Annotated in this window: 90 protein-coding genes, 4 pseudogenes and 1 riboswitch (2 of these 95 running past the window's edge); of the genes and pseudogenes, 53 read left to right on the top strand and 41 right to left on the bottom strand. The window is 37.2% G+C overall.

The features are described from left to right. The 3 genes from E4N80_RS12235 to E4N80_RS12245 all read left to right on the top strand — a co-directional run. On the top strand, nucleotides 1-544 hold the 3' portion of the coding sequence (locus E4N80_RS12235; RefSeq protein WP_253699446.1) for an ATP-binding protein. It extends 752 nt beyond the left edge of the window; only the last 544 of its 1,296 coding nucleotides appear in the window; its start codon lies beyond the left edge, outside the window; it ends in the stop codon at nucleotides 542-544. 473 nt (nucleotides 545-1,017) lie between these two features. Continuing rightward, entirely contained in the window at nucleotides 1,018-1,329 is a 312-nt protein-coding gene (locus tag E4N80_RS12240) for a Bor/Iss family lipoprotein (protein WP_253699447.1), read from the top strand. Nucleotides 1,330-1,509: 180 nt separating this feature from the next. Then, nucleotides 1,510-3,066 carry a hypothetical protein gene (locus E4N80_RS12245; RefSeq protein WP_253699448.1) on the top strand — a complete coding sequence of 519 codons (1,557 nt, stop codon included), beginning with the start codon at nucleotides 1,510-1,512 and terminating at the stop codon, nucleotides 3,064-3,066. 184 nt (nucleotides 3,067-3,250) lie between these two features. Here the strand turns inward: E4N80_RS12245 and ychF are convergent, their stop codons facing one another. Next, a complete protein-coding gene (ychF, locus tag E4N80_RS12250; RefSeq protein ID WP_253699449.1) occupies nucleotides 3,251-4,357 on the bottom strand; it encodes a redox-regulated ATPase YchF in 1,107 nt (368 codons plus the stop codon). A gap of 24 nt (nucleotides 4,358-4,381) precedes the next feature. Beyond that, on the bottom strand, nucleotides 4,382-6,211 hold the full coding sequence (sppA, locus tag E4N80_RS12255) for a signal peptide peptidase SppA (RefSeq protein ID WP_253699450.1): 1,830 nt from the start codon (nucleotides 6,209-6,211) through the stop codon (nucleotides 4,382-4,384). 163 nt (nucleotides 6,212-6,374) lie between these two features. On the opposite strand from sppA, the gene murD reads away from it, so the two are divergent. The 3 genes from murD to E4N80_RS12270 all read left to right on the top strand — a co-directional run bounded on the left by murD (nucleotide 6,375) and on the right by E4N80_RS12270 (nucleotide 11,855). Further along, entirely contained in the window at nucleotides 6,375-7,823 is a 1,449-nt protein-coding gene (gene murD / locus E4N80_RS12260) for a UDP-N-acetylmuramoyl-L-alanine--D-glutamate ligase (protein ID WP_253699451.1), read from the top strand. 56 nt (nucleotides 7,824-7,879) lie between these two features. Then, nucleotides 7,880-8,929 (top strand): alpha/beta hydrolase family protein, encoded by a 1,050-nt coding sequence (locus E4N80_RS12265; protein ID WP_253699452.1) that lies wholly within the window; start codon nucleotides 7,880-7,882, stop codon nucleotides 8,927-8,929. A 76-nt stretch (nucleotides 8,930-9,005) separates the two neighbouring features. Then, nucleotides 9,006-11,855, top strand: coding sequence for a hypothetical protein (locus E4N80_RS12270; RefSeq protein ID WP_253699453.1), 2,850 nt, complete (start codon nucleotides 9,006-9,008; stop codon nucleotides 11,853-11,855). Between the two features lie 53 nt (nucleotides 11,856-11,908). On the opposite strand, the gene E4N80_RS12275 is transcribed toward E4N80_RS12270, so the two are convergent. From E4N80_RS12275 to E4N80_RS12285, 3 genes are read right to left on the bottom strand one after another with little or no spacing between them, the layout of a single operon-like run. Next, entirely contained in the window at nucleotides 11,909-13,186 is a 1,278-nt protein-coding gene (locus E4N80_RS12275) for a glycosyltransferase family 4 protein (protein WP_253699454.1), read from the bottom strand. Beyond that, nucleotides 13,183-14,133 carry an ABC transporter ATP-binding protein gene (locus E4N80_RS12280; RefSeq protein ID WP_253699455.1) on the bottom strand — a complete coding sequence of 317 codons (951 nt, stop codon included), beginning with the start codon at nucleotides 14,131-14,133 and terminating at the stop codon, nucleotides 13,183-13,185. The genes E4N80_RS12275 and E4N80_RS12280 overlap by 4 nt, the downstream gene beginning before the upstream one ends. A 22-nt stretch (nucleotides 14,134-14,155) precedes the next feature. Continuing rightward, nucleotides 14,156-15,775, bottom strand: coding sequence for an ABC transporter permease (locus E4N80_RS12285; protein WP_253699456.1), 1,620 nt, complete (start codon nucleotides 15,773-15,775; stop codon nucleotides 14,156-14,158). 79 nt (nucleotides 15,776-15,854) lie between these two features. Between E4N80_RS12285 and E4N80_RS13005 the strand changes: the two are divergent. The 7 genes and pseudogenes from E4N80_RS13005 to E4N80_RS12310 form a co-directional block, all read left to right on the top strand. Further along, nucleotides 15,855-16,103, top strand: a pseudogene (locus tag E4N80_RS13005) (hypothetical protein); the annotation flags it as partial. A 115-nt stretch (nucleotides 16,104-16,218) separates the two neighbouring features. Beyond that, nucleotides 16,219-16,404: pseudogene (locus E4N80_RS13010) on the top strand (hypothetical protein); the annotation flags it as partial. 234 nt (nucleotides 16,405-16,638) lie between these two features. Continuing rightward, a riboswitch (adenosylcobalamin (AdoCbl) riboswitch) is annotated at nucleotides 16,639-16,779 on the top strand. Between the two features lie 100 nt (nucleotides 16,780-16,879). Then, nucleotides 16,880-18,442: an ABC transporter substrate-binding protein gene (locus E4N80_RS12290; RefSeq protein WP_253699457.1), complete on the top strand. Its 1,563-nt coding sequence runs from the start codon at nucleotides 16,880-16,882 to the stop codon at nucleotides 18,440-18,442. Next, nucleotides 18,439-19,377 (top strand): ABC transporter permease, encoded by a 939-nt coding sequence (locus tag E4N80_RS12295; RefSeq protein WP_253699458.1) that lies wholly within the window; start codon nucleotides 18,439-18,441, stop codon nucleotides 19,375-19,377. The genes E4N80_RS12290 and E4N80_RS12295 overlap by 4 nt, the downstream gene beginning before the upstream one ends. Further along, a complete protein-coding gene (locus E4N80_RS12300; protein WP_253699459.1) occupies nucleotides 19,374-20,204 on the top strand; it encodes an ABC transporter permease in 831 nt (276 codons plus the stop codon). The genes E4N80_RS12295 and E4N80_RS12300 overlap by 4 nt, the downstream gene beginning before the upstream one ends. Next, nucleotides 20,204-21,028, top strand: coding sequence for an ATP-binding cassette domain-containing protein (locus E4N80_RS12305; protein WP_253701068.1), 825 nt, complete (start codon nucleotides 20,204-20,206; stop codon nucleotides 21,026-21,028). The genes E4N80_RS12300 and E4N80_RS12305 overlap by 1 nt, the downstream gene beginning before the upstream one ends. Continuing rightward, entirely contained in the window at nucleotides 21,012-21,794 is a 783-nt protein-coding gene (locus E4N80_RS12310) for an ABC transporter ATP-binding protein (protein ID WP_253699460.1), read from the top strand. Before E4N80_RS12305 ends, E4N80_RS12310 begins: the two co-directional genes overlap by 17 nt. A 55-nt stretch (nucleotides 21,795-21,849) precedes the next feature. Here the strand turns inward: E4N80_RS12310 and E4N80_RS12315 are convergent, their stop codons facing one another. Together E4N80_RS12315 and E4N80_RS12320 are read right to left on the bottom strand one after the other, a co-directional pair. Continuing rightward, nucleotides 21,850-22,866: an ABC transporter substrate-binding protein gene (locus tag E4N80_RS12315; RefSeq protein WP_253699461.1), complete on the bottom strand. Its 1,017-nt coding sequence runs from the start codon at nucleotides 22,864-22,866 to the stop codon at nucleotides 21,850-21,852. A 413-nt stretch (nucleotides 22,867-23,279) separates the two neighbouring features. Then, nucleotides 23,280-23,927, bottom strand: a complete 648-nt coding sequence (locus E4N80_RS12320) for a TetR/AcrR family transcriptional regulator (RefSeq protein ID WP_253699462.1) — start codon at nucleotides 23,925-23,927, stop codon at nucleotides 23,280-23,282. A 196-nt stretch (nucleotides 23,928-24,123) separates the two neighbouring features. On the opposite strand from E4N80_RS12320, the gene E4N80_RS12325 reads away from it, so the two are divergent. From E4N80_RS12325 to E4N80_RS12355, 7 genes are all read left to right on the top strand, one after another. Continuing rightward, nucleotides 24,124-24,645 (top strand): ABC transporter permease, encoded by a 522-nt coding sequence (locus E4N80_RS12325; RefSeq protein WP_253699463.1) that lies wholly within the window; start codon nucleotides 24,124-24,126, stop codon nucleotides 24,643-24,645. Between the two features lie 70 nt (nucleotides 24,646-24,715). Next, nucleotides 24,716-25,087, top strand: a complete 372-nt coding sequence (locus E4N80_RS12330; RefSeq protein ID WP_253701069.1) for an ABC transporter permease — start codon at nucleotides 24,716-24,718, stop codon at nucleotides 25,085-25,087. A 12-nt stretch (nucleotides 25,088-25,099) separates the two neighbouring features. Next, nucleotides 25,100-25,954 carry an ABC transporter permease gene (locus E4N80_RS12335; protein WP_253692447.1) on the top strand — a complete coding sequence of 285 codons (855 nt, stop codon included), beginning with the start codon at nucleotides 25,100-25,102 and terminating at the stop codon, nucleotides 25,952-25,954. A 2-nt stretch (nucleotides 25,955-25,956) separates the two neighbouring features. After that, nucleotides 25,957-26,925 carry an ABC transporter ATP-binding protein gene (locus E4N80_RS12340; RefSeq protein ID WP_253699464.1) on the top strand — a complete coding sequence of 323 codons (969 nt, stop codon included), beginning with the start codon at nucleotides 25,957-25,959 and terminating at the stop codon, nucleotides 26,923-26,925. Next, on the top strand, nucleotides 26,922-27,899 hold the full coding sequence (locus E4N80_RS12345; protein WP_253692445.1) for an oligopeptide/dipeptide ABC transporter ATP-binding protein: 978 nt from the start codon (nucleotides 26,922-26,924) through the stop codon (nucleotides 27,897-27,899). The genes E4N80_RS12340 and E4N80_RS12345 overlap by 4 nt, the downstream gene beginning before the upstream one ends. An 18-nt stretch (nucleotides 27,900-27,917) precedes the next feature. Further along, complete coding sequence (locus tag E4N80_RS12350; RefSeq protein ID WP_253699465.1) at nucleotides 27,918-29,501, top strand: ABC transporter substrate-binding protein; 1,584 nt, start codon at nucleotides 27,918-27,920, stop codon at nucleotides 29,499-29,501. A 17-nt stretch (nucleotides 29,502-29,518) separates the two neighbouring features. Continuing rightward, nucleotides 29,519-30,910, top strand: a complete 1,392-nt coding sequence (locus E4N80_RS12355; RefSeq protein WP_253699466.1) for a M14 family zinc carboxypeptidase — start codon at nucleotides 29,519-29,521, stop codon at nucleotides 30,908-30,910. Between the two features lie 92 nt (nucleotides 30,911-31,002). Here E4N80_RS12355 and E4N80_RS12360 read toward each other — a convergent pair whose 3' ends face one another. Together E4N80_RS12360 and E4N80_RS12365 are read right to left on the bottom strand one after the other, a co-directional pair. Further along, nucleotides 31,003-31,896: a selenium metabolism-associated LysR family transcriptional regulator gene (locus tag E4N80_RS12360; RefSeq protein ID WP_253699467.1), complete on the bottom strand. Its 894-nt coding sequence runs from the start codon at nucleotides 31,894-31,896 to the stop codon at nucleotides 31,003-31,005. A gap of 33 nt (nucleotides 31,897-31,929) precedes the next feature. Next, nucleotides 31,930-34,320: an adenylate/guanylate cyclase domain-containing protein gene (locus E4N80_RS12365; RefSeq protein WP_253699468.1), complete on the bottom strand. Its 2,391-nt coding sequence runs from the start codon at nucleotides 34,318-34,320 to the stop codon at nucleotides 31,930-31,932. A 333-nt stretch (nucleotides 34,321-34,653) separates the two neighbouring features. Between E4N80_RS12365 and E4N80_RS12370 the strand changes: the two genes are divergently transcribed. The 6 genes from E4N80_RS12370 to E4N80_RS12395 all read left to right on the top strand — a co-directional run bounded on the left by E4N80_RS12370 (nucleotide 34,654) and on the right by E4N80_RS12395 (nucleotide 42,081). Then, the gene (locus E4N80_RS12370; RefSeq protein ID WP_253699469.1) at nucleotides 34,654-35,508 is read left to right on the top strand and encodes an Rpn family recombination-promoting nuclease/putative transposase; all 855 of its coding nucleotides are present in this window, start codon (nucleotides 34,654-34,656) and stop codon (nucleotides 35,506-35,508) included. A gap of 181 nt (nucleotides 35,509-35,689) precedes the next feature. Next, a complete protein-coding gene (msp, locus tag E4N80_RS12375; protein WP_253699470.1) occupies nucleotides 35,690-37,423 on the top strand; it encodes a major outer sheath protein Msp in 1,734 nt (577 codons plus the stop codon). 123 nt (nucleotides 37,424-37,546) lie between these two features. Then, nucleotides 37,547-39,172, top strand: a complete 1,626-nt coding sequence (locus E4N80_RS12380) for an ATP-binding protein (protein ID WP_253699471.1) — start codon at nucleotides 37,547-37,549, stop codon at nucleotides 39,170-39,172. Continuing rightward, nucleotides 39,169-39,891, top strand: coding sequence for a 5'-methylthioadenosine/adenosylhomocysteine nucleosidase (locus E4N80_RS12385; RefSeq protein ID WP_253699472.1), 723 nt, complete (start codon nucleotides 39,169-39,171; stop codon nucleotides 39,889-39,891). The genes E4N80_RS12380 and E4N80_RS12385 overlap by 4 nt, the downstream gene beginning before the upstream one ends. 19 nt (nucleotides 39,892-39,910) lie before the next feature. After that, nucleotides 39,911-40,942, top strand: coding sequence for a 3-dehydroquinate synthase (locus E4N80_RS12390; RefSeq protein WP_253699473.1), 1,032 nt, complete (start codon nucleotides 39,911-39,913; stop codon nucleotides 40,940-40,942). Beyond that, the gene (locus E4N80_RS12395) at nucleotides 40,939-42,081 is read left to right on the top strand and encodes a cysteine desulfurase family protein (protein WP_253699474.1); all 1,143 of its coding nucleotides are present in this window, start codon (nucleotides 40,939-40,941) and stop codon (nucleotides 42,079-42,081) included. Before E4N80_RS12390 ends, E4N80_RS12395 begins: the two co-directional genes overlap by 4 nt. 26 nt (nucleotides 42,082-42,107) lie before the next feature. Here E4N80_RS12395 and E4N80_RS12400 read toward each other — a convergent pair whose 3' ends face one another. After that, entirely contained in the window at nucleotides 42,108-43,406 is a 1,299-nt protein-coding gene (locus tag E4N80_RS12400) for a cyclic nucleotide-binding domain-containing protein (protein WP_253699475.1), read from the bottom strand. 63 nt (nucleotides 43,407-43,469) lie between these two features. Here E4N80_RS12400 and glgX point away from each other — a divergent pair, with 63 nt between their 5' ends. Then, nucleotides 43,470-45,614, top strand: coding sequence for a glycogen debranching protein GlgX (glgX, locus tag E4N80_RS12405; protein WP_253699476.1), 2,145 nt, complete (start codon nucleotides 43,470-43,472; stop codon nucleotides 45,612-45,614). A 71-nt stretch (nucleotides 45,615-45,685) separates the two neighbouring features. After that, a complete protein-coding gene (locus E4N80_RS12410; RefSeq protein WP_253699477.1) occupies nucleotides 45,686-47,656 on the top strand; it encodes an alpha/beta hydrolase family protein in 1,971 nt (656 codons plus the stop codon). Here the strand turns inward: E4N80_RS12410 and E4N80_RS12415 are convergent. Then, nucleotides 47,646-48,932: a site-specific DNA-methyltransferase gene (locus tag E4N80_RS12415; protein WP_253699478.1), complete on the bottom strand. Its 1,287-nt coding sequence runs from the start codon at nucleotides 48,930-48,932 to the stop codon at nucleotides 47,646-47,648. The genes E4N80_RS12410 and E4N80_RS12415 overlap by 11 nt on opposite strands. Before the next feature lie 133 nt (nucleotides 48,933-49,065). On the opposite strand from E4N80_RS12415, the gene E4N80_RS12420 reads away from it, so the two are divergent. Beyond that, a complete protein-coding gene (locus E4N80_RS12420) occupies nucleotides 49,066-49,785 on the top strand; it encodes a DUF3298 and DUF4163 domain-containing protein (RefSeq protein ID WP_253699479.1) in 720 nt (239 codons plus the stop codon). Nucleotides 49,786-49,841: 56 nt separating this feature from the next. Here E4N80_RS12420 and E4N80_RS12425 read toward each other — a convergent pair whose 3' ends face one another. Both E4N80_RS12425 and nox read right to left on the bottom strand, forming a co-directional pair. After that, on the bottom strand, nucleotides 49,842-50,744 hold the full coding sequence (locus E4N80_RS12425; RefSeq protein WP_253699480.1) for a Fic family protein: 903 nt from the start codon (nucleotides 50,742-50,744) through the stop codon (nucleotides 49,842-49,844). An 80-nt stretch (nucleotides 50,745-50,824) separates the two neighbouring features. Continuing rightward, complete coding sequence (gene nox / locus E4N80_RS12430) at nucleotides 50,825-52,159, bottom strand: H2O-forming NADH oxidase (RefSeq protein ID WP_253699481.1); 1,335 nt, start codon at nucleotides 52,157-52,159, stop codon at nucleotides 50,825-50,827. A gap of 115 nt (nucleotides 52,160-52,274) precedes the next feature. Here nox and E4N80_RS12945 point away from each other — a divergent pair, with 115 nt between their 5' ends. Further along, the gene (locus E4N80_RS12945) at nucleotides 52,275-52,400 is read left to right on the top strand and encodes a hypothetical protein (RefSeq protein WP_301338666.1); all 126 of its coding nucleotides are present in this window, start codon (nucleotides 52,275-52,277) and stop codon (nucleotides 52,398-52,400) included. On the opposite strand, the gene E4N80_RS12435 is transcribed toward E4N80_RS12945, so the two are convergent. Both E4N80_RS12435 and murB read right to left on the bottom strand, forming a co-directional pair. Then, nucleotides 52,397-52,540 carry a hypothetical protein gene (locus E4N80_RS12435; protein WP_253699482.1) on the bottom strand — a complete coding sequence of 48 codons (144 nt, stop codon included), beginning with the start codon at nucleotides 52,538-52,540 and terminating at the stop codon, nucleotides 52,397-52,399. The genes E4N80_RS12945 and E4N80_RS12435 overlap by 4 nt on opposite strands. A gap of 170 nt (nucleotides 52,541-52,710) precedes the next feature. Further along, complete coding sequence (murB, locus tag E4N80_RS12440) at nucleotides 52,711-53,682, bottom strand: UDP-N-acetylmuramate dehydrogenase (RefSeq protein WP_253699483.1); 972 nt, start codon at nucleotides 53,680-53,682, stop codon at nucleotides 52,711-52,713. Nucleotides 53,683-53,742: 60 nt separating this feature from the next. Here murB and E4N80_RS12445 point away from each other — a divergent pair, with 60 nt between their 5' ends. Genes E4N80_RS12445 through E4N80_RS12460 form a run of 4 tightly spaced genes read left to right on the top strand, consistent with a single transcriptional unit; the run spans nucleotide 53,743 to nucleotide 58,122 of the window. Next, nucleotides 53,743-55,221: a cysteine--tRNA ligase gene (locus E4N80_RS12445; protein ID WP_253699484.1), complete on the top strand. Its 1,479-nt coding sequence runs from the start codon at nucleotides 53,743-53,745 to the stop codon at nucleotides 55,219-55,221. A 43-nt stretch (nucleotides 55,222-55,264) separates the two neighbouring features. After that, the gene (locus E4N80_RS12450; RefSeq protein WP_253699485.1) at nucleotides 55,265-55,807 is read left to right on the top strand and encodes an RNA polymerase sigma factor; all 543 of its coding nucleotides are present in this window, start codon (nucleotides 55,265-55,267) and stop codon (nucleotides 55,805-55,807) included. After that, on the top strand, nucleotides 55,791-56,453 hold the full coding sequence (locus E4N80_RS12455; RefSeq protein ID WP_253699486.1) for an anti-sigma factor family protein: 663 nt from the start codon (nucleotides 55,791-55,793) through the stop codon (nucleotides 56,451-56,453). Before E4N80_RS12450 ends, E4N80_RS12455 begins: the two co-directional genes overlap by 17 nt. Continuing rightward, nucleotides 56,443-58,122: a transglutaminase domain-containing protein gene (locus E4N80_RS12460; RefSeq protein WP_253699487.1), complete on the top strand. Its 1,680-nt coding sequence runs from the start codon at nucleotides 56,443-56,445 to the stop codon at nucleotides 58,120-58,122. The genes E4N80_RS12455 and E4N80_RS12460 overlap by 11 nt, the downstream gene beginning before the upstream one ends. Nucleotides 58,123-58,154: 32 nt before the next feature. On the opposite strand, the gene E4N80_RS12465 is transcribed toward E4N80_RS12460, so the two are convergent. Then, entirely contained in the window at nucleotides 58,155-59,597 is a 1,443-nt protein-coding gene (locus E4N80_RS12465; RefSeq protein WP_253699488.1) for a TrkH family potassium uptake protein, read from the bottom strand. A gap of 7 nt (nucleotides 59,598-59,604) precedes the next feature. After that, nucleotides 59,605-61,005, bottom strand: a complete 1,401-nt coding sequence (gene trkA, locus E4N80_RS12470) for a Trk system potassium transporter TrkA (RefSeq protein WP_253699489.1) — start codon at nucleotides 61,003-61,005, stop codon at nucleotides 59,605-59,607. 112 nt (nucleotides 61,006-61,117) lie between these two features. On the opposite strand from trkA, the gene E4N80_RS12475 reads away from it, so the two are divergent. Beyond that, complete coding sequence (locus E4N80_RS12475) at nucleotides 61,118-63,955, top strand: PD-(D/E)XK nuclease family protein (RefSeq protein ID WP_253699490.1); 2,838 nt, start codon at nucleotides 61,118-61,120, stop codon at nucleotides 63,953-63,955. 22 nt (nucleotides 63,956-63,977) lie between these two features. Beyond that, nucleotides 63,978-67,364 (top strand): UvrD-helicase domain-containing protein, encoded by a 3,387-nt coding sequence (locus tag E4N80_RS12480; protein ID WP_253699491.1) that lies wholly within the window; start codon nucleotides 63,978-63,980, stop codon nucleotides 67,362-67,364. A gap of 16 nt (nucleotides 67,365-67,380) precedes the next feature. Here E4N80_RS12480 and E4N80_RS12485 read toward each other — a convergent pair. The 4 genes and pseudogenes from E4N80_RS12485 to E4N80_RS12500 form a co-directional block, all read right to left on the bottom strand. Then, nucleotides 67,381-67,506: pseudogene (locus E4N80_RS12485) on the bottom strand (UvrD-helicase domain-containing protein); the annotation flags it as partial. Nucleotides 67,507-67,509: 3 nt separating this feature from the next. Next, nucleotides 67,510-67,902, bottom strand: coding sequence for a type II toxin-antitoxin system HicB family antitoxin (locus E4N80_RS12490; protein ID WP_253699493.1), 393 nt, complete (start codon nucleotides 67,900-67,902; stop codon nucleotides 67,510-67,512). A 798-nt stretch (nucleotides 67,903-68,700) separates the two neighbouring features. After that, nucleotides 68,701-69,555 carry an IS3 family transposase gene (locus E4N80_RS12495; RefSeq protein WP_253698524.1) on the bottom strand — a complete coding sequence of 285 codons (855 nt, stop codon included), beginning with the start codon at nucleotides 69,553-69,555 and terminating at the stop codon, nucleotides 68,701-68,703. A gap of 47 nt (nucleotides 69,556-69,602) precedes the next feature. Next, nucleotides 69,603-69,881, bottom strand: a complete 279-nt coding sequence (locus tag E4N80_RS12500) for a transposase (protein ID WP_253698525.1) — start codon at nucleotides 69,879-69,881, stop codon at nucleotides 69,603-69,605. A gap of 69 nt (nucleotides 69,882-69,950) precedes the next feature. Between E4N80_RS12500 and E4N80_RS12505 the strand changes: the two genes are divergently transcribed. After that, nucleotides 69,951-71,843 carry an InlB B-repeat-containing protein gene (locus tag E4N80_RS12505; RefSeq protein ID WP_436411322.1) on the top strand — a complete coding sequence of 631 codons (1,893 nt, stop codon included), beginning with the start codon at nucleotides 69,951-69,953 and terminating at the stop codon, nucleotides 71,841-71,843. 673 nt (nucleotides 71,844-72,516) lie between these two features. On the opposite strand, the gene E4N80_RS12510 is transcribed toward E4N80_RS12505, so the two are convergent. Beyond that, nucleotides 72,517-75,516, bottom strand: a complete 3,000-nt coding sequence (locus E4N80_RS12510; protein WP_253699494.1) for a TOTE conflict system archaeo-eukaryotic primase domain-containing protein — start codon at nucleotides 75,514-75,516, stop codon at nucleotides 72,517-72,519. 134 nt (nucleotides 75,517-75,650) lie between these two features. On the opposite strand from E4N80_RS12510, the gene ptsP reads away from it, so the two are divergent. From ptsP to E4N80_RS12530, 4 genes are read left to right on the top strand one after another with little or no spacing between them, the layout of a single operon-like run. Continuing rightward, nucleotides 75,651-77,435 carry a phosphoenolpyruvate--protein phosphotransferase gene (gene ptsP, locus E4N80_RS12515; RefSeq protein ID WP_253699495.1) on the top strand — a complete coding sequence of 595 codons (1,785 nt, stop codon included), beginning with the start codon at nucleotides 75,651-75,653 and terminating at the stop codon, nucleotides 77,433-77,435. After that, nucleotides 77,422-78,852: a ribosome biogenesis GTPase Der gene (der, locus tag E4N80_RS12520; protein ID WP_253699496.1), complete on the top strand. Its 1,431-nt coding sequence runs from the start codon at nucleotides 77,422-77,424 to the stop codon at nucleotides 78,850-78,852. The genes ptsP and der overlap by 14 nt, the downstream gene beginning before the upstream one ends. A 2-nt stretch (nucleotides 78,853-78,854) precedes the next feature. Then, nucleotides 78,855-79,172, top strand: a complete 318-nt coding sequence (locus tag E4N80_RS12525; RefSeq protein ID WP_253683202.1) for a MerR family transcriptional regulator — start codon at nucleotides 78,855-78,857, stop codon at nucleotides 79,170-79,172. Next, on the top strand, nucleotides 79,165-80,586 hold the full coding sequence (locus E4N80_RS12530; protein ID WP_253699497.1) for a small ribosomal subunit Rsm22 family protein: 1,422 nt from the start codon (nucleotides 79,165-79,167) through the stop codon (nucleotides 80,584-80,586). The genes E4N80_RS12525 and E4N80_RS12530 overlap by 8 nt, the downstream gene beginning before the upstream one ends. A 24-nt stretch (nucleotides 80,587-80,610) precedes the next feature. On the opposite strand, the pseudogene E4N80_RS12535 reads toward E4N80_RS12530, so the two are convergent. The 5 genes and pseudogenes from E4N80_RS12535 to E4N80_RS12555 form a co-directional block, all read right to left on the bottom strand. After that, nucleotides 80,611-82,748: pseudogene (locus tag E4N80_RS12535) on the bottom strand (methyl-accepting chemotaxis protein). A gap of 82 nt (nucleotides 82,749-82,830) precedes the next feature. Further along, complete coding sequence (locus E4N80_RS12540) at nucleotides 82,831-85,077, bottom strand: peptidase U32 family protein (protein WP_253699498.1); 2,247 nt, start codon at nucleotides 85,075-85,077, stop codon at nucleotides 82,831-82,833. 62 nt (nucleotides 85,078-85,139) lie between these two features. Further along, entirely contained in the window at nucleotides 85,140-85,967 is an 828-nt protein-coding gene (locus tag E4N80_RS12545) for a sigma-70 family RNA polymerase sigma factor (protein ID WP_253699499.1), read from the bottom strand. 197 nt (nucleotides 85,968-86,164) lie between these two features. Further along, nucleotides 86,165-87,181: a KamA family radical SAM protein gene (locus E4N80_RS12550; RefSeq protein WP_253699500.1), complete on the bottom strand. Its 1,017-nt coding sequence runs from the start codon at nucleotides 87,179-87,181 to the stop codon at nucleotides 86,165-86,167. Between the two features lie 18 nt (nucleotides 87,182-87,199). Beyond that, entirely contained in the window at nucleotides 87,200-88,435 is a 1,236-nt protein-coding gene (locus tag E4N80_RS12555) for a M20 family metallo-hydrolase (protein WP_253699501.1), read from the bottom strand. A 156-nt stretch (nucleotides 88,436-88,591) separates the two neighbouring features. On the opposite strand from E4N80_RS12555, the gene E4N80_RS12560 reads away from it, so the two are divergent. The 4 genes from E4N80_RS12560 (at nucleotide 88,592) to E4N80_RS12575 (ending at nucleotide 92,511) form a co-directional block, all read left to right on the top strand. Continuing rightward, nucleotides 88,592-89,839, top strand: a complete 1,248-nt coding sequence (locus E4N80_RS12560; RefSeq protein ID WP_010694323.1) for a Crp/Fnr family transcriptional regulator — start codon at nucleotides 88,592-88,594, stop codon at nucleotides 89,837-89,839. A gap of 14 nt (nucleotides 89,840-89,853) precedes the next feature. Beyond that, nucleotides 89,854-90,444 (top strand): hypothetical protein, encoded by a 591-nt coding sequence (locus E4N80_RS12565; protein WP_253699502.1) that lies wholly within the window; start codon nucleotides 89,854-89,856, stop codon nucleotides 90,442-90,444. Next, nucleotides 90,434-90,958: a DUF192 domain-containing protein gene (locus E4N80_RS12570; RefSeq protein ID WP_253699503.1), complete on the top strand. Its 525-nt coding sequence runs from the start codon at nucleotides 90,434-90,436 to the stop codon at nucleotides 90,956-90,958. Before E4N80_RS12565 ends, E4N80_RS12570 begins: the two co-directional genes overlap by 11 nt. A 236-nt stretch (nucleotides 90,959-91,194) precedes the next feature. Next, nucleotides 91,195-92,511, top strand: coding sequence for an ATP-dependent 6-phosphofructokinase (locus E4N80_RS12575; RefSeq protein WP_253699504.1), 1,317 nt, complete (start codon nucleotides 91,195-91,197; stop codon nucleotides 92,509-92,511). 24 nt (nucleotides 92,512-92,535) lie between these two features. On the opposite strand, the gene E4N80_RS12580 is transcribed toward E4N80_RS12575, so the two are convergent. The 4 genes from E4N80_RS12580 to E4N80_RS12595 form a co-directional block, all read right to left on the bottom strand. Further along, nucleotides 92,536-93,072, bottom strand: coding sequence for a hypothetical protein (locus tag E4N80_RS12580; RefSeq protein WP_253699505.1), 537 nt, complete (start codon nucleotides 93,070-93,072; stop codon nucleotides 92,536-92,538). A 60-nt stretch (nucleotides 93,073-93,132) separates the two neighbouring features. Further along, nucleotides 93,133-93,711 carry a hypothetical protein gene (locus E4N80_RS12585; protein WP_253699506.1) on the bottom strand — a complete coding sequence of 193 codons (579 nt, stop codon included), beginning with the start codon at nucleotides 93,709-93,711 and terminating at the stop codon, nucleotides 93,133-93,135. Nucleotides 93,712-93,872: 161 nt separating this feature from the next. Beyond that, the gene (locus E4N80_RS12590; protein WP_253699507.1) at nucleotides 93,873-95,408 is read right to left on the bottom strand and encodes a DUF5312 family protein; all 1,536 of its coding nucleotides are present in this window, start codon (nucleotides 95,406-95,408) and stop codon (nucleotides 93,873-93,875) included. 132 nt (nucleotides 95,409-95,540) lie between these two features. Beyond that, nucleotides 95,541-96,032, bottom strand: coding sequence for a PTS sugar transporter subunit IIA (locus E4N80_RS12595; RefSeq protein WP_253699508.1), 492 nt, complete (start codon nucleotides 96,030-96,032; stop codon nucleotides 95,541-95,543). Nucleotides 96,033-96,284: 252 nt separating this feature from the next. On the opposite strand from E4N80_RS12595, the gene E4N80_RS12600 reads away from it, so the two are divergent. Both E4N80_RS12600 and E4N80_RS12605 read left to right on the top strand, forming a co-directional pair. Beyond that, complete coding sequence (locus E4N80_RS12600) at nucleotides 96,285-97,331, top strand: Fic family protein (RefSeq protein WP_253699509.1); 1,047 nt, start codon at nucleotides 96,285-96,287, stop codon at nucleotides 97,329-97,331. Nucleotides 97,332-97,477: 146 nt separating this feature from the next. Continuing rightward, on the top strand, nucleotides 97,478-97,702 hold the full coding sequence (locus E4N80_RS12605) for a hypothetical protein (RefSeq protein WP_253699510.1): 225 nt from the start codon (nucleotides 97,478-97,480) through the stop codon (nucleotides 97,700-97,702). Between the two features lie 70 nt (nucleotides 97,703-97,772). Here the strand turns inward: E4N80_RS12605 and miaA are convergent, their stop codons facing one another. The 9 genes from miaA to fliQ form a co-directional block, all read right to left on the bottom strand. Further along, nucleotides 97,773-98,759 (bottom strand): tRNA (adenosine(37)-N6)-dimethylallyltransferase MiaA, encoded by a 987-nt coding sequence (miaA, locus tag E4N80_RS12610; protein ID WP_253699511.1) that lies wholly within the window; start codon nucleotides 98,757-98,759, stop codon nucleotides 97,773-97,775. Between the two features lie 22 nt (nucleotides 98,760-98,781). Then, nucleotides 98,782-98,988, bottom strand: coding sequence for a DNA-directed RNA polymerase subunit omega (locus tag E4N80_RS12615; RefSeq protein WP_010694339.1), 207 nt, complete (start codon nucleotides 98,986-98,988; stop codon nucleotides 98,782-98,784). Between the two features lie 44 nt (nucleotides 98,989-99,032). Beyond that, nucleotides 99,033-99,173: a hypothetical protein gene (locus tag E4N80_RS12620; protein ID WP_253699512.1), complete on the bottom strand. Its 141-nt coding sequence runs from the start codon at nucleotides 99,171-99,173 to the stop codon at nucleotides 99,033-99,035. Between the two features lie 78 nt (nucleotides 99,174-99,251). After that, on the bottom strand, nucleotides 99,252-101,126 hold the full coding sequence (locus E4N80_RS12625; protein ID WP_253699513.1) for an ABC transporter ATP-binding protein: 1,875 nt from the start codon (nucleotides 101,124-101,126) through the stop codon (nucleotides 99,252-99,254). Nucleotides 101,127-101,136: 10 nt separating this feature from the next. After that, the gene (locus E4N80_RS12630; RefSeq protein WP_253699514.1) at nucleotides 101,137-102,909 is read right to left on the bottom strand and encodes an ABC transporter ATP-binding protein; all 1,773 of its coding nucleotides are present in this window, start codon (nucleotides 102,907-102,909) and stop codon (nucleotides 101,137-101,139) included. A 511-nt stretch (nucleotides 102,910-103,420) separates the two neighbouring features. Beyond that, a complete protein-coding gene (flhA, locus tag E4N80_RS12635) occupies nucleotides 103,421-105,517 on the bottom strand; it encodes a flagellar biosynthesis protein FlhA (protein WP_253699515.1) in 2,097 nt (698 codons plus the stop codon). A gap of 8 nt (nucleotides 105,518-105,525) precedes the next feature. Further along, the gene (flhB, locus tag E4N80_RS12640) at nucleotides 105,526-106,698 is read right to left on the bottom strand and encodes a flagellar biosynthesis protein FlhB (protein ID WP_253699516.1); all 1,173 of its coding nucleotides are present in this window, start codon (nucleotides 106,696-106,698) and stop codon (nucleotides 105,526-105,528) included. After that, on the bottom strand, nucleotides 106,695-107,489 hold the full coding sequence (gene fliR, locus E4N80_RS12645; RefSeq protein WP_253699517.1) for a flagellar biosynthetic protein FliR: 795 nt from the start codon (nucleotides 107,487-107,489) through the stop codon (nucleotides 106,695-106,697). The genes flhB and fliR overlap by 4 nt, the downstream gene beginning before the upstream one ends. 18 nt (nucleotides 107,490-107,507) lie before the next feature. Further along, the gene (fliQ, locus tag E4N80_RS12650) at nucleotides 107,508-107,777 is read right to left on the bottom strand and encodes a flagellar biosynthesis protein FliQ (RefSeq protein WP_002666830.1); all 270 of its coding nucleotides are present in this window, start codon (nucleotides 107,775-107,777) and stop codon (nucleotides 107,508-107,510) included. A 130-nt stretch (nucleotides 107,778-107,907) separates the two neighbouring features. On the opposite strand from fliQ, the gene E4N80_RS12655 reads away from it, so the two are divergent. From E4N80_RS12655 to E4N80_RS12680, 6 genes are all read left to right on the top strand, one after another. After that, nucleotides 107,908-109,059, top strand: coding sequence for an iron-containing alcohol dehydrogenase (locus tag E4N80_RS12655; RefSeq protein ID WP_253699518.1), 1,152 nt, complete (start codon nucleotides 107,908-107,910; stop codon nucleotides 109,057-109,059). Between the two features lies 1 nt (nucleotide 109,060). Next, a complete protein-coding gene (locus E4N80_RS12660) occupies nucleotides 109,061-109,849 on the top strand; it encodes a TrmH family RNA methyltransferase (protein ID WP_253699519.1) in 789 nt (262 codons plus the stop codon). A 483-nt stretch (nucleotides 109,850-110,332) separates the two neighbouring features. Continuing rightward, nucleotides 110,333-110,968 (top strand): hypothetical protein, encoded by a 636-nt coding sequence (locus E4N80_RS12665; RefSeq protein ID WP_253699520.1) that lies wholly within the window; start codon nucleotides 110,333-110,335, stop codon nucleotides 110,966-110,968. A 25-nt stretch (nucleotides 110,969-110,993) separates the two neighbouring features. Beyond that, nucleotides 110,994-112,235: an imidazolonepropionase gene (gene hutI, locus E4N80_RS12670; RefSeq protein WP_253699521.1), complete on the top strand. Its 1,242-nt coding sequence runs from the start codon at nucleotides 110,994-110,996 to the stop codon at nucleotides 112,233-112,235. Nucleotides 112,236-112,303: 68 nt separating this feature from the next. Next, nucleotides 112,304-112,945 (top strand): cyclodeaminase/cyclohydrolase family protein, encoded by a 642-nt coding sequence (locus E4N80_RS12675; RefSeq protein WP_253699522.1) that lies wholly within the window; start codon nucleotides 112,304-112,306, stop codon nucleotides 112,943-112,945. 92 nt (nucleotides 112,946-113,037) lie between these two features. Beyond that, nucleotides 113,038-114,882: an ABC transporter ATP-binding protein gene (locus E4N80_RS12680; RefSeq protein WP_253699523.1), complete on the top strand. Its 1,845-nt coding sequence runs from the start codon at nucleotides 113,038-113,040 to the stop codon at nucleotides 114,880-114,882. 64 nt (nucleotides 114,883-114,946) lie between these two features. On the opposite strand, the gene E4N80_RS12685 is transcribed toward E4N80_RS12680, so the two are convergent. Continuing rightward, nucleotides 114,947-115,343: the 3' end of a tetratricopeptide repeat protein gene (locus tag E4N80_RS12685; RefSeq protein ID WP_253699524.1), read on the bottom strand. Its footprint extends 1,487 nt past the window's final position; 397 of the gene's 1,884 nt are visible here — the last part of the coding sequence; its start codon lies beyond the right edge, outside the window — the gene reads right to left on this strand; the stop codon is at nucleotides 114,947-114,949.

Consider the following 115,343-nt stretch of genomic DNA (forward strand, 5'->3'; position numbering starts at 1 on the left):
AAAAAAAAATACACGCTTTCAATATAAAATGATTAAAAGAGGAGGAAGGGCAGCAGAATTTGAAAATGCAATCGAATGGCTGTCTCTTTCAGGTATTGTATCTCTTGTTTATAAGGTAACCCGGATTAAAAAGCCGCTTGAAAACTATCGCGATATAGATTCGTTTAAAGTTTATGTATCTGATTTGGGTCTACTGCTTGCAAAAAAAGATTTGTCGGCAAATGATGTGCTTTATATGAATGATGACTTAAATGATTTTAAAGGCGGTATGACGGAAAACTATGTACAGGTTCAGCTTGCTATAAACGGTTATCGAACTTATTATTGGGAATCCGAGCGGGAAGCGGAAATAGACTTTATCATAAAACGAAAAGATAAGATTATTCCTATTGAGGTAAAATCGGCAGATAATACCAGAGCAAAGAGCCTAAAGGTTTATATGGAAACATATGAACCGGAATATGCCGTAAAACTTTCTTCAAAAAATTTCGGCTTTGAAAATAAAAAAAAGATTGTTCCTCTCTATGCCGCTTTTTGTATTTGATTTTTTCGATAAAAGTGGTATAATAAGAAGAGATTTTGAGGCAGTTATGGATTCCGATTTTATATGTTCCGAAAGTGATAATTCAGTTTTGTGCATATTGACAAACATCCTTTTTTATTCTAGTATAATCCCATGTGTAACTTCTTACAGACTTGTTCTAAGTTCAATTTTTCTCAACATGGAATTTTAATACAGAAATTTATCTGTAAACAAATAAATCAAGTTACCCCCCCCCCCCCCCGAAAAATTTAATAAATTAAAAAATATTTTAATAAATATATTTTTTCTTTATTGTTTTAATTTTACTTTAAATTCATTAACCCCACAAAATAGGTTTTATAATCGAAAGCATTTTAAGCTGACAAGCGGTCTTCTTAAAGAAAGCTTTATGCGGAATCAGACTGAGAAGCTCATTCGATTTAAAAATAAAAATACTTGCAACAAAAAAAGATTGCAAAAAGGAAGGTTTAAAAATGAAAAAGAATTCTTTTTTAAGAATTACGGCACTGCTGTTGGTTTTGGTAATGGTTAGTATGTCATTGTCCAGCTGTATGACTAATCGTCATACTATTGGAAAGGGTTCACAGACAGGAGTAGTTGAAAAAAGCAGACAATGGTATGCCTTATGGGGCTTGGTAAAGCTAGGAGATAGCGACACCAATAAAATGGTTGGAGACACTACTGACTATAAAATTGAAACATATTATGGCGGCGTCGATTGGCTTATAAACTTTTTCTTGGGAGTTTTTAGTATCCAAAGCCGCACTATAAAAGTTACTAAATAAAAAACGGTCTTGTATATTTAAGCAGTTCCGCACTTAATATACAAGACCATTTTACAAATATAAAAAATCGTACTACCCCAATCCAGCAAAATCTTTTTATCTTTATTTATATAATTCAATGTTAAAATATGTACTCCGCATCTCTTTGAAAATTTATCTTAAATAGTATATAATGCAGTTATGAATCAAGATAGGGTTAAAGAAATTTTGCTCGAGACGGCGGATACGGAGCTTGAGTTTTCTGTTGTTTTTACGGGAAAAAGCAGCAAAAAGGTAAACGGGCTTTATAAGCCGGACACGCACGAAATTATTCTTCATAATAAGAATTTTGCGAATGATAATGAACTTATTTACACGGCTGTGCATGAATATACCCATCACAAACAGTGTGAAAAAGAGGGCGGTTTTTATTCGACACGGGTACATAGCCCCAAGTTTTGGACTCTCTTTCACAGCCTTTTGGCTGAGGCCGAAAAAAAAGGCTTTTATAAAATCACTCTTGAGGAGTCGCCCGAGCTTTTGGAATTAACCGATGAAATCAGACAAGTTATAATGGTAGAAGACGGTAAACTTATGAAAGAACTCGGCCGCCTGCTTGGAAAGGCTCGGCCTCTTTGCAAAAAAGCCGGTGTAAGATATGAGGATTATGTCGATAGGGTGCTCTGCCTCCCGAGGGCATCCGCAACTGCTATCGAAAAAATCAGTGCCTACAATGTAAACCCCGCCATCGGTTATGAGGCGATGAAGTTTGTGGCCAATATAGGCAATGCGGAAAAAAGGGCTGAGGCAGAAGAAATGTTTTTAAATAAGACAAGCCCTGCAACAGTCCGGGGTACAATTTCTAAAAAGAAAGAAGAAGACCCGCGGCGAACCTTAGAAAAAGAAAAACGGCGCTTGGAAAAAACCATTTTAAGCCTTCAGGCTCGGCTTGAAACCGTTGAAAGCAGGCTTGCCAATATGCCGATAAGTCCCTTTATAATAGCAGTGATTTTTTCTATCTTTATGTCCTTACCTATGATCGGACAAAACTCTAATCCGATTCCGATTCCGTCCGTGCCTCCTATCCCCGGTATGCCGGAAATTCCTAAACCGAATACAATAAACCCTGTAATACCTCAAGCTCCGGCTGCCCCGGAATTTTTAAAAACAACCAATCAGCCTAAGACTGAAAAAACCGTCGCAAGAAAAAAAATAAGCCCTGCCGAAATGATAGAACGCTTAAACTCAAGCCAAGACGGTGCTTTTGCAAAACGGCTTATGGGTACCCTCATCGAAAATGACGATCAGGGCTTTGATGTTCTAAACAAAATTATTGAGGAACTTTCAAAGGATAATTTACAAGGATTCCCCATTCAAACCGTAGAATCCAAAAATAAAAAAAACGTTTTAATAAAGAATTTTAATTTTAACGGAAAAAATATGCTGGAAGAATTCGGCTCCTTTGCCGTGTCCGGAATAACGGCCGATAAAAGTTTTTTTATGGCAGCAGAATCAAAGGCTGCGGCAGCAGGCCAAAAAAACGGAGAGCGGTTGTATATTTTTGCAAAACGGAACATAGCCGGAACCTACAAACTCTTTGTAGAAATAGACCAAGACACCAAAAATCACAGCTCACTGTTTTTTAAGTTTTTTAAAAACTCTCCCTTTGATGCGAAGCTTGACCAAAATATTTTATCTTCTCAAATAAAGACCGATAGACTTGACTTGGATGCTGTTTTTGACCTAACTGCGGAGTAAGGGGAAACTATACAAACATAAGCTTATGTAAAAAATATGGAGTAAAAATAAAAAAAGAAGACTCACTCAAAAGGAGGATAATGAGCGAGTCTAGTGAAAAACAGTGTGTATCGTTTGTGTGTGGCTCGAGTATACTTAAAACGGATAAAAATGTCAAGCATTTTTATAAAAATTTATTTAAAAATTAAACATTAAATTTAAAGAACATAACATCTCCGTCATTTACTATATAAGCTTTTCCTTCTTGACGGTAACGCCCAGCTTCTTTTATCTTTTGTTCACTTCCGTATTTTACAAAGTCATCAAAGCTGTATACTTCAGCCTTTATAAATCCCTTTTCAAAGTCGGTATGTATAACTCCGGCTGCCTTTGGAGCCGTATCCCCGGCATGAATTGTCCATGCCCTGCACTCATCTTCTCCGGCCGTAAAAAAAGTTCTAAGCCCAATTAAGTGATAGGCAGCCCTTGCAAGCTGTGAAAGACCCGATTCTGCCAAGCCTACCTCAGCTAAAAAACTTAGGCGTTCTTCTTCACTTTCAAGGTCTGCTAATTCGGCTTCAAACTTTCCGCAAATTACAACGGTATCTGCCCCCTCGGATTCTGCAATCTTTTTAACCGCCGCTATATAGGGATTGTTGTCTTGAGCACCTGTTTCATCTACATTGCAAACATACATTTGAGGCTTCATTGTAATTAGATGGGTATCGTAGATTGCATCTCTTTCATCATCGGTCAAATCTGCAAGGCGGGCGCCTTTTCCTTCTTGCAAAAGAGGACGAATTTTTTCGATAGCCCGCATTACGACAGCGGCTTCTTTTTGAGCTTCCTTGCCCATGCGGCTCGCCTTTTCGGCACGCTCGGCTCTTTTATCCAAACTTGCAAGATCGGCAAGAGCGAGCTCGATATTTATCGTTTCAATATCGGAAGACGGATCTATTTTCCCTGAAACATGGACTATATCATCATTATCAAAACAGCGTACAACATGGGCAATAACGCCTACTTCTCTTATATGGGATAAAAACTGATTCCCTAAGCCCTCTCCCTTTGAAGCTCCCTTTACAAGACCTGCAATATCCACAAATTCTACGGTTGCAGGAATTACCTTTTTTGGATTAAAATGTTCAGCCAATTTTTTTAAACGGGCATCGGGTAAACTTACAATTCCTACATTGGGGTTTATTGTACAAAACGGATAATTAGCAGCCTCAGCCGGTGCACTTGTAAGAGCCGAAAATATAGTCGATTTTCCTACATTGGGTAAACCCACAATTCCGCAATTTATAGCCATATCTCTTCCTCCATTACCGCAAGTTTAGTTTTCCCAAATAAGGTATTCAGGGCTGTAAACATAGATGCCTTTTTTTGATTTTAAATTTAAAAAGTCAGTGAAGGCTTTGATATCTGCAAAGTTCATCTGCGAAAATATCGAAGCATCAAGATCTTCTAAAATGCTTTTTATCAAGGCTTCCGTAAAAGGCAGGGGCTTTTTTATTTCCTTTACGGAATATTGTCCGCTTATGTTTGCAAGCTCTGCAGCATATTTTACTGCCTCGTCCAAAGAACCCAAAGCATCAACCAATTTTAAATTTAAGGCTTGTTCACCTGAATAGACACGGCCGCCGGCTAATTCTTCAACGGTTTTTTCAGGAAGATTTCTTCCCCTTGCGACGGTTTCGATAAATGTCTTATATATGTGCATAACTTCCAGCTGCCTTACCTCTTTTTCTTCTAACGAAGGTTCTTCTAAAACGGAATATGAAGGCTTTTGTCCCGAATAAACCAAATCGCTTGTTATACCCAGATATTTTTTTACGGCTTCCTTAAAGGATGGAGCTGTAGCCAATACACCGATTGAGCCGGTAATTGTGTAGGGGCTTGCAAAAATATAATCTGCAGAAGAAGAAATCCAATAAGCTCCCGAGGCGGCAACAGACCCCATGGAAACTACAACAGGTAAACCTGAGGCTTTAGCTCTATCTATAGCCCGCCTTATTTCTTCGGAAGCAAAGACCTCTCCTCCGCCTGAATTTACTCTTACAACGATAGCTTTTACAGTCGGGTCATCTTGGGCAATATCAAAAAGTTCTACAATCTTGTAACTTACGGCAGAGTCATCTATACGCCCTGTACCGCTGGAAGAAATCGCTCCGTTCAGATGAATGACGCCTATTGAATTTTGAGAGGGCGTTTCTGCAAAGTTTGCATTATACGAAGTATAGTCTATTGTGTTTACATTTACCGAAAATGTTTTACTATCGGCAAAGCCTATGTTTGCAGCAAACTCATCGACTGAGGCAATATCGGTAACAAAGCCTTCTTCTAAAGCGGCCTTTGCTCCGTTTCCTTCATATTTTTTTATAAGAGCATTATTGTTTTCGGCGAAAGCCCTAATTTTTTCGGGCGGCATATTTCTGTTTGCTGCAATGTCCGAAGTATACTTATTCCATAAATCATCGAACATGGATTTTAAGTTTGTTCTTACATTTTGCGAAAGGTTATCCCGCGAATAAGTTTCTGCCATGCCCTTGTAGGTTCCGGCCTGTATCACATTCCACTTGATTCCGAATTTTTCTTCCAAGCCTTTAAAAAAAACCGGACGGGAAGCAAAGCCTGCAAAGGAAACTTCTCCCAGCGGATCAATTCCTATTCGGTCTGCATAAGAAGCCAAAAAGTAAGAAGGAATGGAATAGCCTACAGCATAGGCATATATTTTCTTACCGGAATTTTTAAAGACTTTTAAAGCGTCTCCCAGTTCACTTAAGTGTCCCGATGAGAGGCCTCCCAATTCTGAAAAGTCCAAATAAAGGCTTGTTATCCGTCTATCGAAGGCCGCATTTTTTATAGCTTTTACAAGGTCAGAAACTAGTACCGCCGATTTTTTCCCGATTGCGGGAATGCCGGCCGAAAAAATATCCGATTCCTTTTCTGTAAGAATTCCGGAAGGATTTATCATTAGGACGGCCTCATTCGGTACGCGCTCTACTGTTTTTGTGTTAGAGGGTATGCTGCCCATAACCCCTAAAAATGAAAAAAAGAAAAAGAAGAAAATGATGTTTATTATTATCAAACGCAAAATGTTTATTCCACGAAAAAACGCCATAAAACAACCAGGCCGCTTTTTTTGTTCTTGGTTTTCCTGCATATTTATCTCCTAAAATACAATTTAAGGCATCATCATAGCAAAAAACCGGTTTTTTTTCAACTAAGAAGGGTTTTAAAGGAAACATAGTCTTTTTATAGTGTGTTGACAAAATGCAGATCCTCCTCATCTGGTACTTCCTAAATTTTTTTGTTATAATGATGATATGCAAATAAGCTTAGAAAATATCAAAAATAAAAAAGTAACCGTTATGGGGCTTGGTCTAAATGGAGGCGGGCTTGCGACTGCCCAATTTTTTGCCCGATATGGAGCCGAGGTTACGGTAACCGATTTAAAAACTTCGGAAGAACTGCGGCCCTCAATCGAAAAACTTTCCGCTTTTAAGAATATTCGGTTTGTGTTGGGTGAACATAGAATAGAGGATTTTAGAGAAGCAGATCTTGTCATCAAAAATCCCGGCGTAAAGCTTGAAGGAAATGTTTTTTTAGAAGCCGCAAAACAAATAGAGTCGGATGTTTCGGTTTTTCTTTCTCTTTCAAAGGCGCCGATTTTGGCGGTAACGGGAAGCAAGGGGAAATCCTCTACGGTAAGTGCTCTTTATTACGGACTTAAAAAGTTAGGATACAATGTTTTTTTGGGCGGAAATATTACGGTCAGCCCTTTAAGTTTTTTTGAAGAAACTTCTTGCGGTACGCCTGTGGTTCTGGAGCTCTCCAGTTGGCAGCTTGCCGATTTAAAAAATAAAAAACTGCTTAAGCCTAAGATTGCGATTATTACGCCCATAATGCCCGACCACTTAAACTGGTACGGCACAATGGAAAAATATGTTGACGATAAAAAAATAATCTATGAAAATATGGATGAAGCGGATTATCTAATCTGTAATTTTGATGACGGCTGGGGGAAAATTTTTGCAGAAGAAACAAGGGCAAATGTTTTTTGGTACAGTGAAAAAAAGCCGGCTAAAAAATATCGAGGTGTTTTTTTTAATAAGAACCAAGAAGGCCTTTGCAATTTAAGTGATGGAGAAAGGCTTTTACTTTCAAAGGATGCAAAAGTTCCCGGGCTTAAACTTAAACAAAATGTCTTGAATGCAGGTCTTGCTCTTCTGCTTTATCAAAAAATTCATAAGCCTGAAAATTTAAAAGGCAACGACATCTTAAAAGATAATAACATCAAAGAGCAATCGGAATTTATCCGTAAATTTATGGACGAGTATTCGGGGATTGAACATCGATTGGAATTCTTTTATGAAAAAAACGGAATAAAATTTTATAATGATACGGCCGCTACAATTCCCGAAGCATCTGCTGCCGCCTTAGAAGCCTTTGATAAGCCTCCCGTCTTAATTTGCGGCGGAACAAATAAAAACTTAAATTTTATTCCGCTTGCCGAAAAAGCAAATCTTGCTAAAAGCCTATATCTTCTTGCAGGAACGGGAACAGACCTTTTAATTCCTCTCCTTAAAGAAAAGTCTATTGAATATAATGGCCCCTTTGACAGCTTGGATTCTCTTTTGCTTTCGTTAAAAGAAAATGCAGAAAAAAGCGATGTCGTAATTCTATCGCCGGGTGCAGCCTCCTTCGGCATGTTTAAAAACGAATTCGACCGCGGAAATAAATTTAAAGAAAAGGTAAGAGAAATATTTTGCTGATAGAATTTGATTAAACCTTGATACCAAGAAATAAAGATTATATAAAGGGTGTTTATATGAAAGTAAAAAGAAAATTGATTTTATGGATAACAGCTGTTGTGTTTGTTCTTTTTATTTTGCCTATGGGTATTGCTTACTTTATCTATTGTGATACTTTCGGTTTAAGATATACAACTTCTTCCTATATGAAGCGGCAGGTAGAAGAATTTGAAGGATTGAAATTAAAAAAATATTTTTTTACTTCAAATAAGGGACAAAAACTTACTGCGTATAAATATTACAAAGAAGACAGCGGTTATAAGGGGCTTATAATAATAGCTCACGGATTTGGGGGCGGCGGGCATAATTCCTATATGGATGTTGCAGATTACTTGGCAGGAAGCGGGTATTTGGTGTTTTCTTATGATGCTACAGGAAATGATGAAAGTGAAGGAAGCGGAGTCGGAGGCTTGCCTCAGGGGATTATCGATCTTGACTATGCAATCAGGTTTGTAAAAGAAAATGAAGAATTTAAAAATTTACCGATTATGCTTTTCGGACACAGTTGGGGCGGTTATTCCGTTGGAAGTGTTTTAAATTTACATAAGGACATAGCGGCGGTTGTGACAGTTTCGGGTTTTAACTCTTCTATCGGTATGATAATAGATAATGGAGGAGACTTTATCGGGAAATGGATTAACTTTTTTATGCCCTATTTTTCGTTGATAGAAAAAATAAAATTCGGGAAATATGCAAATTATTCTTGCATAAAGGGATTCGAAAATTCCGATACAAAAATAATGGTTATTCACAGTTCTGATGATGATACCGTTTCTTTTGAAAATAATTATAAACGGTTTTATAAAAAATTCGGAAACAATAGCCGATTTACTTTTATCGAGTATGATAATAGAGGACATAGTTATTTGTATTATACTGATGAAGCTAGAAGTTACGGTAAAAAACTCAGCGAAGATTTTACAAGTTTTAAAAAATCTTTGCAATTAGAAATTACACCTGAAATACGAGCCGAGTATTTTAAAAAACATCTGGACAAAAAACAATTTTTTGAAGTTGATAAAAGACCACTAGACAAAATAGTATTTTTTTATGATAATAACCGTTAAATTTAGATCTTTTAATCTTTTTTAACTATATTATGTGTTTTTTAATCTAAATATTTTATTTTTGGAGGCAGATTTTATGTATAAAAAAATCTTAACTTTTTTATTGTTAAGCACTTTAATTTTATTATTTTTTAGTGCTTGTCCTACAGGTTTAAGTCAAAACAAGACTCCCGAGCAAAACAGCGGCGGAAATGATGTAACGATTAAACCGGCGGAAAAGGGTGTAATAAAAGGCTCTCTCAAATATGCTGGAGCCCTCTTAATTGCAGGTGTTGAGCTGTACAAAGAAGAAGGAGAATACTGGAAAAATATTGAATTTACAATTTCGAAAGTTACGGATGGTTCATTTAAATTTGAAAATCTGGAAAAAGGAAAATACCTTATAAAATTTACCGGGACATTATCTACTCCTGCTTCTCTTGGGCCCTTTATACAGTGGTATAACGGCAAAAGCAGCTTTGATGCTAATATTATTAATATTACCGATGAAAAAGGTGCTGATTTGGGGCTTATCACAATTTTAAAAAAATCTGTTCTTAGCGTACAGATGCCAAAACGCGCACTTAGCCCTACTAATCCGAAAGATGTAAAATATACGGTTTCCATCTTAAACGACAAAAAAGAGCTTCTTGCTAAGCAAAGTTTTAACATAGGTAAAAAATCTTCTATGAATCCCACAATGGAATACTTAACTGATCAGGGTTCTTATTATGTCAAGTTTTCTTATGAGGGCATTAATGAAAACACAAAGGAATATTATGACCTTTGGCTTAAAGAAGAAGCAGGACATACGCCTGAAAATCCAGCCTATACAGTAACAATAAAGGAAGGAGAAGCTTGTAAGGTAAATTTAGAGGGCATAAAACTAATTCAACCCTATCATCCCAAGGGAGATATTAAGGGAATTTTGCAACAGCATGATGGTTCCTCAATGAAAGCTATAAGCACTGAATATAAGGATATTCGCTTGACTGATGTTTTTTTAGGGGAAAAGCGTATACTTGAGTATAAAACCTATGTCTCCAATCAATCAACCGGGACTGCTATTTTAAGCTGCTACTATAAAAACGATGGGACTGCCGTTTTTTCTAAAGATGAGGCAAGTATTATAACCTATGAAGGTGAGGGAAGTGAAACTATAACATATACATTTAAATATCCCGAAGCTAAAACAGTTAACTTTACCATGAAGCACAAGGCCGATAACTCAAATTTTACAACTCCATGGAAGTTTAAAGATGTTGGAAAAAATTATAGAAGTCTAGTAAAAATGGCCGACTCTCAAGGCCAAATTTTATATACTATAAGGACCTTTGAACATGAACAGGCTGTAAAATTTAAAGCTTTTATGCCTATTGGTCATAAATTTGCTTTTAAGTACTTTGAAGGCTATAGGCCCGAAAAACCTGGAAACATTTATCCTAACGAATTCTGGATAGGTAAACAGATAGACGATAGTTTTGATGATAGCTGTATTATGACTATTGAATCTTCAGAAGCCAACTATGATTTGTGGTATCCTGATGTAAAGATACAATATGCTCCCCCTCCCTATGGAGGCCATTATAATGTATTTTTTTTGAAGAATAAAGAGGACGGAAAACCTGTACGAATTCCTAACGGCAACACAGTTTTAGCTCGTGAATATTTTGTAAACATAAAGCATGAGCCAGAGAAACATGCTACAATTGCAGCTACATCACCTGAGCTTTGGATGTCTGAAAGGGATAAATTCTCTTTAAATAAAGCGGATGGTCAAAAGATAAGGTTTAACATGGGCGAAGAAACCATCAATATAGCATATCCTGATACAGCTCAGTCCGTGCTTAACTTAAAAGTCAATGACATCTATGGAGACTATTTGGGACACATAGGTACGGTTGAATTATATAAGGATCAAAAAGAGACTCCTTTTTTAAGCCTATCCTTAAATAAGGACTTTTCTTTTAAACATCTACCGCAGGGCTCCTATTATATAAAATTAACACATATCGATACCTATCATGGATATGAATTTTGGTATGATAAAAAACTTAATAAAGGGGAAGCAAAGCCTATTGAGCTTAACGGAACTAACTCAGAGAATTTAACGGTGAATAGACCATATGCTGAGCTCAGTATAAAAAATGCGGGCTTAATGATTCGAGGCTCTGAGTATGATAATGGTTTTTGGATTGCCCGTTTATTTAAAGAAGATACAGACTTTAACTCTTCCGACTTTAGATATGACCACGGAATAGCCTTTGGAGCAAAGGTTGAGACAAATCAATATACTCCGGTGAATGAATTATATTTGGCTAAAGATAGTAATTTCCTGCCTTTCGATTCACAGAAACACGGACGAATATTCCCCGGAAAATACTATCTCGGTTTCTATGTAGGCCAAAGATTTAAAAATAAGGCTAAGCCCTTTAAATGGTTAAAGATGAACGGGGCTGTTGCAAGCCTTACTGATAATTTTGAAGAGGCTTCCTTAATAGATTTTGCTGTTGATGAAAAAAAGGAATTATCACCAACAGAGCTATTCCCTCAAGAAAAACGTGATCGATATTTTAAAATTACAATAAAGGGGGAGGGTACGACTAGTATTCCAAACATTGGTTCAAAAAAACTGAGGTTTTATGTTCCAAGCAAACAGAATCCCGATAATGATTTTTTTGTTGAATCAAAGGAAACTCTCAATACTAATGGATCTGCCAAGGAAAAGGTTTATCACCCTGCCTTTGTAATATCTGATAAGTGGCTTTTGGCTATTGAACACAGTGGAAAAATGTACTATTTTAAGGGGACTCAGAAACAAACCCCTGTAAATGATTTTACGGGAGAACTTACAACCGAAAGGTCTGAAGCTTATGAGTTTGAGCCGAACTTTTCTGGGGTCAGTTATTATGAGGTAACCATCTCGAACTGGAAGATTCTAAAATAATCTTCGCCGATAAAAATTAACCGAAGCTCTATGAAAAGAGCTTCGGTTTTTTGTTATATATCCTTAATCTCCTTCTCAACCCTATCAATGATGCTGTCCCAAGAATGTTTTTTTATTTCTGCCGAAACAGGGGAATAAAAATCTTTTTGAGATTTAAGTCTTTCCATTTGAAGCATTATTTTTTCGGCAAGGGCCTTGACAAAGGCGGGCTTATCTTCTTCGTATGCTTTGTCTACATCATAGATGCGAGGAAGTTTGACAAATTCGATAATGCCGCTTGTGTTGATTTTTTCGCCGAGAAGGTTTATAAGTCCTTCAATTTCTGTCGTAACCGTAAAAAGGCCGCAGGCTAAGGCTTCAACGGCGACAAGGCCTAAGGCTTCATAGTATGAAGGCAAAATAAAAATATCGTTTTGTTTTAAAATTTTACACATACATATTTGAGATGAAGCATTTACTATTTTTAAATTTTCGCTGTAACCGGCATTTTTTAAAAGAATGTTTTTTTGTTCTTCTGTTGCATTTCCTATCAAAGTCAATTCCGTATTAGGATATTTTTTTAAAATAAGCGGAAGAGTTTTTGCAAGTTCAAACACTCCCTTTGAATCGGATATCTTTCCTGCATAGCAAAGCTTGAATGTTCCGTCAAAGATATGTCTATCCTTATCGTTAAAAATATCGGGGTTAAAGCCTCCTCCTGCCAATTTAATTTTTTTAGGCGGTGCCGAAAAAATAGTTTGCACTTCGTTAATATCCTTAGGGCTTACGGTAAAATATAAATCGAGCTTGTCCAAGTTTTGTATGTACCGTGTCTTTATCCAAGGATTTTTTTTAATCTGCCTTATATCCGTACCGTGACTTATGCCTATTATTTTTTTGCCGGAAAATATTTTTTTTACCAAAGAGGTTAAAATAAAAAGATGATGACTTATAATGACATCGGGGTTAAATTTTTCTCTTGCACGGAGAAGAGTTTTTTCAAAAACCGAAATCCATTTTTGATACATCTCATCATTCATTTCGGAATAAACGGTTGAGGTATAGGGCATTATATCGCTCATTCCTGCAATCGGAAAGGGGAGGTCTGCATTAAAAACGGTTTTTTCTTCTTGTTCATAAGCGGATAAAAATTTAATGGGATATTCTTTTACGCTTCCCTGTAATTCATCGGGTAAAGATTCATTAAAAGTTTTTTCGGCAAAGGGAAGCTGTGTGCCGTAAAGAACCGCATTTTCATGTCCTTTTTTTATCATTCCTTCGACGAGGGTGCTAAAATAAACCCCGCTTCCTGTTTTCATCGGTAATTGTGCAAGGCAGTGAAGTATCTTCAATTTAAATTCTCCCTATTGTATTTGATATAAACCTTTTCATTCTTTTGATAATTGAAGTCATTGTTTAAAACAATGGCCTTTAATTCTTTTTCTTTAGTTTTAAGAAAGAGTTCTATTATTTCGCCCTTAAAAATAATATTGATAATTTGGGCTTCTTCAAAATCTTCCGTATCTTCTTCCGGTAAAGATTTAAATACTTTTATCTTTTCAGGTCTGATATATGAATTTTCTATTTTATTGTTTGCACCGATAAAGTCAAGAGCAAATTCGTTTGCAGGTTGATTATAAAGAGATTCGGCCGTTCCTTCCTGAATAATTTCTCCATTGCTCATCAAAATAATTTTGTCGGCAATTTCAAATGCTTCACTTTGATCATGGGTAACAAAAATTGTAGTGATATTAAATTCTTTTTGAATTTGTTTTATTTCTTTACGCATATTGATTCTAAGCTTTGCATCCAAGTTGCTTAAAGGTTCGTCCAACAAAAGAAGTTTGGGTCTTATAATCAAACTGCGTGCAAGAGCAACCCTCTGCTGTTCTCCGCCTGAAAGTTCGCTTATGTGTTTTTTTTCATAACCAGATAAGCCCATTGTTTTTATCATCTTCATTCCGGCTTCAACTCGTTCAGCCTTAGGCATCTTTTTAAATTTTAGACCGTAAATAATATTCGATAAAACATTCATGTGAGGAAAAAGCCCATAGGATTGAAAGACAGTAGAAACATTTCTATTTTCAGGCGGATCATTTGTAATTTCTTTACCATCAAGAATTATCTTTCCGCTGTCAGGTTTTAAAAAACCTCCTATCGATTTTAATACCGTACTTTTTCCGCAGCCGGACGGTCCTAAAAGACAGAGGAGCTTTCCTCTTTCAAGGTTAAATCTTATATTTTTTACCGCATTTTTTTCTTTATATGTTTTTGTTAGGTTTGTTAATTCCAAATACATAAAACCTCCGGCATTTTAAAAATTATTTTTTCTTTAAAACTAAAAAGTAAATTAAATTTACAATTAAACAAATTATAATTATAAGCAAGGCAATTACCGAGCCTATTTCATAATAACCGCTTTGAATTACATCGAACATAACAAGGGTTAAAACTTTTTGACTCGGATATACCAAAAAAATAATTGAACCTATTGTAGTCATAGTCGTTGTAAACCCATTGATAAAAGAAACGCTTAGAGCATTTTTACTTAAAGGAATAACGGCATCGGTAATTTCATTTATCCTTTTACCGCCTAAATCTCTGATTGAATTTAAAGTGTCGATGTTTATTTCTTCCATTGCCGCATTTCCTATCTTTGTAGAAAATGGCAGCTGTTTAAATAGTATATTTAAAACAACTATTGCTGCCGTTCCTGTAAACATTAATGGTTTTGAATTAAAGGCCAATAAATAACCGAGCCCGAAAAAAGTTCCCGGAATTATATAGGGAAGAGTTGCAACAAAATCTACAGCCTGCATTAACTTTATTTTTCTTATTTGTTTATAATAAGCGATAAGTAAACCGATTATGCTCCCCCCGCCTGCAGCGATAAGACTGTAGGCTATACTCCTTATAACCGTGCTTGTGATATGATCTCTTGTTTCTAAAATATTTGCAAAGGTAAAAATCATTTTCCCTTTTTTCATTTTTGTAAATGCGGATAATATAATAGAAGAATATTGAATGCTTATCCATAATAAAAAGAAAACGGCAATTATGCTTATAAGATAAAAAAGAATTCCCTGCCTTTTTATTTCAATTTCCGAGGAGGCCGTACCGTGTGAAGATATGGAAATATTTTTAAAACTTTTTTGATAAAGAATAAAAATAATAATTGCAGGAATTAAAAGAAGTACATTTATTGCGGAAGCCTTACCTAAGTTGCCTTGAGCTATTACCGCAAAATAGCTTTCGGTTGCAAGCACATTAAAAGAGCCTCCTATGATTGCAGGAGTTCCGAAATCCGATAAACTTCGCAAAAAAGTTAAGAGCATAACCGATTTGATTGCAGGAAAAAGAAACGGCAGAATTATATCGATAATCAGGCGGTTTGTCTTTGCTCCGAGGTTGCGGGCACTATCTAATTGGGACCTCTCCAAATTATTTAAAAAACCGATTAAGATTAAAGCCGCTAAAGAAAAATTACTTAAAGACTGCATCAGCACAATACCGGTAATTCCGTACGGACTTTTTGAAATACCTAAAAGATAATAAGAAACAAGACCCCTCCTTCCAAAGAGGTTTATATAACTGAGAGCTGTTACAAAGGGCGGGCTTATCATCGTTACAGCTAAAATTAAAAAAATAAGGCGTTTTATTTTTTTAGGCATCAGATAAGAAAACAGGGCCGTGGTTATCCCTGCGATTGCCGTTAAAACCGTCGTATAAAATCCTACCGATAAGGAATTTTTTAAAAGATGAAGATGATTTTTAAACACATCTTCAAAAAGCTCAAAGCTAAGGCTTCCGTTTATAACAAGACTTTCTTTAAATACATAAAAAAAAGGCATAGCTATAAATATAAAAATACCTAAAATTAAGCTTAGTATGAGGATATAGTCTATAACGCCGTTATAATTTCTTTTAAGTTGCTGTTTCATTAAATTATCCTATAAGTCTATATTATTTTTAATAAATTTACTAGTATATGGTATGGAATAAATTTGAGGTGATTGATAGCAGACTAAGTATGAGCAAATATTTTCTACACGGAATGATAATAAAATTACGGAAGCTAAAATCATTGCGTTAATGAAAGAAAAAATGAATGGTTATCTTAAAAATTCATCGCATTGTGCGTATGAATGGATGATATATGATGAATCATATAAACAGCAAAACAAATGGGAGTTGCGGATAATGAAACTCTCTAAACCGAATTTTACAGGCTATGATATATGGTTTTATTTTTCTAACGGGGTGTTTTTATTCGTGCGGAGGGTTTAATACCCCGACGCTCTGCGGCGTAATAAAGGGTATTAAAGCCGACTGCAACCACCTTATAAGAACAACATACCCCGATGCTCTGCGTCGGGGTTGTTGATTAAGATTTGCCGATGACCGATTTTTATCTACCGTATTTGAAATAGGAGCTAGTGCAAAACCTATAAATACGGATACGGAAGACAATATAGTAAATGCCTTATTAGACTGTCAATTGTCATCAAGAAAAATGTGGATAAAACACGGATTAAAACCGAAAGGATTTTTTCCGATGAAATCTGAATAGAAGAAGAAACATTTATGGACTTTGAAACATACATTGATAATACCATAAAAGAAATGAGCAGACAAAAGTAAATATAGCGATATCTTTATTGTATTTTTGAATTTTTACTACATTTTTTATAACCAAATATATTACATGATGTATATGGACATATGAAAACCATCTTGAATATATAAAGAAAATATAATAAAATACCAATTAAGAGTAAAATAATAGTTTATTCAGGTATTTATAAGCTGAGTAAATTTTTCTTTCATCTTTAAGAGGGAATTGAGTTAAAATCTCAAGCGGTCACGCCACCGTGAAGACTTTTGTCTAAGCCGGGTCGCTCGATGAAAGAAATGCACCGGTACGAGGGATGCCGCTGCAAGAAGTGTTAGTCCAAATATGCCCACAGTGAAATTGGTTAACCATCATTTTTTGTAGTGCCAGTCTTTTCTATAACAAGTGTTATTATTATACTCAAATAATTTTTGTGAGGGAAAAGATGACGCGTAGAAGTTTAGTTGTTTTTTTAAGTCTTATTGTTTTGTTGGTTTTTACCGCTTGTGGTGATTCTAACAAAACTATGAAGCAAGACGCGATGGTTCACTCGGAAAATGATCCGATTGTAATTGCTAGTGCAAGGGATGTAGGAAGAGGAAATAAGGATCCCTATTGGACAAATCTTAATTTGTATGTATGGGAGCCGCTGATTGGTGAAAATGACGCAGGTGAAATTATTCCTGTTTTAGCTGTTTCATGGAAAAGATCCGATGATGCAAAAAAATGGACATTTGAGTTGAGAAAAGGTGTTAAATTCACAGATGGAACGCTTTTTACCTCTGATGTTGTAGTAAAGAATTTTGAACGCTGGAAAAAAATAAGCCCTGCCTCTTCAACATTTTTTACATTGGATATTAATAAAACCTATCCTGATTTTTTACAAATTAATGCATTAAGTGATTATTCTTTTGAACTGATTTTTGATAAGCCCATTCCCATGTTGCCTTATGCTATGTTAAATTGGGGTAGTCCTATGGTTAGCCCGCTTTGTTTTGATGAAGATAGCGGTATTTTTAATAAGCCTGTAGTAGGCACAGGACAATTTAAAATTGTAGAGCACCAACCGAATGCTTTTACAATGCTGGAATGTAATGATGATTATTGGGGAGTCAAAGCTAAGACTAAATATATTAAAATACGCATGATACCTGAACATGATACACGAATAGCTGCTCTGAGATCCGGAGAAATACAAGGTGTATATGACAATAAAGCTATCCAGCCTTTAGCATGTAAAGAATTAGAAAAAGAAGGTTTTAACATATCCTCAAAGTTGTCGGCAAATATTCATTACCTTCAAGTAAATAACGGAAAATTTCCATTTAATGATGTACGAATGAAGCAGGCTATAAGTTTAGCTGTAGATAGAGAAACATTATTAAATCAAGTGTATGGAGGCTACGGAAAACTAAGCAATAATGTTTTGTCTCCTTTTTCTCAATTTCATTATGATACAATGGTTCCTAGGGATATAAAAAGAGCAAAGGAGTTAGCGGCAGAAGTCTTAAAAGGAAAAACGATTGATATTTCATTAATCACGGTAGAGCAGTACAGTGTAGATGCCCAATTAATTGCAGAAAATCTAAAAGAGATCGGTTTAAATATTCATATTGAAATTATGGATTATCCTTCACAGAAAGAGAGAAGAAAATCAGGACAATATGATATGGTCATTTCATTTAGAGGAATGGATAATGCAAATCCCGAAACAATGTTATATTCTTTTATGGGTAAAGACGGCAAAGATAATTTGAACTACGGTTTAAATTTTTCTGATGATGAAATTTCTGAATTGCTTGATATTCTAAATAAAACATATGAAGAAGAAAATCGAAATGAGTTATATAAGAAAATACAAATTCTTTCATCAGAAAAATTACCCATTATTACTTTATTCGGTGTAGATACCACTGTTGCTTCAAGTCCGGATATTGAAGGCTATGAAGCAAAATGGACAGGAGTTACTCTTTTTGATACTCATTGGAAAAAATGATTAAATTCATATTTAAGCGTTTGTTGGCTGTAATTCCGGTTTTTTTCGGAATTACAGTACTGGCATTTAGTTTAACTATCATTATGCCCGGCGATCCTGCCGAGATTGTATTAACGGCAGGAGGGGCATATCAGCCGACTGAAGAACAAATAGAAATAAAACGAAAAGAGATGGGTTTAGAAGATCCTTTTGTTGTACAGTATATCCGTTGGATAGGAAATGCAATAAAAGGTGATTTTGGTATTTCTTTGCAAACAGGAATGCCCGTAACTCAAGAATTATTGGAACGGGTTCCAAGAACTTTCTCCTTAGCCGGATGGTCGATTATTTTTTCAATTTGTTTAGGTATTCCATTTGGCGTTATTATGGCAATTAAAAAGTACGGTTTTTTTGATGAAGCCGGAAGTTTTTTTGCAATTCTTTTCATTTCTTTGCCGTCTTTTTGGTTATCAATCCTATTAATTGGTATCTTCTCGGAATACTTACGCTTGCTGCCGACAAGCGGCTTCGGCACATGGCAGCATTTGATTTTACCGGGAACGGTACTTTCGTTGAGCTCTATAGGTAGTATTGCAAGATTGACTCGGGCGGAAATTTTAAATCACATGGGGCGTGAATATATTTTTACTGCAAGGTCAAAGGGAATTTCAGAATTGAAAGTTTTTTTTGTTCATGCCTTAAAGAATGCTATTTTACCGGTTATTGCATTAATAGGGAATAATTTTGGTGCTATACTTGGCGGTTCAGTTATAATAGAAAATATTTTTGCTGTAAACGGAATTGGGCAATATGTTGTTACAGCAATCAGTTTTAGAGATTTTCCGGCTGTTTCAGGATATACAGCCATTACCGGTACTATCTATGTTTTTGTACACATAGTAGTAGACATTCTATCCTATTATGTAAATCCAAAATTAAGAGAGGATGCAGCATGAAAAAATTTCATGATATTTGGGTTTTCTTTTTTATGATTAGTGCATTTATATTAGTTCTTTTAGGTATTTCTTGTAAGATTTTACCTCTTCAAGATCCTTTCCAAACCGATATGACAAAATCTTTACAGTATCCGTCAATAAACAATCTCTTTGGAACTGATATTTTAGGACGGGATATTTTTTCTAGAGTTTTATACGGAATTCAAGTTTCTGTAGTGCTTTCTATGATAACTACTATTTTATCGGTATGTGTAGGATTATTAATTGGTCTGACAGCCGGATATTTTGGAGGCATTCCGGATACCATTATTACTATTTTTACCAGTATCTTTCAAGGTTTGCCTGCTACAATTATCATGATAACCGTTGCGGCAATGATGGGAGGCGGTTATTATGCTCTTCTTTTTTCGATGGTAATAACATCATGGACAGGATTTTCAAGAATTGTCAGAGGAGAAGTATTAAAGTTAAAAACGGCAGATTATATTATTGTAGGAAAATCTATGGGCGCAAGTAATATAAGGATTATCTTTTATTATATTTTTCCTGCTGTTTGTCATAATTTAATTATTGTTTTTGCCCAAAGAATTGCTGCTTTTATTTTATCGATAGCAGGCTTAAGTTATTTGGGATTAGGAATCCATCCGCCTACTCCCGATTTAGGAGGGATGATTAATGAGGCGCGAAATTATTATAGAAGCCAGCCGATGACAATTATTGCCCCGGGAGCTGTATTGCTTATGATTTCTCTTGGTATTAATTACTTTGCTGAATGGCTTAGAGAAAATTTCTTTTTTAAACAATCTATAAAAAAAGGAGAAAGTTGATGGGGGATATTTGTATACAAAATTTAAGAGTTTCATTTAATGGTTCTCCTAATAAATTTGTTGTAAACAATATTTCATTAACACTAAAAAAAGGACTTATTACCGGATTAGTAGGAGAATCCGGCTCAGGTAAATCGATCCTAGGAATGGCTATTTTAGGATTAAATCCTCCCGATGCTAAAGTCGAAGGAGAGATTTTATATGAAAATGTTAATCTTGCGAAAGCCGATTTTTCAACTTTAAAATGTATCAGAGGGAAACATATAGGTTTAATTCCGCAAAGTCCGCTTTTGTCCATGAATCCTGTGTTGCAGAATTATTATCAAGTTGAAGAATTTTTAAAAACGCATACCTTATTGACAAAACCGGAAAGAAAAGAAAAGATTTATAAAATGATGAAAAAATTCGGACTGGAATATCCTGAAAAAATTTTTTATAAATATCCTTTTCAATTAAGCGGCGGTCTTCGCCAACGTGTAATTTCACTTTTTGGAACAATTTTAGAACCTGAATGGATTATCGCAGATGAACCGACCAAAGGTTTGGATGCCGTTTTACGCAGACAAGTCTTTCAATCTTTAAAAGAGGTTAGTAAAAAAAGTTCTTTACTTGTTATTACGCATGATATGTTTTTTGCAAAATCAATTTGTGATTATCTGTTTATTTTTAAAGAAGGTAAGGTTATCGAACATGGCTCTTCTAAAGAAATTTTTTATAATCCTAAAGAAGAATATACTAAACAGTTATTGGATAGTATTCCAAGAAAAATTTATAAAATGGAATATCGAAATGAGAGGGTAAAACAAAATGCTTCTCAGTGCTAAAAATATTACTAAATCCTATCATACCGCTTTTTTTACATCTTCCTCACATTACGCTGTTCGGAATGTTTCATTTTCTTTATCGCATAATGAAACATTGGGAATTGTCGGAGAATCTGGTTCCGGTAAAACAACCTTAGGGAATATATTACTTGGATTAACAGCACCCGATTCAGGGGAACTTATAATGCATAATGAAAAAGTAAATTTTAAAAATAGAAAATATAGAAAAGATTACCTTCGAAAAGTACAGATGGTCAGCCAGCATCCTGAAGCAAGCTTAATTCCCCATCAGACAATTTTTCAAAATTTAATGGAGCCTTTTAAAATTCACGGTATTTCAAATAAGGGCATAAAAGAAATAAGTTCTGCTTTTGAATTAGTTCATCTAACAAATTCCTTACTTAACCGTTATCCTAACGAAATCAGCGGAGGTGAAGCTCAAAGAGTGTCTATTGCAAGGGCATTGCTTTTAAATCCCGAAATTTTGATTTTAGATGAACCGACATCAATGTTGGATTCGTTAACTCAAAAAAAAATAATGGATCTTTTTCAAGATATTCAAAATGAAACGGAAATTTCTTATATTTTTATTACTCATGATTTAGATATTGCCCGCTATTTTACTGATTCGGTTCTTATTTTAAAAGATGGTAATGTTATGGAATATGGAAAAACAGAACAAATTTTAGAAAACCCTAAAAGTGAATATGGAAGCTATCTTGTAAATACCTTTGATTTTTTAAGAACCTCGGTTTGTACTGATTGATTATACTTAAAATTTAAGAAAATCAACCAGTACCCTTTGTTTTTTAATAAGACTTTTACATTTTCGGTCTTAACGAAGCAAATTTATCTAAGATTCTTTGCCTGTCTTTTCCGAAGCTGCTTAAATCTTCCTTTATTAGCTTATCTTTCGGCAAGCCTAATGAAAGCCCCTTAATGCCCGGCTTTACAATTTGAGCGGAATCTTTTCCGTCAAGCCTTGCGATAATTTCCTGGGCTTCTTTTGTAAGCATAAAATCAATAAAAGCCTTTGCCGCATCGAGATTCGTACATGATTTAAAGATAGCTGTTCCTTCCGGTACCCACGGAATTCCATCTTCGGGATATACTACAGTCAGGTTTTTATCGTCGGCAAGTTTAAAAGCCTTTCCATCGGTGGGAATAATGCCAACTGCAAATTCGCCTTGAGCCGTTTTTTCTTGAGGATCCTTTCCTCTCTTTCCCAAAAAAGGAATATTTGCGTTTAACTTTTTCCAAAAATCCCAGCCTTTTTCTTCACCGAAAAGATCGAGTAAGCCTTTTACCGCTCCGTAGTTTGTACCCGAAATTGCAGGGTCGCTCATAATAACTTCTCCCTTGTATTTGGGGTCGGCGAGCTCTGCCCATGTTTTGGGCATGGGAAGTTTTTTCTCGGCTAAGACATCCTTGTTTCCGATAAAACCTACAACGGTGATTCCTTTTGCAATCCAAGCTCCGTCAGGGTCCTTATATTGAGCCGGAATATCCTTTGAGTTGGGAGAAACATAGTTTTCCAAAAGTCCGTCGGTCTTTGCCGCCATAAAGGCATCCAGTCCGCCTCCGAACCAAACATCGGCCATAGATTTTCCTTCTGCCCTTGTTCTTGCTAAAACCTCTCCGCTCGACATCGAAAGAAATTCAACTTTTACATTTGTCTTTGCAGTAAATGCATCAAAGAGTTCCTTGTAAGCACTTGTTGCAACCACATTCAATGTTTTTCCTGAAAGGTCCTTCGATTCTTTTTCGGAAGAACCAGCTGCAAACACAAGGGTACTTGCAAGCAATAAAAATAGTGCAGCAAAAATAATTTTTTTCATTTTGCCCTCCAAAATTATGATTAGATATTTCAAGATACTATGATATTGCAAAAGAGTCAATATAAATTTTAATAAATTTATAAATTTTATAATATATCTATTGATTTTTTATTTTTTATGTAGGATTTATGTAAATATCTTATTCTATTCTTGCTATTTTTACGGCCGTATTCCTGATATAGTATTCATTGCTCCGAAAGCGGCAAGTGAATTGTGTAAGTTATTTAATTAGTATGCGCTAGCGTACATGCAATAAAGTAAGTTTGCATTGTGGAAAACATCGCGAGATTTTATAGGAATGTTTTATTTTATTTCTTTCATATCAGCTGTAGTCGTCGGAACAATTCTTTTTGCTGGCAGATAAGCAGCAAGGCGCAAATACTGACGAACTGTTAGCATACCACATGATATTTTTATAAAATAATCTCACTTTTTATTACATTTTTAGAATATTTTTGCTTATAATATTTTTCGGATAATATACCCGGTAAAATTACCGTTTGATAATAAGTTGTTTTTCTACTAAAGAAATCTTTCTTATCCATGATTTTATTCTCTTTTATGTATAACATAAAACTGAACATTAACGTAATTATTATATGGTATGCTATATTTGCCTTAATATTCGGATTAAGCTGCGACTTTTGCTGCATTTCGATAAGCTCATCAAGAATTGAGCGATAAAGCTGTTTCGCATGTCCTTTAAAATAAAATCTATACAATACTTCTTCGGGAACATTCAACCATGAAGAACTGAAATCTATCTCTTCCTGAGTCAAAATTTCATGCAGATCAAGCAGTTTCGCCGGATAAAAAAAAGACGCATTCCGTCTTTTTTCCTCGTCAAAAATTTTCTTTTCTATCTCAGAGAAGAAAAATAGGTACATTTCCGCCTTATCATCAAAATATTTATAAAAACTACCTATGGATATATCCATTTCTTTTACTAAATCTCTTATTGAAATAGATTCATAATCTTTTTTTATAAACACATTATATATAATTTTACGTAATCTTTCTTTTCGTTCGCCGGATAATTTAAAAAAAGTAGATTTAGGCATTTTTGAGATTCTCCAATAATTAATATACTATTACCATCAACAATATTGTATAATAATTAAAAAGAAAAAGCAATATTTTTTATTTTTTTGTTGACAACCATTTAAAGCCATGTTATACTTTTATTAAAAGTGAACGTGTTCACTATACATTATAGGTATGTAACTATTTTAAGATTTTTCTGTGTAGGGAGGCTTAATGAAAAACTATATTTTAAAAAGAAGTTTTTCCGCTTTTATAACGATTATTGTCGTTTTTACCATTAATTTTATAATTATTAATATTGCTCCCGGCAATCCCATTAAGACTATGATGGGAAAAGAAACCGATAATATTGAACAAACTAAAGCTCTTGAAGAAAAATATGGCTTAAACAAGCCCCTATATGAGCAATATTTCCGATATTTAAAAAATATGTCAACAGGAGATTTAGGAATTTCAATTATATACAATAAACCCGTTTCAAAAATGATTTTAGAGAAAATAGGACCTACAATCCTTCTTGTACTTACAGCTGCAGTTATATCGCTTCTTCTTGGTACGGCTATGGGAATAGTCGCTGCTCGAAAAGAAGGTGGTTTTATTGATGTAAGCTTATCGGGTATAAACTATGTTTTAAACGCTTTACCGTCTTTTTGGCTGGCATTAATGCTGATTATTTTATTTTCTACAAAATTGAAATGGCTGCCGACATTCGGAATGACCGACCCCAGAGGCTGAGTATTCAGGAATTAAATATGTAAAAGATGTAATTGTCCACTTAATTTTACCTATAACAACTTTAGTATTAATAGAACTTCCGCTATATTTCAGAATTGCAAAATCTTCAGTTCTACAAGTAACAAATGAAGATTTTGTTATGACATTAAGGGCTGTTGGAATGAGTGAAAAGAAGATTTTTAGAAAATATATTTTTAAAAATGCAATTTTACCTACAATTACTGTTTTCGGCATATCTTTGGCATATTTAATTACAGGTGTAGCTCTTATCGAAATTGTTTTTGCATGGCCGGGAACGGGAAGGCTTGTATTGAATGCCATTAATCAAAGAGATTATCCCGTTTTAATGGGTATTTATCTCATTATGAGTATTGCAATCGCTGTTATGATGATGGTTGTAGATATTGTGTATGCAATAGTAGATCCCAGAATCAGGTATTAAGGGAGATGAATTATGAAAATCGAAAAAATACGGGAACTGTGTAAAGCTTCTTATTCCGATAAGCAAATGCGGTTGGGTCTAATCTGTCTTTTCGTACTGTTGGTAATCATAGCATTTGCATCTCAGATTACAAATTTTAATCCTTATGAGTATGGAGATGATATTCTATCCGGCTTAGGAGAAAATGGGCATATTTTAGGAACCAACCATATGGGGCAAGATGTTTTCAGTATGATTGTTTACGGAACAGCGACATCATTAAAAGTTGCGGTCATTTCAGCCTTAATATCGGGAATCCTCGGCGTAATAATCGGCGGGATAGCAGGATTTTTTGGAGGAAAAGTAGATCAAATAATATCCGAATGTATAAATATTTTTATGATGCTCCCCACTTTCTTTTTAATTCTATTGATTATAGCTCTTTTCGGGAGCAGCATTTATAATGTAATGGTGGTTATCGGAATTACAACATGGCCGAGTAATGCAAAATTAATGCGAGCTCAAGCCCTTTCGATACGCGAACGCACATATGTTAAGTCGGCAAAAGCTCTCGGAGAAAATAACAGGCAAATTTTATTTAAATATATTATTCCGAATGGCATCTTTCCCGTAATTGCGAACACTACGGTCGGAATGTCTAATGCTATTTTAACTGAAGCAGGTCTTTCTTTTTTAGGATTGGGAGATCCGAATATTATCTCATGGGGGCAAATGATATATCAGGGAAAGCCGTATATCACAACTGCATGGTGGATATCTACATTTGCAGGGATAGGGATCGTAGTAACGGTAACTACATTTTATCTTTTAGGTGACGGATTAAATCACATCCTAAATCCGAAAAACATATCAAGCGGAGGCAGGTAAACATGGGAACCGTTTTAAATGTAGAAAAAATAAATATAACATACAAAAACAAACATAAAAATGTCTATGCTGTAAAAGATATTTCGTTTATGCTGAATAAAGGAGATTCGCTTGGGATTGTAGGTGAATCCGGTTCCGGCAAGTCTACATTAGCTATGGGGCTTTTAAAGTTATTACCCGCCCGCAGTACAGCTATTACAGGACGCGTCGAATTCGATAAAAAAAATTTATTGGAATTAACTGACCGGCAATATAACGAACTGCGATGGAAAGAAATCTCTGTCGTGTTTCAAAAATCAATGAATGCATTAAGTCCTGTGCATAGAATCAGCGTACAAATAGAAGATATTTACCGCGTCCATTATCCAGATGCTCCGTCTCAGAAAATTAAAGAGAGGGCATTGTATTTATTTTCACTGGTTAATCTTTCCAGCCGTGTTTATAATTTATATCCTCATGAGCTAAGCGGCGGAATGCTGCAGCGCATATCGATTGCAATCAGTCTATTGTTTTCGCCTAAACTCTTAATTTTAGATGAAGCTACGACGGCTCTGGACACGGTTACACAGGGACAAATATTGGATGAAATAGTTAAGCTTGAAGCCGAAATGAATATGACCCGTATTATGATTACTCATGATATAAGTGTTGTTTCGCAATCATGTAATAAAGTAGGAATTATGTATGCAGGAGAATTAATGGAAATAGGAGCTACGGAAACCGTTTTAAAATATCCGAAACATCCTTATACCAAAGCGCTTATAGAATCCTTTCCCTCCTTGTACGGAGAAAAAAAACCGCTTAAATCCATAGAAGGCTTTATACCCGATTTATCGCAGCAATACAAAGGATGCATCTTTGCTCCGCGTTGTAAGAATGCAATGGATATATGCAAATCCCATAAACCTCAGAAAACCGAATTTAAAGACGGGGATGTGTATTGTCATCTTTACAAGGAGGCGGCAAAATGAAAGAATTTATCAGTATTCAAAATATAAAAAAATTTTATCCGGTAAAAAAAGGAAAATCATTATTTACAAAAAGCCGTTCATTTGTTAAAGCCCTTGATAATATCAACTTGGAATTAAAACAAGGTGAAATTTTGGGTTTAATCGGCGAAAGCGGCTGCGGAAAGTCTACATTAGGAAGAATATTAAGCCGCTTGGAAGAGCCGACGGACGGCGATGTATATATAGATGGACTTTCAACAAAGCAGATAATGAAAAACGACTCTAAAGGTTTTAGAAGATTAGTGCAAATTATATTTCAAAACCCGTATGATTCCTTTACACCGAAAAATACCATAGAAGAAATATTATTGCGTCCGTTAAAAATACACAATATTGCAGAAAATGATGCTGAAAGAAAAAAGATTCTCATAACGGAATTGGAAAACGGAGGATTACATCCTGCAGCCGATTTTTTAAAACGGTATCCTCATCAATTATCGGGCGGTCAATTACAAAGAATTTCGATTATACGCGCAATGCTATTAAAACCGCAATTTATAATTGCCGATGAACCCGTTTCAATGCTGGATGTATCGGTTAGGGCAGATATTATAAATATGCTTCTTAATTTAAAAAAGCAATATAATGCAACTATTGTCTTTATCAGTCATGATATAAGTTTAACACGGTATATTTCGGATAAAATTGCTGTTATGTACTTAGGGCGTATTGTAGAATATGGAGATGCTGATGATATAATCAAAAATCCCAAACATCCGTATACAAAAGTTTTAATATCAAACTGCGGTTCGTCCGACCCTACGGAAAAAACCGAAAAAATTTTTATACAAGGAGAGCCGCCAACTCCGATTGACCCAAAAGATATGTGTTATTTTGCACCGAGGTGTTTTATGGCGACGGATGAATGTTTCGGTTCTTATCCGGACACTAAAAAATTGTATGAAGGGCACAGTGCTGCTTGTCATAAATTATAAATAATAGGAGAAGAGAAAATGAAAAAAAGAATTGCAATGCTGCTTACGGCAGCGGTCTTGACGGTTACTGTATTGGTAATTTCATGCAGTAAGAATGAGGCAGAAATGAGAACCGGTGGAAAAACAACGGAAAAAACTACCCTCATTGTAAGAGCCGGCGGAGATCCGATGAGTTGGAATCCGGACAGCCTGCCCGATGACAACGGGTATCCGATTTTCCAAAATATATTTAACCGGTTGGTCAAATTGGATGCATCAAAAAATATTATACCCGATTTGGCCGAGTCATGGGATATTTCACCCGACGGAAAAGAGATAACATTTCATCTTCACACGGCGGAATGGCATGACGGAAAACCGGTAACGGCCGACGATGTAAAATATACTTTTGATTATATTGCAAAGAAAAATACATATTTGTTGTATTCGCGGCTTCAAATCATTGACGAAATAGTTGTAAAAGATAGTAAGACGGTCGTGTTTAAATTAAAATACCCGGACGTATCGCTTGTGGCAAACCTCGGCTGGTATGCATCATTTGTTCTCCCGAAACATATTTTTGATAATGGACAGGAATGGGAAGATAATATTGCATCTAAAGAAATGCCTATAGGCTCGGGACCTTTTAAGCTTTTAAAGTTTAAACAGGGCGAATCGGTCACGCTTGAAGCAAACAAAAATTATTTTATGGGAGCTCCGAAAGTAGACAATGTGATTTTTACGATGATTCCTGATAATGCTACGGCTGTACAAGCACTCGTAAACGGAGAAATAGACGTATTGGAAAATGTGCCTGCTGCAAACAATAGGGAACTTTTAGCAAATCCTCAGCTTAGACTGGTATTTAATGAATATCCGTCACCGATGCGCATTATCTTCAATATGAGGAATGAAAAAGTTAAGGATGTACATTTAAGAAAAGCAATTGCAAGTGCAATAAACAAAAAAGAGATTTCCGATAAAATTTTTGACGGAGTACAAAAGCCCGAGTATGCTATGTATCCTGAATTTATAAAATGGGTAAGCAATACGGAAAATGCATCTCCTCAGTTTAATATTGATGTTGCAAGAAAAATTTTACAGGATGCAGGATACAAGGTCGATAAAGACGGATTTTTTGTACGCGGCTTACAAATAGAAGTTTTTGAGGGCGGAGGATATCCCGATGCGGCAAAATTAATGCAGGCGACACTTGCAAAAGCCGGCATTGAATTAAAAGTAAATGTTTCAGAATTTAATGCATGGGCGGACAAGGTTGGAACAAATAAAGATTTTATAATGGAACTTCAAGGCGGTTTTATGGGGCCTGATCCTGCAGCTCTTTATTCCAGATATGGAACAGGTGAGTCCAATAATTGGAGCGGGTATTCCAATATAAAGTTTGATGAGCTATGTAAAAAAGGTTTGACTGTAGGTAATAAAGAAGAACGAGCTGTAATTTATAAAGAAGCCCAAAAAATTTTAGCCGAAGATTTACCTTTTATTCCTGTAGTAGGATTTGCATCCTACGATGCAAATTCAGTAAATTTTAAAAATTTACCTATAGACGGAACAGGAAAATGGGGTTGGCAAGAATATACATTTACTGAAAAAGTGAAATAACAGGGAAGGGTAATAAAGTGAATAAAATATTTGAAGATGTTATCAACAGGGTACCCGATTATAAAGAGTTTATGACCGTCGATGAAATGAATTCGGCAAGTAAGGCCCTTGCAAAACAATATCCCGACATAGTGGAAGAGTTCGAATTCGGGGCGACCAGAGACGGCGATAAAATTATAGGGTTAAAAATAGGAAAAGGAAGGCAAAATGCCCTTGTTTTTGGTCTTCCTCATCCGAATGAACCTATAGGTACTATGATGCTGGATTATTTTACAAAAGAATTGGCTGAAAATAAAAAGCTCCGAGATGAACTGGATTACACGTGGTATATTGTAAAAGCTTGGGATTCTGATGGGACCAGACTGAATGAAGGCTGGTTTAAGGGGCCATTTACGCTTTATAACTACGCAAGAAATTTTTTTAGGCCTGCAGGACATCAGCAAGTGGATTGGACATTCCCGATAGAATACAAGGAATTGAGATTTACCGATTCCATTCCCGAAACTGTTGCAATGATGCATCTAATCGATAAAATTAAACCACGATTCATTTATTCGCTTCATAACGCAGGATTTGGCGGGGTCTACTGGTATTTATCGCGCGATATTCCGAAAGTATATGCCGGCTTAAAAGAAGCGGCAAAAAAACAAAATGTACCGCTGAATTTGGGAGAACCTGAAGCTCCATACTGCAAGGCCTTTGCTCCTGCAATTTATAAAGAACTCGGTATTCGCGATAATTACGATTACTTGGAAAAATACGGTGTAAAAGATATTCCGAAAGCAATCGGTGTCGGGACATGCAGCGCAGACTATGCCGGAGAAAAATATAAATCTTTTACAATGTTGACTGAACTTCCGTATTTTTATAGCGAAAAGATTATTGACCTATCGGACAGCGGAGAAAACCGAGGTGAGATAGTGAGAAAATCTTTAGAGGAAAACAGAAAAAGCGAAGCGTTCATTTTGGATTCTTTAAAAAAGACAAGAAAGTATATGGCAAAAAATAATCCGTTTTTGCTTGCCTTGGATGCTTTTACCGGAAGACAGGATGATTATGATGCTGCCGTTAAGATGACTTACGAAGATGAAAATTACAGTAAAAAGAATGCTACGGTTGCAGAAAAATTTGACAATGAATGGATTAAAAAATTTTATAAGATGCTGTCTTTCGGTCTTTTAACAAGAGCCAATGAAACAGAACTTTTTAAAATGAAAAAAGCAAAGGAGGAAAATAAAGAAAAAGAAAAAGCTTTATCTAATGAATTTAATGCAGCGGAAAAGAAACTCCAGGTATTAAGCGACGAATTGGAAGCCAATATTAAGTATAGTGTTGTTCCAATCAAAAAGCTGGTATCCATACAGCTGGAATGTGGCTTGCTCGTTGCCGAATATTTAAAAAACGTATAAGTAAAAATATCTGAAAGGGCCGTCTAAAAAGTTGGGTTGCTATCGCTTTTAGACAGCCCTTTTACTGTCAAATGTTTTTTTTAAATTGCTTCTCATACCTTAAAACATTCCGTGCAGTTTAAAAAGTCTTTGATATGGCTTGCGTAGTTTATTTTTTTATTCCATACCAGATAGATATTGCGGTATTGGTGGGGGACATCTCCTAACTCAAAGGCTATCAGTTTTTTACTTTTTACCATGTCTTCAACTGCTATTCTTGATATAAAAGATGTACCCAAGCCTTCTGCGGTCAACTGCTTTATGACCTCAGTGTCGTTTATCGAGGCGCTTATATTTATCGCATCCAAATCTATCTTTTGAGATTTTAAAATCAGCTCCATATTTTGTTTGACGGCCGAGCCGGCTTCACGGATAATAAAGGGTTCTTCGGCAATACGTTTTAAGTTGGGATTTGATTTTTTTAGCTTTTGGTAATAGGCATTATTTGCAGTTATAAATACGAATTCATCTTTATAAATAGGAAGAAACTCGCAGTTTTCATCTTCTATTTTCATTCCGACAATGCCTATATCTACGGTATTCAGCGAAACCTTTTTTATTGTTTCAAGGCTGTTTTTTTCTTCAACTTTTATATAAATGTCGGGATGCTTTTTTTTAAACTCCCTTACTATTGAAGGAAGAAGGTAGCCTGCAGGAATGGTGGATGCGCCTATGGTTATAACTTTTCTTTCAGGATGGATAAATTTTTCTATTATTTTATCTCTTTCAGCGAGGATTGTTTTTGCTTCGCCGTAAAGTTTATTTCCCGCTTCGGTTAACTTTAGCTCTCTTGTGGAACGCAAAAAGAGGGGGGTGTCGAGCTCTTCTTCAAGCTGCTTTAAGGTAAGGCTTACAGTAGGCTGTGATATGTTCAACTCGCTTGCGGTAGTCGAAAAACTCAAATTTTCTACAAGTTTGATAAATATTTCAAGCTGCTTAAATTCCATAAAAACTCCTTTTCGGCTTAAATTGTGCCGATTTTATTTTACATTCATCACAAAAACGCCATTCCATCTTGGTTTCGGCGGGGAAACTTGATAGTGGGTAACTCTTCTTAAAAAGACCTTGGAGGGAGTATCATTATATTTTTCCGCACATTCTGAAAAATACTTTTCGGCCTGCTTCCATTTTCTTTTTCTGTAATAGGCGAGCCCTGCTTCAAATAATTTTTTTATATCATAAAGTTTTTCGGTTGTAAGTTTTTCGGTTGGTTGAAGGATTTCATAAATACGGACGGCTTCCGTTTTTCCCTTAACTGCAACAAAGTCGAGTTCTCTGCAAATAAAATCTTTGCTTAAATTTTTATAAACTTCTTCCGATATAATCGACTTTGAACCGTATTCTTTGTTTGCACCTTCAAGACGTGCCGCAAGGTTTACAGTGTCTCCTATTGATGTAAAATCTTTACGCGTTTTGGAACCGACGGGGCCGAATACTACGGGCCCTGAATTAATACCTATTCCTATTGAAACTAAAGCAGAGCCTTCTTTTAATGCCGCCTTCTGTTCCCTCCTCATGGCTTTGCGTATTTCCATAGCGGCCTTACATGCATTGATTTCTTTTTTAGGCCCTGAGAAAAAAGCCATAATTTCATCGCCGACATACTTATCTACATCTCCTCCGTTCTCGAAGATTATTTTTGTTTCAATATCGAGGTAGCGGTTTAAAATCGCAATTACATCTTTAGGCTGCATATTTTCGCACATGCTTGTAAAACCGCGTATATCGGTAAACAAAAAGCATAGATCTCTGGTAGTACTTTTACTTGAAAGATTTTTTTCGGCGTTTTGAATAGTATGAAAAGACACATATGGTAAAATTCCGCGGATGAGCGAAATAATATTTTTCAACTCTATCGAAAGAGTTTTTATTTCGTCGCGAGTTTTGATGTTTTCTTCAAAAATAAGCCGCTGCGGTTCAATTGCCGCATTACTCGCAATCATTCTGCGTAAAATGTTTGCGGTTTTTCGTATATTTCCGCATAAGAAAATAATCGGATTTGCAATAAAGTCTGCCAAGAAAAGAACGATGATTATAGAGGCATAGAAAAACATGGCCGAAATTGAAAACACAAATACCTTTGCCTGAAAATAAGGCCGGTCTAAAATTTCTTTAAGATATGTAACAACGGAAAAGCCTACAAGTCTCTGTCCCTCTTTACGGGGAAAGGTTACAGGATAAATATAAAGACAGGTTCCTTTTTTTTCGTTGTAAATAGGGGTACTGACTGTGGCTGCATTTTTGAAATGTTTTATATAAAGGGCCGCTTCCTCAGGGTTGATGGTTTTTTCTTCATCAGAGATAAGCCGTACTCGTCCTGTGGCTGTAGTGTAAGAAAATACGTCAAAAAAAGGCAGCTCGGTAGATTCATCGATTTCTTCAAGAAAAACAGGCTGTTTATTGTTTGTGGTTATTATATCAACTCTTTGGAAGGGGAAGGGCGAAGACAGATTGGTCTTTCTTATTCCTTCGAGGAAGGCGTTGATTTTCGCATGAAGTCCGTCCGAAAAGCTGTATATGGCCGCAACCTGTTCGGCCTGACTTTTTCCTGTTGTATTAACATTTTGGGTGAGAAGCATATTATAGTTTCTTAAATCTGTGTAAATAAATGTTGAAAGAATCACCAATATTGTAAAAAGAATAACTATTGTAATTTTTATTTTTATGTGAGATCTTCTATTTCTGTTTTTGAACTTGTTTATAGATTGTTTTAATAGTTTGTCTACAGAAAAAGCATCTTCCTGCATGGATTTGGAAGTATTTTTTAGTGCTTTTCCTTTTTGTTTTTTTAATTTGTCTATTATTCGCTTGTTTAACAGTTTTTTCTGCTCTTCCTCTTCTTTTAACAAGCGCTTATATTCCATATAGGATTCATTTTGTCTTTTTATGGAAATTATACCGTGTGCTATCAAGAAAACATGAAAGATAATGGCTGTAAAAAAAGCAAAATATGTAAGCGGGCTTAGAGAATAAAACCATCTGGGGGTGTTTGCAAATAAATTCATGCCGGAAATTGAGCCTGCAAGATAAAGGCTTATAGGCAATAGGGCCGAAAAATAAACAATCTTCGAGGATATTTTTGTTTGAAAAATAGATATAAAGATGATTATAAATGCTATAGGCAGTAAAAACAGCAAGAGGCTGATTATGTAAAAAGAATTTAACCCTCTTTGTATAAAGTTTGAAAATAATACCGTCATCGGGAAAAGATTTACCGCTTTCTGCGAGGTATTAAACAAGTCCATTTTAGACATACTAAACGGTAAAATCATAAGTTCTGCAAGAATTACAAGAGAAGCTATTCTGACCGTGTTAGGATGAACATAAATTTTTTTTATCCGGTTAAGGAAGTTATCTAGAGCCTTTATCATAGATAATAGTTTACATACTAAATGTTTTTTGTCAATACAATGGTTTTTAGGGGGAGAGAAAACCCCGTTCCCTTACGGGCTTTTCAAGTCATAGCAGGGTTTAGCCTTGAAGCTTTGCTGGCTGTACTCTCCCCCTATAACCCCCTCTCTTTCCCGCGCTGCCAAAGGGCTTGCCGCCCTTTGGCATCCGGCATTATTACAAAGTTTTTAGTCAATTCTTTAATTGAGTTTGAAATCAATAGAATTTTACTATTTATTGTGAACAATTTCTATAATAATTATGAAAGGGGAAAAATTTTTCTTCTTAAAAAAAATTATTAACGAGGCTTAATTATGCAAAAACTATTTAAAATCACTCTCCGCAACGACTACGCCTTTAAGCGAGTCTTCGGAGCGGAAGAAAACAAAGACGTACTACAGGACTTACTGGAATGTATACTGGATATTCCGCCTGAGAATATCGCAGGTTTGGAACTTCTGGATAAGGAGTTTCATAAAGAACTTTTAAGTGAAAAGCTAGGTATCTTGGATATCAAGTTAAGGCTAAAAGACGGAACCTTTGTCGACATTGAAATTCAAAACAGTTGGCATTTTGATTTTCCTGAAAGAACCTTATATTATTGGTCTAAAATGTACAATGAAGCCATAAAACAAGGTCAAGACTATACAAATCTCCCAAAATGTATTACAATAAATTTGATAGGAAAAGGCTTTGATAAAAATAAGCGTTTGCACAACAAATATCTTGTTCTGGAAAAAGATACAAAAGAGCCTTTAGCTTCAAAACTTGAGATTCATATATTAAACCTTGAAAAGGCAAGGCTCTTAAAAGAAGGACAATGTAAAGATAATAAAGCTAAACGCTTATTAAATTGGCTTAAATTTATAGAAACTGATGACAGGGAGGTAAGAAAAATGTTAGAACAAGAATCTCCGACGATGAAAAAAGCAAATGCCGCTATTTCTGTAATGGAAATGAGTCCTAGAGATAAATGGCTTTATGATTCCCGTATGAAATATGAACATGACAGGGCTTCATGTATAAGCGAAGGTTATCGACAGGGTATTGATAAAGGAGCCTACCAAGCCAAACTTGAAACGGCAAAAAACTTGCTTGAAATGGGCTTTAGCACGGATTCCATTATAAAGGCTACCGGTTTAAACCTTAACGAAATTGAGAAACTATAATTTATAAGGGGAATAAACAAATCTTTTGTTGTTTATACGTCAAAAAAGGCAAAAGTTGAAAAAAATCATAAAAAAATTATAAAAAAATGCAAATTTTGTGTAACTTTTTTTTATTTTTGTTTGACAGTAGAAATAAGCTATGATATAATTAGCTTAAATAAATAACAAGGAGGAATTTTTTATGAAAAAAATTCTGTCAATTTTGATGATTTTGGTTCTTGTAAGCGGAGTTGCTTTTGCTCAGCTTACACCTCAAGTTACAGCAAGTGCTACTGTAAACTGGGGAATTGATTTAGGTTCAGGTTCTAAGGCAACACCCCAACACGGTTTTGAAAACAAATTTGCTGCTAAGGTTGTTGTTCCCCTGTATATGGATAAACTAAACTCAAAAACCGAAGGCGATGTTCACATGAACTTTGATATTGACCTGAATTTGGCTTATAGGTTTTATGGGGCCAAGTCTAATAGTACTTCGCCTTATGTACCCTGGAAGTCAGATGCAGAACTTGCACTTTGGAGAAAAACTTTAAGCGGTATGTCTGCTTCTGTGCACTTCTTCGGCGGTTATATGAATATTTTAGGTCGACCGGATTTTTCTACCAATTTTGCTAAGATCTGGACTGCAATTACCGATGACGGATCTGAAGAGAGACCTGAAACCTCAGGCGATATTACAGGTTTTGGTACAAAGCTTGGATACAAAAATGATGACCTTGCAGGAACCGGTCTTAAATTTGATGCCGGTTTAAAATTCGGATCAAACGGCTCATGGAAAGCTAAAGGAAAAGATGCTGTTCCAGGTAAAAAGATTCATAAGAAAGTAACATTTGCAAAAGGCTATAAATTAAAAGCTGATGATGTTGCTAAACAGGTATATAAGTCTATTAAAAAGGTTATTGACGGTAATTTTGTTTGGGAAATGGATGAAGCATCTGGTGTTAAGTCTCTTGGTGGTACTGCTGGTCATGAGACAACATGGGTCGCTGGTTATGAGATTACTGCTGCTGATGCTGAAAAAGTTTTCTTTGAGAAAGATGCTACTTTTGATGGTGCTGAACCTGCCAAAGATCCTGCCGCAAACAAATATGCTATCGGTTTTGATTTAAGCTTAGGTTATGATAAATGGGTAACTTTCGACTTCGGTATCAATGCTACATTTGATCCTATAAAAGATTTCGGTGAAGCCGGTGTAGATTCCTATGATGGTAAATCTCCATCTCCGTCAAATGTTGAAAAGGCTTATATCGGTACAGGCTTTAAACTCGGTTCAAAACCTGTTGAAGGGCTTGCTTTAAACTTTGGTATGGATACTTTGATGAATGTAGGTAAGGATTCAAAACCCGCTTTTGATATTGTTTTTGATGCTTCCTATAAGTGGGTAAAAGCCGGTGTTTACTACGGCAATGAATTGTCCAACTATGCCGGAAAGGACAAAAACGGTAAAGCTATCGGTGATATGGCTGCCATGCTCGCATTCAGCTCAAAAGATTCCGGTGACACGAATTTCCTTGAAGGTTTGGCATTCGGCGTTGATTTCAGACTTAACCATATGTTGACTGCTATCAGCGATGCTGATAAAAAGAATTCAAAGATTCTACCTATGGGTCTCAAGTCTTGGGTAAGCTATAAACGCAATATTACCGATTCAATGTGGATTAAGCCCTATACAACAGTTTGGGCAGAATCCAACCATACCAGCTATGCTGACGGTACTGTATCAAGCAAAAACTACTTTGGTGTTGTTTATGAAGTCGGCACTACTTTCTCTCCAATGGAAAAAGTTGAAATTGATGCCAAGTGGTCACATGGTAAGACTGAAGATAATAAGTATGAAGGTCCCGGTATGATTAAAACTCCTGCAAACTATAAAAATCACAACGGTACTTTTGTAATCGGTGTTAAAGTTAAATACTAATCTATACATAGTATAGTCTAAAACCCGCCGTAAGGCGGGTTTTTTGTGTTTAATAGTCTGCTGTTTTCCTTAAAACATTGAATAATACCCTGTCTTATGTTATAATATTAGCGGAGGTTTAAAATGGATATTGATTTATCACGAAAGATACCGATAGGGGTACAAAGTTTTGAGGTAATGCGTAACGATAAATTTCTCTATGTCGATAAAACACCTTTTTTATTTAAACTTGCTCATTCCAACCGCGTATATTTTTTAAGCCGCCCCCGCCGCTTTGGCAAGAGTCTTTTTCTCTCTACTCTAAAAAACTACTTTTTAGGCCAAAAAGAGCTTTTTAAGGGCTTATACCTCGAAAAAGCCGAAGAAAAACGAGCCGAAATCGAGAAGACAGACGCTTGGATAGAATATCCTGTTTTATATATGGATTTTAATGTGGGCAGGTATGATTTGGAAGGAGCTTTAGCGGAAAGTTTAGACTACTTTTTAAAAAAGCAAGAAAAAATCTATGGGTTAAAAAATGAAGGCGATTCTTTCGGAAAGCGTTTTCAGTCACTCATAGAAACCGCGTACAACAAAACCGGCCGTCAAGTGGTTATTCTTGTGGATGAGTATGATAAACCCCTTTTACAGACTATGGGTGTAAACGAAGCCTTAAACGAAGAATACCGCAACACCCTCAAGGCCTTTTATTCGGTAATAAAAACCTGCGACCAATATATCCGTTTTGCTTTTTTAACCGGTGTAACGAAGTTCAGTAAAGTAAGTATTTTCAGTGACTTAAACAATCTGCAAGATATAAGTATGCTAAATGATTATGCCGAAATATGCGGACTAACTCAAGCCGAGATAGAAAAAACCTTTAAGCCTGAAATAGAAAGACTTGCAAAGAACACTAAAAACAGCTATGATAAAATGCTTGAAGAATTAAAAAAGCGTTATGACGGCTATAAGTTCAGTATTTTAGGAGAATCGGTCTATAACCCCTTTAGTATATTAAATACTTTTAACTCAGGTGAATTAAAAAACTATTGGTTTGCAACGGGCACACCGACCTTCTTGGTAAACTATTTAAAAGATGCCTACTACAATATTCCCGACTTAGACGGGAAAGTAGAGCTTGATGAGTCCATGCTGAATGAATATAGGGCCGATGCAAAAGCCCCCATACCTATACTTTTTCAATCGGGGTATTTAACGATAAAAGAATACATAGAAGAAGTTAACATGTACCGCTTGGGCTTTCCGAATGATGAAGTGCGGTACGGCTTTTTAAAAAATCTATTCCCGTCATACTCTTCACTTAGGCCTGATGAAACCGGAGTTTCAATATGGAAGTTTGTTGAGGATATAAGAGCCGGGAATGTGGATAGCTTTATGGAAAGGATGCAGGCGATAATAGCCGGTGTTCCTTATGATAATTTACCAAAAGATAAGCTCAAATTGAGGGAGCAAAACTACCAGACGGCAGTGTATTTAATCTTTAAGTTGATGGGACAATTTATAGAAACGGAAATACACTGTGCAAAGGGCAGGGCTGATTGTATAGTGCATACTAAAGATTCCATATACATCTTTGAGTTTAAGCTGATGAGTGCAGGTACACCAGAAGATGCGATAGCCCAAATAAAAGAGAAAGGCTATGCCTCTCAGTTTAAGGCAGAGGGCAAAAAGATAATTCTGATAGGTTCGAGCTTTGATGAAGAGGAGCGGACTATCGGCGAATGGAAGATGGAAGAGGTTAATATATGAAGATAGGAATTTTCGGTGCTGAAGAGCAGGAAGTTAAACTTTTAAAAAAACATTTAGTAGGAGAAATCCGAAAAATTGCCGGTCTTAGTTTTTTTGCAGGCAAGATAATGGGAAAGGATGTTGTTCTTGTGTGCAGCGGAATAGGAAAAGTCAATGCGGCTCTGTGCTGCCAAATTCTTATTTCGGAATTTAAGGTTGATGCCGTAATAAACACCGGGGCGGCCGGAGGGCTGATAGAGGGCTTAAAAGTTTTTGATATTGTTGTATCCTCTGAAGCGGTTCAGCATGATGTAGATGCAACAGCCTTCGGCTATCCTATTGGTCAGGTGCCTATGACAAAGTCTCCTTTTTGGCCTGCCGATAAAAAGCTTAAAAACCTTGCCGTTAAGGCTTTTAAGGCTATGCAAAAAGAAAGTGATGATGAACACATAAAAACACTTAAACTTATCGAAGGCCGTATTGCTTCGGGGGATACCTTTGTTTCGGATAAAAAACTTAGGACAAGGATTATCAAAGAATTTAATCCTGCCTGTGTTGAAATGGAAGGGGCTGCTGCTGCTCAAGTTTGCTGCATAAATAAAATTCCCTTTTTAATTTTGAGGAGTATTTCCGATACGGCCGGAAAGGATGAAGCTGCTAAAATTTCTTATGAGGTTTTTTCGGCACAGGCAGCAAAGGATTCTTCTCTTTTGGTACTGCAAATGCTTAAAATGTTTTAATAAAACACGTTGATAATTTATGAATAGTTTTAGTTTTACAACGGTTCAAGGGAAAACCGAAGTATTTTACTGCGATGAGCCTTTTTTACCGCATGTCGGCACATACGGCGGGATGTACATCGCCGACTCCAATACTGTTCCTATTGCAAAGAATGCAAAAAATTTCTGTACGGACATTCCCTTGGTTATAATTGAAGCCGGAGAAGAAAATAAGAATTTTACTTCCCTTGAGTTTATTTTAAAAACCGCCCTAGATGCTGGCCTAAGCCGGAACTCTGTTTTTATCGGGGTTGGGGGAGGCCTTGTCTGCGATTTGGCGGCCTTTGCTGCCTCGGTTTATATGAGGGGGGCAAAATGCAAGCTTGTTCCTACCAGTCTTTTAGCTATGGCGGATGCAGCCATCGGCGGAAAAACTGCAATAAATTTTGACGGTTATAAAAACATGGTAGGAACTTTTTTTAAGGCTGATGAAGTTTATATAAGCCCAAAGGTCTTAAAAAGTTTAAGCGAGGCGGAGTATCTTTCAGGAATGTTCGAAATATTTAAGATGGGGCTTTTATATTCAAAAGATATTTATCAGGCCTTTAAAACGCAAAAAGAAAATATATTGGCAAGAGATGAAGGCCTTTGCTTGGAGCTTGTCAAAAAAGCTGTTGAAGCAAAAGCACTGGTTGTAAGCCGCGACTTTGACGAAAAAAATGAAAGAGCTTTTTTAAATTTTGGGCACACCTTTGGCCATGCGCTGGAATCCGTTTTAAATTTTTCAAAAGTTTCGCACGGCGAGGCTGTTGCTTGGGGAATATCAAAAGCAATGCTCTTAGGTAAAAAATTAGGCTTAACAGATTCTTCTTATGCGGATGAAGTTTGCGCCGTTATACATTCTTATAGCCGCATAGATGTTCCGCTCTTATATGATAAGGAGAAGGTTCTTTTAACAATGAAAAAAGATAAAAAAAATATAGATGCTAAAATCCGTTTGATTTTACAAAAAAATATTTGTGAAACTTTTATTTATGAAGCCTCTGAAAAAGACATCAAGGATGTGCTATGATTTATCTAGATTGGGCGGCAACAGCTCTTCCACACGAAGATATAATTACGGAGGCCTTAAAAAAATCTTTTAAATATTTTGCAAACCCTTCTTCAAAACATTTTTTAGGTAAGGATGTTCGAAAAGTTTTGGAAGACACTCGTTCGGAAATTGCAGAACTTTTGAATACGGCTCCTGAGCATATTATTTTTACATCGGGAGGAACCGAGGGGGATTATATTCCTATGCTCTCTCTATTATCCCTGCCGTCTCCCTGTTCGATTGCGGTCAGCGGTATAGAACATTCCGCAGTCAGGGAACAGGCTGCCGTTATGAAGGCCCGCGGTTATAAAGTTTTACAAATCCCTTCGGACAAAAACGGCTTTATAAGTGCCGATGCAGTTTTAAAAACCATAGACTCCGATACGGCCTTTGTTTCGGTGATGGCGGTAAACAACGAAACCGGAGCAATCCAGCCCATCGCCGAAATAGGAAAGGCTCTTGAAGAATATTCTAAGGGAAAACGAAGAATCCATTTTCATACCGATGCTGTCCAAGCTATAGGAAAGATTCCTTTTGAACTTTCAAAACTATCCATCCATTCGGCTTCTTTTAGCGGACACAAAATAGGAGCACCCAGGGGAATCGGTTTTTTGTATCTTGCTAAAAATATGGAGGCCTTTATCCGCGGGGGCGGACAAGAAAGTGGAATAAGGCCCGGAACCGAAAACCTTGCAGGTATTTTAGCTCTGTCCGGCTGTCTTAAAAAATATTATGAAAATTTAAACAATTATGTTTTTCATGCAAAAGAATTGATGGATTTTTTAATTGAAGAACTGGCAAGTATTGGGGGTTTAAGTTTTATCCCTGAATCCCGTCCGCAGTTAAAGGATAAATTTTCACCATGGATTTTACAGTTTGCAGTTAAAGAATTAACCGGAGAAGTCCTTGTCCGCTGCTTGTCTGAAAAGGGCATCTGTATTTCTACAGGTTCTGCATGTTCATCAAAAAAACAAACCCGCCCCGTTTTAGAAGCAATGAAAATTGATACTAAAGTGCAGCAGAATTCAGCGCGGGTTTCAATAGGGCCTTTAACGCAAAAGAGAGAGCTTGAAACTTTTGTTAAAACCCTAAAAGAAATCTTAATAGAATTCCGTTGATTAATTAATAGGCTTTATTGGGATTTCTACTTGCTGTTTTCTTGTTCTTCTTTTAGCTTTGCCGTAATCTTTGATTGACGGGCTAAGCGGTTTGCCAACAAGCGTGATAAGAAAATACCGTAATGGGGATATTCTTCTATCAGTTTCATAAAATTCATTTTTGGAATCTTAATTAGCGAGCCTTCTCCGATAGATACGACGGTGGCTGATCTTCTGTCATTCATCAAGAAAGCCATTTCGCCTATAAAAATGTCAGCCGGTGTTAAAACCGACATTAATTTATTGTTTACATAGACGGCATAGCGTCCCGAACTTATATAGAAAAGATCGCTTGAATCCTCGTTTTCGCGGCAGACAATCTGCATGTGTTTGAAGGTTAGTAATTGCTGTGATTTTAAAATAGCCGGTGTCAGGTTTGCTATATTTCTTTGATTATTTATCTCAAATGAAACCTCGTTCCCAATATTATTATAGCGTAGATTTTTTACAAGGGTTTGAGAAAGTTTAATTCCCATTCCATGAAGGCCTGCTTCAAAATCGGCTTCAAGATGGCTTCTCCAGTCAAAACCGTTCCCTTCATCTTTGATAGTTATCTTTGTTTTTTCCGGCAGTACCGAATATGTGATATAAATTTTTTTCTTTTTTATTTCGGGCTGTTTTTGTTTTTCGGCAATTAAGTCCAACATATTTTTTCCGCTTCGCAGCCATTTATTCTTTTCCTCATAAGAGATATTACAGTTTCCGTGTTCTACTGCATTAAGTAAAAATTCCATCATCGCAGTTTGTAAAGAAGACCTTTCTTCTTCATTGACTCTGTCGGTATTGTAAAGATAGGTTCCTATAAGGTTTGCATAAAAAACTATTTCAAAGGGGTCGGTATCGCTTACAAAATGACCTGTTTCTTTTTCATCAGGCCGCTGATGCATTCCTCTGTTAAAAAGAAAATGCTGATGTTGGTTTAAAATCTTTATAATCTGTTCGGTATTTTTTTCAAAATCTTTTCTTGTACATACAAATAAAAAGTTAGGTTCCTTTATTTGTTCAAGTTTTGCTTTTTCTTGGCGGTCGTTGGTAATGGCTATAATCCCTCCGAATAAAAGCCATGGATCATCCTTTATAACCTTAACACAAGCTTCTGCATCAATATTAGGATCTCCGAAATCGATGATCTTGATTTCAGGCATTTCATATTTAAAAAATGAAACAATGTTTTCATATTTATCAAAAACTGCAATATCGACATTTTCTATGTTTTGTTTTTCGGCAGCTGTTTTTAAGCTGTTTATGGTAGTCTGTATTGTGCTTATTATAGGGACCTTTTTCATCATTATTTCCTTTAAAAAGTTATTTATATTATAGCATAAATTTGAAATACATACTATACTTTAATGATGAATATGAACGATTTATCTTTTTTTCAAGGAAAAGCTTCTCCCTTAGGCGCAAAATTAAGCCGTGATGGAGTAAATTTCAGTATCTTTTCACGAAATGCAAAAGAAATAGTTCTCCACTTATTTGAAAATGTAGAAGATTCCGAGCCGATAATTTCATATAAACTGGATCCTCAAGTAAATAAAACGGGGGATGTTTGGCATGTATTTGTTTCCGGTTTAAAAAGTTGGGCATTTTATTTGTATACGGCTGACGGAGAGTTTTCGCCTTCAGCGGGTTTTTTATTCGATGAAAATAATTACTTGCTTGACCCTTATGCAAGACTTATAAGTTCTCATTCCGTATTTAATTCGGAACAAACGTTTAATCAAAGGGATAGTAAAGCTTCCGGCGGTAAAAATCAACATAAAAGAACGGCAAAGGGATTCCCAAAATGTGTAGTTGTGGATGATAGGGAATTCGATTGGCAGGGAGATAAACCCTTAAGTATTCCGCTCCAAAGATGTGTGATATATGAAGCTCATGTAAAGGGTTTTTCTTTTTTAAACGATAAAATAAGTCCTACAAAACGGGGTAAATATTCAGGTCTTGTAGAGCTGATTCCGTATTTAAAGGATTTGGGAATTACTTCTCTTGAGCTCCTACCTGTTTTTGATTTTGATGAAAACGAAAATATGAATATAAACCCCAAAACGGGCGTTCGGCTAAAAAATTATTGGGGATACAGTACAATTGCTTTTTTTGCACCTAAGGCCCTCTATGCCGAAGATCCCGGTAATGCCGTAAACGAGTTTAAATTTATGGTCAGGGAATTTCATAAAGCAGGCATCGAAATAATCTTGGATGTGGTGTTTAACCATACTGCAGAAGGGAATGAAAACGGCCATATTTTTTCTTTTAAGGGATTTGATAATTCCATTTACTATCATCTTGAAGATAATAAGATTTATTATAAAAATTTTTCGGGCTGCGGTAACAGCCTAAAAACCTCGGAGATTCCTGTTATAAAATTTATATTGGATTGTCTGCGGTATTGGGTAACGGAAATGCATGTAGACGGATTCCGTTTTGATTTGGCTCCCGTTCTGGCACGCGATAAAACCGGAAGTATAGATTTAAATTCTTTTATGATACAGGCTATCGCAGATGACTCCGTGCTTCGTTCTACAAAGATTATAGCTGAAGCATGGGATGCCGCCGGTGCGTACATGGTAGGAAAATTTCCCGGGCGTTGGGCGGAATGGAACGATTTATTCCGTAACTCTGTCAGAGAGTTTTGGCTGCAGCCCAATCCTGATATAAGACACTTGGCAACCAGAGTAACCGGTTCTGCGGATTTATATTCTCAAAAAGGCAGAAGGCCTTATCAGTCAATAAATTTTGTTTGCTGTCATGACGGCTTTACCCTTTGCGATTTGCTAAGCTATTCTGAAAAACATAACGAAGAAAACGGGGAAAATAACCGTGACGGCTCAAATGAAAATTTAAGTTATAATCATGGAATAGAAGGGGCTGCATCTATCGAAATTGAAAGAATGCGTATGAGGTCTGCAAAAAATATTTTGACAACACTTATTCTTTCAGCAGGTACGCCCATGATTAACATGGGAGATGAGGTATTCCGTACACAAAACGGAAATAATAATGCCTATTGTCAGGATAATGAAATGTCGTGGTTTGATTGGGAGCTTTTAAATGAAAATAAGGACTTGCTTGAATTTACCAAAAAGCTTATCAATTTAAGAAAGACTCATTTTTCTTTTTTAAGAAAACATTTTTTTACCGGCATCTCAAAAGCCGAAGGAACTCCAAGCGATATAACTTGGTTTGATCATCAGGCACAAAAACCCAATTGGAATGCGCCTTCAAATTTTTTAGCCTTTTTAATAGACGGCAATAAAATTAATTTGGAAAGCGATGAAAATGACAGTGATTTTTATTTTATGGCAAATAGTTACAATAACGATATAACCGTGAGGCTTCCCCCTCCTTCATCCGGCGGGAAGATATGGCATCGTCTGATAGACACCTCGTATACGAGCGGAAAAGATTTTTTAGATGAAGAACATACCGAGCAGATTATGAATCAGCAAATATATGTAGTGCTTGCCCGCACGGTTGTTGTTTTAATTGCAAAGTAAAGAAGTCCCCTTGTTCAAACTGTCCGATAGTGTTATACTTATTTAACAAAAATTCTTAAAGGAGAACTTTTATGAAGACAATAAAATTGGACGATTTTAAAAATTACGAATTTTTAAGTAACCTTAAATTTTCGGAAGACGGAAGATATGCGGCCTATATTTGTGCTCATGCCGATCTGACCGAAAACGATTATAACAAAGCCCTTTTTCTTTTGGACATGGAAACAAAAAAGACAAAGCAGCTTACGGGCGAGGATGTAAATTCTTTTTACGGCTTTGACGGCGATCGCCTCCTTTTTTCTGCAAGAAGAACAAAAAAAGAAAAGGAAGAAAAAGAGAAAACCTTTGTTTATTCTATTCCCGTTTCGGGCGGAGAAGCCTTGCTTGCCTACACCTTTCCCCATCCCGTTTTAAAAATGGAATTTGCCGATAAAAAGACGGCTGTTGTTCTACACTCATGGAAGGATGACCCGTTTAAAAAGCTGCCTAAAGAAAAGGCAGAAGAAGCAAAAAAAGATGAGGCCGATTATGAAATCTTTGAAGAGATTCCGTTTTGGAGTAACGGAGGCGGCTTTACCTCGCGCAAGAGAAACCGTCTCTTTGTTTATAATCTTTCAAACATGAAGGGTACGGCCATAACCGATGAGTTTACTCAGGTTGACGGTTTTGATTTTGATAAAAAGACCCAAGAGATTTTATTTACAAAATCAACTTATACCGATAAGATGCCCATCTATAATGAGCTGATGCTCATGCCCTTAAAAACAAAAAAGGCAAAGCTCTTAAATGGCGGTCAAGATTTTATGTACGCCGATGCCAAATTTTTCAAAGATAAAATTCTTTATACGGGCGCCGACGGAAAAAAATACGGCGTAAACCAAGATGCCGATATTTATCTTATTCCCAAGACCGGAACAGGAGCGAAGATGATTTCGCCCAAGGATTATGACAAGAGCTTGTGGAATTCCGTGGGTTCCGATTCAAGGTACGGAGGCGGTGCTAACTCCCATGTCAAGGACGGAAAATATTATTTTATTACAACGGAGGATGATTCTTCCTTTTTAAATGTCATTGACGAAAAAGGAGAATTAAAACAGCTTATTACCGAAAAAGGTTCTGTAGACTGCTTTGCCGTTCATGAAGAAAAAATTCTTTTTATCGGTTTTAGAAAACAGGAATTACAAGAAGTTTATCTTTTTGAAGATAAAAAAGAAACCTGCCTAACAAAGCATAATACTTATGCTGCAAAATTGCAAAAGATTGTGCCCGAAGAATTCGAGTTTACAAATGACGGTGTTAAACTCCACGGTTTTGTTTTAAAGCCTTTAAACTACAAGGCCGGAAAAAAATATCCCGGTATTTTGACAATTCACGGCGGACCTAAGACCGCTTACGGTTCAATCTTTTACCACGAGATGCAGTTTTTAGCTCAATCCGGTTACTTTGTGTTTTATACGAATCCCCGCGGTGCCGACGGAATGGGCAGAGCCTTTGCCGATATCCGGGGCAAGTACGGAACAATCGACTACTCCGATTTAATGAAGCTTACGGATGAGGTTCTAAAAAAGTATAAGGATATCGACAAGGAAAAAGTAGGCGTTATGGGCGGCTCTTACGGCGGCTTTATGACCAACTGGATTATCGGTCACACAAACCGCTTTGCTGCAGCCTGTTCCCAGCGTTCAATTTCAAACTGGATTTCCAAATTCGGAATTACCGATATCGGTTATTATTTTAATTCCGACCAAAACGGAGGAGTTACTCCTTGGAAGGGTGTAGAAAAAATGTGGGATCACAGCCCGCTCAAGTATGCTGATAAGTGCAAAACTCCGACCCTTTTTATTCAGTCGGATGAGGATTACCGTTGCTTTGAGGCCTGCGCCTTTCAAATGTTTACGGCTCTAAAATATCACGGCTGCGAAGCAAAGCTTGTTTTGTTCCATGGGGAAAATCATGACCTCTCCCGCACGGGAAAACCCAAGCACCGAATCCGCCGCTTAACCGAGATATTTAACTGGTTTGAAAAGTATCTTAAAAAATAAGGTCTTGCTCTCCGCTTAATTCCAAATACTTAAACCCGAAAGTTTTTTGAGTAAATCTTTTTTGGATTAAGGCGGAGGCTCTTATAATTCTTTCCCTGCCCAGCTCGGCTATTGTTTTAAAGCTGGTCTTGAGGGCAGGGGAATCCTCAGGGCAAGGCTCGCCCCTTTGTACCAAGATAAATTTTCGGTTTTCGTTAAGCTCTGCGTTTAGTTCCATTACGGCATGGGCTGTTGTTGCAGAACCCGAAAAAAAATCTAAGACAACCGCATCGTCCGAATTCGGAACCAACTTAAAAAGATATTTTAAAAGAGAAACCGGTTTTGCATAATCAAAAATCTTTGCTCCGAATAAGACTTTTTGTTCATATACACTTTGTATATTTGTTTTAACATATTCTGTAGGGAGGAGCGATTTCGGAACCGTTTCTTCCTTTTTTTCAAGGTAGGTTTTTACATAGATAGTCCATTTTGTAGGTAGCCCTTTTATGTCGGTAAAAACGGATTTATCCGATTTTTTAAATTCGATTAGATTTTTTTCTAAAAGATTAAAAAAACTTTTTTCGACAAAGCGGTAAATGTAGCCTGCCTTAGGAACGATAAAATTCCCGTCAGGCGTTTTTATAGGATATTTTTGCCTTTTTGCATCCGTTTTATTTTTCCATGCAAATTGCTGGTATCTAAAAAATCTTCCGTCAGCATCCTTGTATTTATACATTTTCTTTGCCTTTTCCGGCATCGGGGCAGTCATGGGCTTAACCTTAGTTTTATCCTTGGCATATAAGATGATGTACTCATGCGATGTGTTGATATGCTTTTTACGTAAGCCTCCGCCGGTCGAGTTATTCCATACGAGGGTAGAAATAAAATTTTCCGTACCGAAGATTTCATCAAGGATTATTCTTAAATGAGGGCAGGCTTTATCGTCAATGCTTATAAAAATAAGACCGTCATCAGTTAATAAGTTTTTTGCAAGGCTCAATCTTACATAAAGATAATTCATCCATTCTGTCTTACTTTGGAAATTATCGGCATAAGTAAATTTTTTCCCCGTATTGTACGGAGGATCAATGTATATTATTTTGATTTTATCTTTATAATCTTTTTGTAAAAAAAGAAGGGCATAGAGATTGTCGGATTCAATGTATAAATTTTTTGCATATTCAGAATTAAAACTTTTTACTTTATTTTCCGTAAAAGAAAATTTATTTTGATTTTTTAATAAAAGGTTCAGTTCGTAAAGAGCCCTATCTTTTCCTTCCCATGCGAAAACACCCATATTCTGCCCTGAAAATGACTATATAATAAAAAAAACTTTTATTCAATAATGTGTTAAAAAAAGGTAAGCCCCTCTTTACATTTTTTCTATATATTATACAATGTTCAAAAATATTTTTATATGGAGAAATATTATGAAATCAAAAATTATGGTTCTTTTTTGCTTTGTTCTTTTGGTGTTTTCGCTTAATGCTTCAGGTGCTGTAGAAACCTCTTCTTATGATGCAATAGGGGGCGCTACAGAAGGCAATTCGAAGGCCGGGATTCAACAAGCTGCCGTTCATTGTGAGTTAAAAATAGATTTTCCGATTTTTGAAGATGTTCCGGCTTTAAATGCTATTGTGTCAAAAACGGTAAAAGATCAGGTTACCGCATTTTGGAATAATTATTATTCCGTTTCTCCTGATGATATGGCAAAATCATCCACTCCTCAAAATTTTGAGCTGATTATCGGTTATGATGATATTGTGCGGGATGGAAATTATATAAGTTTTGTTTTATCGGTCTATGAATATATGGGAGGTGCTCACGGCCTTACATCGTTGGTTCCTATAAACTATGATATAAAAACAAAAAAACTTGTATCTTTATCTGATGTTGTACGCCCTGCTTCAAAAAACTGGCTTGTCAAGTTGTCGAATGAGACAAGAAAACTGTTAATGGAAAAGGTGAAGAAAGGAGAGTTATCGTCAGATGAGTCGATGATAAAAGAAGGAACGGAACCTAAACTTGAAAATTTTAAAGTTTTTAAAATCGAAAACGGAAAAATAAAAATTATTTTTGAGCAATATCAGGTAGCTCCATATTCAGAAGGATTGCCTGAAATTATAATTCCGATAAATTTTTTAAAATAATATTCAATTAGTCAGCAACAGGGATTGTCCCTGTTGCTGACTAATTGAAATAATGACTAATTATACATAATACCAAAATAATCCAAACATTGCTTCATTAAATTCTGTCCGGTAAGACAAGTATCTCTTAAATAAACGCGGCTATTTTTCCAATTTTTGATTCCTCTATAATAGTAATCCTTTAGTTCTTCTGTAATTATAAAAGGAACAATATAATGTTTAAGGCACTCCTTGAAAATTATTAATCTTCCAATGCGGCCGTTACCATCTTGGAATGGATGAATCGTTTCAAATTTGACATGAAAATCTAATACATCATCAAAAGTGATTTCCGCTTTTGAATTGTATTCCATCAATAATGATTTCATCTCTGCTGCAACATTCGCCGGTTTTGTAGTTTCATTTCCGCCAACTTCATTTTCCAGCATTTTATAATCTCCAACCTTAAACCATGATTTCTGACTGTCAGTTGTTCCGGACTTTAAAATATAATGAAGCTGTTTTATGAAGCTTTCCGAAAGTTTTGTATTTGCACCTTCTATTATTAAATCAATACAACGGAAATGATTTACCGTTTCAATAATATCATCTACTCTAACAGCTTTATCTGTAATGCCAAGCGTTTTTGTTTCAAAAATAAATCGAGTTTGGTCGTGGGTAAGTTTTGAACCTTCAATATGATTTGAATTATAAGTAAGGTCTATTTGGATTTTGTGATAAATTCCGCCTTTTAAGCCGCTTTCTTTTTCTCGTTTAAGAAATGATAAAAGAGTATCTTGTTTTGCCGTATGACGAGTTTTTCGATGGGGCTTTTCTGCATCTGAAGGGATATTCCATGTTTTTCCTTCTAAAAGGGCACCTACAATTCTACCTTGCAAACAGTAAGTTCTTACGCTACGCTCACTGATTTGCCAGCGTTTTGCAGTTTCTTTAACGGATATGTATTTTATCTTTTTCATAGGTAATATTTTACCATATTATCGGCAATATATAAAGCGATCTTATATGTTTAAATTCAATTATATACTGCCGATAGAACCTATTTTGCTCCCAAGGCGGCCATGGTTATATAATTATACGGCTTATTAAAGTGTGGCAAAAAGAAGATATCCAAAAGTTTAAGCTTATCGATTGTAAGTTTTTCTTGGATTGCAAGTGAGAACATGTGAATTCCCATAGACATATCATAGGTTGAAGCCATTTGAGCACCGATTATAATCCTCGTTTTTTTGTTATACACAATTCTTAATTTTACCGGAGGATTATCGTTTTCCATAAATTCGGGACGCTGCAAATCTTCAAAGTCGGTAAACTCAACATCAAGTCCCAGCTTTTTTGCCCGCTCTACAGTAATGCCGCTTGATACCATCTTCAAGTCATAGATATTGATTCCGTTAGAACCTTGAACGCCTATTCCTTCTAAGGGAACTCCTGCTGCGTTATGGGCGGCTACAATTCCGCTTCTTACTGCATTTGTTGCAAGGGCAATGTAGGATTTTTCTCCTAAAGAGTTATCAAAAACCGTTGCACAGTCTCCTATTGCGTAAACATCTTTTATGCTTGTTTCTTGCTTTAGGTTGACCGAATAGGCTCCGTTTTTAAAGGTTTCAAGTTTATCTTTTCCGAGGTCGGTATTGGGTCTAAAACCGATGCAGACCACTACCATGTCGGCAGGATATTCTCCCTTGTCCGTAACAACGGCTTCTACCTTTGTTGTTCCTTTTATTTCTTGGACGAGCTGATTATATGCAAGTTTGATTCCGTGATCGCTTAAATTTTTATCCATTAAATCGGTAAAAGGTTTGTCATAATAGTTTGAAAGACTTGACGGCATCGCATCAATGAGCACAACTTCCTTATTATGCCTTTTAAAGGCTTCGGCAAGTTCAACACCGATGTAACCGGCTCCTACAACTGCAATTTTTTTAATTTCAGAATTCTTTAATTTGTCGATAACTTCTTGAGCATTTTGAAAGATTTTTACCTGCTGAACATTTTCCAAGTCCATGCCCTTAATCTTCGGCATTATCGGAATTGAACCTGTTGCAAGAATTAATTTATCATAGGATTCTTCGATGGGCTGTGAACCCTTTACCGTTCCGTATACGATTTTTTTATCGAAATCTATGCGTGTAATATCGGCTTCCATTGTAACCTTAGCACCTTTTGCTTCCAGTTTTTCCTTATTAGAATAAAAGAGACCTTCGGAACCCCTGATTTGATTTCCTATCCAAAGGGCCATTCCGCAGCCTAAGAAGCTGATATTGGTATTTCTATCAAAGATGACGACTTCATTTTCTTTTGAAAGGTCAGTTAAAAAATTAATGGCCGATGTTCCGGCGTGATTTGCTCCTACTACTACAATTTTGCTCATATTTAGCTCCTTTGCTGCCTTAAAACACAACTCTTATATTTTACATATAAATTCTTATTTAGTATAGGGTGTAAGTTGTATTGTGTAAGAATATAATTTGTGTTAGGAAGCCGGTATGATAAAACGAGATTATTATCTAAAACAGCTTATACGTAAAAAAGACCCGCTGTTGCGGGTCTTTGGTTTTATGGATAAATCTTTACCTAAAGATTTTATAGCCTCAAAGTATTTACAAAATTAGATTGTAAAGTAATTGATTCCTACATGAGCTTTCCAAACAAGGGTCTGCTCGTGAATTTTTTCTTGCGGTGTAAGTATTTCAGATCTTTGAGGGTTTCCGCTTTTTCTGTTTGACTTAATAAATCTTAATAATGTTTTCATCTTTTTCTCTCCTTAAAGATATTGGCAGTGTTATCTGCTCTTGATATATATAATATACATTAAAAAAACGAAGAAGTCAAGTAAATTTAAAAGAATTTTATGTATTTTTATGCAAATTTAAAGAAATATTTGTAATTATTTGCAGTTTATTACGGTAATCTCTAAAAAATCTAACTCCAATCGCCTGCAAAAATAACTTCCGGTTCAAGTAAAAAGCCTGTCTTATCTTTAACTATTTTTTGAACCTTTTCTATCAAAGTTTTTATGTCTGAAGCGGAGGCATTTTCTCTGTTAATTACAAAATTCCCGTGCCAAGGAGCAACCTGAGCCCCTCCTTCGCAGAGACCTTTTAACCCTGCATCTTCTATCAGCTTGCCGCTGGGCAGCCCGAAGGCTCTATTATTTTTAAATGTACTTCCGGCAGAAGGCGCCTTAAAATGCCCTTTTAAAATTCTATCTTGAACTTTTTCCTCGGTTTTGGCAGCAATTTCTTTTTTTATTCCATAGTTTAAGGTAAAAACGGAAGAAAGCACTATCTTTCTATTTTTTGAAATCTCGGTACTTACCGGATTTTGTTGAAACGGCGAAACCTTATAATCCCAATCGGAAGGATTATATTCATATTCTGTAAATTCCGTTTTTTCATCACCAACTAAGATATATTTTACCGATTTTAATCTATCCGAGATTGAAACATCATAACAGCGTGCATTCATAAATACGGCTCCCCCGACGCTTCCCGGAAGGCCTCCAAAACATTCCAGACCTGAAAGAGAATTTTTAACAGCCCATTTTGTAAGAGTATCAGTAAGAACGCCTGCTCCGGCTCTTACAAAAACTTTATCCGTAGAGTCGCCTATAATTTCTATCTTATTTAAATTTTTTAGGCTTATTAAAACACCTCTAAACCCTTTATCGGAGACAAGAATGTTTGTTCCGCCTCCTATTAACGAGGACGGAATCTTATTTTTGCTTAAAAAAATTAAGGCTTCTTTTAAATGGTCTTCATTTTTAGGACAAAAAAAGGCTTCCACAGGGCCTCCGATTTTGTATGCTGTAAGAGGCTTTAGGGGCTTATCAAATTCTATAGTTCCCTCTTGAAATAAAGGGGTATTATGAAGTATACTAAACAAGTTATTCATTTGATTTTAGTATATACTATTATGTATTAGGTAACAAGCTGTACAGAAGAGGTAAAACCTATGAGTTTAAAATTATATAATACCTTGGGTAATAAAAAAGAAGAATTTATACCTATTCATAAAGGCAAGGCCGGAGTTTACGGTTGCGGGCCTACCGTATATGACTATGCACATATAGGAAACTTACGCACCTACGTTTTTCAAGACCTCCTTGTCAAGACTCTAAGGTTTTTAGGTTATGATGTTACCCATGTTATGAATATAACCGATGTCGGACATTTGACAGATGACGAGGATTCGGGTGAAGATAAAATGCTAAAATCTGCAGAAGAACGCGGTAAATCGGTGCTTGAAATTGCGGAATTTTATACAAAGGCTTTTTTTAACGATACCGAAAGGCTGAATATCGAAAGACCCGGTATTGTCTGCAAGGCTACAGAGCACATAAATGAAATGATAGAGCTTATAAAAAGAATAGAAGCAAACGGGCACACCTACATGGCCGGCGGAAACCTCTACTATGATATTTCTACATTTCCTAAATACGGAGAATTGGCAAATATAAACCTTGAAGACCTTAAGGCCGGAGCCCGTATCGAAATAGATAAAAATAAACGCAATCCTCATGACTTTGTTCTTTGGTTTACAAAGAGCAAGTTTGAAAATCAAGCTCTTATCTGGGATTCGCCTTGGGGAAGAGGTTATCCCGGCTGGCATATCGAGTGCTCTGCCATGAGTATGAAGTATCTGGGAGAACAAATCGATATTCACAAGGGCGGGATAGACCATATAAGGGTTCATCATACCAATGAAATAGCCCAGTCCGAAGGAGCAACGGGTAAAAAATGGGTAAATTATTGGCTTCATAACGAATTCCTCGTTATGAATAAGGGCAAGATGTCTAAGTCTGCCGGTTCTTTTATCATTTTGGAAGATGTTATAAATAAGGGATTTTCAGCTCTTGACTACCGTTTCTTGCTCTTGGGCGGGCATTACCGAAGTCAGCTTACTTTTTCATGGGAAGCTATGGAAACGGCAAAAAACGGCCGAAAAAACTTAAATAACAGAGTTGCAAAGTGGATGGATGGATTATCAGACGCCGAAATAAGGGAATATGTATCCTTAACGGGACGCCTTAACCTTAAAAGTGCGAAAGACATAATAAAAAATGAAAAAGCTCTCAACTACTTTGATAATTTTATTGCCGCTATGGAAGATGATTTATCTACACCTAAGGCCTTATCGGAGCTGCAGCTTTTAATAAAGGAAAAAGACATTCCGCAAAAGGATTTGTTAACGGTTCTTGCAGCAATGGATTCGATTTTGGGCATCAAACTGATAGAAGAAGCCCTTAATACGCTAAAGGATAAAAGTTCTATTGAAATCGATGAATCCGAAATTCTTAGGTTAATAGAGGAGAGAGCTTCGGCAAAACTTGACAAAAATTATAAACTGGCTGATGAAATTCGGGATAAACTAAAGGGTATGGGTATTGTCCTTGAAGATCAGGCCGGTAAAACAACGTGGAAAAAATTATAAATTATATAAATTTTTATAAAATTGTAACATTTTGGAGATAAGAGTGTTTAATGGTAAAGGTGTTGTGAGAGCTTTATCGGATGATGATTTCAGGTCGATATATGAAGCTCTTATGCCTGTTATTTATAAAGTAGCCTACAATATAGTCAGAGAAGGAGATATAGCCGAAGATATCTGCCATGATTCTTTGATAAAAATGACCGAAAAAAAGATGGAATTCCCGTCTATGGATGATGCTAAATACTGGCTTATTAGGGTTACAAGGAATGCATCGCTTAATTATGTAAAAAGGTGTGGTCGAGAACGAAAAGCTTATGCTAAAGCGCTAAAGGAAGATACTCGCAAGGTCGATACCGGAGAGGAGATAGTACTAAAGCAAGAATCTATAAGTTCGGTTCAAGCCGCCCTTGAAAAATTGCCTAAAAATTTGAGGGCTGTTTTACAGCTTAAAGAATACGGCAGTTTGAATTACAAGGAGATAGGGAGCATTCTTGGAATAAGCGAAGGTAATGTGAAGGTTCGAGTTTTTAGAGCTCGAGAGCAACTAGCTAAACATATAGGAGAAAGCGATGTCTACATGCCCTGATAAAGATTTATATTCAGCCTATGTTGATGGAGAATTAGAGTCCCCATGGAAAGAAAAAATTGAAGCTCATTTGGCTTCTTGTGAAAAATGCAGTGTAATTGTAGATTCATATAAAAAAATGAGTCTAAAATTGTCTGAAAACTCCTTTCCTGAGCTGGACCTTGACGGTTCTTTCCTTAAGCTCTATGCCAAAAGGCAGGATTGCTTAAAAAGGATGGAGATCAATAAAAACAAACCTACAAGCTGGTTTTATAAATCGAATAAAATTCCTGTTCCGGCATTAGCAGCGGCAGCCTTGTTTCTTTTTGTGTTAACCCCTATTATTGTGTTGAGCACACGGGAAAGTTTGGATCCATCCGGAGCTGTTACCGCTACCGAATTCAAATCCGTTGATTCTATAGTTAGTGATTTAAAACCGGTAAATAAATTCAAGTTAAATGTTTCAAATGTCTTGGGCGTAAATAAAGATATGTTAGGTTTTAAAGACAAAAAGAAAGAAATAAATTTAAGCCAATATGTAAATTTATACCTGCCTCCTTCAAATAAGGAAGAATTTGATATATTAAAGCAAGAAATAAAGCCTCAAGTCTTATTTTTTAGTACTCAAAAAGTTACAACTCGTACTTCTGTAAACAATGGGCAATAGATTTACTTATTTATTTAGAAAATATTTTGTTTTTAGATTTTTTATATTCCTTCTTCTTTTTTGCAGTCTTGCAGCCTTTATTTTGTATTTAACATCTTTGACTGCTAAATATCCCTTGATAACCGAAATTACTCCCCCCATTGCCAAAGCCGGTGATGAAATTGTAATAACCGGAGAGTATTTCGGAGATGAAGTAGACTCCTCATGGATTGAAATAGGAGATGCCATCATTCAAGCGGAAAATTGTACTGTTTGGACCGATAAAAAAATTGTTTTTAAATATCCCGAATATCAAAACGGCGGCATCGTATATGTTGTTGTACAGAATAAAAAATCTTTGCCTTCATTTATGGCGTCCGTTTCTTCAATGCCTTTAATAAAAGATAAGGCCCATTCCGGAGGAATCCCTTCAATAATTGCTTTAGATAAGGATTTTGCCGAAGTAGGCAGTATTATAAAAATTTCAGGTGAGAATTTTGGGGAGACAAGGGGAAACTCCCAAGTTTTATTTGTATCCGATTTTAATTCTTCAATGATTGAACAAGTTGAAAAAAAAGAAGAAATAGAGGCCGCCCGTTGTTCGGACTATGATTACGATTTTGTGCTTTGGTCAAATCAGGAGCTTCATGTAAGGGTTCCGGATGGGGCGGATTCCGGAATGCTTTTGGTTGTAACTTCTTCAGGAGCCAGCAACACTGTTCCCTTTAGAATAAAAAACAAAATAGGTACAAAGACTTATTCAAACAAAAAGAATTTTGCAATTGCTGCTGAAGTTGATATTTCAAATGTAGAGGCCGTAGAAAAAAATTCCCTTTTTATAAAGGTTCCGCTTCCGATTCAGTCTTATTCACAGAGGGATGTTAAGGTTTTGTCTATTAATCCTTCTCCCTTTGTAGCCGATTATCAGGGAGCTGCCATCCATCAGTATGAAAATATAAATTCTTCTACAAAAGTTCACATAAGACAAGAATATGGTGTAAATACTTATGAGGTTAATACAAGGATTAATCCCGTTAATGTAAGAGTGAACTCCCGACAGAACAGAGCTATCTATGATAATTATGCTATTGCTACCGAGTTAATTCCGGCGAATGATCCTCTCATTCAAAAAACGGCAGCAGAAATTATTCAAAGTGAAAGAAATCCTTACAATAAGGCAAGACGCATATATAATTATTTATTAAAAAATGTCGAAATAATTCCGGCTTCAATATTGAATTCCGGGGCTTCGCCCGTAAATGCGTTGAAAGAAAAAAAGGCCGATACCTACGATATAACTATTTTATTTGCGGCTCTTGCAAGGGCTGCCGGTATACCCGCTCAGCCTGTTGCCGGAATCATTGCAGATGTTTCTCAAGCAAGTTATCTTCACTGGTGGGCGGAGTTTTATCTGGAGGGCTTCGGATGGATACCTGTAGACCTCGGTTTGGCAAAGTCCGTTCCATTCGATATGGGCATTCCTCAGAGTGAAAACTGGTATTTCGGTAATTTGGATGCTTTTAGGGTCGCGTTTTCCCGAGGTGAGAATATTCAGCCGCCGATGGCGTCTAACAGTACAATGGTATCAAAAGAAAGAAGTTATGCCTTTTATAACGGCTGGGAAGAGTTTTCGGGTCTTACAAAATATAATTCCGTTTGGAAAACCCCGAATGTAATTGCTATTTACTAAAAGCAGTATCTGAAAACACAGCTGCCGGAAGTTTATCTTTTCCAGAAAGCAGGCATAAAATAAATTACCATTGTGTATAATTCCAATCGTCCTGCAAGCATCACAAAAGAAAAGAAAATCTTAACCGGGGATGAAAAAAATGCAAAGTTTCCTGCCGGGCCTACTCTTCCAAAACCGGGGCCTATGTTTCCTATAAGGGCAAGAGAAGCCGTAAAGCCGCTCAATAGATCAGCTCCATTGGCAGCTGCAACCAAGGCTGTAATAAGGGTTAAGAGGAAGTAGCAAAACATAAAGCCTGCAACGCTGTAAACTATATCTTTTCTTCCCGGACGGTTATTAAGCTGAATACCGAAAACACCATGGGGGCTTAAAAGCCGTTTTGCTTCCATTCCGGCTTGCTTTTGCAGTATCAGCCAGCGGATTACCTTGATGCTTCCTGCCGTTGAGCCTGAGCACCCCCCAACAAACATCAAGAAAAATAACACCATTTTTGCGAACTCCGGCCATGCGTTATAGTCGGCCGTTGAAAAGCCTGTGGTCGTTATTATCGAGGCGACTTGGAAAAAGCTTTGTCTTAACCCTCCTCCGATTCCGTAAATGGGATAGATAGAAAGAGCAATTAAAACGGTTGATACAAATACTATTTTAAGATAGGCTTTAAGTTCCGAATTATGGAAAAATTCTTCCGGATGGCCGGTAAACAGATGAAAATAAAGGCTGAAGTTTACACCTGCCAAAATCATAAAGACAGCACAAATAATTTCAACCGACGGAGAATGGAAGGCTCCAACGCTTGCATTTCTTGTAGAAAAGCCTCCTGTTCCCAAAGAGGCAAAGGTGTGGCAGAGGGCTTCGAGGAATGGAAGACCTGCAAGCATTAAGAGGATTATCTGCACTATAGTCATTCCAAGATATATAAACCAAAGAGCTTTTGCCGTGTGGGTTATCTTTGCCGTTACCTTTCCCTTGTCGGGGCCGGTAGTTTCACTTTTGATGAGCTGAAAACCTCCTACTCCTAAAAGAGGAAATAGGGCAACAGTTAGAGCTACTATTCCCATTCCTCCAAGCCAGTGCATCTGGGTTCTCCATACATGCATTGTCATTGGGCAGGCTTCTATATCCGTGAGTATGGTGGCTCCCGTTGTTGTAAAACCTGATACGGATTCAAAGACGGCGTCTGCAAAGTTGGGTATTACGCCTGAAATACATAATGGTATTGCTCCTAAAATACCCGCAGCTATCCATGCTGCTGCAACCAATATTATACCGCCCGAAACCGAAAGTCTGACTTTTTTGTTTCTCAAAAAGAAGAAAAAAACTGCTGCAACAGCAAAGACAAAGGCTGTAGGAATTAAAAAAGACGGAATCAAGTAAGCTTCGTTTTCGTAAAGAGCTGTTCCAATCGGAATGATGAAGCTTATGGAAATTATTGCGAGAATCATAGAAATTATTCGGACATATTGTAAGGCTTTCATTTAAAATCTAATTACCTCCGAACATTTTTATAATTTCGTCGCTTCGCGAAGATTTTACTATGAAGACAATTTTATATCCGGCCTTGACCTCCGTATCTCCGGTAGGAATCTGTTCTCCGTTTTCATCAGTAACAAGAAGAACAAGATAGACTCCATGCTGAGATATATCTTTTAGTTTTTGTCCGAGAACAGGGCTTTTTTCGGAAACTTGCAGTTCTATTATTTCAAGTTTGCCGTCACCCATTGTGTGAACGCTTGTTACGTTTTCGCTTACAAGATGAGTCATTATAGAATCAACAACTACATCCTTAAATGAAACTGCAACATCTATTCCGATTTTATATGCAACATTTTCAAGGACTGAACTTTGAACAAGCGAGATTGTTTTATAAACGCCGAGGGTTTTTAGGTAAGCACAGGCTATCATATTAAATTCGTAGTTCGGTGTTGTGCATATTACTAAGTCGAATGAGTCTAGGCCTATTTCGTCTACGAAAGATTCGTCCATAACATCAGCTTTGTAGATAGAGGCTTCGGGAAATTCTCCTGCAACCTCTTTTGCTTTTTTATCATCTATTTCTATAATGGAAATTTTCCATTTTTGATTCAAATTGATCGGTAAAAGTTTTGAAAGAAAGGAATTACCTTTTGAATTTTTAAGGAGGTATTCTGCAACGCTTTTTCCTATTCGGCCCATTCCGACCAAGGCAATTTTTTTAAATTCTTGTGTTTTAAATCCCGAAAGTTCATAGAATTTTTTTATGTGTTCAGGTTTTGTTAAAATTGAAACCCGTGTTCCTGCCGTTAAAATAGTATCTCCCGACGGAATTTTATTTTTTCCGTTTTGCTCAACACTGACAACAATGAAGGGGATATCCACATATTTTCGAATATCAAAAACTGCAAGACCGTCCAGAGTGCTTTTTTCACAAACATTAAAGCGGGTAAGCTCATAGTTTGAATTTTCAAAAGATAGAATGTCGCTGACAGCTCCGTGTTCGATAGCTTGAATCACAGCGAGGGCAGCTTCTTCATCGGGATAAACCAGCGCGTTTATACCCAGAGTTCTTTCTTCCGAAAAATTTAAAGCCTTTACATAGTCTTCATTACGTACTCTTGCTATTTTTATAACATTCGGGGCGAGACTATCCGTGATGCCGCAGATTATCATATTGAGCTCATCCGAGTCGGTTACGGCTATCATGGCATCGGCTTTTTTTATGCCGGCATCCAAGAGTATTTGAGTATCGTTTCCTGCCGCCTGTACTACCATACAGTCCAGCCTATTAGCTGCATGGCGGGCCGTGTCGTCATCTCTTTCTATTAAAACAACATCATGCTTTTTTCTTATAAGCCTGCGGGCTAATTCCGTTCCGGTAACACCGCCGCCAACTATAATTATTTTCATATTTTTATACTACTACAAATCCTGCTTTTTGAAAAGAGAGTAAATATGATTGTAAGTTTATTTTAATTGTATCTTAATAATTTTTATATTTTATGATATAATCATATTCGATATGAATTTAATAGAACAAACAATAAAGACTTATGGAAGAGATTTACAAAATGTTTTTGTATTTCCTTCGAGGATTGCTTCAAGGCTGTGGTTTCAAAAATCGCTTAGTATTACCGGATTGGGGACTGTCCCTTCTGAAAATTATATGTCGTGGGACGGCTTCAAAGAATCTTGTCTTGTCTCGAAAGCTACTTCTTTAAGTCCTATATCAAATACGGTGCGCAGAATTTTTGCCCAATATATAAGCCGTCTTAATTCGGAAAAAGCAAAAGACGGAAAACCGCTGTTTAAATCCCTTATTCCGCAAGACTATGCCGAAACGGGTGCCGTATTTTCCGAATGGATTGCAGGGATTTTACCCCAGCTTGATCACTTTGAAAAACGTTATGCCGATAGAAGTTCTGATTTTTTAGAAGATGATGAAATGAGAGATTATCTTTTTTTAAAAAATGAATATGCCGATTTTTTAAAAAGGAATTCTTTGTTTGAACCTTCTTGGATTTCTTCCGAATTTTATTCATATCAAAAAAAATATATTATTATTTATCCCGAATTAATGGAAGATTTTGGTGAACATGCGGAGCTTTTAAAGCAGCAGGAAGAAATCAGCTATATTCCATGTTCTAAATTTAATCAAAAGAAAAACTTAATTGATGTTTATAAAAATTCCAGAAGCGAATTAAAAAATACCGCTTTGCAAATCGAGAAACTTCTCAGTGAAGGAGTGAGAGCCGATGAGATTGCCGTAAGTGTTCCCGATATTGAAAACTATGCGGCTTATATAAAAAGAGAATTTTATCTTAGAGGGATCCCTGCAGAATTCCGGTCGGGTTTTAAGTTGGGACTTGAACAAGCCGGCAAACTTTTTTCTCTTATTTATGATTGTGTTAAAAATAATTTTGCTTTTGAATTTATAAAACCGATTGTTTTAAATAAGCATATTCCTTGGAAGGATAGGGAAGGAGCTGAAGCCTTAATAGATTACGGCGTAAAAAATAATTGTGCAGTATCATGGAAAGAAAATAAAGAAGATACTGTTTATAAAAATATTTGGATTGAATCTTTTAAAATAAATTATGAAAGAGATGAAATTGAAGTTGAGCAAAAGAAAAAAGCGAGAGATTGGTTTTATAGTTTTTATTATGCCGTAAATAGAATTTGCGAATCTAAAACTTTTGCAGATTTACAAAAAAATTATTTTTTGTTTAGAAAGGAATTGATAGATGAAAATCTTTTTTCCGAAAAAGATAATGCAATCTTAGGCCGCTGTATTTCTTGTCTTCAAGAACTTTTATATTTGGAAGATAAGTTTGAAGCCTACATGCCCTGTGATAGGTTTAAGTTTTTTATTTCGGAATTGGATAAAGCTATCTATGTTCCTCAAAATACAGGGCTTGCCGTAAGTATATTTCCTTACAGAGTTGCCGCCGCAACTCCTTTTAGCTATCATTTTGTTTTAAATTGCAGTCAAGACCATACAAATATTATTTATAATAAACTTTCTTTTTTGCGTAAGGATAAACGAGAAGCTTTGGGTGTTTTTGAAACCGATGCATCTTCTTATTTTTTTGAAGCCTATACGGAATCTCCCAATACCGTTTTTAGTTTTAGCCCTCACAATTTTAATTCGTATTTGATTATAAATAATCTTTTTGAAATTTCTGAAGACGAAGAAATTAAAAATGCTGAACGGGTAAATAAAAAAATAAAAGAATTAAAATCCTATGATTCTTTTTTACTCGATTGTCCGGAAGAGAAAAAGGATGCTACACAGGAAACTTCTGCAATATATAAGATTCAAAAAAATGCAGCCTCAACATTTTCAACATTAAAGAGGAAAAAAGATTTTTCTTATTTGCAAAATTCATACGATGGGATTAGCGAAGAATTAAATTCATATATGGAAGAAAATTTATTTAAGGAAGGTGCTCTTAAATTAAGTCAAACCGATTTAAAAATATTTACCGAGTGTCCCGTTTCATGGTTTTTAGAAAAAGTCCTTTCCGTCTTTTCGGAAAACTATGATGCAGGTATCTTTGATGCCAGAAATATCGGCAACCTTTCGCACAATGTATTGGAAGTTCTTTATAAAGAGATAGGTTCAACGGATAAATATTTTAATTCTAAAAACTTAGATACTTATATTGAAAGAGCTTCTTTAATATTCGATGACCTTGCAGAAAAATCCATGGATTTTAGAGGTGCTTTAGCAAAGCCCTTTATTCAATCCTTAAAAAAAAGGGTGATGGAAGCCGTCAATTTTGTTTTAGAAAGCGATGCTTCGCTTTTGGACGGATATGCTCCTAAATGGGTAGAAGAATGGATAGAAATAGAAAATGACGGCATTTTATATAGGGGTAAAATAGATAGGGCTTCTTTTCCGCAAGATGAGAGGAGCGGAGTAATCATAGATTATAAAACAAATAATATGCCGACCTATTCTTCATATGGTAAAAAAAATTCAAGTGCGGAAGAAATAGAATTGACCGATTTTCAAATACCAATGTATATCTTTTTGGCTGAATCCAAATTAAAAAAGGATTCAACAAAAGAAAAGAAAAATTTTGAAACTATAGAACATGCATGGTTTTTAAGTTTTGTGCAACAAAAAATAAACAAGGTTGTAAACGATAATGAAGCTATTCCTGTTACACGGAATGGATCAGAAAGATCCCGTGAAGATTTTCAATCTTCAATCGACGCATTTATTAATGAAGCGGAAAGATTTGCAGAGCAGGTGAAAACCCAAGATTTTACAAAGCCTTCTACCCTTTCATTTGAAACATGCAGTACATGCGGGTTTAAACATATTTGCAGGACAGCTTATTCGGTTAAGTAAATTTTATTGGAGAAAAATTAAAATGAATGATTATATAAAAAATATAATGGATAGCTTAAATGAAAATCAAAAAAATGCGGTAAGCGTTGAAAAAAATTCCGTAATTGCTGCGGGAGCCGGTTCCGGAAAAACGAAAGTTTTGGCTGCCCGCTATGTTTATTTTGTTGTTGAAAAGGGTGTCTGCGTAGAAAAAATAATAGCTCTAACCTTTACGGAAAAAGCTGCTGCCGAAATGCATAAAAGAATTTATAACGAGTTAAAAAAAATAGATCATCCTAATGCAAAAAATGCTATCGAAAAATTTCATCTTGCAAAAATTTCAACAATAGATTCTTTTTGTAATAGGATAGCAAGGGATGCATGTAGAAACTTAGGTATTTCTCCCGATTTTACCATTGATAATGCCGAATCGGAAAAGTTGGCTTACCGCATAGGCTTGGATTTCTTTTTAAAAATGCGCTCGGATAAAACCATGCAGTTTTTTTTGGGAGATAACGGAATAGATGATTTTGTGTCGGGCCTTTTTGTAAAATTATTAAGTAATTATGTTTTGATTTCAAGACCAATTGATTTTAAAAAAAGTTTAGAAGCTCAGATAAAATATTATGATGATGAGGAAAGAAAAACTCTAGCGGAATGTTTTGATGTTTTTGAATTTATAAAAGAAAACGATCCTTCTAAAAATTTTACGGAAGAAGCTATGAGTGAGTATTCAACTCTTCCTAATTTCCCTGAGTCGGTAAAAGATGAAGCATTTATTAAACTGCTCCCTATTGTCGATAAAATTTCTAAAACAGCAAAAGGTAGAGGAAATGATACCGTAAAAGAAATAAAAGAAAAATTAAAAGTCATATATGAAAAGCTTATATGTATTTATAATTTTGACTACTCACGAGATTTCTTAGCTTCTTTTTTTAATATGCTTAATGAGCTTCAAAAAGAATATATATATGAAAAAAAACAAAGAGGTCTTTTAACTTTTTCGGATGTGTCACAGCTTGCTGTAGATGTTTTGATAAATGATGTAGATTTAAGAAACTTTTATAAAAAGAATGCAGGCATTATTATGATAGATGAATTTCAAGATAACAATAGTCTGCAAAGAGATTTGCTTTTTTTAATTGCCGAAAAATTTGAACGCTCCGAAAAATCTGTTCCCGGTCCTCACGAACTTTGTCCCAATAAACTTTTTTTTGTCGGAGATGAAAAGCAGTCGATTTATGCTTTTAGAGGAGCTGATGTTTCCGTATTCCGAAAACTTGCGGACGATATTTCGGATAAAGAAAGGCTTGCTGCTACAAGGCTTTTGATAAATTACCGCACGGAGCCTTCTCTTATAAATTTATTTAATACAATATTCTCCAAAGTTTTTTATTCCGAGATAAATAAGCCCTTAGAAAAAAACGGAGCTGTTCCCGCCTATGAGGCGGAATATGTGCCGACTGAAACGAGAGCTCCTGTAAAAGGAGTTGAACCTAAAATTGAAATAATGTTTTTTGATAAAAAAAGATTTAATGTATTGGAAGATTCAAGCCGGTTTCTTAGTCCTGTAGAAACTGAAGCTATGTTTCTTGCAAAAAGAATTTTAGAATTGCATAATCAAGGTTTTAAAATTAGAGACGGTAAAGCTGCAAGAGCTTGTTCATGGAGCGACTTTGCCGTCTTGCTTAGGGCTTCGACAAAGCAAAGTACATACGAAAGAGTTTTCCGTAATTTTGGTATTCCTTATAGGAGTGTACAGCAAAGAGGTTTATTTAATGATGCACCTATAAACGATATCTATGCTATGCTTAAAATTATAGCCTATCCTTCCGATAAAAAAACTTATGCTCAAGTTTTACATTCGCCTTTTGTAAATATAGATGACGATGCTTTTGCAGTTTTACTTTTAAATTTTACAAAAGCCTTCAATGTTTCTTTAGCGGAAAAATTAAGCGGAAAAAATAAGGATGCCTATTTGCGGGCTTGCGATTTATTTGCTCGCTTAAATAAAAATGTTTTAACTATGAGCTGTTCTGAGTCGGTTACATATCTTTGGTATGAAGAAGCTTATAGATATTTTTTATTGAGCAATGAAGAAAACCATCACTATATGGATTTATATGATTATCTTTTTGAGCTTGCCTGCCAAGCTGATATAAACGGATTAACTTTTTCTCAGTTTACGGATTTACTTTCATCTCATATTGAAGATAATGAAAGGCTTGATGATATGGAGCTTCCCTTAGATGATCAAAAAGACTCCGTTCAATTTTTAACTGTGCATAAGAGCAAGGGTTTGGAATTCCCTATTGTTATAGTTCCCGACTGCGGAAACAGAGGACTGTCTACAAAAAAAGAAGGTCTTGTCTTTTATAATGAAAATATGGGGCCTGTTTTGTATTCTCCCAAGGCTCCGGGCTTGTCTGCGAAAGCTGGCAATCTGATTTTTGAATCATTACGTGATGAGGCTAATGCAAAGCTTGTTGCAGAAACAAAGAGGCTTCTTTATGTTGCAGCTACAAGAGCCGAATCCTATTTAATTATAAGCGGTGTATATAATCATTTACAAAATGAAGATAATGATTGTTCATCTTCAGACTCAAGAAGTCTTGAAGAAATAAAAAACTTGCTTACACTTTCGGATAAGACTATAAGCTTTTTTGAATTGCTTTTGCCTGCTCTTCCCGATAAACATGAAGATATTATTTTTACTGAGATTTTACCTACCGAAAGAAAGAAGCTGTTTAATAATTTAAAAACACAAAAGCATGAAAAAGTCAATTTTGAAAAACTTTTTGCTTTTTCTAAGGTAAAAGAATTTAATCTTGCAGAAAAAAGAATAACAACCGCCACAGGTCTTGCTCATGAGGTAAATAAAAAATCAAGAGAAGGTCATTTGTATTCTTTAACTTCCGAAAAAGATAAGCTGCCTGATTCTTTTGAAGATAAAGATGAACAAAAAGAATTTACAGCTGCCGAGCTGGGAACTCTTACCCACTCCTTGATAGAAGCCCGTCTTTTAAACAAGGAATTTATTTATCCGAAAGGTCATTCCGAAGTTGAAAGAAAAAAGATTTATACTTGGGCCGATAATTTCTTTAATTCGGATATGTATGCTCTTGCAAAAGAAGCCGAACAATTAAAAAGCGAATATGGCTTTTTAACGGATTATGAAGGACAAATTGTAAGCGGGCAGATAGACTTGCTTTTTAAAAAAAACGGAATAGTCTATGTTGTAGATTATAAAACCGACGAGATAGAAAATCCGGATGCACACTTGACCCAGCTGAAGATTTATAAAAAAGCGGCTCTCGATCTTGCAAAAATCGAATCGGAAAATCTTAAAGAAAATTCAGATAAGCCCATCGAGGTTAAGACATTTATTTTCTATCTAAAAACAGGACACTGTGTTGAGCTTAAAACATAGGTATTTTAGACAAACCGGAAGCAGGCTTATATAAGGTAAGAGCCAAAATCTGAGGCTGGGGAATCCCCTTGTCGAGCATGTGTGCAATTCTAAAAGTGATAACGCGTGTTTTCCCAGAACCGGCTCCCGCTATTATAAGCAAAACTTACAAAGCAATCTGTAATTTTGCTTTAAGGGCATTTTGTAATTCTTGCGAAAAATTAAGATTGGCATTTTCGGCCTTGTAGTTTAACCATGCCGGAATGGTAACTGTCTTTTTTACCGATTTTTCTGAAAATTGCCTGCGCCATTTATCCGTATCGGCTATAACATAATTTACAAATCCGTCTTTTATTTTTACGTCCGATATATTACTGGCTTTTGGTATTGCTTGATTGTTATCTTCATAATGGACAAGCATCATAGCTATGGCATCCTCCGCCATTTCTATAGCTTCAGTTACTGTGTCTCCGAATGTAAAACAGCCGGAAATATCGGGAACTCTAACCCCTATTTTTCCGTCATCATTTTCAAAAATAACAGGATATGTATATTTCATTTTTGCCTCCACTACACTATTTAATACCGGCCTTTTTTAAGAGCTTTATAATTTCATTAGATGTCATAGCTCACCCTACAAGAGCATTATAGCACGTATTAACACGTATTGTCAAGTATTTTTTGTGGAGCCGACTTTTTCTCCCCCAAAAGATTCCCAAATTCAAATCTTGACAAATGATCGTTTATATACTAGTATATCCTCATGATAAAACTAATTTTAAACGGCTTAAAATTTAATTTTTCTCAAAGCTCAAATTTGGAGCTGAAAAATACAGAGAAAAATGTTAGCCAAAGTTTACCCCCCCCCAATTTCTCTATTAAGTAAAATATCTCTAATCAAAGATTATAATTCTTATTTTTCTCATACGGCACGCATAGGACGAGAGTATCGTCTTCGTGCGTTTTTTACATTACACCGTTTAAGAAAACCGCAAGGAACGCAAAGCGTTGAGCTTCGCTCAACTTCGCAAAGGAATAATCGGAATGTTCTTATGGATTGGGACAATTCAATCCAAAACAAATTCCCCCGAAACCTTAAACCCGCGGGGTTTCCAAAGGGGTGTCCCCTTTGGCAGACGGAAAAGGAAGGAGGGGTTTGGGGAGGAAAGGTACAGCCAGCGCAGCTTCAAGGCAAACCTGTTCTGTCGGGGTGTCCTTCCTCCCCTAAACATGGAGGATTTTATGACAAAGTTTAGAACACACAACAAGAAGAAAAGAGCCGCGGCGCTCATCACAGCCGCAGTTTTAATGAAAAAGTCAATAATAGTGCAGACCCTAAATCCCCTAAAGTTGTAGTTTAAGCTGCCGGTTTTAATAAGCCGGCTTCAAACAGTTCCCGATAAATCATAGGAGGATAACCTTGCAGATTCATTGTGGTAATCCTTCGTCGGTTGTAGTAGACAATAAACCTCCAGACGATTTTCTTTACTTCTTCCCTTTTTAATTTTGTTGTATCTATGCGGTATAGTTTCTCCTTCTTCAGCGTCGCAAAAAAGGATTCCATCCTCGCATTATCATAACACTTTCCCACACCGCTCATGCTTTGAATTGCATGACGGCGAGCCAATTCGCTTTTATATGCCTCGCTCGTGTATTGAGAGCCTGCGTCACTGTGATGTATGAGCCCATCATCCGGCTTTCTTAATTCGTATGCCTCCTTTAGAGCTCTTATACAAAGCTCTTTTTTCATGTTATCGTCCATTGCAACTGTGATTATCTCTCCTGCAAAGCAGTCCATTATCGGTGCAATATACAGTTTTCCGTCTTTGCACGGAACCTGCGTTATGTCGGTCAGCCATTTCTTGTTAGGCGCATCTGAACTAAAGTCTCCTTTCAGAAGATTTTCAGGCCGTTGCGCCTTTCTGTCGGCTTTGGTAAGCCCATCGGGACTTCTTCTGCTCTTATGCAGCAGGTTTCCCTTCCTCATCGCTCTTATTACAGTCGAGCGAGAAACTTTTATACCTCGCTGCTCAAGTGCCAATCGTATCCTTTCTATCCCGTAGTTATCGTTTTCAGGATCCTCTGAAAGAATCTTGTGTATTTCGACCAGAAGAAGTTGCCAGCTTTTTATTTTGTTACGGTTCCGTTTCCACTTGTAAAAGCCCGTCTCGCTCACCTTTAGGGTACTGCACATCTTCACAATTGACCACATTTTTTCCTTTGCGTTTTCCAAAATGTAGCTGAATAACCCTTGCGTGCTTACTTCTTCCGGTCTACGACGAAAAAACCGAGAGCGTCCTTGAGGATTTCATTCGCTTTTTTCAGCTCCTGTATTTCCCGCTGCATCTCAAGTTCCCGCTCGTTCAACGGACTTTTGTCCGATGCGATTCTTTCTTCCTTCGCCTTTCGGCTTCTCACTTTTCTCCAGTCTGCAATCGTGTGATAACTGATTCCCAGCTGCTCGGCTGCCTTTTTCACTCCTATCTCTTCCGACAATAGCAGTGCCTGTTCTTTAAATTCTTTACTGTACTTGACCATATTTTCCCTTCCTTTATTTTTCGGGTTTTTAGGTCTGCACTTTTATGATAACGGATCATAACGCTGGCACTGCTTTTTACCGCCTGCCCGAATAATGCGGGCGGAAACGGAGGCGGAACTCCGCCGGTAACAAAGTACAAGGTAGAGCTTGACCACACCATAGGCGGCAATGTAAAAGTAACGCCTGCACTGCCCGATGACGGCATGGTAGCCGAAAACGCCGTGCTTACCTTTACGGCAACGCCGCTTCAAGGCTACGATCTTGAAAAGTGGGAACTTGACGGCACAGAAGTAAACGGCACGAAGCCTACCTACACGCTCAAAGTTACGGCAAACGCACAGGTTAAGGTATCCTTTAAACGGAATAGCGATCCGCTCAGTATGCGCTCAGTAACAATCACACCGCCGCAGCACGGCAGGGTAAGGTCCATGCCCGAAATTCCGTCCGATAACCAAGTGCCCGAAGGCAGCACAATTATCCTTACGGCAGTGCCGGATGAAGGCTATGCGGTGGACACATGGTCGGTTACACCCGAAGGCGATCTGGAAGCAGGAGGTAATGCCGGCAACAGCACGGCAACGCTGAGAGTAAGCAATGACGTTACCGTAACCGTAACCTTTAAGCAGGTACAGTTCAAAATCGATTTCGGCGTGGACGGCGGAAACGGCACGCTTACAGCAAAAGTTGACGGCAGCGAAATCAGTTCGGGCGATAAAGTGGAACACGGCAAAACCGTCGTCTTTAAGGCAACGCCTGATTCGAACTGCGCGGTCGAACAATGGACAAACAACGGAACGGTCATCTCGGGAGGAGCAAACACAACCTACAACCACACGGTAACGGCAGCGGCAAACATCAAAGTAAAGTTTAAATATACCGGAGCCGCGCTCACGGTGGATACAACAGAGCTTACCGGAACGCTAGGACGTACCTTTAGACACCGGTTCGTAACGGCAGGCTCCGGCAGCTATACGGCGGAAGCTGAAACACCGGACATCCTCACACTTTTCACAGCCGACCTGAACAGTCAGGGTGAAATCGGGATGCGGTGCGAACAAGTCGGTTCAACGCGCATAAAGATAACCGACAAAGTAAGCGGGCAAACCGCTTTTTCAGGTCTCATCACCGTTCAAGCGGATGTAAACTACTTTGAAGAAGGCGGCGTGCGCTACCACATAACGGACAAAGATGAGCGAAAGGTGAGCGTAACCGCTTATACAGATTCTTCAAACTATGCGGAGTACACAGGAACATCGCTTACCATACCCAAAGAAGTTACCCACGGCGGTGTAACCTACACGGTAACGGGCATAGAGCGCCCTTACCGTTGGGGAACTACGCTGCAAAACGTAACGGTCGCATCCGATAACGCCTACCTTTCTTCCCAAAACGGCGTTATCTTTAACAAGGATAAAACCGTATTCCTCTGGTACCCGAAAGGCAAACCGGACACTTCTTACACCGTTCCTGCAGGCGTAATAAAATTGGAAGAGGACTCTTTTAGAGACATTGGCGCACTGATTTCCGTTACACTGCCAAACGGCTTAAAGCGTATAGGAGACCGTGTGTTTCATACTTGCACAAACCTTACAACGCTGAACCTGCCGTCTTCGCTGGAATCTATCGGTTTCTCTTCGCTGCAGCGCATAAAAGTGCGCTCTATGGTTGTACCGGAAAACATAAAAGTTCTTAATGGCTACTTTCTTGCCAGATGTCCCGAATTGACGTCGGTCGAGCTCCCTTCAACGCTTACCGAAATATATCAGGATTCATTTTCGTACGATCCTAAACTGAAGACGGTAACGTGCAAAGCGGCAACTCCGCCGGTCATTACAGCAGGTACCTACGTGTTTGCAGGCACGCCCATCGCATCCGCCACGCTCCGCGTCCCCGCCGGCTCCAAAGCACTCTACCAAGCCGCAGAAGGCTGGAAAGACTTCGGCACGATTGTGGAGTTTTGATGAATTAGGGGAGTCGAACTACCCTGACCGCCCTCAAGTTAGAAAAGTTCCGGCTCTGAGGGCGGTTTAGACAGAATTTTAGAAAAAAATTAAAATCTATTGAATTTGCCGCAGCTGAATGTGAAAAGGGGTAGTTTTCACTAAAATTAAGAAATGATAGTTAATATTAGAATTTTTTACTTGAACCTTTAGTTTTACCCAAATCCCTCTGTGCCCAATCTCAACTAAAGAATCATCAAAAACCTTTATAGTAATGCGGGTTCTTAGCGATTGCAAGCCAGCGTAGCAATCCAAGCCCTAAGCGGTTCTTTTGAAGATAGGAGGGGTCATAGGGGAGGAAAGAAACTTTTATCCGAAAAAGTTTCTTTCCTCCCCTAATTTACAGTTTCTCACTCTCAGTTTCGGGAAGTCCGGTCATTAATAAAATTTCGGAAATAGGGTAACCTCTGTTTTTCATTAGTTTTGCTGTTTCTATCTTGTTGTTATATGCCCCTTTATACTTAGCATCCATCTCAAAAGTTGACATTAATCTATATTCTTGTCTTGCTTGTTCATTTTATTTTATTTTTTTAGAGTGAATACCCATAAGGATGCCTCATTGAAAACACTGTATAATAAATATACATCTTAAAATGAGGTTTAAGTCAAGAGGTAAAATAATTGAGCAAATCAGTTAGACTATTTCCATTTCCGCTTCTACAGCTGATGCGATTTCCGAATTGCAGATACGGATACTGCAATCTTCCTCTTCCAAATATCCGAGAAAGTTGATACTGCCGTACCATAAAATTTTTTCATCAAAAATAGCTAATCTTTGTGTAATATTCTCTTTCGCCGAAACTGCAGCTCCCGCCGTTTTGAGCATATTAATATACTGCTGTTGCTTTTTTCGCCGTCCTTCATCTTCATGCAGCTTTGTCATAATAAAAATTTTGCACCCGTTTGAAATAATTTTAGGTACGAGGGGTAAAAATTTTTGCACTTCCGTTTTGGAAAGGTACGGTGAATAAATAATAGCCGATTTTTTTGCGTCCATGCAGTCTTGAATAAAATCGGTTGTGTAGTCGTTGGCGGAATATAGCTTTGATGGTGCGTCTTCTTTCTTCCCTGAATCGAAAACCGGCTGTATTGTATAACCGAGCTGCTTATACCCTTTAAGCCGATTCCGGTACATTCTGTCGAAAACCGGAAGACGAAAATCGACATAGTCGAAAATCAACACTTCTTCTTTTCCTACAAAATTTCTGTGCAGGCGGCCGCAATATTGTGCAAGCGTACCCTTCCAGCTAAACGGCATTGCAAGCATAAGTGTATCAAGCCGCGGATTGTCAAAGCCTTCTCCGGCATACTTGCCTGTCGCGAGCACTATAAGCGATTCAGAGGCAGGAACTTTGTTGAGTATTTCCAACTGTTCTTTTTTTTGTTTTTGCGTTCCTTTTCCTGTAACCACGATGACATTGGCAGCTGCATCTTTTAGATTTTCTTTTAGCAATTTTAAATGTTCTATCCTATCGGAAAGAACAAGCGGCGTTCGTCCTGCTTTGACGGCGGTTTGTACATCTGAAACGATTAATAAATTCCGTGATTCCGCTTTTATCATTTCGGAATAATAATTTTGTATTGATTGTTTTGAATTTTCTTCATTTTCTGCGGTGATATGAAAATTCGTAAAACGCGGGATAAAATAATGCTCAAAATTTTGTACGCGGTTCATCTGCTTCGTAGTCGTTGCATAAAGAATCTGCCCGCACTGCATAAAGATAATCTTTTGCCGGCCGTCACGGCGTACAGGTGTTGCGGTCAATCCGTATACATATTTTGAGCGGAAGCTCTTTACAAGATTTTCCGTTCCGAAGGCCGACACATGATGGCACTCGTCGACGATGAGCATACCGTATGTATGCCGCCGCGGTTTTACCGCATCCGAATTTTTTTCCGTAAGGGATTTAATAATTGCAATATCGATAATTCCCGTAGACATATCTTTTCCTGCGGCGATCGTTCCCGCATCGTAATTCAAAAATCGTTTGACGGCTTTTTTCCACTGTTCCAAAAGGGTGTGCGTTTGCACAAGAATGATCGTATTCGTTTTCCGTTCCGCAATGAGAGCAGCGGCAGTTACCGTTTTTCCAAAGCCCGTTCCCGCAGATAAAATGCCGATATCCGATTCGAGCATAGCTTGCAAAGCCGCATTTTGCTCCTCGTATAGTTCTGCTGTAAACTCAACTTCAATACACACACCTTTTTCCCGTTCATCATTGATTTTGTAAGGCGTATTGCAATCGTTTAATAATTTTTGAATCTGATCGATATTGCCGCGAGGCAAAAGTAAAGCGTTTTCGGTTTCACCTGAACAATCGATATAGCGCGGGATATTATACAACGGAAGCCGCATTTGAAGGTTTCTAAAATATTCAGGATTTAAGAAAACCGCCGTCCGTCGGAAAATACCCAGAGCCCGCTCCGAGATTCCGGTTTTTGTAATTTCGATTTGATTTGAAAGCGTAATGTGCACCGTCGAAGAAAAATCTTTTTGTGTAAGTTGTACATTTTTCGATGCCGGATTGTTTGATTGCTTGTTCTGATTGCTTGGATTGTTCGACAGTATTCCGGAAATTTTATATGCTGTTCCGTCTTTGGCAATATCGTCTGTTTTATTGATTCCGCTGTCATCACATCCGTCCGGCAAAAAGCCATGTACGACTTTTGTAATTTCTATACAACATGTTTCCAGATCTTTTGCCGATAATTTTTTTACGGAACTTAAATAGGCCCATTGATCATTGAACGGAATAAAATCTTCATCTATGAAAACGGAACACTTATTTTTTACTGCCTGTCCTTGCAGCGGCAAAGCGATTAAATTACCATAACCGCCTTTCGGTATTGAATCTTGATTAGGGAACATTCGGTCGAATGATTCAAACGGCAGAGAATGCCGCTCATTCATAGCGGCCTGCAAAATCAACATCCCTAAGTTGCGAGCCTGTTTTGCACTAATGTTTTCACTGAAAAAAATCCAAAGATGAGCCCCTTTCCCTGAGCGTGATATTTCAACCGAAACGGGAATAGAAAATGCCGCACAGGTTTTACATACAGCGGCCGCATCTTTTTTCCATGTATCGGAACTTCCCGAGTGTGAATCAAAGTCAAACGCTAGAAATCGGCATACATCTCCTTCCATAAGCGGGTATAAACCGACAATGTCGCGGCAGGTGCTATCTTTTCCGGCTAGGTGATTAAAAATATACCGATCGGAAAGCGGCATGGGAAGTTTAAAAGGACAGGCTGCACAGGCATATTTTTTCATATCGCATTTTCCCGTTTTCCATTTGTTTTCGCAAACCGGCGAATAACCGCTTTTGTTTGATTTTGCATTATACCATCGCAGGGCAAATACATCCTGCCGGCCGACAAAGAGAGATGTATACAAATTGATTTTTTCCTGTGCCGTGCTGTTTCTATTAACAAGAGCATTCGCCGCTGTCTGCGGTATTTGCTGTTTGTCTGCGGCAGCCTCGTTTTCGTTTTTTGTCGTTTGAACGGAAGCTTTTTCTTCAAGGATAAACCGAATATCTTCATGGGCATTTGCAAAAGAATGGATTAATGCGATAAGTTCTTCATGAGAAAACGTTTTTAAATATGATAAAACTACGGGTGATATATCGGACATATTGTGTATAAATTATGTATCGGTCTATGATGTAAAAAAATAAATAGAATGATGCCTTGAGATAATAGCAAGGAGTTTGTCCCTTCCCCTAACAAGTTGCCAATCCCCCAGTTTTCTACTATAATAAAGACAGTATGAAAAAACTTAACGGACTCATAGCCTCCGACGGTTTAGCCGCCGGACCGCTATATTGTATAATGGAACAGCCTGAAACGGTGATTCCTTCTTATTCCATATCTGAAAATGAAATTGCTTTGCAAAAATCGAGATTGACCGGTGCCGTGGAAAAGGCAAAAAACGAGCTTTCGGAACTGATTTCTTCATCATCTGATGTAGAAAAAAGCGAAAACGACAAGACCGGTGAAGATATTATATCAACCCACATTCTTATGTTGTCGGATACGGCCTTTTTGGATTCCGTTTTTGCCGATATCAAAAAAACAAGGATGAATGCCGAGTTTGTTTTAAAAAGAAAATTGGACGAAACCGTTGCAATGCTGCAAACAGCCGGAGATGAATACCTTAGTGCAAGAGCTGTAGATATTCAGGATGCTTTTGAATCCGTTTTTGTTCATCTCCTTAAGCAGGGAGCAAGGGATTCCCGATTTACAAAAGTTCCAAAGGGTGCGATTATTGCAGCCAAGCTGATAAAACCCTCCGAGGCCCTCTTGGTAAAAAATGCGGGAGTGAGCGGTATAATTATGGAAGAGGGGGGTGTTACCAGCCATATTTCGATTATGGCCCGTGCCTGGGATATTCCCATGCTTGTGGGTGTAAAAAACTGTATGGATTTTGCCCGAACCAATATGCCCGCGGCTCTCGATGCGGACGGAGGCTTTGTTTTATTTAACCCTTCCAAGACTCTTATAAAAGAATATGAGAGCCGTATCGAAAAAAGAAATGCTGAAATTAAGGAACTCTTAGAAGCTCAAAAAAATTATACTGAGCGTCTTTCGATTACGACAAAGGATGGAGTTCAGGTTTCGGTAAATGCGAATATTGCCTTCCCCGAAGAAATTGAAAATAAATTTGTTACCATATCAAACGGCATAGGCCTTTTCCGTTCCGAATTTTTATTTTTAGAGGATGGTAAAATCCCAGATGAGGATACTCAGTTTGAAGCCTATAAAAAAGTTGTTGAAGCTATGGGCAAAAAGCCCGTAATTATTCGAACCTTCGATGTGGGTGCCGACAAGATGATTGATGAGCAGGAAACCTTGCGCGAAAAAAATCCCCTTCTCGGCTGGCGGGCTGTCCGTTATTGCATAGAAAGAAAAGAAGTATTTAAAACTCAAATAAAGGCTATCCTGCGGGCAGGAGTTTTCGGAAACGTTTTTCTTTTGATTCCGATGATTTCAAATATTGAAGAAATTATCGAAGTTAAAAAAATAATCGAAGAATGTAAACTTGAATGTACTGCTGCCGGAAAAAAAATAATTGAAAAGGTTAATGTAGGAATTATGGTTGAAGTTCCTTCTACGGCTGTCGTGGCCGACCTCTATGCTCCGTATTTGGATTTCTTTTCTATCGGAACAAACGATCTTATTCAATATACGATGGCGGCCGACAGGGAAAACACAAAGGTTGCTTATCTTGCAAATTATTTTGAACCGGCCGTTTTGAGGCTTATCAAAAACGTTATCGATGCACAAAGGTTTATAAAAGAACAGGTAGGGCATTTGGTTTCTATGTGCGGAGAAATGGCCTCGCATGAAGATGCCGCCTTTTTACTTTTAGGAATGGGTTTGAGACATTTCAGTATGCCTGCCGGAAAAATTTTAAAAATGCAAAAGTTTATGCAGTCCGTAAATGTCAAGGATGCGGAAGCCTTATACGAAAAAATTAAAAAATTAAATTCCGCATCTCAAATAAAAACAGAGGTACAAAAAGCATTGGAGAAATATTATGCCGAAAACTAAAGATGAAATTATTGATGAAGAAAATATAAGTTCAGATGGCTCGGAATTTTCTCATCAAAAAAAATATAAAAACATTCCTCTGATAGCCATTGTAGGCCGACCCAATGTCGGCAAGTCTACATTGTTTAACCGCTTTTTAAGAAAGCGCCGTTCCATTACCGATCCGACTCCCGGCGTAACCCGCGATCCTGTTGAAGCACAGGCGATTATAAACGGCCTTCCTGTCATGCTTGTCGATACGGGCGGCTTTAAACTTACAAGGAGCGGCGATAAATTTGAAGATACGATAGATGAACTTGTTATGGAAAAAACTATTTCCACTTTAAAAAAAGCCGACAGGATTTTGCTTCTTCTCGATGCAGGTCTTGCAACTGCGGAAGACGAAGAGTTTATTCAATTTTTACGGCCATATTTTAATAAGCTGGTTGTTGCCGTAAATAAGACCGAGGGCGGAAGACTCATGGCGGAGGCTTGCAACTATTACTCTTACGGCTTTAAATCCTTGACCTGCATAAGTGCCGAGCACGGCGATAATATTTCGGAGCTGGCTGAAGAGTTGACAACCGGTCTTGATTTTAGCAAGGTAGAAGAACTTGAAGAAGATGATACAATAAGAATTACGATTGTCGGTAAACCCAATACGGGAAAGTCAACATTGGCAAATTATCTTACAGGTTCTTCCGCTTCGATAATTTCAAATGTTGCAGGAACTACCCGCGATATTGTTGAGGGCGAATTTTCTTATAAAAATAAAAAATTTCTTATTCAGGATACTGCGGGAATAAGGCGCAAGGCAAAGGTCAATGAAGATATAGAATATTATTCCGTAGTGCGTGCAATTAAAAGCATGGACAATGCCGATATAGTTTTTCATCTGATAGATGTTCAAGAAGGCTTAACCGAGCAGGATAAAAAAATTATAGTGCAGGCTACTAACCGCGGCCTCGGCGTTATCTTTGTTTTAAATAAATGGGATTTGATGGAGCAAACAAAAAAAGCTTTTAAGGATGAAGAAGAACGCATAAAGGTTATGTTCGGCAAAATGGATTATGCTCCCGTACTCGCTATTTCGGCAAATGAGGGGACGGGGATTAAAGAGCTTTTAAACACGGCCGTCAAAATGTTCGAGCAGCTAAATAAAAAAATAGAAACATCGGCTCTAAACATTGCCTTAAAAGATTGGCTTCAGGCTGCTCCTCCTCCGCAAGGCCGCCAAACAGCCTTTACATTTAAGTACATTGTGCAGACAGGTTCCCGTCCGCCGGAATTTTTGTTATTCTCAAACAGGCCCGATTATGTAACCGAGTCTTATATGAGGTATATTCAAAATAAAATCAGAAGCGATTTGGGTTTTGAAATGATTCCCATCTTGCTTAAAGTTAAGGGAAGCCGAAAACGCTGGGAAGAAAGGCTTTAGGAATGAAAGGGTTTTCGATAGGTGAAGTTGAAAAAATTACAGGAATAAAATCTCATACTTTAAGATACTGGGAAGACAATATTCCCATCTTGCAGCCTAAAAAAGATTTGGGCGGAAGGCGTATTTACAGCTCCCATGATTTGGGAATCATCTATCGGCTGGATTATTTAATAAATAAAAAAAAGTACACGGTTGAAGGAGCTGCTGCCGAAATAATAAATCAAAGTGCAGCCCAAGGCTCCCTTACGGCTAAAATATCCGAGCTTAGGGATCAGCTTTTAGATATTTACGGAATTATACGGGAAGAAAAAAATGACTGAACAAAATAAACCATTTTACGAAAAGTTTGTAAAGAAGAATGAGGCAAAAATTCATCATCAAAAAAAGAAAGAAATTGATGAAAACCTGAACAAAGAAAAGAGGTCTGAAAAGAAAAACAATAGGGAAGAGTTTCCGGTAAAGATTGTAAAGACAAAAAATACCGGCAAAAATATTTTTAAAGAAAATGATGAAGATACAAAGGCTCTTTTAAATTCCTTTGACTTAATAATAAAGGATGCTCTAAAACTTTCTTCAAAACAAACTGCTTCGGTTCCAAAGGATATCCGTATCCTATTCCATGAGCTTACAAATGAAAGAGGCTCGCGAAAAGTAAATTACCTAAACAATCCCGTAAAATTAACGGCCTATATTTACCACTATATGTGGTGGAACTTGGTGCGTATTTCAAAATTGATAGGTAATCTTGATTTTGATTTAAAGGACGGAGACATAATTGCAGACTTCGGCTGCGGGCCTATGACTCTTATGTGTGCTTTTTGGATTGCCAAGCCTGAATTGCGCTCAAAAAAACTTCATTGGTATTGTGCCGATATTTCGGGGAAGGCTTTGGCGGCAGGAGAAGCTTTGTTTAATTCTCTTTTTGCTTTTACAAATCAAAATGCCGGAATAGAACAAACATCGAATTGGAAGCTTACAAAATTAAACGGCAGCTTCGGTCTTCCGTTAAAAGAAAAGGTAAACCTTTTTGTAAGTGCAAATATGTTTAATGAAATATTTTGGGATTCTTCAATTAAGATTGAAGGTGAAGCTGAAAGAGCTGCAAAAACAATTCAGCATTATCTTCAAAAGAACGGAGCAGCCTTGATAATTGAGCCCGGCATCCCTCTTGCAGGCGAGTTCGTTTCGGCCTTGCGTAAAAACTTTATCGAAAAAAAATATAAAATTATTTCTCCCTGTCCCCATGTAGAAATCTGTCCCATACCAGGGAGAAAAACGGCTGAACAAAACAATATAAAATATCCTATAGCCTCGGATAAATGGTGCCATTTTTCTTTTTATGCGGATGATGCTCCTCCAAAACTTGTTGAGCTTTCTGAAGCTGCAAGACTTGAAAAGACTAGGGCAAGTCTTTCTTTTATATATTGCAGAGGCGAAGAAAAAAAGGAAAAGCCGATTGAGTATAAAAATGAAAAAAAAGAAAAGCAGTCTGACCTTGAAAATGAAAAAAAAGACTTCCTTGCACGCATAAGCTCCGAAATAATAAAGCTTGGCGATGGAAAGATCGGCCGTTATGCCTGTTCCGAAAAAGGTTTTTTACTCTTAACCGAAAAAAAAAGCTCTCGGTCAAAGCTTAAAGAATATGTAGACGGCTCTCTTATAAAAATTGAAAACGAAAAAATAAACCGGTTCTTCCATGACAGAAAAACCGGTGCTTTGATTATTCGAGTTTAATTATAGTATTTCCAGAAAAATACCTTATACTTTAAACTTGTTTACTTCGATAGATAATTGCTCAATACTGTTTTTATTTTTTTGAGATATATCGCTTACTTCTTTGCTTGATTCATTTATTGCAAAAGCTGCCGTAGCCATCTCATTCATGCTATTGGTTATGTTTCTGGTAAGTGTATCAAGTTTTTGCATCTCTTCTGAAACCTTAATACCTCCGGACAACATTTCTACCGATCTGGTCTTTACTTCACCGGTAATCGTATTTATGTTTTTTATTGCATTAAGAACTTCATTGCTTCCGTTTTCTTGTTCTTTCATTGCAAATACCATAAGTTCTTCTTGCTGTGAAATTTGGTTTACCAGCTCATACACCTTAATAAAAGATTTTTCAGCTTCTTCACCGACGACTGTGAGCTTTTCGATAATCTGGGTAGATTTTTTCATAACCTCGCCTATCTGCTTACCCTGCATATTAGATTGTTCTGAAAGTTTTCTTATTTCATCAGCTACAACGGCAAAGCCTTTTCCGCTTTCGCCTGCATGTGCTGCTTCTATTGCAGCATTCATGGCTAAAAGATTTGTCTGACTTGCAATGTTTTGAATAATCTCACTCGTTTCAAGCAAGGAGGCCGACAAAGATGCTATTTGTGCGACTACGTCATTTGCTAATCTTGCTCCTTCTTTACCGCTCTTTGTTTTCTCATATACGGTTTTTATAAGAGTATTGTTTTTTTCAAGATTGTTTGTAACTGAGGCTATGTTGGCAACCATTTGTTCAACTGCTGCAGAAGATTCCTCAATGCTTGATGCTTGTACTTCAATGTCGCTGTCCAACTCTCCAAGCCTGCTTATAACCTGTTCGATTGTTGCAGATGTTTCCGTTACACTGGTACTTTGATTGACCGCTTGTGTTTTTACCGATTCTATATTTTGAGTAATTTGGTGTATGGCACTTGCTCTTTCCGATATATTTTGTGCAAGTATTTCACCGATATCCTTCATTTCTTGCGAATTCATTAAAACCGTTTTTATCATATAGCTTATTTTTGCAATTGTGTCGGAAAAATAACCGATTAGTTTTCCAATTTCATTATTACCCGTTGAAGGAAGTACAACCCGCAGGTCTCCTTCCGATATACTTTTAAGAGCTATGATAACCCTATTAACCGGTCGTATGATAAAAAGCTTTGTAAATATTATGATTGTCAAGACAAATAGGATAAATATAAAAAGTAAAACAGCTGCTGTCTTTAGGAAAAAGCTTGCTTGACTTTTTTGAATTGATTCAATCGAATATAAAAATTTTGAGTAGCCTACTATATTCCCTGAAAAATCATACATAGGATAATAAGCCGCTGCATTAGTTTCTTCAATTTTGATAAGGCTCTCTTTGTTTCCCAGTTCTTCCATAATCGCAGTAGAATCTTCGGAATTATTGTTTTCAAAATTGGAAGCTATTATTTTATAAGTATTGTCCAAAGTGCGTGCACAGATGCTTATATTTAAACCGCCTTCCAAGACTTCTTTGGAGCAATCATTAAGAAAGCCCTGTATAAAGTCGTTATTAACATCGCCCCCGTATTCTACCGAACCTATGTGTTTGTTGTTTTGATCAAAAAGAGGCTTTACTACTCTAAAGCCCAAGTCGCTTACTCCTACTTCAAGACCGTGTATTTCTCTTTTTTCGGAATTTGCTTGTAAAATTGTTTTTCTAAACCCTGAAAGATCATCATCAAATTTCTTGGGGTTGTGAACACGTAAAAATGAAATAGCGGGAGATTTGTGAAAATGAAATTGTTTAGCTTTGTAGTTCTTTTTCATTTCATCAAACAAGGGCGAGGTAAGTTCGGTAAGGTTTTCCTGTCTCTTGCTGCAAAAGCTTTTATTATTTCGTCATTTTTAGCAATATTATTCAATATTATCTTACCCATAAGCTCATAAGTATTTAATTCATGATTAAAGGCTGAATGTTTTAAATCTGCCATCATCTTTATTTGATTTTCAGAGAATTTTTTAAGACTCCGCCAATCCTTGTATGCGATTATTAGATATTGGGCTAAAAGCAATATAACGGTAAAAAACAAAAGTTTGGTTCCTATAGAATGAAACTTTGTTTTTGCCGAATGAGAAAGCTGAGTTGTGTTACCTGTTATTTCTGTCATAAAATACTCCTCCTTAGATAACAAAATTGAGATATATCCATTATACTGTAAATTATCAAAAATATCAATAATTTCTAAAATATTACTTTTGTTTTCTTGCCTCAATTTTTATAGGATCATAAAATCCTTCTTTCCAGTTGAAACGTGAAGTGTCTTCCAGAAAGATTCCCTTCCTGCATGAGTTTACAATGTGTCTGTACTCACTGCGTTCGATTTCCGTGTGAGAAAAATCGAGAAGGAACTTATCAAAACCTTTCTTTTCGAGGGCTCCAACGCGGTCGGTTATTGAAAAAGGTTTTTCCGGCAGTACAAATGAAGCGGACGGTGTTGAAAAAGTCTTGAAGGCCTCTCCTTGTTTATCGGAAAAATACAAGAAATCATAAGTTTTTGGAAGCGTAAACCTCATTCTAAAGAGGGCAGGATAGGCAAAAACGGGGAGCAGTACCTGTTTTCTCATACCTGGAGCATAAACCTCTTCAAGGTTTTTTTGAGAGTTTTCGATTGGGGATATAAACTTTAAAATATTATTTTCTTGAAGCCATTTTACAGCCCATCGGTTAAAGCCGTAAAGATATGGGCCGGCAACAAGGTTTAGATTTTTATTTTTCAGCATCGTAATGTGAGCAGGATTATTGATTACAAATTGAGTATAGCCCTTTTCGATGAGGTCTAAAAGATAGATTTCAAGCTCATCGCTTTCGGCCTGCCCCATAAAAGGATCGAGGGAAATAAAGATTTCCCGTTTTGAGAAGGGGAGTGCTTTGCCGCTTTTTCCGGTGCCGGCTAAGGCTTCTCTTGTATCTTCGTTTAGGTTTATAATGACTCGCACAGGTTTGTCGGAAAGAATAGTGTGGAGACTGCTTACAGAAGATACTTGGACATAGAAGCCGTCAGGGAAGATATCGATATTGGATTTACTCAAAATCTTTTTAGCCCGCTTGTCGTCCTGTTTGTTTTTTGCCCCTGCCTTTACATTTTCATTAATGTTTCCGGCAGGGTTCCCTTCGGGATAGAGTTTAAGTTCGGGAAGTTTGTCGTCTCCGGGCCTTTTTCTAAAAGAACTCAAAGTTTTGGGCAGCACCGGAGCATAACGTTTGCTCATGCTTTTAGTCTGCAAAAGGTAGACGCTGTCGCCTATGCCGAAATCGGCAGGGACCTGAACCCATACTTTTTCGCCCGAACCGGTTTTTTGTGAAGAGGATTTTTCAATCCTTATGTCTTGAATCTTCCAGCTTTCCCTGCCTCGGTCATCCTTTGTATGAAGCCGAATCGAATCCCCAAAATCGGGGGTATAGGAGCCGCCTTTTAAAAGCACATAGTGAACCTTGCGCATGGGCTCTTCCTTTGTTTTCCCTTCAACTTCTTTAATCTTAAATTGGGCGGTTTTGTCTATCGTTCCTAAAAAAATACCTGTGCCGCCCGCCTGATTCGGGTTTAATATTTCCTCAGCCTTTGACGAAACAAATAAAAAGCTTGTCTTTTTTCGGGCAAAGTCTCCGGCCAGGATGCGGCGGCCTGTTTCGACGGCTTCCTTTTTATTCTTTTCCCAGTTGTCGATTACATGGCGGTAGGCTGAAACTACCGTTCCTACATATTCCGCACTTTTCATTCTTCCTTCAATTTTAAAGGAGGCAACTCCCGCTTTTATAAGGTCGGGAACATAATCGATGAGCTGCAAGTCATGGGGAGAAAAATAATAGCCGTCTTTGTCACCTTGAGGTGTGTGGGCCGTGTAAAGTCTTCGGCAGGCTTGGGCACACATTCCGCGGTTTGCCGATTTTCCTCCGAGGTATGAAGAAAACATACAAAGCCCCGATTGGCAGACGCAGAGAGCGCCGTGCACAAAAACCTCAAGCTCGCAGGAAGTGTTTAAGTTGACCGCTTCAATTTCTTTTAGTGAAAGCTCTCTTGCTAAAACAACCCTTGATATTCCGAATCGGCTTAAAGCATTTGCAGCCTTGGCCGAGGCTATATTCATCTGGGTTGAGGCGTGAAGCTTTAATTTTGGAAAGTGTGTTTTAGCCATTTGGACTATACCTAAATCTTGAACAATGATTCCGTCAGGAGAAACGGAAGCAAGGTATTTTAAAAAGCGGTACATCTTTTCGGTTTCTTCTTGGGTTAAAACCGTATTAACGGTAACATAGACCTTTTTATTCCGCTTGTGGAGGCTGTCTACGGCTGCTTCAAATTGGCTCCATGCAAAATTGGAGGAACGCATACGCGCATTAAAAGTTTTTAAGCCTAAATATACGGCATCGGCTCCTTCGTTTACGGCAGCATCAAGGGCCTCAGTATTCCCTGCCGGAGCTAAAAGTTCTATGTCCATTGTTTATACCTCTAGCCCCATTCTATCATATTTGATAAAAAAAATCAGGTAGGAAAGAAAAGCTATACCGATACCATTGCTTTAATCTTATTTGTATCGGCTCTTAATTTTCTTAAAGCCCGCAGTTGGGTTTGGCGGATGGATTCAGCCGAGATTGAATATTTTTTTCCTAAGACGGCAAATGTGGTCGAGATCATAGTACCGTCAAGACCGTATCGGTTTCTTAAAACATCTTTTTCACGGTCATTGAGGATTTCCAAACACTTATTTAATTTTTCTTTGAATTCATTATCTATAAACTCTTCTTCCGGGTTATAGGTATTGCATGGAATAAAATCATACAGGTTTGCCGATCTTTCGTTATCAACCGGATCGTCTAAACTGCATATATCGGTATAGTTAAACGATTTTATCTGAGCGATAATATCTACTTTTTCTTTCATTATTTCTGCAAGCTGGCTATAAGAAGGTAAAATTCCGTATTTTATCCTATAATTTTCTTCTTCTTGGTGTACTTGACGGATTAAGGCTTCTTTTCTTACGGGAAGTTTTATAACTTTGTCGGCAGAATTTAAGTATCTTATAAAAGATTGTTTTATCCACCAAGCTGCATAGCTTGAAAAACGCACTTTAAACGATTTTGAAAATTTAGAGGCCGCCTTCATAAGTCCCATATTGCCTTCTTGAATGAGCTCCAAAATTTGGTTTTCATTTGAGCTGAACTTTTTAGCCATTTTTATTACAAGCCTCAAATTTGATGTAATAAGAGTCTCTACTGCCTCTGCATTGCCTTTTTTTACCTCATCGGCTAATTCTGCTTCTTGTTCGGCTGATAAAAGAGGATATTTTTTGCTATCCTTAATGTATTGTAAAAGCAGATTTTCCGTCATAATTTATTACCTCATAAGTTAGTAAGCAAAAAGCGTGCTAAAATATATTTATTTTTTCTAACATTTATAAGATGCTTTTATAAGTTTGCCTAAGTTTATTTATTTTTTACAGGGTAATAATGGAGTTATTAAAACTTATAGACGCTTCAGATCAAAAATCATAATTTTTGGTAAGATGCTGTATATTTTTGTATACATTAATATGTATACTTATGTATAACGCCGTCCATACCAAGGGCACTAAAACTTAAATCCTTTTTTTGCTCTATTATTTTTTTGGAATAAATAAGTGCCGAAAGAGGAAATTTCCCTCCTCCCCCCGGAAGATCCGCCGCAAACTGAGGGCGGGATAGACCTGATAATTTCTGTTCTACTCTTTCCCAAAGCTCTAAGGCCTCTTTTAAGGGAACACGGAAATGGGAGGTTCCGGCTGCAGGATCCAACTGAAAAAGATAGCCCGGTTTTATGCCCATGCAGGTAAGCTTATGAAAAAGCTTAATCAAAGTTTTTTCATTATCGTTTACTCCTTTTAGAAGAACTGTTTGACTTTGAATGGGTATGCCGGCTTCAATGCAGGCATTTAAAGCCTTAGCTTGCTCTTTTTCAAGCTCTGCAGGATGGTTTATATGAGGAATGAGCCATAGGGGTTTTGTTTTTTTTAGCAGGTTCAAAAGTTCTTCCGTAAAAAGTTCGGGCGCAAATATCGGAGCCCTAGTGCATAGTCTTATCAAAAGGTCATCTTTTACGGCTCTTAGTTTTTTTAATATCCTTTCAAGCTTTTTAAAACCTCCGCTTAAAGGGTCTCCGCCTGAGACAAGGATTTCCGTAATCTGAGGCATCTTTTTGATATAGTCCGTAACTGCCTTTAATTCTCTGTCTCCAATATAGCTTTGAGATCGGGCGGTAAGGCCCCGTCTAAAGCAATAACGGCAATATGAAAGGCATTTTCCTGTCGTTATAAGAAGTACCCTGTTTTCGTATTGATGAACAAGATAGGGGGTGATACAGTATTTTTGCTCGCCGAGAGGGTCGGCAGTTTCGTAAGGACAGAAAGTTTTTTCGCAGGCTGAAGGCTCGACTTGGAGCCGGAGGGCTTTTGAGTCTTCGGGTTCTGCTTCTTCTATCAATTTTTGAAAAGCGGAGGAAATTAAGACAGGCTGTTCAAAATCTGCTGTTTCAGCGGCCGAAAATTCCCTCCAGTTTTTTTCACTCATATTTTAGGTGTTTGGGTTTTAAATATTTTCGACACCGAACATCATGGCTGCCATAACCTTTGCATCGCTTATGATATTCTTTATAAAAGCATATTCGTTGGGCTGGTGGCAGCTGTCATCAAGGGAGCTCCAAACAACGGCATTAAAGCCCTTGGCCCTAAGACAGGCTGCGACTGTTCCGCCTCCTATTCCTATCGTAGAGGTTTCAATTCCTTTTACTTTTTTTACGGCAGATGAAAGAAGGCTTACAATCTTTGCATCCTTAGGTGTTGCAGGAGAAACCTCAGGTTCATCATATTCAAACTTGATATCCACTCCGTACTTTTTTTCAACCTCTGAAGCTCTTTTTTGCATTTCTTTTAAAACTTCGTTTACATCGTAAGAAGGAAGAATTCGGCAGTCTACATAAAAAACGTCATCTCCCGGAATTGTATTTACGTTCGGTACATTGGCTTCTTTTTTAGTCGGCTGAAAGGTTGAATAATTAGGCGAAAATAAATCGTCTTTTTTGTTAAAATGATTTTCCAGATCGTTTAACCGGAGGGCAAGGTCGCAGGCTGCAACAAAGGCATTTTTGCCCGTGTTCGGTATTGAAGCATGGGTTTGAACACCCTTTGTAATAACCTTGAGCCAGAGACCGGTTTTTTCGGCTATTTCTATTGTTTCCCCCTTAGGGTCGCCTCCATCGGGTACAAGAATCAAATCATCGTTTGTAAAAAGATTGTGCTTATTAAGGAGGTAAATTATACCGTATTGGGAGCCGACTTCTTCATCTGCAACAAATAAAAGCTTAATAGTATGTTCTGGGGCGATTCCCAATTTGATAAAAGCCAAGGCTGCAAAAACCGAAGAAACAAGGCCCTGCTGGTTGTCTTCAACTCCGCGGCCTATAAGTTTTCCGTCCTTTTCGATTACAGTCCAAGGATCGCTTTCCCACTTGGACAGGTCGCCCGGAGGAACGACGTCCAGATGGCTCATAATCCAGAGCCTTTCCTTATCGTTTTTCCCGGGAATGGTAACAATCAGATTAGGGCGTATTTTTGAAGAAACCCGCTCATCAGGGGCATCTAAGCGTTCAAAATTGCTAAAACCCGCTTCTTTTAAGTATTTTTCCAGGGCTTCACATTTTTTTAATTCTCCGTCTCCATCGGATTCAGGAGCCATAGCAGGAATGGAAGTTAAAAGCCGTTCCAATCCTACGATATCATCTGTTTTGGATTCAATAAAATCGGTAATTTTTTTAAAGGTACTCATTTACCTATTCTATCAAAAAAAGTGTAAAAATACAATCGGAGAAATAATTATATAAGTATTTTAGGTAAGTAGGTTGACAATTCGACTTTTTCAAAATATACTGTAAATGTGCAATGTTTCTATTTATCAATGCATAAAGGTATGAGAGGTTAAAACTTGTTACAGCTGTCATTTTTGAATTTTAGAAAAGGCTCATATATTCTCATAGAAGGAAAGTCGGATACCGATCATTTTTATATTATACAAAGCGGAAAGGTGCAAGTCGCAAAGGAAGATGAGGTAGTTGCTGAAGAAGGCGGCAATGTTCTAGGGCCGGGAGACTTTTTAGGTGTTGTTTCCTGTATGTCCGGGCATACTCAAATCGAAACGGCTATTGCTTTGACCGATGCGCTTTTAATTTCAGTTCCATACGGCCAGTTCCCCCATCTGATTGAAAAGAATACTTCCGTTGCAATGAAGATAATTTATTCTTTTTCAAAAAAGATGCGCTATTTGGATGAGGCCCTAACCCGCATTACTCTAAAACGGAATGCCGTAACTGGAATTTCCCATCTTTTTACAATCGGTGAATATTATTTGAGGATGTCCAAATTTGATTTGGCTCTTTATGCATATTATCATTATTTAAAGGCTCAGCCCAAGGGTGAATTTGCTGATGCAGCTCAAAAAAGGGTTATGGCTATCAAGGCTATGGGGGTAAAAATCCCTATGGAAGTTCTTGAACCTCCTACAAACCAAATGATAAGGCTCTACGATAAAGAGCATATGATTTTTTGTGAGTGTCAATCCGGAACGGAATTGTATATTATTCAAAAAGGCCATGTAAAAATAACAAAGATTCTTGATAATAATGAAGTTCTATTGGCTGTCTTAAAAGAAGGCGATATGTTCGGTGAAATGGCCCTTTTGGAAAATAAACCCCGATCTGCAAGTGCTATTGTTACCGAAGAAGGATGTCAGCTTTTAGCCGTAAACCGCCAAAACTTTAATCAAATGGTTTCAACTCAGCCTCAGCTGATTGCCCGCCTTACAACTACCTTTGCAGATAGAATTTGGGCAATGTACAAGCAGCTTGCCAATACCCTTATCAAAGACCATGTCGAAAAAATGTATGATATGCTTGCTATTCAGCTTGAAAAATCCAGAATTAAACCCGTAAAGGGCAAGTACCATACCTTTAACTTCGGCCCCGTCGAGTTGGCAAATATGTGCGGTATACCTAAGGAGGAAGTATCCGAGGCCGTTACAAAATTTTTAAAACAACCGATAGTAAGATGTGACGGATCTAAAATTTCCATAACGGACGAGCTGGAGCTTTCAAAGCAGGCCGCCTACTTTAAGAAGATGCAGGAAATTGAAAAATCCCGTATGAATGCCCGTGCAAAGAGCGGCGGATATTGGTAGAACGGAAACGCATTATGAAAAAATTGTTTTTTTGTATAGTCTTTATTTTGATAGGCTTTGCTTTTTCCGAAGATGCAGAGTCCAATAAAGAAATTCTTGAAAAGACTGAAACTGAAAAAACCGAAGAGAAGCCTGAGTTTGCTGAACTTCCTGCCGGATATCGAGAAATAAACCTCGGAATGAATATGGATGCCGTTAAAGAAGCCCTTTTAAAAGATTCCATATTCGGATATCGGGGAGAAAGAGATATTTCACTTTTGCCCGGAAAAAACCGAAGTCTTATTGAGACAAATGGTTCAAGCAATATCAAAAGAGCATGGTTTCAGTTTTATGAGGACAATCTATATATTATTATTATCCAGATGGATACCGACAAGATAGATTATTATTCGATGTATTCTGCGCTGACTTCAAAATACGGTGAGCCTTTAAGTATAGATCCCAAAAGGGCTATTTGGAAAAACGAAACCGTTTCAATGATTTTAGAGCGCCCTCTGGCAATAAAGTATATTGATTTAAAGGTATTTAATGAGCTTTTGGAAAAAAGTCAAACCGATAAGGCCTACAGTGATATTTTGCGAGAGGAATTTATAAATGATTTTTAAAAAGGTTATAACAGCGTTTTTAATGCTTTGTTTTTTTTCCGCATGTGCAGGACAAGATACAATGGAAACGGAAGATATCTTTATAGAAAAAATCTCAAATGAAGAGGCGGAAGAATCAAACGAAGAAGCAAAAACCGAAGAATCAGTTAAAAAAAATATCGAAAAAATAAGTGTGGAACTTGCAATCACACCTGCCCAGCAGCAAAGAGGCTTTATGGAGCGGAAGCTTATCCCTGAAGGCACGGGAATGATTTTTTTATATAAGGAAGATACTAAGTTAAGATTTTGGATGAAGAACACTCCTCACCCTCTTTCAATTGCTTTTATAGACAGCTCCGGTATAATTAAAGAAATATACGATATGACGCCTTATAGCTTGGAAACGGTTGAAAGTACTTATTCCGTACGCTATGCTCTTGAAGTTCCTCAAGGTATGTTTAAAAGAATGGATATAAAAGAAGGCGATAAATTGACGCAAGAAACGATTTATCTTTTGAAGAGAAAGATTCAATAAAAAGGAGGTAAGATAAACAGTTCGGCAGAAATTCAGCCTCACTGTTTATCTTCGAGTTTTGTGCTTTGCACAAAACATCGCATTATTGTATGCAGTTTGTGAACAAACTGCTTGAAAAAACTTTTTTCGCAAGTTGATTCGCTATCCGCTTTAGCGGATACGATGAAAAATTTCCTTACAGAACAGAGCCGAAAGGCTCTGATATTTGCTGCAAAAAGTTTTTATGGGAGGTTATTATGAAAAAAACGGACTTTTCCATTCCTTCATTGGGAGAATGTAAAATACAGTCTCCTATTATGCTGTCGGAGACACATGGAGATCTGATTGCAAACTATGTTACCGATAACGAATTTATAAGGTATAATTTGGATGCCTCTTTGGGTGAAACCGGAGAGCCTTTAACCCACGCTGACCTTATCGAAAAGGCCGGCCCTCGCCAAAAGATATATTTTAGCCCCAACTATGTACATGCTGCAATCGCTACCTGCGGAGGCCTATGTCCCGGTATAAATGATGTTATAAGGGCTGTAGTCCGCTGTCTTTGGACAAGGTACGGAGTCCGCCGAATCAGCGGTATAAAATTCGGATATAAGGGATTTATTTCGGAATATGGATTTTCTCCCATTCCATTGACTCCTGAAGCAGTGAACGGGATACATAAAACGGGGGGCTCTTTCTTGGGTACTTCGCGAGGCGGAGGTACAAGGGTAACCGAAATAGTAGATGGAATCGAACAAATGAATATCAATATGGTATTTTTTATCGGCGGTGACGGTACGCAAAAAGGGGCACTCGAAGTTTCAAGAGAAATTGAAAGACGTAAATTAAAAATTTCAGTAATAGGTATTCCCAAAACGATAGATAATGACCTTTCTTTTATACAAAAGTCTTTCGGATTTGATACGGCTATTGCAAAGGCGACCGAATCGGTGGCGGCAGCCAATATGGAGGCCAGTTCGCAGATCAACGGTATAGGCTTGGTAAAGCTTATGGGAAGGGAGTCGGGATTTATCGCAACCCATACGGCCATTGCCTGCCATGAAGCCCACTTTGTTCTTATACCCGAAGTCCGCTTTGAGTTGGGCGGCGACAACGGCTTTTTAAAGCTTTTGGAAAAAAAGCTTATTGAAAACGGCTATGCCCTCATTGTTGCAGCAGAAGGTGCCGGTCAGCATTTAATGAATATTGAAGAAGAAACGGATGCCTCAGGAAACAAAAAACTTGCGGATATAGGTTTGTTTTTAAAAAAAGAAATAACCGAGTATTTTGAAAAGATAGGTATGCACATAAACCTAAAATACATTGATCCCAGTTATCAGATTAGATCTTCAATTGCAGCTCCCATTGATTCGGTTTATTGCGAACGCTTAGGCAACAATGCGGTTCATGCTGCTATGGCAGGGAAGACCCGCACCCTTATCGGGCTTGTAAACAATAAATTTGTGCACCTGCCGATTGAACAAGTTGTCTCGGAAAGAAAATATGTTAACCCTGAAAGTTCTTTGTGGCGGGATGCTCTGGATGCTACAGGTCAGCCCACGACAATGATGTAGGTGTCCTATTAGGTTTATAAAATATTATGGATTTTCAAATGATTTTTGCAAGATAAGGCCTACCTTTAGCTTCTTATATGAATAAAATAAGATACAGTATTGTGAATTTACATTTCTAAATGAAACATTATAATCTTTAAATGAATCATGCAATGAGACTAATGCCCCTAATTTATATTCATAACTTATGTCCTTTTTATTTTTATCGGGAATAAACTTATTAAAATTTTGTGTAAAATTTTTCATTATATCTTCTGTCTTTGTAAGAAATAAACCTGTCGAAATACTGCACCCATCATCTCCATTATAGTAATTTAAATAAAATTTACTGCCTGCAGTCATTGTAAAATGATTTATAGACCTATCATTATTTATAATATTGGACAATTCCATATACATATCTCTAAATAAAGGATTTTCAATAAATTCAAAAATTTCATCGTTATGATCAATTTTTTTATCGGATATTATATTTATATAAACTACTTTATAAGTATCACCGTCTATTGCAAAAAGTTGAAAAGACAAAAAAAATATAAATAAACAAATTATTTTTTTCATTAAAATATTCTCCAATGTATAAAAAGCATCCTGTATAATTGCTAATTCAGTTATACAACGCTAAGGCCAATAAACTTCTTTTCCCGCAGACTGTCCGTTATTCCCTGTACAACTTACATAGTAAGTTGGAACAGGATTACGATCAACAAAGCCAGCGGCTTCAGAATCTAATTCAACCCAGTAAGACCATACATCACCAGTTTTTCGCCAAACATTATATTCTTTTGCATCAGAGTAAGGTTCCCATTCCACACGCATCTGTGTACCGGATGAAGTATGCCAGATACTTTTGAGCCAATCATTCAATGAACCAACAGATCTTGATAAATAATCGGCATCATTACTTTTTATAATTCTTTTTTTAAATTCTGTATCGGAATATATCGCAATATTATACTTAGCAGCAACATCGTATAATTTTTTCTTCAACTCTAAACTCTCACTACTTTTGACGAATTCAGTTTTAGATGTTTTAAAAAGTTCATCATAAGCTTTTTCCAAAGTCAGGAATTCTTCTGGAAGAGCTGATGGTGTTACAATGTCATGCTTAGCTTTAGTTTGCGAAGGCTCTATTTGAAAAGAACACCCAAACAAACTTAACAACACTATTCCCAATAATACAAAAGTTATTTTTTTCATGATTTTCCTCCAAAATGTAATATTTAAGAATTATACAAGATGCATTAATATATAACACTTCCTATATTATCTGTCAAGATTTCGCATCGTATTTATAAATGAATAGCAGTTTTTAAAGGGACATATTGAATTATTACAAAAAGAAAAGTTTGCCTTTATTTTTATTCTTTTTTGATAAAAAGCTGCATTAACATGGTAAAATCGTAGATTTTTTTGTAGGCTTCGACAAGCCATTCCCTTACAGGCCTTTCCGAATTTTGTTCAATCTCTTTCCAGTTTTGAATTAATTCACGGCGGGGTTTGTCATAATCGGCTATTATATTCTTAAAGTTGTTTCCTATTACTATGATGTGCTTTAGCGAAATATTTATAAGCTTAAGGGCTGTGTCATTTACATCATTTAGAAGTTTTGCAGCCTGGCGGCCTGCTTCCTTTTCTCTTTCCATTCTGGAAAGAAGGGTTCGGAACTTTACTCCTATATCGGAGACCTCGGAAAGTTTATCGTCAAATTCTATTGCTTTTGAAGTTACCTGCATTATTGCATGAAAACTATTGGAAAAATCTGCTGTAGTACCTGCAAAGCCTCCCCAATTTCCTCGTACTAAAAATAAGTCGCACAGAGCCCGTATATCCGTTCTTACATATTCTATTAAAAAAGATTTTAGATAGCTCATTTCTTCGGCATAGATATATCCCGATAAACCTCTTTTTGTAAAAGCTCTATTTGCATCGATGACGTAGTTTTTCATGCCGGAGATGACTTGTTCTCCGAATATTTTATTTATTAAAACAGCAACTTTTGATGATCTTTGCTCTTCGATGAGCTTATGGATAACGTTTTGGGTATTTGTTTTAATTTGCGAAATATAGGTATCCGTTACTTTTTCGGTAAATGGGGTGGTTTCAACCGTGTAAATTATATCCTCGGTAATATGTTGAATAATATATTCGAGAGCCCGTGAGCGGCGAAGGTCGTTTAAGGTTCCTAAAAGCTTTTTCCATTGGCCTGCATGAACCGGCTGAATGTTTTTATAGGTCTTTATTATATTAAAGATAAGATTCCAGTCAGTATCGAAACTTAATTGATAAAAAACCGATGCAAAATCTTTTAAGTCTTCGGAAATATATTCTCCTCTTATTGCCTGAAAATTGGGAGCATAGTTGAAATTATTTTCAATAAAGTTAGAATCGAATTTTCGAAGTAAAAAATAATAGTCAAATAGTACAAACTGTATAAAGGCATCAAGATGTTGGTAAGTTAAATCTATTTTTTGTATTTGATTGGAATCAAGTTCTCCTATAAAGGTTTTTAATTCCTTTTTTACCTTTTCGGCGAGGATTTCGGCATTTGTATTTTTTGATTGTTCTATTATTGATTCTTCGGATAAATTTTCAAGCAGCTTTTTTTGTTTATCCGAAAAGGAGTTCTCTACAGTAACGTTTTTTAAAACCTTTGAAGAAGCTGCTCCTGCTAAAAGGGGCCGGGCCGGGCCTACGACCTTATATATGCTGTAAAAAAATTGTGCGGCTTGAGGCAATACCTCTTGAGAATTAGATTTATACCATTTGCTGTATCTGGTTTTTCCTATAGTTTTTGCAATATCCTTCAATTTACGTCTTTTGACGGCCTCGGGGCTCTCTGAGGATATAAACAAACCTAATATTTTTTGGAAAAAACTTTCTTTTTTATTGGCCATGGTAATAATATGTGTTAAATTCGCTAATTTGTCAACCGGTGCAGCGATTCACGTAGTAAAAAGTAAGCTGAGCAAAAAATAACGGCCTGTGCCAAGCCCGGCATAGACCATTATTCAAAGCTTTTTAACCCGTTACTCTTCGTCGCTTTCCATTAAAAGCTTGATGACGGCTTGTTCGTTTGTAGCTCTTAAAAGTTCTTCCCTTTTTTCTGCACTTTTGAATAATAAGCTTATCTGTGCAAGGAACTGTAAGTGGGGTCCTGTCTTATCCAGAGGGGAAAGAGTCATAATAAATATTCTGGACGGTTCTTGATCCAAAGAATCAAAGTCTACCGGATTATCCGCAATGCCTATACAGGCAACGAGATCACTTACAGAGTCCGTCTTTCCATGAGGTATGGCTATGCCATGCTTCATCCCTGTAGACATCTTGCGTTCCCTATCTAAAACGCAAGCTTTTGTAGCAACCCTATCCTTTACTTTTCCGGCTTTTACAAGCGTATCAAGTAACTCATCAATAATAGCTTCTTTTGTAGTCCCTTTTAAGTGCAGATTAATGGTTTTAGGAGTTATAACATCCTTCAAATCTACAGAATCGGGTTTTAATGCATCTTTAAATTCCATGTATACATTCTAAGCCTCTTTTGATTAAAAGTCAAGTTTTTTTTAGCTTTTTTTAAAATTTCTTTTTAACTGCAAAATAAAAGCTTTTTTTCCTGAGTTTAGATTTTTGGCCGAAAGAATAGAATTAAGATGAAGATAACGAAGCCTTTATCCGGCGGTTGAAGAATGAATAATAAGAATAAATATCCGGGTTAACTTGAGTTTGCCCTTATTTTATGCTATAATCTAAGGGAAAATATCGGAGGCAAAACAATGAGACCATTTAATTATTCTAAAATCAAAAATCAAAAGTGGGATTCCGGCACCCTTGGTCTGGTTGCTGCGATATATAAAGAAGCCGGAAAACAGGAAATGTACTTGAAACAGCGTCCGGAAGAATTAGAGAAACTGGTCGAGATTGCAAAGATACAAAGTACAGAGGCCTCGAATGCAATTGAAGGTATTGTAACAACAAGTACCCGTATCAAGCAGTTGGTGAAAGAGAAAACAACACCTAAAAATCGTGATGAGCAAGAAATTGCGGGTTACCGTGATGTATTAAATATAATTCACGAAAGTTTTGATGCGATTCCTCTTTCCCAAAACTATATTCTGCAGCTCCATAAGATTCTGTATAGTCATATGAACAATCCAATGGCAGGCAGAATAAAAAGTGTACAGAACTATATCAGTGTTACATATTCGGATAATCATACGGAAATATTATTTACGCCGCTTGCTCCCTTTGAAACATCGGAGGCGTTGGATAAAATCTGTGAAGAATATAACCGAGTAATTGGAAATATGGAACTGGAGCCCTTAATAGCAATTCCTGTTTTTATTCATGATTTTCTCTGTATACATCCTTTTAACGATGGGAACGGAAGAATGAGCCGTCTGCTGACAACTCTTTTGTTATATAGAAACGGCTTTTATGTAGGAAAATATATCTCTTTGGAAGCAAAAATTGCAAAAAACAAGGATTTATATTACGACGCACTTGGCAGGGCTCAGATTGGTTGGCATGAAGGCAAAGAAGATGTTGTTCCTTTTATCAAATACTTGCTTGGAACGATTCTTGCGGCCTATAGGGATTTTGCAGACCGCTTTGCTTTAGTAGAAATAAAACTTCCTGCTCTTGAAACTGTAAGGCGGGCCGCTCTAAATAAGATTGGCCGATTTACTAAGCAGGATATTCGTGAGCTTTGTCCTTCACTGAGTATAAGTTCTATCGAGGGAGGTCTCCGAAAATTAGTATCAGCCGGTGAATTGAAAAAAGAAGGCTCAGGAAAAAACATTTGTTATTATAGATTAAAGTAATTCCCACAAATATTTAAACATTCCCTTAAAAACAAAAATAAAATAAGGTCAATGGTTTATTGATAAGGTGAAGAATCTCTCATCTTGACAAGCAGTAATAGGAGAAGCCGCTAAAAGTTTTTATAAGTTTTTCCGATAAGAAAGATATGAATTCGCCCGATTTTTTTTATGTTATAAAAAATGTTTTACTTTCCCCCATAGTGATCGGAGTAACCATTGTTTGCGGTCTTATTTTAAGCTTTATTTTTTATGTAATGAGCTATAAGAAAAAACCGAGGCGTTTTGCTATAAAAAAGAAACAGCCTCAGCCTGTACAGGAAAAAACTCCTCCCTCCAAAGAAGAAGCTGAAGGTGAGGAAGGGGAAGAGTAGGCAAATCTTATAGGATTAAATAAGTTTTATAAGGGCACCTTTAAAAAAACTGTTTTTTTAGCACCCATAATCATTTTAATAGTTTTTTATAAAATCCGCAAATATCCTTATAAAGCCTTGATATCTCGGCCTTATCTTCTATAAAATAACGGTGAACATCGGGGATTGTTTTAAAAAAGGTTTCTTGACGCTTGGCATAGTGCTTGGTATTTCGTTTTATAAGGGCCGAGACTTCCTCCAAGCCAGATTCCGGTTTTAAGCGTTTATTTTCATCAAAAAATTCCCTGTAGCCTATGGCTTTAAGTCCGGGGCTTTCGCTTGTATAGCCCATTTCATAAAGCTTTTTTACTTCATCATATAGGCCCTCGGCAAACATAGCCTCGACCCTCTTTTCGATTCTTTCGTATAAAAGGGAGCGGGTTCTTTCGATGCTTAAGATAAAAAACTCGTATTCTTCTCTTGGATTTTCGGGGAGGGCAAAAGAGCTTAAAGGTTTCCCTGAAGCGGTAAAAACTTCGTGAGCTCTTATTATTCTGTATTCGTCATGAACATGAAGTCTTTCTGCCGTCTCGGGGTCTATTTTTTTTAGTTCTTCCAAAAGAACGCCGGACCCTTCTTCCTTTGCGCGTTTTTGAAAATGCTCCCGTATTTTAGGGTCGGCTGTGGGCGTAACGGGGAGGCCGTATATAAAATTCTTTAAGAAAAAAGCCGTGCCTCCCATCAAGACCGGAAGTTTTCCCTGCCTATATATTTCGGGGCAAAGCTTATCGGCTTCTTTTACAAAATCGGCTGCCGAAAATTCTTCGGAAGGGTCTTTTATGGCGATTAAATGATGGGGAAGGTCTTCCAATTCTTCTTTGGAAGGTGAAGCCGAGCCGATATGCATATGTTTATACACCTGAACCGAGTCGGCACTTATAATTTCGGCACAAGCTGAAAGAGCCGAAATTCCGCCTTCTTTTGAGAAATTCTTTGAATGTTTATAAGAAAATATTTCGGAGGCTAAGCTTGTCTTTCCCGAAGCCGTCGCTCCGAAAAAAATCAATACGGGAACCACGCAATCTTTCGAAGCAGAAATTTTAGTTGAATTCGGGGTGACGCTCTATCTGATAGTTTACTTCACCGGTAAAAATTTGCTTTGCTCCGGCTGAAACAACCTTGTCTCCGCTTTTTTCGGCATTAGGCTCTTGGATTTTAGCCAGCTGATAGGCCCTTCTTGTCGATGCGCATGTAATCTCGTAAATATTGTCATCAAACTCGATGAGTTCTTCTAATGGAAATATCATAGCTCTATTCTACTATTATTTAAGAAAAAAGTCAATATTTTCACTTATTGAATTTCAGGGGTGATATTTCCCATACCGATGACCGAAACATCCTTTGGAATTTCGGGGACGGATAAGACCGGAACCATGGGCATTTCGTATTCAAGAAGCCGCTTTATCAAAAGTCTGCCTTCTTTTATTTCCATTTATCTATCATTCAATTTAGAGTACCGGATCTTTAAAACTTTTATTTATTTCAGGCATTTGTATTTTCTTGATAATAGTTACGAAAGAAGCACCCTAATCTCTTCCCCACGGTAGTACTGTGCTTGGGCGTTCCACAGTTCGTAATACTTTCCGGCTTTGTTTTGGACGAGCTCATCGTGGGAACCGGTTTGGACAATCTCGCCATGATCGAAGACGAGTATTGTATCACAAAAACGGCAGGAGGATAATCGATGCGAAATATAAATTGCGGTTTTTGAGCCGACAATTTTATCGAAGCCTGAATAGATTTCGCTTTCTGAAATCGGGTCTAAGGCAGCGGTGGGTTCGTCTAAAATTATAAAGGGAGCGTCTTTGTAAATTGCTCTTGCCATTGCAATTTTTTGCGCTTCACCTCCGGAGATTTCCATACCGCCGTCTTCATAGTCATTATAAAGATACGAGTCTAAATCTTCCGGCATTTTTTCTAACGATTGCACAAAGTTTGCTGCATTTAACGCACGAAGCGCTTTTTCTTTATCGTAAGTTAATCCCGATGCAACATTTTGTCCCAACTTAAACGAGAAAAGTGAAAAGTCTTGAAAAACGACGGCGAGTAAATTAAGGTATTCGTCATAATCGAATTGTTTAATAGTAACTCCATTTAGAAGAATTTCTCCCTCGCTCGGATCGTACAAGCGAACTAAAAGTTTTATAAAAGTAGTTTTTCCGCTTCCGTTCATTCCGACAACAGCAAGCCGCTCTCCGGCTTTTAATTTTAAGTTTATATTTTTAAGAACGCACTTTTCCGTACCGGGATAGCGAAAACTAACATTGCGGAATTCAAACTCGTATTGATTGCCGTCGCGTTTTTCTATCGGCTGTGTACCGCTATACTTTGTTTCACTTAAGTTTATAAAGCCCAAACACAAATCAAAAAAATCGCAGTTATTCGTGATGTCATTAAAAACCGTTGTCAAACCTGAAATCGCAAAAACAAATTGAGTAACAGCTCCGGCATACTGAACAATATCTCCCACAGATATTACTTCATAGTAAGCCTTTAATCCGACAAATAAATACACCACAAGCAAACCAATAATATTAAAAAAAGATAAAGAAAGCTTTACCGGTAAACGCAAAATACGAAACGTACGGTTAACCATTTTGTCAAATTCATTTTGTGTTTCAAAATATCCTTTGTAAAGTTCCGAATTATAAAGACGAATATCCTTTCCCATTTTATAATCTAAAAGGCTGTCAACGGCATAAGAATATGGGCGCTCTTTTTCAAACACATCGCTTTTTTCAAATTTATCCATACGGCGTAACGAAACGGAATTTATGCGAATTTGTAAAAAGCAAATAAACAAAACCAAAAGTGTAAAGATTATATTTTGTGCAAAAAGAGGTAAACCGAAAATCGGAGCATAAGTTTTGTACATCGGAATCGAAAGTAGAATTCCTATAATAAATAAAAAAGTATTTTCTACAAGGTTCATGCAATTCTCAAGCTGTGCCCATAAACCGAAGTAACCGCTGTTTTCCATATTATACATTTTATCAAGTTCAATATGCAAGTTAGGATCTTCGAGAAATTCATAATCTACAGTAGTGTTTTTTCTACCAAATTCCATATTCCGCTTTTCTTCCACTAGCTCCATTCTAAAGTGACCATACCGTGCTACGAAGTTTTCTATTAACGATAACAAAAGATTTACAGCAATTGCAAGTAAAGCAAGAATAAAAATTTTTTTAAAACTTTTTTGTACTGCGATAGCATTTATGATAAGTTTTAGCGCATAGATATTTGTAAAAGGTTTAGTGCCTGACATTAAACCGCGAAGAGCATAATAAAATGCAAGCCCGTTATCCAGCTTATTCAAAAACTTAATTGATTCGATAAATGTTTTTATAACTTTTTTTAAGCTATGAGATTTTTTTTCAAGTTCCATAATAGTTTCCTTAATTATAATATTGTGATTGGACATCAAACATTTGTTTATATTGTCCGCCGAGTTTCATCAGTTCTTCGTGAGAACCTTCTTCGATTATTTTGCCGTCGTCGAGTAAAATAATTCTGTCACAAAATCGCGTGGAAGCTAATCTATGAGAAATGAAAATCGAAATTTTGTTTTTTGTCATTTCATTATAATGCTCATAAATTTCGCTTTCGGCGATTGGGTCAAGGGCGGCTGTCGGTTCGTCTAAAATTAAAACCGGCGCGTCCTTGTATAAAACCCGGGCAAGCATTAACCGTTGCTGCTGACCGCCCGATAAATCCACGGCTTCGGTTCGTGTGCTTTTTACCAAGTAAGTATCTTCTTTATTCGGTAATTCTAAAAGCGTTTTTTGAAAACCGGAGTCATTCACTGCTTTTTCAAAAAGTCTTTTGTTGCATTCGACTTGAGAACAGCAAATAATATTTTTTACTGTTTCCGGTGGGATAAAAATATCTTGAAACACAGCACCGTACATTTTTTTCAAAGCTCCTTCGCTAAAGTCTCGAATGTCTACACCACCGATAAAAATTTCCCCCGATGTCGGATGAAAAAAATTCATAATTAAATTTATGAGCGTAGTTTTCCCCGCACCGTTTACTCCGATGATGCCGAGCTTTTCGTTTGCTTTAATATGTAAGTTTATATTTTGTAAAGTGTCTTCCTCAGCTCCCTCATACCGATAACAAACATTTTTTAACTCGATGTCAAATTTTTCCGGTAAAGCATTTCGTTCCCCAAAAGAATATTCTTCGGCAATTGATAAATACTCCCGGTAATAATCTATATCCAGCGAACCTTCACGTAAATCAGTGATTTGTTCAGAGATAGACATCAACCATTCGGAAAAACTTGTGATTATCGGAAAAAGAAAAACGAATTCCGCAATTGGAATTTTTCCCGTTAAAGCAAGTCGTATCAAATAAAAATATGCAAGTCCATCTCGCAAAAAAACAAAGAGTGCTGCAATTAAGTTTCCTAAAAACCGTGCATTTGCCAGCTTCGTATGTAACTGATGACGAGTTTCATTATAAGTTTTATAACTTTCAAAAAATAAACCGCCTAACTTGTACAAACGAATATCTTTGGCGTATTTACAATTTTTGCTTTTGCCTGAAAGATATTCCAGTTTGCGGTTCAAGTCCTGAGAAGCATCGACAATTTTTTCCGTATAGTCAACAAGAAAAATTCCATATAAACAATTTATCGCAAAGGACATAAAAATTATTACAAGTAAGAATGGTTGTATTTGCAAAATAAATGGAACAAAGCTTATCATACCAAAAATTGAAACAAGCAAATCGGAAAAAATCCGTCCCGCCTGTTCGGTTATTGCCATAGAGCCAATGGTTGTGTCCATAGCTGTATCCATTTTTTCCAAGGTTGATTTTTTTGCAAACTTTTCATAATCCATTTTTGCCGAAGTAAATATCAGTTTTAACCGATAACGATGCCGGATTTTTCCTCCTTCATGATTCATAAAATAGTTCATAAGATCAAGAAGCATTTTTGCAATGGCAAGTCCCGCTCCCACCAATAGAACTTTTTGCAAGTAGGTAGCTATCGGCAGTTTTTGCGTCAAACCATCGATTACCACCTTAGGCAAAAAAGCTTGCAAAAACGGCATCAAAATCGTAGCCGGCACCAGCAAAAAAATCAGTAAAAATTGCAGCTTGCTCTCTTTCCAAATATTCCCAAACAAATATAATGAGTTATTTATAACTCCGTGTTTTTTCATTCACATCTCCTATGATGATATTCATATCTGCATTATACTGAAAAAAAATATTTTGCATAGATTGTATCATAGTTATTAACTTATCACATAGAATGAGAATTCTGAAATAGTATATTAAATTTGATAAGTCTATAATTTACAAACACTTATAGAATTTCAGCCTATATCGTTACCTAAGCAAAAAAATAAAGTAAAACCAATAGAAACGGTTTTATTCAACTATTGAACAGCTATTAAATACTTATTTTTAAGTGATTTTCCGGTAGTTGCATACCGTCTTTTAACTTATCATTTTAATCCAAAAGAACCGTATCGTCCGCTCTATAAAGCGAAGCAAAAAGCGATATTCTTTTTTAAAGCGGCTTTTTAGAGATGCTCTTAAAGGTATGGATAGTTTACAGTTTGCAGCTGCTATAGTTTATGATTGTGATTTATTTTTGACCAATGATCGGCAGTTATTTCAGTTTAAAGAAATAAACTGCCGAGTATTAGAGTAAATTTTATATGAACCTTATTGAATTTCCGGGGTTATGTTTCCCATGCCGATGACCGAAACATCCTTTGGAATTTCGGGGACGGATAAGACCGGAACCATGGGCATTTCGTATTCAAGAAGCCGCTTTATCAAAAGTCTGCCTTCTTCGGGAACGAGGATAACCGCGATGCCTACAAATTGTGCATTAAAGTTGTTGTATGCGTTTTGAACGGCTCTAAGCCATGCTTTTTTCGATTCAGTGTCTATTGCAGGTTGAGGCCCGGTCAGGGTATCTATGCGGCTTGCCAAAACTGTTTGGAAAAAGGCTGAGTCTACCATAAAAGCCCTCAAGGACTTGTCTTCTCCCAGATATTGCTGAACAATTTGTCTGCCTAACCTTTGTCTGACTTTTTCGGCTATTATATACATGTCTCCGGTTATGCGCCTATAGTCTGCTATGGTTTCAAGAATGGCCGTGGTGTTTCGTATGGAAACATTTTCCCTAAGGAGGCACTTAAATACCGTTTGCAAGTCTCCTAATGTCAGCTTGTCATTTGACTGAATTTCGTCGACGACGATTGGGTTTAATTTTTTTGCGGAATCCAAGATGTTGCTTACCATCTGTCTTGAAAGGATGTCATCCGCATGTGTTTTTATAACCTGCGTTAAATGGGTCGCTATGATGGAGGGAGGGTCTATAACCGTATATCCGGCCCTTTCCGCGGCTGCTTGGTTTGATTCGGAAATCCAAATAGCCGGAAGACCGAAGGCCGGATCTAAGGTAGGTTCGCCGGGGATTTCATCTTGAACATTTCCAGGGTTTACTGCGAGGTATGCGCCCATTCTTATCTTTGATCTCGCTACCTCGGCTCCCTGTATTGTAATACAATATTCATCGGGAGGAAGATTCATGGCATCCATCATTCTGATAACCGGCATTACAAGACCGGTTTCGAGGGCTATTTCTTTTCTTATGCGTTTAACCCGCGGAACGAGGTCTGAGCCTCTTTTTTCATCGACCAATGGAATAAGACCGTATCCGAATTGCAAGGATAGATCGTCGTATGGGCTTACAGCCTTGGTATCGTCGGTTTCGGTTTTTGCCGCTTTTTCCGATGCGGCTTGGGCTTCTTTAGCGGCCTGTTCTTTTTGAGTCCTTGTTACCTTTGTTGTCTGCAGCCTCCAGCCTAAAAAAGCAAGGCTTAAAGCAATTATAATTAAGATTATTGAGGGGAAACCGGGTAAAACTGCCATCACAGTCAAGGTGATAGCTGCTATGTAATAAACAGTCGAATTGCGTGCAAACTGGTCCGTGATGTCTTTTCCGAAAGAGCCTGTTGAAGCTGAGCGGGTTACTACAAGACCTGTTGCAACCGATATAAAAAGAGAAGGAAGCTGAGCTAAAAGTCCGTCCCCTATTGTAAACCTTGTGTACATCTGCATCGCTTTAGTGAATTCTTCTTGTCTAAACACTATACCTACGATTAAACCTGCTACAATATTTAAGACCGTTATAAAGATTCCTATTTTTACGTTTCCCGAAACGAATTTACTCGCACCGTCCATAGCCCCGTAAAAATCCGTAGACCTTTGTAATTCTTCTTTTTTCTTTCGGGCTTCGGCTTCAGTTATAACGCCTGCATTGTACTCTGCTTCTATAGACATACTTCTGGTATTATTAAAGTCTAAGGCAAAACGGGCTGCAACCTCGGCAATTCTTGTTGCTCCCTTTGTGATTACAAAGGCTTGAACGGCAATCAAAATGATAAAAACTACAAAACCTATGACCAAACCTTGATTTCCTGTAGAGCCGATAACAAATTGACTGAAGGCTGCTATCATCTTTCCGTCAAATTTTTCTCCATATGTTAGAATAAGCCTTGTAGATGAAACGTTTAGGGCAAGGCCGAATATGGTGGAGACTAAAAGCAATGAAGGGAAAACCGTAAACTCCGTAGGTTTGTCTACAAATAAAACTATTAGCAATATTATCAAGCTGAATATAAGATTCAGTGCCATAAAAAAGTCTAAAAGAGCTGTAGGCAGAGGAATAATAATTACAAATATTACCAAGATAGCTCCCATAGCTACCAAGGCATTCGGTGCTTCCTTAAAAATTCTGTTTTCGGCCATTTATCGGGTTACCTCCATCTTTTCCTTAACATTTCTTTTTCTTTCATCGAGTAAATTTTTAAGAAAATAATCGAAAGCGATTGATAGTACTCGCTTGGAATTATCTGTCCTAAATCTACGTTAGCGTAAAGGGCTCGGGCTAGGGGAACATTTTCAATCGTAGGAATATTGTTTTCCCGGGCAATTCTTTTTATGTTTTGGGCTGTTGCATCAACTCCCTTCGATATAACCATGGGAGCCGGCATAACGCCTTGTTTCCATTGAAGAGCGACAGCATAATGGGTCGGGTTTGTAATAACGACATCGGCATCCGGAACATTTTTTATACCGGTCTTTTGCAAGATTGCCTGCATCTGCCTGTTTATTTGAGCCTTTACCATCGGATCGCCTTCCAATTCTTTATACTCATCGGTTACTTCCGTTTTTGACATTTTTAAAGATTCCGAAAACTGACGTTTTTGGAAAAAGTAATCGGGAATACTTAAAAGAACCAATGCGATCGCAGCATACACCAGTATTTGCGCCGCCGTTTTTGCTATAAAAATTATCGAATTGGGAAAGTCGGATTGAAGCAGGGCTATCATCTTTGTAATATTGTTTTTTATAACAAGATATCCTATAAAGCCTATAATGACAACCTTAAAAAGCGATTTAGCCAAATTAAAAAGTCCTTCGGCAGAAAAGAGAGCTCTTTTAAAGAACCTCACAAAATTGGGAGTAACCCTTTTAAAATCGGGCTTAATCGGTTTTGTCGAAAATAAAAAGCCTCTGTTTTGAATAATATTTCCCAACACTCCCGAAATTAGGGCTACCCCTGTTATCGGAAAAACCGTTTTAAAAAAATATGTAATAAAAATCCCGAACCAAGCTCCGTTTAAAACATCTTCTGTTGTGCAGCGTTCAAAAAAGAAGGCGATGACCTGCATTAAAGATTTAAATATGTAGGGCCCCATTATTATAAGGCTGATTACGGGAAGCAGCACAACCATTGCAGCATTTAAGTCCTGACTTTTTGCAACTCTTCCTTCTTCCCGGGCCTTACGTATCTTATATTCGGTCGGATCTTCCGTTCTGCCTTCATCTTCGGCAGCGAACCACTGCAAGCCTATCTTTTTATTGAGGAGCAGCTCTTCTTGAGAAAAATATTTTTGATAAAGGAGGGGCGATTTTCCTGATATCATTTAGTACCCCCTAAACTGTCTAAAAGCCGCCAAAAATCCGAAAAGCCTTTTTCCAAAATAATTTCAAAGGTGTTTATAAAAAAAGGCAGAGCAAGGGCTAAAATAAAAAAGGCTGTTAAAATAGTAATGGGGAAGCCTTCCGATAAAAGGTTCATCTGAGGGGCAGCCTTTGTTAAAAGTCCCATTGTTATGTGAATTAAAATAAGAGTACCCATAACAGGCAAGGCAATTATCATTGCGTTTAAAAAAAGATTTCCAACCGCTCCTAAAAGATAGGTCGAAAGCTCCTCCTGCCTTTCCAAAAACAAAAAGCAGTTTACATGCTCAATACTCTTCATTATTCCGCCTAAAAAAAGACGTTGGAAACCGTTTATGCGTAAAAAGATAAGGACTGCAATAAAGTTAAAATATTGACCCACGAGGGGGTTTTCAACTTGAGCTAGGGCATCAAAAACTCCTGATGCCCCAAAGCCCATCTGGAACGAAAAAAACTGTCCCGCCGTGCTGAATGTAGAAAATAAAATGCTTATAAAAAAACCGGTTAAAACACCGATAAGCCCTTCTCCAAGAAGTAAAAGAAGATACTCAAGACTGAAGGCATTTAGATTTCCGAAGTTGGGATAGGCATAGGGGGTTACCATAAATGCAGTTAAGCCTGCAAGAGCAACCTTTGCAATTCGTGAAACATTGCGCATTGACATTAGGGGAGATGTCATTAATATGGCAAAAATGCGGACAGCTGCGAGTAAAAAAATAGGTTCTCTATTTAGGATAAAGTCGAAGGGCTGCATTTATTTATAGAATGTCCCTTATCTTACCAGCTGAGGAATTAAATTCATTAAAGAAACAAAATATTCCCTTAAAACCGTAATCATCCAAGTTGCAAGAAGCGCAATCATTCCCAAAATAGTTAAAATTTTAGGAACAAAGGTCAGCGTCTGTTCCTGTATGGAAGTAGTCGCCTGAAAAATTGCAACAATTAAGCCTACTAAAAGAGCTGCAACTAAGATGGGCGCGGAAAGCATCAGTATGATACCTATACCTTCACGCATTAAAGTAACTATAGTACCTGTAGTCATAGTCCCCTCCATAATGACCTAGGGTTTTCTGTCATTATAAACAAAAATACTATATTTTGCAAGGCAGCAATTAAAATTCAAGTTTAAAAAAAATATGCCGAAAATTTATTCTGTAAAGGAATTTGAAAAGATGGCAGATTTTGTATTTAAAGTTTCATCAAAGGTTATTTTAGGTAATTATTCTCTTGCCCGCATCGGGGAGGAAGCTGTAAAATTCGGAAATAATTTTATGTTTGTGGTTGACCCTTTTTTTGAAGATATGGGGTTAGTAGATAAGGTCCGAAAATCTCTTGAAGAAAAAAACATCTCCCTTTTTGTATTTAACGGTTTTGAACAGACAGCCGACTCTGAGGTTATAGAAAGAGCTCTTTCATTAGCAAGAGGAGCTCATATAAGAGGCGTAATTGCCTGCGGCGATATGACAGCATGTGCCATAGGAAGGGCTATCGCGGCTCTTTATAATGAAGATAAACCTGTTTATCGCTATATTGAAGGAGAGCCTATTACGGCAGAGTCCTTACCTTTTATCCAAGTTCCTACGACATGCAGCGATCCCTTTTTATTTGGAAATTCCAGTTTTATTGTAGATTCCAGAAATAGGACCGTAAATTTATTAAAGATAAAAGAAGATTTATGCGATCTTGTAATTTTTGATTCAAATACATATGCAGGCCTTGCGCCCAATGCGATGACTTCAATGATTTTTGCAGGTCTGTGTTCTACCTTTGAAGCATATGTTTCGACAAGGGGCAGTTTTTTTTCGGAGACTATCTTGGGAAAGGCTGTCGAAATATTTTTAATTTCCATTGATCCTCAGCATGAAAAACTTGTCGGAATGCCTAGAGAAGAACTTGTGGCTCAAGCTGCTTGTCTTTCCGCTATCGGAATTGCGGCTTCCGCACCCGGACTTGGAACAGCCGTTGCCCTAGCTGCGGGCGGAAGATATAGAATTTCAAAATCCCTTATTGCAACGATTTTACTTCCTCATGTTATTAATGATGCGATTTCTTCAAGCCTTTCAAAGACCGTTGCTGTAGCCAGGATGCTGGGTGAAACCATGCTTGAAGGCGGAGATGCTGCCGAAGTTGCAAAACGCGGCGTTGAGGAAATTAGAAGAAGGCTTGCTGAAGCTAATTTACCTATACGCTTAAAAGATATAGATTTAACTATCGAATCCCTTGTGCCTGTTGCAGAAGATGCCGCCCGCTTGAGTTTTATGAACTATAGTCCAAGGCCCCTTGCAAATCACGATATTTTTGAAATTATAAAACAGGCTTTCTAAGATGCCTGAGATTTTCAAGCTTTATAACTTACCCCAAAAACAAAGATGCCGTAAAATATTGCGGATATTGGAATCGGCTGAAGCCGCTCTTGTTCAAAATAGGGCGGACGAATTTTTGGATGCCTTTTATCTGCGTTCTCTTTTAAAAATTATTTTAGACGATTTGGATTCCGAGCCTTCTTTAAAAGTTCAAAAATGGATTGAAGACCCTCAGGAAAAAGATAAAAGAAAGATTATCAATTTTGTCAGATACGAGCTTTATAAAAAACTTGATACAGCACCTGCCGAGTGGGACTTGATTTTGCCTAACTCCTCTGCAGATGAAATTACAAATTTCAGGCGTACTTTTTTTGAAGGGGTTTATGTCTATGCCGAAGATATCCGCACTCCTTTTAACATAGGTTCGATTTTTAGGACGGCAGAATCTTTCGGGGTCGAAAAAGTTTTTTTGTCTTATGATTGTGTTTCCCCTGAAAGCCCCAAGGCTAAAAGAACGGCGATGGGCTGTACCGAGTATCTCCCGTGGGAGAGGGCCGATCTTGAAAGCCTTCCCGATCTTCCGCTTATTGTACTTGAAACGGGCGGGACCGATATTTCAAAGTTCGATTTCCCCAAAAAAGGAATTGTCGTTATCGGCTCGGAAGAATTAGGAGTCAGTCCCGAAGCCGTAAAAAAAGCTCAAGGACGAGTTATCACAATTCCTATGTATGGAATAAAGGCCTCGATAAACGTAAGTGTCGCCTTCGGTATCTGTATGCAAAAATGGTGTGAGGCTCTTACAGCCGATTGAATTAATTGGTAAGGTATAATTATGCGTTGCGGGGTATACGTCGAATACTGTTTTTTGTGGAGTAACGCAGTACTGACAGCACTTTTGAAAATAGGCGAGGTAAGTACAAGGAGTTTAGCAAAAGCGAAGCGGAGGCGTACTTGCTGTACGTCGAGGACTGTTTTTTGTGAAGTAACGCAGCACTGACAGCTCTTTTGAAAATAGGCGAGGTAAGTACAAGGAGTTTAGCAAAAGCGAAGCGGAGGCGTACTTGCTGTACGTTGAGGACTGTTTTTTGTGAAGTAACGCAGTACTGACAGTACTTTTGAAAATAGGCGAGGTAAGTACAAGGAGTTTAGCAAAAGCGAAGCGGAGGCGTACTTGCTGTACGTTGAGCATTCGCTTTTGTGTAACGACGCAGTAATTGCCCGCCTATTTTCAAAAGCCCTATTGAAAAACATCTTCTTTAATGCTATCCTATCTCTGCTGATTGCGGAGGTAAAAATGAAAAAAATTAAAACCGTTTTTTTTATGACTATTCTTGTACTTATTTTTACAGGATGTGAACTTTTGGATTCTTTAGCCAAAGAAACCGAAATAATTAAACAGATAAAAGATGAAGATCTAAGAGGTTATACCGTAACATGGCTGATTTTTGCAGATGACAGCGATGCTTTAAAATCTGCGGCCTATAAAAAAGCTGCTGCATACTATAAAAAGGCTTCCGAAAACGCCGGTTTAAAAGATCAATTTCAAATTATAGTTGTTTCCGACGGTATTGAAAAAGCAATTCGCGAGAAGGTAAAGGAAGCCGGTTTTGATGCGGATTGTTTCCCGCTAAAGTGGAACGGCAACGTGAAAAACAAATATAATCCTAACGATAAAAAAAATTATTCCGTCTTTTTCGATAAAAAGGGTAGAGCTCTTTTTAGTATGACGGAAGATTGGAAATTCGAAAATTACGGCGGCCTTGCCGATTATTCTCTTGAAGCTGCCGGTTTAAATAATATAAATGAATTAAAAAATCCTCTCACCTTTTTTAATACCTTAAATAAATTTAAGGAAGACGATATTTTTAAATTTATAAACAATGCCGTGAACTTAAACCTAAAAGATATTTTAAGATATTTTATAAATTAATCTTATTTTTTATGGAGGATTTAAGATGACTTTATTTATAAGCGATAGTATTTTTTCTTCTACTGAAAAAAAAGGAGAAGACTTTGATAAGGCCTTTGCCGGTTACATTATTGTAGAAGACGGTCTCATCCAAAAGGTTGGCAAGGGAGAAGCTCCCGAAAGTTTAAAAAGCCAAGCCGAAAAAGTAATAGATGCACGGGGAAAGACTATTACGGCAGGACTTGTCGATGCACACACCCACTTGGTACACGGCGGTTCACGCGAGCATGAGCTTGCAATGAAACTTGCAGGAAAAACTTATCTTGAAATCCACGCAAGCGGCGGCGGCATTTTCAGCACCGTAAGGGCTACCAGAGCCGCTTCAAAAGAAGAGTTGACGCAAAAAGCTTTAACTAGCCTTGACCGAATGCTTATTCACGGTACAACCACCGCCGAATCGAAAAGCGGTTACGGCCTCGACATGGAAACCGAAATTAAGTGTCTTGAAATAAATTCTTATCTGAATGAAAATCATCCTATCGACATTGTTTCAACCTATATGGGTGCTCATGCAACTCCGCCCGAATTTAAGGACAACAAGGAAGGCTATATCAAGTTTATGATAGAAGAGGTTATGCCCGAGGTTAAAAAACGCGGCTTGGCGGAATTCTCCGATGCCTTTTGTGAAGACAAGATTTTTTCCGTAGAAGAAACCGAAAGAATAATGAAGGCCGCTGCCGATCTAGGTTTTAAGCTGAAACTTCATGCCGATGAGATTATTCCTCTAAAGGGAGCGGAACTTGCAGCAAAGATGAATGCTCACTCAGCCGAGCACTTGATGGCTATATCCGATGAAGGCATTACAGCTCTTGCACAATCAGGAACGGTTGCCGTTCTTCTACCTGCGACTTCTTTCTTTTTGATGTCGCCTATTTATGCACCTGCAAAAAAGATGATTGAAGAAGGTGTAAGGGTCGCCCTTGCAACCGATTACAACCCCGGAAGCAGCCCGACGGAAAACCTGCAAATGGCTATGTGGGCAGCTTGTTACAAGATGAAGCTTTTGCCCGCACAAATTTTACGCGGCGTTACAATCAATGCGGCTTATGCGATAGCTCGTGAAAAAACTATAGGCAGCATCGAAGAAGGGAAACAGGCTGACCTTGTTATCTTTGATGCCCCGAATATAGATTTCCTTGTTTATCACTTCGGCGTAAATTCCGTCGCTCAGGTTTGGAAAAAGGGAAAGCTTGTTGCCGAAAAGGGCAGGCTTGTTTACAATAACTAAATTTTTTAGTTGTAATACTTGAAGTTAATTAATTTGAACAAAAATAATTTGAAAATAGGAGATATTTTATGGAATTAGTAAAAATGACGGTAAGTGCCTTTGTTGACGAAACAGCAAGCGACTCACCCGCTCCCGGAGGCGGTTCCGTTTCTGCATTGGCAGGTTCTCTAGCCTCGGCCCTCGGTCAGATGGTTATCCGCTTGACAACAGGAAAAAAAGCCTTTGCTTCTCTCGACGAAAAAACTCAAGAAGAATTTAAGGCTCAGCTCTCGAAATTAGAAAAGGCTCAAAAACGATTGGTCGAAATCATTGATGAAGACACACAGGCCTTTAACGCCTTTATGGAAGCCCTAAAGCTGCCCAAGGACACCGATGAGCAAAAGGTAAAGCGCAGCAAGGCTATGTCCGATGCTACTGTTGTGGCAATGCAGGTTCCGCTTGAAACAGCTAAGACCTGTTTGGAGGTGTTACGCTTTTTACCCATTGTTGCCCTTCACGGAAACAAAAATGCCGCTTCCGATGCCGGTGTTGCAGCTCTTAATGCCCGCTCCGGTTTGGAAGGTGCTATCTTAAACGTTAAGATAAATCTAGGCGGAATCGATGATGCGCCCCTCTGCGAAAAAACAAGGGCTGAATGCAACAAAATGCTTGAAGAAGGCGAAAAGCTAAAGACCGAAATTTTAAAAACGATCTATTCTAAGATTGAATAGGTTTAAAGTTTCACGAAATTTAGCTTTAACCTAAATAAAAAAGGCAAGCTTCAAAAAGAAGCCTGCCTTTTTTAAGCAAAATGATGAATAGAATGAAGTCTAAATTTATACGAACTTTTATTTTGTTTTTTAAAGCTTCGCCTTTCAGGGTAAGTGCCGTAATTGTGTTGACCCTAGCCTTAGGTGTTTTCCCGTCTTTAAGAATTTTTATTTCGATGAAGCTCATCGACTTAATTGCTGATCTTTTGCAAAGCTCAAAGGAAATCGCCTTTGGGGAAACATTTAAGCTCTTGGCGGTTTGGGCTGTAATTACCCTTGCTTCCGAATTAGCCGTAAAACTTCAAGCAACCTTAAATGCCCTTATAAATGAAAAATTTTCTGCATCCATTATGACTGGTCTATCCGAAAAACTGGCAGGCCTTACCGATCTTTCTTTTTTTGAAAAAAGAGAAAACCTAGTAAAGGTCGATATGGTAAGAGAACAATTACAGGTAAGACCTCAAAACTATGTTTTTAATATCATTTTAAATTTTCAGCGCATTGTAAATTTAATAAGCATGTTTGCTGTCCTATTTTCGATCGATTATCTTTTGCCGATTTTGATGATTTTTTCAACCCTGCCCGTATTTTTAATTTCGCAAAAGGCGGGAAGACTTCAGTGGGCCGAAACCGAAAAACTTCAAGATAAGAGGCTGAAGATGGCTACATACATCAAGCATGGACTTGAAGGTGAAAAAGCAAAGGATAATTTTTTATTCGGCTTTACCAAAAACTTTAAAAATACTTATTTGAGCATAAGAGATGAGTACTTAAAAAACTTTATCAAAATTGCTCATAAGGGCTTGGCTTTTCAATTAATTACAAGTTTTGTTTCTGCCCTGATTATGATAACCTTATTTTTCTTAATGATTTTTATTGTCGTAAAAAAAAGAATTGCCGTCGGGGCCGTAGCAGGTTATGTACAAGCCTTTATGTATACCCAATACGAAATACAGGATTTGGCTATGTACGGAAGATGGTATTTTACGATAATGGGGTACTTTCAAAACTATTTTGATATTATGGATTGGACCGAGAAACATCGGGGCGTTGAAGATGTTGAACAATCCGAGCGGATAATTTTAAAAGAAAAAATAGAATCTATTGAATTAAAGAATATCCGCTTTGCTTATAGAGGAAAGGAATTCGACAATGACGGAAACGATATAAGCGATTATGCAATAAAAGATTTATCTCTTTTTATAGACGGTAAAAAAACTTATGCAGTTGTAGGAAAGAACGGCAGCGGTAAAACCACCTTGATAAAACTTTTAACGGGCTTTTACACACCCCAAGAAGGGAGTATCATAATAAACGGCAAATACAATCTTTCCGATTTGGATATGGATTCATATCGGGAAAGACTATCGGCAGTATTCCAAGATTTTGCCGTTTACTCAGGCTACACTGTAGATGAAAACATTTTTGTAAAACCTGAACACTCTGAGGAAGAAGAAAAAGAAAAGGTAGAAAAGGTTAAATATTTAGGGAAAGACTTTGAAAAGAAACTTGAAAATAATTATTCCCTCATTTTGGGAATGCAGTACGGCGGCAAAGAATTTTCAGGCGGACAAAGGCAGAGGCTTGCAGCTCTTCGCTCCTTTATCAAAAAAAGCGATATAATATTTTTTGACGAACCTACCTCTGCAATAGATCCAATAGCCGAAAACGAATTTATCGAAAGTATTCTTATGCAGGGCAAAGGAAAAATCTCTCTTATCGTAACTCATAGAATGGGAAGCGTAAAATCCTGCAGCGATATAATCGTAATCGATTCGGGGCGTGTAATTGAAAAAGGAAACTTTGAAAGCCTCTTAGCCCAAAACGGTTTATTTGCAGAACTTTATAACAGCCAAAGAAAAAACTTTGTTGAAGAAGAATTTGGCCTAAGAAATTAGTCTAAGAGCTGCTTCCCAATCCTTAGCTTTAAAGCCGATAAGAACAGCGGTTTCTACCTCCAAATTATTTCCCGTAAGCTTTTTCCAAGAATTCGGCAGCATGTTTGTTTTTAGGTTCTTTTTCCAATATGTATTGAAAAGTTTTTATTGCATCTTCTTTCTTTTTTAGGCGCATTTGAAGGATGCCTTTGATGAGCATGGAGTCGGTCTTAATGCCGAACATTTTTTCTGCAGCTTTTAAAAGATCGAGGGAGACTTTTGTTTGTCCCATTTTATCAAGACAAAAGACGAGATTGTGTAATAGAAGCCTTTCTTCCGGTTTAGCCCTAAGCATCTTTCTATAAAGAATAGCGGCTTTTTGGTATTGTCCTGCCTTTCTTCGGAATAAAGCAAGCTCAGGATCAAAATTAACTTTTTTGCCTTGACTCATTAAAATTTCAAGCTGATTGCCGGCATCTTCC

Source organism: Treponema denticola (assembly GCF_024181605.1).
Lineage (GTDB): Bacteria > Spirochaetota > Spirochaetia > Treponematales > Treponemataceae > Treponema_B > Treponema_B denticola_B.

Bases quoted from the DNA above. Each gene is read 5' to 3' on its own strand.
- E4N80_RS12435 (WP_253699482.1), bottom strand. From the start codon at position 52,540: ATGAAAACATTATTAAGATTTATTAAGTCAAACAGAAAAAGCGGAAAC.
- E4N80_RS12300 (WP_253699459.1), top strand. From the start codon at position 19,374: ATGAAAAAATTTCATGATATTTGGGTTTTCTTTTTTATGATTAGTGCA.
- E4N80_RS12525 (WP_253683202.1), top strand. From the start codon at position 78,855: ATGAAAGGGTTTTCGATAGGTGAAGTTGAAAAAATTACAGGAATAAAA.
- E4N80_RS12280 (WP_253699455.1), bottom strand. From the start codon at position 14,133: ATGTATTTGGAATTAACAAACCTAACAAAAACATATAAAGAAAAAAAT.
- E4N80_RS12565 (WP_253699502.1), top strand. From the start codon at position 89,854: ATGAAAAAATTGTTTTTTTGTATAGTCTTTATTTTGATAGGCTTTGCT.
- E4N80_RS12445 (WP_253699484.1), top strand. From the start codon at position 53,743: ATGAGTTTAAAATTATATAATACCTTGGGTAATAAAAAAGAAGAATTT.
- E4N80_RS12530 (WP_253699497.1), top strand. From the start codon at position 79,165: ATGACTGAACAAAATAAACCATTTTACGAAAAGTTTGTAAAGAAGAAT.
- E4N80_RS12575 (WP_253699504.1), top strand. From the start codon at position 91,195: ATGAAAAAAACGGACTTTTCCATTCCTTCATTGGGAGAATGTAAAATA.
- ptsP (WP_253699495.1), top strand. From the start codon at position 75,651: ATGAAAAAACTTAACGGACTCATAGCCTCCGACGGTTTAGCCGCCGGA.
- E4N80_RS12460 (WP_253699487.1), top strand. From the start codon at position 56,443: ATGGGCAATAGATTTACTTATTTATTTAGAAAATATTTTGTTTTTAGA.
- E4N80_RS12335 (WP_253692447.1), top strand. From the start codon at position 25,100: ATGAAAATCGAAAAAATACGGGAACTGTGTAAAGCTTCTTATTCCGAT.
- E4N80_RS12585 (WP_253699506.1), bottom strand. From the start codon at position 93,711: ATGAAAAAAATAACTTTTGTATTATTGGGAATAGTGTTGTTAAGTTTG.
- E4N80_RS12370 (WP_253699469.1), top strand. From the start codon at position 34,654: ATGCAAAAACTATTTAAAATCACTCTCCGCAACGACTACGCCTTTAAG.
- glgX (WP_253699476.1), top strand. From the start codon at position 43,470: ATGATGAATATGAACGATTTATCTTTTTTTCAAGGAAAAGCTTCTCCC.
- E4N80_RS12420 (WP_253699479.1), top strand. From the start codon at position 49,066: ATGAAATCAAAAATTATGGTTCTTTTTTGCTTTGTTCTTTTGGTGTTT.
- E4N80_RS12590 (WP_253699507.1), bottom strand. From the start codon at position 95,408: ATGGCCAATAAAAAAGAAAGTTTTTTCCAAAAAATATTAGGTTTGTTT.
- E4N80_RS12265 (WP_253699452.1), top strand. From the start codon at position 7,880: ATGAAAGTAAAAAGAAAATTGATTTTATGGATAACAGCTGTTGTGTTT.
- E4N80_RS12465 (WP_253699488.1), bottom strand. From the start codon at position 59,597: ATGAAAGCCTTACAATATGTCCGAATAATTTCTATGATTCTCGCAATA.
- E4N80_RS12345 (WP_253692445.1), top strand. From the start codon at position 26,922: ATGAAAGAATTTATCAGTATTCAAAATATAAAAAAATTTTATCCGGTA.
- E4N80_RS12545 (WP_253699499.1), bottom strand. From the start codon at position 85,967: ATGACGGAAAATCTGCTTTTACAATACATTAAGGATAGCAAAAAATAT.
- sppA (WP_253699450.1), bottom strand. From the start codon at position 6,211: ATGCAGGAAAACCAAGAACAAAAAAAGCGGCCTGGTTGTTTTATGGCG.
- E4N80_RS12615 (WP_010694339.1), bottom strand. From the start codon at position 98,988: ATGATATTTCCATTAGAAGAACTCATCGAGTTTGATGACAATATTTAC.
- E4N80_RS12660 (WP_253699519.1), top strand. From the start codon at position 109,061: ATGCCTGAGATTTTCAAGCTTTATAACTTACCCCAAAAACAAAGATGC.
- fliQ (WP_002666830.1), bottom strand. From the start codon at position 107,777: ATGACTACAGGTACTATAGTTACTTTAATGCGTGAAGGTATAGGTATC.
- E4N80_RS12315 (WP_253699461.1), bottom strand. From the start codon at position 22,866: ATGAAAAAAATTATTTTTGCTGCACTATTTTTATTGCTTGCAAGTACC.
- E4N80_RS12625 (WP_253699513.1), bottom strand. From the start codon at position 101,126: ATGGAACTTGAAAAAAAATCTCATAGCTTAAAAAAAGTTATAAAAACA.
- E4N80_RS12320 (WP_253699462.1), bottom strand. From the start codon at position 23,927: ATGCCTAAATCTACTTTTTTTAAATTATCCGGCGAACGAAAAGAAAGA.
- flhB (WP_253699516.1), bottom strand. From the start codon at position 106,698: ATGATATCAGGAAAATCGCCCCTCCTTTATCAAAAATATTTTTCTCAA.
- fliR (WP_253699517.1), bottom strand. From the start codon at position 107,489: ATGCAGCCCTTCGACTTTATCCTAAATAGAGAACCTATTTTTTTACTC.
- ychF (WP_253699449.1), bottom strand. From the start codon at position 4,357: ATGGCTATAAATTGCGGAATTGTGGGTTTACCCAATGTAGGAAAATCG.
- murB (WP_253699483.1), bottom strand. From the start codon at position 53,682: ATGAATAACTTGTTTAGTATACTTCATAATACCCCTTTATTTCAAGAG.
- E4N80_RS12555 (WP_253699501.1), bottom strand. From the start codon at position 88,435: ATGAGTACCTTTAAAAAAATTACCGATTTTATTGAATCCAAAACAGAT.
- msp (WP_253699470.1), top strand. From the start codon at position 35,690: ATGAAAAAAATTCTGTCAATTTTGATGATTTTGGTTCTTGTAAGCGGA.
- E4N80_RS12550 (WP_253699500.1), bottom strand. From the start codon at position 87,181: ATGAGTGAAAAAAACTGGAGGGAATTTTCGGCCGCTGAAACAGCAGAT.
- E4N80_RS12295 (WP_253699458.1), top strand. From the start codon at position 18,439: ATGATTAAATTCATATTTAAGCGTTTGTTGGCTGTAATTCCGGTTTTT.
- E4N80_RS12245 (WP_253699448.1), top strand. From the start codon at position 1,510: ATGAATCAAGATAGGGTTAAAGAAATTTTGCTCGAGACGGCGGATACG.
- E4N80_RS12350 (WP_253699465.1), top strand. From the start codon at position 27,918: ATGAAAAAAAGAATTGCAATGCTGCTTACGGCAGCGGTCTTGACGGTT.
- E4N80_RS12500 (WP_253698525.1), bottom strand. From the start codon at position 69,881: ATGGTCAAGTACAGTAAAGAATTTAAAGAACAGGCACTGCTATTGTCG.
- E4N80_RS12620 (WP_253699512.1), bottom strand. From the start codon at position 99,173: ATGGAAATAAAAGAAGGCAGACTTTTGATAAAGCGGCTTCTTGAATAC.
- E4N80_RS12665 (WP_253699520.1), top strand. From the start codon at position 110,333: ATGAAAAAAATTAAAACCGTTTTTTTTATGACTATTCTTGTACTTATT.
- E4N80_RS12455 (WP_253699486.1), top strand. From the start codon at position 55,791: ATGTCTACATGCCCTGATAAAGATTTATATTCAGCCTATGTTGATGGA.
- E4N80_RS12270 (WP_253699453.1), top strand. From the start codon at position 9,006: ATGTATAAAAAAATCTTAACTTTTTTATTGTTAAGCACTTTAATTTTA.
- flhA (WP_253699515.1), bottom strand. From the start codon at position 105,517: ATGGCCGAAAACAGAATTTTTAAGGAAGCACCGAATGCCTTGGTAGCT.
- E4N80_RS12425 (WP_253699480.1), bottom strand. From the start codon at position 50,744: ATGAAAAAGATAAAATACATATCCGTTAAAGAAACTGCAAAACGCTGG.
- E4N80_RS12400 (WP_253699475.1), bottom strand. From the start codon at position 43,406: ATGAAAAAGGTCCCTATAATAAGCACAATACAGACTACCATAAACAGC.
- E4N80_RS12410 (WP_253699477.1), top strand. From the start codon at position 45,686: ATGAAGACAATAAAATTGGACGATTTTAAAAATTACGAATTTTTAAGT.
- E4N80_RS12630 (WP_253699514.1), bottom strand. From the start codon at position 102,909: ATGAAAAAACACGGAGTTATAAATAACTCATTATATTTGTTTGGGAAT.
- E4N80_RS12595 (WP_253699508.1), bottom strand. From the start codon at position 96,032: ATGGAATTTAAAGATGCATTAAAACCCGATTCTGTAGATTTGAAGGAT.
- E4N80_RS12510 (WP_253699494.1), bottom strand. From the start codon at position 75,516: ATGTCCGATATATCACCCGTAGTTTTATCATATTTAAAAACGTTTTCT.
- E4N80_RS12490 (WP_253699493.1), bottom strand. From the start codon at position 67,902: ATGAAATATACATATCCTGTTATTTTTGAAAATGATGACGGAAAAATA.
- E4N80_RS12365 (WP_253699468.1), bottom strand. From the start codon at position 34,320: ATGATAAAGGCTCTAGATAACTTCCTTAACCGGATAAAAAAAATTTAT.
- trkA (WP_253699489.1), bottom strand. From the start codon at position 61,005: ATGAAAATAATTATAGTTGGCGGCGGTGTTACCGGAACGGAATTAGCC.
- E4N80_RS12480 (WP_253699491.1), top strand. From the start codon at position 63,978: ATGAATGATTATATAAAAAATATAATGGATAGCTTAAATGAAAATCAA.
- E4N80_RS12580 (WP_253699505.1), bottom strand. From the start codon at position 93,072: ATGAAAAAAATAATTTGTTTATTTATATTTTTTTTGTCTTTTCAACTT.
- E4N80_RS12310 (WP_253699460.1), top strand. From the start codon at position 21,012: ATGCTTCTCAGTGCTAAAAATATTACTAAATCCTATCATACCGCTTTT.
- E4N80_RS12495 (WP_253698524.1), bottom strand. From the start codon at position 69,555: ATGTGGTCAATTGTGAAGATGTGCAGTACCCTAAAGGTGAGCGAGACG.
- E4N80_RS12305 (WP_253701068.1), top strand. From the start codon at position 20,204: ATGGGGGATATTTGTATACAAAATTTAAGAGTTTCATTTAATGGTTCT.
- E4N80_RS12325 (WP_253699463.1), top strand. From the start codon at position 24,124: ATGAAAAACTATATTTTAAAAAGAAGTTTTTCCGCTTTTATAACGATT.
- E4N80_RS12385 (WP_253699472.1), top strand. From the start codon at position 39,169: ATGAAGATAGGAATTTTCGGTGCTGAAGAGCAGGAAGTTAAACTTTTA.
- E4N80_RS12240 (WP_253699447.1), top strand. From the start codon at position 1,018: ATGAAAAAGAATTCTTTTTTAAGAATTACGGCACTGCTGTTGGTTTTG.
- E4N80_RS12380 (WP_253699471.1), top strand. From the start codon at position 37,547: ATGGATATTGATTTATCACGAAAGATACCGATAGGGGTACAAAGTTTT.
- E4N80_RS12395 (WP_253699474.1), top strand. From the start codon at position 40,939: ATGATTTATCTAGATTGGGCGGCAACAGCTCTTCCACACGAAGATATA.
- E4N80_RS12655 (WP_253699518.1), top strand. From the start codon at position 107,908: ATGGCAGATTTTGTATTTAAAGTTTCATCAAAGGTTATTTTAGGTAAT.
- E4N80_RS12390 (WP_253699473.1), top strand. From the start codon at position 39,911: ATGAATAGTTTTAGTTTTACAACGGTTCAAGGGAAAACCGAAGTATTT.
- E4N80_RS12285 (WP_253699456.1), bottom strand. From the start codon at position 15,775: ATGAAACAGCAACTTAAAAGAAATTATAACGGCGTTATAGACTATATC.
- E4N80_RS12680 (WP_253699523.1), top strand. From the start codon at position 113,038: ATGAAGTCTAAATTTATACGAACTTTTATTTTGTTTTTTAAAGCTTCG.
- murD (WP_253699451.1), top strand. From the start codon at position 6,375: ATGCAAATAAGCTTAGAAAATATCAAAAATAAAAAAGTAACCGTTATG.
- E4N80_RS12605 (WP_253699510.1), top strand. From the start codon at position 97,478: ATGAATTCGCCCGATTTTTTTTATGTTATAAAAAATGTTTTACTTTCC.
- E4N80_RS12540 (WP_253699498.1), bottom strand. From the start codon at position 85,077: ATGGACATAGAACTTTTAGCTCCGGCAGGGAATACTGAGGCCCTTGAT.
- E4N80_RS12415 (WP_253699478.1), bottom strand. From the start codon at position 48,932: ATGGGTGTTTTCGCATGGGAAGGAAAAGATAGGGCTCTTTACGAACTG.
- E4N80_RS12675 (WP_253699522.1), top strand. From the start codon at position 112,304: ATGGAATTAGTAAAAATGACGGTAAGTGCCTTTGTTGACGAAACAGCA.
- E4N80_RS12340 (WP_253699464.1), top strand. From the start codon at position 25,957: ATGGGAACCGTTTTAAATGTAGAAAAAATAAATATAACATACAAAAAC.
- der (WP_253699496.1), top strand. From the start codon at position 77,422: ATGCCGAAAACTAAAGATGAAATTATTGATGAAGAAAATATAAGTTCA.
- E4N80_RS12360 (WP_253699467.1), bottom strand. From the start codon at position 31,896: ATGGAATTTAAGCAGCTTGAAATATTTATCAAACTTGTAGAAAATTTG.
- E4N80_RS12475 (WP_253699490.1), top strand. From the start codon at position 61,118: ATGAATTTAATAGAACAAACAATAAAGACTTATGGAAGAGATTTACAA.
- E4N80_RS12600 (WP_253699509.1), top strand. From the start codon at position 96,285: ATGAGACCATTTAATTATTCTAAAATCAAAAATCAAAAGTGGGATTCC.
- nox (WP_253699481.1), bottom strand. From the start codon at position 52,159: ATGAGCAAAATTGTAGTAGTAGGAGCAAATCACGCCGGAACATCGGCC.
- E4N80_RS12570 (WP_253699503.1), top strand. From the start codon at position 90,434: ATGATTTTTAAAAAGGTTATAACAGCGTTTTTAATGCTTTGTTTTTTT.
- E4N80_RS12945 (WP_301338666.1), top strand. From the start codon at position 52,275: ATGATAAAACGAGATTATTATCTAAAACAGCTTATACGTAAAAAAGAC.
- hutI (WP_253699521.1), top strand. From the start codon at position 110,994: ATGACTTTATTTATAAGCGATAGTATTTTTTCTTCTACTGAAAAAAAA.